Genomic DNA, 87,422 nt, shown 5'->3' on the forward strand with positions numbered 1-87,422 from the left:
GGGGTAAACCGGCTTCATGACAAAAAGCGGCGATAAGGCCAAGATGATCGAGACGTTTAATGGCAGGTATGGGTGTGGACATATTCGTTTTCCGGCAAATAAAAGTAATAGATCAAAATTGGCGATTACCGTCAACCCCACCGATGTCATCAATACAAAAAACCTGTGTAAGATCACATTATTTTTAAATCAGAAATACGGTGCGGAATGACGGCTTCAAGTGAACTCTTTTCGGAAAGAAAAATTTGAGGAGAGGATTCTTAACGTGGCGGCAAGTTCCATTTGGTGAATGGAATTCGATTAAAACAGAGCACCAAGTAAAAATTGGCACGTTATCAACAAGTTGAAATGCCCTCCAAAAAGGAGGGCATTTAATTAGCTAACGTGTTGTAAGAATTACTTCTTATCACCACCAAAACCGGCATTCAACAGTTCTGCCAAGTTCGCAGTAGCCTCATCAACACTCACTTGTGGTGCCTCAGCAGGCTCATTCAACTGGCGACGACGTATGCGCTCCTGATGGTAAGCATAACCCGTACCAGCAGGGATCAGACGACCGACGATGACGTTTTCTTTCAAGCCACGCAGCTCATCACGTTTACCCGCAACCGCAGCCTCAGTCAGCACGCGGGTCGTTTCCTGGAACGATGCCGCAGAGATGAAGGATTCAGTCGCCAGAGACGCTTTGGTGATACCCAACAGGTCACGGCCATAAGTTGCAGGCACTTTACCTTCTTGCTCCAGCTTACGGTTTGCTACTTTAACGCGGGCATATTCAACCTGTTCGCCTTCCAAGAACTCGGAACTACCTGTACTTTCAATGGTTGCTTTACGCAGCATCTGACGAACGATAACCTCAATGTGTTTATCGTTAATCTTAACCCCTTGCAGGCGGTAAACTTCCTGAACTTCGTTGGTGATGTAACGGGTAACCGCATGAACACCACGCAGGCGCAAGATGTCGTGTGGAGACTCTGGACCATCAGAGATCACGTCACCACGTTCAACCACTTCACCTTCGAACACGTTGAGCTGACGCCATTTAGGGATCATCTCTTCGTAAGCATCACCACCATCTAATGGGGAGATAACCAAACGGCGTTTGCCTTTAGTTTCTTTACCAAAGGAGACAATACCGCTGACTTCAGCCAGGATAGCTGGCTCTTTCGGACGACGTGCTTCGAACAAGTCAGCAACACGTGGCAGACCACCGGTAATATCTTTCGTACCGCCGGATTCCTGAGGAATACGCGCTAAGGTGTCACCCGCAGAGATGCTGATGCCATCGTCTAGCTGAACAATCGCTTTGCCCGGCAGGAAATATTGAGCAGGCATATCAGTACCTGGGATCAAGACATCGTCACCCTTGGCATCAACGATTTTCAGTGCCGGACGCAAGTCTTTACCACTACCGGTACGCTCTGCACTATCCAGAACAACCAGTGAAGACAGGCCCGTCAGCTCATCCGTCTGACGGGTAATGGTCTGGCCATCTACCATGTCAGCAAAACGGATGATACCTGATACTTCACTGACAACTGGCATGGTGTGTGGGTCCCAGTTAGCAACGGTTTCACCGCCATTAACTGTTTCGCCATCACCTTTACCCAGTACCGCACCGTAAGGCACTTTATAGCTTTCTTTAGTACGACCAAATTCGTCGATCAAACACAGTTCAGTGTTACGGGAAGTAATCACCAGTTTACCTGCGGAGTTGGTCACGGATTTAGCGTTAAACAGTTTCAGGCTACCTTTATTACGCACCTGAATGCTGGATTCCGCTGCCGCACGGGATGCCGCACCACCGATATGGAACGTACGCATCGTCAACTGTGTACCCGGCTCACCGATGGACTGAGCCGCAATAACACCAACCGCCTCACCTTTATTGATAATGTGTCCGCGAGCAAGGTCACGACCATAGCAGTTAGCACAAACACCGAAGTCAGTTTCACAACTTACAACAGAACGTACTTTAATGCTGTCAACAGAGCTCTCTTCTAACAGATCACACCATTTTTCATTCAACAGGGTGTTACGTGGAAGCAGAATGTCAGCAGTACCCGGTTTCAGAACATCTTCCGCCGTCACACGACCCAATACACGCTCGCGCAGCGGTTCTTTAACATCACCACCTTCAATAACCGGCGTCATCAGAATACCGTCGTGCGTACCACAGTCATCTTCTGTAACAACCAAGTCTTGCGCCACGTCAACCAGACGACGAGTCAGGTAACCAGAGTTCGCCGTTTTCAGTGCGGTATCCGCCAAACCTTTACGAGCACCATGGGTTGAAATGAAGTACTGGAGTACGTTCAAACCTTCACGGAAGTTCGCCGTAATTGGGGTTTCGATGATGGAACCGTCTGGCTTAGCCATCAAGCCACGCATACCCGCCAACTGACGGATCTGAGCGGCAGAACCACGCGCACCGGAGTCAGCCATCATAAAGATGCTGTTGAAGGAAACTTGTTGTTCTTCCTCACCATCACGGTTAATGACTGTTTCGGTAGACAGGTTTTCCATCATGGCCTTAGCAACACGCTCGTTTGCCGCAGCCCAGATATCGATAACTTTGTTATACCGTTCGCCAGCTGTTACCAGACCAGACTGGAACTGTTCCTGAATTTCAGCAACTTCCGCTTCTGCTTCCATAATGATCCCAGCTTTTTTCTCTGGGATAACCATGTCATCAATACCAACAGATGCACCTGAACGTGCAGCGTAGGCAAAACCGGTGTACATGATCTGGTCAGCGAAGATAACCGTTGGTTTCAGGCCCATCACACGGTAACAAGTGTTCAACATCCTAGAGATAGCTTTTTTACCCAATGGTTGGTTAACCAGAGAGTAAGGCAGACCTCTTGGTACAATCATCCACAGGATTGCACGACCAATGGTTGTATCAACCAGACCCGTGCTGGTTGTGACATTACCTTCACCATCTCTCACTTCTTCAGAGATACGGACTTTAACGCGGGCATGCAGAGAAGCCAGACCTGCACGATATACGCGTTCTGCTTCTTTAGGCCCGGTCAATACCATGCCTTCGCCTTTAGCGTTAACACAGTCACGGGTCATGTAGTATAGACCCAGAACAACGTCCTGAGATGGAACGATGATTGGCTCACCACTCGCTGGAGACAAGATGTTGTTAGTAGACATCATCAGCGCACGCGCTTCTAACTGGGCTTCCAGTGTCAGCGGTACGTGAACAGCCATCTGGTCACCGTCGAAGTCGGCGTTATATGCCGCACACACCAGTGGGTGCAACTGAATCGCTTTACCTTCGATCAGAACCGGTTCGAATGCCTGAATACCCAAACGGTGAAGTGTCGGTGCACGGTTCAGCAGAACCGGGTGTTCACGAATGACTTCATCCAAGATATCCCATACCACCGCCTCTTCACGCTCAACCATCTTTTTGGCTGCTTTAATCGTAGTCGCTAAACCACGCAGTTCCAGCTTGCCATAGATGAATGGCTTAAACAGCTCCAGTGCCATCTTCTTAGGCAGACCACACTGATGCAGACGCAGGTAAGGACCTACAGTAATTACGGAACGACCGGAATAGTCAACTCGTTTACCCAACAGGTTCTGACGGAAACGACCTTGTTTACCCTTGATCATATCAGCCAAGGATTTCAGCGGACGCTTGTTAGAACCAGTAATGGCACGACCACGACGACCGTTATCCAGCAAAGCATCGACCGCTTCCTGCAACATACGTTTTTCGTTGCGAACAATGATATCTGGCGCAGCCAGATCCAACAGGCGCTTCAAACGGTTGTTACGGTTAATAACACGACGATAGAGATCGTTCAGATCCGAAGTGGCAAAACGGCCGCCATCCAGTGGAACCAATGGACGTAAATCCGGTGGCAGAACTGGCAGAACCGTCAGAACCATCCATTCTGGTTTGTTGCCAGACTGAATAAAGGCTTCCAACAGTTTAATACGTTTGGTCAGCTTTTTACGTTTAGTTTCAGAGTTAGTTTCGTTTAACTCTTCACGCAACGTTTCACACTCATTTTCCAGATCGAGATTTTTCAGCAAAGACTGGATAGCTTCCGCTCCCATCTTCGCATCGAATTCATCACCAAACTCTTCCAGTGCATCCAAGTATTGCTCTTCTGTCAGGATCTGACTGCGTTCCAAGCTGGTCATCCCGCCTTCTACAACCACATAGGATTCGAAGTACAGTACACGCTCAATATCACGCAGTGGCATATCCAGCAACAAACCGATGCGAGATGGCAATGATTTCAAGAACCAAATGTGTGCCGTTGGAGAAGCCAGTTCAATGTGACCCATACGTTCACGACGAACTTTAGTTTGGGTAACTTCTACACCACACTTCTCACAAATTACGCCACGGTGTTTCAAGCGCTTATATTTACCACACAAGCACTCATAGTCCTTTACTGGTCCGAAAATACGGGCACAGAAAAGGCCGTCACGCTCAGGTTTGAACGTACGGTAGTTAATAGTTTCCGGCTTTTTCACTTCACCGAATGACCACGAACGGATCATATCTGGCGAGGCCAGAGCAATTTTGATCGCATCAAACTCTTCGGTCTTAGTTTGCGCTTTCAGAAACTTCAATAAGTCTTTCACGAAATGGCTCCTGTCGGAGTTAGACCTGTCAGGAGAGCAGCACATGCCGCTCTCCCCTATGACCAGTGCAACCACTGGCTGGTAAACTGCCCATCATATCCATTCAAGGCAGTACCAGCGGGAATACGATTTATTCGTCTTCCAGCTCGATGTTGATACCCAGAGAGCGGATCTCTTTTAACAATACGTTGAAGGATTCCGGCATACCTGGCTCCATCTGGTGGTTGCCATCCACGATGTTTTTATACATCTTGGTACGGCCGTTAACATCGTCGGACTTGACGGTGAGCATTTCCTGCAAGGTGTACGCGGCACCATATGCTTCCAATGCCCACACTTCCATCTCACCGAAACGTTGACCACCGAACTGTGCCTTACCACCCAGCGGTTGCTGAGTAACCAGGCTGTACGAACCGGTTGAACGGGCATGCATTTTGTCATCCACCAAGTGGTTCAGCTTCAGCATATACATGTAGCCAACAGTAACCTGACGCTCAAATTGCTCACCGGTACGGCCATCAAACAGGGTAATTTGACCAGAAGTTGGCAAGTCACCCAGTTTCAGCAGCTCTTTAATTTCTTTCTCTTTCGCACCATCAAACACAGGTGTCGCAATTGGCATACCTTTTTTCAGGTTTTCTGCCAAACGCATAACTTCTTCATCAGAGAAAGTGCTCAGATCAACTTTCTGACGGGTTTCATCACCCAGGTCATAAGCTTTCTGGATAAATTCACGCAGTTTGGCAACTTCCTGCTGCTGTTTCAGCATCGCATTGATCTTGTCGCCAATACCTTTCGCCGCCATACCCAGATGCGTTTCCAAGATCTGACCAATGTTCATACGTGATGGTACGCCCAATGGGTTCAGTACGATATCTACCGGAGTGCCGTTTTCATCGTAAGGCATATCTTCGATTGGGTTGATCTTGGAGATAACACCCTTGTTACCGTGGCGACCTGCCATCTTATCACCAGGCTGAATCTGACGTTTAACCGCCAGATAAACTTTGACGATTTTCAGCACACCCGGCGCCAAATCATCACCTTGAGTGATCTTACGGCGTTTAGCATCCAGTTTTTTCTCGAACTCAGTTTTGAGTTCGTCATACTGTTCAGCCAACTGCTCCAACTGATTCTGTTTCTCTTCATCAGCCAAGCCCAGCTCTAACCAACGCTCACGAGGCAGTTTATCCAGTTTCTCAGCTTCGATACCGCCAGAAATCAAAACAGAACGGATACGTGCAAACAGGCCAGCTTCAAAGATTTGCAACTCTTCTGTCAGGTCTTTCTTCGCCTGACGCAGTTGCATCTCTTCGATTTCCAAAGCACGCTTATCTTTTTCTACGCCATCACGGGTAAATACCTGTACGTCGATAACCGTACCGGATACGCCATTTGGTACGCGCAGAGAAGAGTCTTTAACATCAGACGCTTTCTCACCGAAAATAGCACGCAGCAATTTTTCTTCTGGCGTTAGCTGAGTTTCACCTTTAGGTGTCACTTTACCCACCAGAATGTCACCGCCGGTCACTTCTGCGCCAATATAAACAATACCGGACTCATCCAGTTTGGAGAGCGCAGCCTCACCCACGTTAGGGATGTCAGCCGTGATCTCTTCAGGCCCTAATTTGGTATCACGAGATACGCAAGCCAGTTCCTGGATATGAATGGTTGTAAAGCGATCTTCCTGGACGACACGCTCAGAAACTAAGATGGAGTCCTCGAAGTTATAACCATTCCACGGCATGAACGCTACGCGCATGTTCTGACCGAGCGCGAGTTCACCCAAGTCAGTAGATGGCCCATCAGCCAGTACATCGCCGCGTTCCACAGGTTCACCCAGAGAGACACATGGCATTTGGTTAATACAGGTGTTCTGGTTAGAACGGGTATATTTCGTCAGGTTATAAATATCAATACCTGCTTCACCCGGATACATTTCATCTTCGTTTACTTTGATAACGATACGAGATGCATCGACGTACTGAACTACACCACCGCGCTTAGCAACAGAAGTTACACCTGAGTCAACCGCTACTGCACGTTCCATACCTGTACCAACTAACGGCTTATCAGCACGCAGAGTAGGTACAGCCTGACGTTGCATGTTTGCACCCATCAATGCACGGTTTGCGTCATCGTGTTCCAAGAATGGGATCAAGGAAGCACCAACGGAAACCACCTGCTGAGTGGAAACGTCCATATATTCAACCTGCTCACGGTTAAATAAGCTGGATTCCCCATAACTACGACAAGTTATCAAATCTTCAACGAAGTGACCTTCATCATCTAATACGGTGTTCGCCTGTGCGATAACGAAGTTACCTTCTTCAATCGCAGACAGATAGTGAATTTCATCAGTAACAACACCATCACGAACCAGACGATACGGGGTTTCAAGGAAACCATACTCGTTAGTCTGCGCATAAACAGACAATGAGTTAATCAGACCGATGTTCGGACCTTCAGGGGTTTCGATTGGACATACACGGCCATAGTGAGTTGGGTGTACGTCACGCACTTCGAAGCCAGCACGCTCACGGGTTAAACCACCTGGACCCAATGCAGAGATACGGCGTTTGTGAGTGATTTCAGAAAGTGGGTTGTTTTGGTCCATAAACTGAGACAGTTGGCTGGAACCAAAGAATTCTTTCACCGCGGCTGAAATCGGCTTAGCGTTGATCATGTCTTGAGGCATCAGTGTATCCAGATCACCCAAGGACAGACGCTCTTTAACCGCACGCTCAACACGTACCAGACCAACACGGAACTGGTTTTCTGCCATCTCGCCAACAGAACGGATACGACGGTTACCTAAGTGGTCGATATCGTCGACTTCACCTTTACCATTGCGGATATCAATCAGTTTCTTCATGACATCGATGATGTCATCTTTACTCAGAATACCTGAGCCTTCAACTTCTTCCCGGCCCAATGAGCGGTTGAATTTCATACGACCAACCGCAGAAAGATCATAACGATCTTCTGAGAAGAACAGATTTTCAAACAGATTTTCTGCCGCTTCACGGGTTGGTGGTTCACCAGGACGCATCATGCGATAAATCTCAACCAAAGCACTCAAACGGTCATTGGTTGGATCAACACGAAGTGTCTCGGAAATATATGCACCGTGATCTAAATCGTTGGTGAACAATGTTTCGATAGATTTGTGACCAGACTGGCTCAAACGTGCCAACAGATCTAAAGAGAGCTCCATGTTAGCAGCACAGATAATTTCACCTGTATTGACATCAATGTAGTCTCTTGCAACAACTTTACCCGCAATATATTCAACAGGAACCTCAATACGGTTCACTTCGTCTTTTTCCAACTGACGGATATGACGTGCGGTAATACGACGGCCTTTTTCAACATAAACCTTGCCGTTTGCTTCAATATCAAAAGAAGCAGTTTCACCACGCAAACGTTCTGGTACCAGAGTCATTTGCAATCTGTTGTCACGAATTTCGAAAATCGTTTTACTGAAGAACAGGTTCAAGATCTCTTCAGTGCTGTAATTCATTGCACGCAGAATAATCGTTGCCGGCAATTTACGACGGCGGTCAATGCGCACAAACAGATTATCTTTTGGATCGAATTCGAAATCTAACCAAGAACCACGGTAAGGAATAATACGTGCGTTATACAGTACTTTACCGGATGAGTGAGTTTTACCCTTATCGCTGTCAAAGAATACACCAGGACTACGATGCAACTGGGAGACAATAACCCGCTCAGTACCATTGATAACAAAAGTACCGTTGTCAGTCATGAGCGGAATTTCACCCATGTAGACTTCTTGCTCTTTGATATCTTTGACCGTGCCTTCCGGTGCTTCACGTTCATAGATAACCAGACGCAGCTTAACGCGCAGAGGTGCAGAATAAGTTACACCTCGAATCTGGCACTCTTTAACATCAAACACTGGCTCACCAAGACGGTAGCTAACGTATTGCAGCTCCGAACTGCCGCTGTAGCTCTGAATTGGGAATACAGAACGGAATGCCGCTTCTAAACCATTCTGGCCTTCTGGATCTTGCTCGATAAACTTCTGGAACGAGTCAAGTTGGATAGAAAGGAGATAGGGTACATCCAACACTTGTGGACGCTTACCAAAATCCTTACGAATACGTTTTTTCTCGGTATAGGAGTAAACCATAGGGTTCCTCAGCTCGCTGATCAGTGACCCACTCTGCCCGCCCTAAAGGACAGCGCTTTACAACACTGTTTTTTCGAACAGAAAATTGAATTATTTTCCGTAATACCCATTACTATTACTCTTAAATCATTTCATTGCGTTGCGTTACATTACTACCGAGCTACCCGAGTGGATCGTAGCTGAAAACGCAGTATATTAAGTCGTCAATAGGAAAAAGTATTTGGGGGTTAATTAACAGCCAAACAGTGGAAATGCTGCTAATGCCCTACAGCGCAAAAAGGCTGGTGATTAAAAAATCACCAGCCATCAGCCTTTAAAGTCAGGCTGCTAACTTAAAACTGAACTTACTTAACCTCAACAGAAGCACCAGCTTCTTCCAGAGATTTTTTCAGTGCTTCAGCATCATCTTTGCTGATGGCTTCTTTCAGTACAGCTGGAGCGCTTTCAACCAGATCTTTAGCTTCTTTCAGACCCAGGCCAGTTGCGCCACGTACTGCTTTGATAACAGCAACTTTGTTACCGCCAATAGCAGACAGAACAACGTCAAACTCAGTTTGTTCTTCAACAGCTTCAGCAGCACCGCCAGCAGCAACAGCTACCGCCGCAGCAGCAGAAACGCCGAATTTGTCTTCCATTGCAGTGATCAGTTCAACAACATCCATAACGGACATGGCTGCAACTGCGTCCAGAATTTGTTCTTTATTGATAGACATAACAAGTGTTCCTAAAATTCAGAAATAATTTATACGTTAAAAAGCAACGAAGGAAATCGGCAATTAAGCTACTTCTTTCTGCTCGCGTGACTCGCGTAACGCAGCCAGAGTACGAACCAGTTTGCCTGCAACGGCTTCTTTCATGGTTGACATCAGGCGTGCGATTGCTTCTTCGTAAGTCGGGAGTGTTGCCAAACGGTCAATATTGGCCGCAGGAATAAACTCACCTTCAAAGGCTGCTGCTTTAATCTCGAATGCTGGATTCGCTTTCGCGAACTCTTTGAACAGACGAGCAGCTGCGCCCGGGTGTTCGTTAGAGAAAGCAATCAAGGTTGGACCAACAAACGCTTCTTTCAGGCACTCATAGGCAGTACCTTCAACAGCACGGCAGATCAACGTGTTACGAACAACACGAATGTAAACGCCAGCTTCGCGACCTGCTTTACGCAGTTCAGTCATTTTATCTACAGTAACGCCACGGGAATCCGCAACAACCGCAGACAGCGCGCCTTTGGCAACTTCGCTGACTTCAGCAACAATCGCTTGTTTGTCTTGAAGATTTAGTGCCATTAGCTTCTTGCTCCTGGATTAACCGGGAAGAACCCGGAACTCACATCGCTCATAACACCATAAAGGGGCCTGAGCTCTAAAACACGGTGAGCAGAATCCAGAAATAAATTTCATTTGGCTCTGTCACCGTCTACGCAGGAATATTAAGTAATTACTTACACCTGCGGTCTTGGACGGGGCTTGGATTAGGCCAAGCTCCAACCGAAAATTTTTTATTTAGCTAATAAAAAACTTACTAGCCAAACATAAGGCGCCAAATTTTAGACAAATCTGACGCCAAGGTAAAGCGATAATCACAATCACATTCAGCTAAAATTAAGCTGAAGCATTCAGACCAGACTGGTCAATCGCAACACCTGCGCCCATGGTAGTGGACAAGCTAACTTTCTTAATATAAATACCCTTAGCAGAAGATGGTTTGGCTTTTTTCAGCGCAACCAGCAGAGCTTCCAGGTTTTCTTTCAATTTGTCAGCGTCGAAGTTAACTTTACCAATGGTGGTGTGGATAATGCCGTTTTTATCGTTACGGTAACGAACCTGACCCGCTTTAGCATTCTGAACAGCTTCAGCAACGTTAGGCGTTACAGTACCCACTTTAGGGTTTGGCATCAAACCACGAGGACCCAGGATTTGACCTAATTGGCCAACAACACGCATTGCATCTGGAGAAGCGATAACAACGTCAAAGTTCATTTCGCCTTTTTTAACCAGTTCAGCCAGATCTTCCATACCTACCAATTCAGCGCCCGCTGCTTTAGCAGCTTCCGCATTTGCGCCTTGGGTAAATACAGCTACGCGAACGGAACGGCCAGTACCATGAGGCAGTACCGTTGCACCACGCACGTTCTGGTCAGATTTACGAGCGTCGATGCCGAGATTAACAGCAACATCAACGCTTTCTACGAATTTAGCGGTAGCCAGCTCTTTCAGCAGAACAACAGCTTCGTTAATGTCATACTGCTTAGTTGAATCCATTTTTTCACGGATTGTGCGCATGCGCTTGGTCAGTTTAGCCATCGATTAACCCTCCACTACCAGGCCCATGGAACGAGCAGTACCTTCAATTGAACGCATCATTGCGTCAACACTAGCACCGGTCATATCCGCAGCTTTAGTTTCAGCAATTTCACGAATCTGTGCGCTGGTCACTTTACCAACTTTATCTTTGTTCGGTTTGCCGGAACCCGATTTAATGCCCGCAGCTTTCTTCAGCAGAACAGCCGCTGGTGGGGTTTTAGTAACGAAAGTGAAGGAACGATCAGAATAAACAGTGATCACAACAGGAATTGGCAGACCTTTTTCAATGCTATCAGTTTTAGCATTGAACGCCTTACAGAATTCCATGATGTTAACACCCTGCTGACCCAGAGCAGGACCTACTGGAGGGCTTGGGTTAGCCATACCAGCTGCAACCTGCAACTTGACATAGGCCTGTACTTTCTTAGCCATTGATAATTTTCCTCTATGTGGGTGGTATCGCCTTTAATTTAAAAGGCTCCCCTGTCATTTCAGCCCCGCCTTATCCAGGCCAGACTACTAAAAAACAAAAGGCGCGGAATTGTATGTTAATTTCTCACCTATTGCAAGCCAGCAAAAGATACGCTCGAAAATTACGCCTTCTCTACCTGGCTGAAATCCAGCTCAACCGGTGTCGCACGACCAAAGATAGAAACTGAAACTTTCAGGCGGCTCTTCTCGTAATCGACTTCTTCCACAACACCATTGAAGTCTGCGAATGGACCATCGCTGACACGAACCATTTCGCCTGGTTCGAACAATGTTTTTGGCCGTGGTTTATCACCAACCTGCTGAAGGCGATTCATAATCGCATCAACTTCTTTATCACTGATTGGTGCCGGACGGTCAGATGTACCACCGATAAAACCCATGACGCGTGGTACGCTGCGAACGAGATGCCATGTTGCATCGTTCATGATCATTTGTACCAGCACATACCCAGGGAAGAATTTGCGTTCACTTTTGCGACGCTGACCGCTACGAATCTCAACAACTTCCTCTGTTGGCACCATCACTTCGCCAAAAGAATCTTCCATATCATGTAGTTTGATATGTTCACGTAAAGATTGTGCAACACGACCTTCAAACCCGGAAAATGCCTGTATAACATACCAACGTTTTTTTGGGGAATCTGACATCTTAGAACCTCAGGCCTGTAATAAGTGAAACTAAACGCACCAGGATACCGTCAAGACCCCAGAGGATCAAAGACATCAATGCAGTCACCGCCGCAACAATCAAAGTCGTGTGCAGCGCTTCCTGGCGAGTTGGCCAAATGACTTTGCGCATTTCAATGCGGGCTTCGCGAGCGAAAGCCAGTGTGGTTTTACCCTTTGCAGTCCAGAGCGCAGCCGCTCCCGCAAGAGCAACAATAACAACAACCGCCATCGCGCGTAGAGGAAGGCTATACTCCCGATAAAGGTAGTTTCCAACGATAGCAACCGTTAATAAGGCTGCCACTAATAGCCATTTCATTACTTCAAGACTACGCCTGCTTTCTTGAGCATCGCTATTCGTACTCATAAACCAACCTGTAACTATGATTTAAATAGATAGCCAGCTTGCCTCGCAAGAGCAAAACAAATCAGACCGAACCAAAAAATTTGAGTGATTGTATCTGACTTGGCGCCATAATTCAGTATGACATTGTATATCTGAGAGCGATATAGCCAATTCGTTGCATCAGAGCCTATCTCACCAATAATTAAAAACAACTATTGATGAGATAGGTTCTTATTAAGACAACGTACAAAAAGGGCATCGGTTGATGCCCTTTTTGTGTAATCACATCAAAAAATTAAGCGATAACTTTAGCAACAACACCAGCACCTACTGTACGGCCGCCTTCACGGATAGCAAAGCGCAGACCCTGGTCCATTGCGATTGGGGCAATCAGGGTAACTACCATCTGAATGTTATCACCTGGCATCACCATTTCCACGCCTTCTGGCAGCTCAATAGTTCCGGTCACGTCAGTTGTACGGAAGTAGAACTGTGGACGGTAGCCTTTGAAGAATGGCGTATGACGGCCACCTTCGTCTTTGCTCAGAATATAAACTTCTGATTCGAAAGTGGTGTGTGGCTTGATTGAACCTGGTTTTGCCAGTACCTGACCACGTTCGATTTCGTCACGTTTTGTACCACGCAGCAGAACACCGACGTTCTCACCCGCACGACCTTCGTCCAGCAGTTTGCGGAACATTTCTACACCAGTACAAGTGGTTTTAGTGGTATCTTTGATACCCACGATTTCAACTTCTTCGCCCACTTTAACGATACCGCGCTCTACACGACCGGTGACAACCGTACCACGGCCAGAGATAGAGAACACGTCTTCGATTGGCAGCAGGAATGGCTGGTCGATTGCACGCTCTGGTTCTGGGATGTAGCTGTCCAGGGCTTCTGCTAGTTCGATGATTTTTGCTTCCCACTCTGCATCACCTTCCAGTGCTTTCAGCGCGGAACCACGGATAACTGGCGTGTCATCACCAGGGAAATCATACTGAGACAGCAGCTCACGCACTTCCATCTCAACCAGTTCCAGCAGCTCTTCGTCGTCTACCATGTCACATTTGTTCAGGAACACGATGATGTAAGGAACGCCTACCTGACGGCCTAACAGAATGTGCTCACGCGTCTGTGGCATCGGACCGTCAGTCGCGGCAACTACCAAGATTGCGCCGTCCATCTGAGCCGCACCGGTGATCATGTTTTTCACATAGTCGGCGTGGCCTGGGCAGTCAACGTGCGCATAGTGGCGGCTTGGGGTATCGTATTCTACGTGAGAAGTAGAGATGGTGATACCACGCGCTTTTTCTTCTGGTGCATTATCAATTTGATCGAATGCACGAGCGTTACCACCGTAGGTTTTAGCCAATACAGTAGTGATAGCAGCAGTCAGGGTAGTTTTACCGTGGTCAACGTGACCGATAGTACCAACGTTAACGTGCGGTTTTGTACGTTCAAATTTTTCTTTAGACACGACTCTATTCCTTAATATCGCACCCTCATCATATTGGAGAGGGCGCTGAATCTAGATATTAAACCCGAAAAACTTATTTAGCTTTACGAGATTCGATAATAGCCTGAGCGACGTTGCTCGGCGCTTCATTGTACTTCAGGAACTCCATAGAGTAAGAAGCACGACCTTGGGTCTGAGAACGCAGGTCAGTAGCATAACCAAACATTTCAGATAATGGTACCTGAGCACGTACGATTTTACCGGTAGTCATATCTTCCATACCGTCAATCATACCACGGCGGCGGTTTAGGTCACCGATAACGTCACCCATGTAATCTTCTGGTGTTTCAACTTCAACTTTCATGATGGGTTCCAGCAGAGCTGGTTTCGCCTTCATAAAGCCTTCTTTGAAGCCCATAGAACCTGCGATTTTGAACGCCATTTCAGAAGAGTCCACTTCGTGGTAAGAGCCATCGAACAGTGCCACTTTAACGTCAACAATCGGGTAACCGGCCAGAACACCATTTTTCATTTGTTCCTGAATACCCTTATCTACTGCCGGGATATATTCTTTAGGAACAACACCACCAACGATTTCATTGGCGAATTCATAGCCTACGCCACCGGGTTCCATTGGTTCAATACGCAGCCATACGTGACCAAACTGACCACGACCACCAGACTGACGAACAAATTTACCTTCTTGCTCAACAGTAGAACGGATGGTTTCACGGTAAGCAACCTGAGGTTTACCGACGTTCGCTTCAACTTTGAACTCACGACGCATACGGTCAACCAGAACATCCAAGTGAAGCTCACCCATACCGGCGATAATAGTCTGACCAGATTCTTCATCGGTAGACACGCGGAATGATGGGTCTTCTTGAGCCAGACGACCTAAAGCGATACCCATTTTTTCCTGGTCAGCTTTAGTTTTTGGCTCAATAGCAACAGAAATGACTGGCTCTGGGAATTCCATACGCTCCAGGATAATTGGTGCGTTGATATCACACAGCGTATCACCGGTAGTCACATCTTTCAGGCCAATCGCAGCGGCGATGTCACCTGCACGAACTTCTTTAATTTCTTCACGTTTATTAGCATGCATCTGAACGATACGGCCAAAACGCTCTTTTCTGTCTTTCACTGGGTTAAGAACGGTATCACCGGAATTAACCACACCAGAGTAGACACGGAAGAAGGTCAAGTTACCAACGAACGGGTCAGTAGCGATTTTAAACGCCAGTGCCGAAAATGGTTCGTTGTCGTCAGAATGACGTTCTGCCGACGTATCTTTACCGTCTGGCAGAATACCTTTAATGGATTCAACATCCGTTGGTGCTGGTAGGTACTCAATAACTGCATCCAGCATTGCCTGAACACCTTTGTTCTTAAATGCAGAACCACAGGTAACCAGGATGATTTCGTTAGTCAGAACACGATGACGCAGACCAGCTTTGATCTCTTCTTCAGTCAGTTCTTCACCGCCAAGGTATTTTTCCATCAGCTCTTCTGATGCTTCCGCAGCGGCTTCAATCAAATTGCTACGCCATTCTTCCGCCAGATCCTGCATATCAGCTGGGATATCTTCGTAAGTGAAGGTGGTTCCCTGATCTTCATCGTTCCAGTTGATGGCTTTCATTTTCACCAAGTCAACAACACCGGTGAACGCATCTTCTGCACCAATGGCTAATTGCAGAGGTACTGGGTTTGCCGCCAAGCGAGTTTTGAGCTGCTCAACAACGCGTAAGAAATTCGCTCCCATACGGTCCATTTTGTTAACGAACGCAATACGTGGAACTCTATATTTATTTGCCTGACGCCATACGGTTTCGGACTGTGGCTGAACACCACCAACCGCACAATAAACCATTACGGCACCGTCAAGAACACGCATGGAACGTTCTACTTCGATGGTGAAGTCAACGTGCCCTGGAGTGTCAATGATGTTGATACGGTGCGCATCAAACTGCTTAGCCATACCTGACCAGAAAGCAGTTGTTGCTGCGGAGGTGATGGTAATACCACGCTCCTGCTCCTGTTCCATCCAGTCCATAGTAGCAGCGCCATCATGAACTTCACCGATCTTATGGTTTACACCAGTGTAGAACAGAATACGTTCGGTAGTGGTGGTCTTACCGGCGTCGATGTGTGCACTGATACCGATGTTACGGTAGCGTGCAATGGGTGTTGTACGAGCCATTTGATTCCTCTATTCCTAGGACGTTCAATGTAAATCTGGGTGGCAGAACAGCCACCCAGGGCATCATCACTACGATGAGATTACCAACGGTAGTGTGCGAACGCCTTGTTAGCTTCTGCCATACGGTGAACGTCTTCACGTTTCTTAACAGCAGTGCCTTTATTCTCGGCTGCATCAGATAATTCGTTCGCCAGGCGCAGGGCCATAGATTTATCACCGCGTTTACGAGCAGCTTCAACGATCCAACGCATTGCTAACGCATTGCGACGAACCGGACGAACTTCAACTGGAACCTGATAAGTAGAACCACCAACACGGCGGGACTTAACTTCCACGGTTGGACGCACATTATCCAATGCAAGTTCAAACGCTTCCAGGTGCTCTTTACCAGAGCGCTGAGCCAGGGTCTCAAGCGCACTATATACAATTGCTTCCGCAGTAGATTTTTTACCATCTACCATCAGGATATTGACGAATTTGGCCAGTAATTCAGATCCAAACTTTGGATCTGGCAGAATTTTACGCTGACCAATTACACGACGACGTGGCATGGAAATACTCCGTTTCGAATTCAGGGTTGTCCAAAACTCTATGAGTTTATTTTGACATTAAGGTAAATAATGTTTGGCCTTACTTAACGGAGTACCATTAAGCTTTTGGCTTCTTCACACCGTACTTAGAGCGACCTTGTTTACGGTCTTTAACACCGGAACAGTCCAGTGCACCGCGAACAGTATGGTAACGCACACCTGGCAAGTCTTTAACACGACCGCCACGGATCAGAATTACGGAGTGTTCCTGCAAGTTGTGGCCTTCACCACCGATGTAAGAAGAAACTTCGTAACCGTTAGTCAAACGCACACGACATACTTTACGCAGTGCAGAGTTTGGTTTTTTAGGGGTGGTGGTATATACGCGAGTACATACGCCGCGCTTCTGCGGGCAAGCTTCCAGAGCAGGAACGTTGCTTTTTGCAACCTTCATGCTACGGGGTTTGCGCACCAGCTGGTTAATAGTTGCCATTATTAAAAAAACTCCTGGTTTTTTTGCTTCGTAAACACGGATTAAATCTCTTGTCTGCCTAACGGCAAAACACGAGGACGCGGAATTTTATGGCTGACTCGCCAAGGTGTCAAGAAATATACAGCTTTTTCTCAACTACCAGGCGAATTGTTGATGGTGTTTTACCGTCAGGTTAACAAAGTCAGTATAGTCGATCACTTGCACTTTGTCTGAAACCTGATCGCCCAATCCCCGCGCCTCAATATCTTCTTTTAGCGCATACAATGTAGCACCACGACTAATCAACGCCGGCAGATAGCAATTACCCTCAATACCTGCCAGTACACCATCCTGAATAAATAAGATGTCATCACCACTGGCAAGCAGCTTGGATATCACATTAAAATCACATTGATATGGCGATCGGCCAACAGTATATAGCATCTCATTGTCCTTCCAATAGCTCAGAATGTCAGCACAACATCATAGTCAACCAGTTTCTCACGGATCGTTTCTGCGGGTATCAGTTTCGCATCCAGAACAAAATGATTGACTGAGCTTAATCCACGCATAACAAGGTCTTCCTGGCACAAATAACATTCCTCAATATCGTACAAAGGCAACACCTTAAAAGTAGCGATATAGTTTCTGGAGAGAATTCTGTCAGGCTGCTGACCTGGTAATAGTTGAAACACACCGTCAGAAATAAAAAATACACCTATCTTTTCTGTTAATGCCGAAGTTGCCAGTAATGCATCTAGACCTTCTCTACCCCCTGCATCACCATGAGGTGCTTTAGTGAAGACAAAAGCAATTTTTTTCATTTTTGCCTCTCAGAATTGCACCACACGGTCACAAGTTAACATAGCTTCAGCCAGTGTTCCCAATCCGCTTAATTCAAACCCTTCAGCCAAGTTTGCTACCGGTAAATTCAACTCACTTGCCTGCTGAACATCAAGAATACCACGGCGAAGGGCAGCGGCAATACAAATGTGCATGCTAAACCGGTGCTCCGTTGCCATCATCTGCCATGCGCTAACCAAGTTAAACTCATCACTGGCTGGTGCAGTCAACTGATTGCCGTTATAAACCCCTTCCCGATAAAAAAATACAGTATTAAGTTTATGCCCCATCAAAATCAAAGCTTGCGCGAATTGGTAAGCACTGCTGGCTTGTTGGGTGCCATATGCAGGCCCCGTAACCAGCAGACAATAAGACAGCGAAGACATTACCGCTCAGGCCCTAAACATTCACCATTTTTAAACTGACGAATATAGAGATAAACAGTATGCTTAGAAATATTTAAACGCTCAGCAACCTGATTGATTGCATCTTTAATATCAAAAATACCTTTCTCATAGAGATTCAGAACCACCTGTCTGTTCTTGGCATTATTGGATACACTGCGATCAATATTAACTTCTTCGATAGTATACTCCAGCGTTTGCGCAACCAAATCATCCACGGATGAGGCAAAATTTACATTTGGTGCGACATCATGTGTTTCCTCTGGAATAAATGTCTGAATAATTTCAGAGAAAGGGACATCAAGATTCATATTGATGCACAAGAGGCCGATCACTCGGCGATTCCGGTTGCGGATCGCAATCGTGACTGACTTCATCAATGAACCGCTTTTCGCTCGGGTAAAATAGGCTTTGGATGCACTACAGTCTTCGTCTGTAATGTCATGTAACATACGCAGCGCAAGATCAGTAATAGGTGAACCTATTTTACGACCGGTATGTTCTCCGTTGGCTATTCTGACAGCTGAACATTTCAGATCTTCCAATGAATGAAGGACAATCTCACAATGCCCACCAATTAGCATAGCCAAGCCATCAACTGCGGCTTCATAAGACTTTAAAATTTCGTGGTCCGTTTCAGTAAACGGTTGGTTTTCCAGTAAATCGACATCACTGATATCACCAGATAATAACGGGTTAGACATTAAATACACCATCCTTCAATCGCAGACAACGTCTTGCTAAAAACACAACGTGATAAACCTATAAAAATTTCTTGTGAAAACTCAATTATTGCAGCTTAACAGAGATCCTAATCAAAGATCTTTGCATTCACATGAAATATTGACGTTAAAACCACATGACATCATCGTCAAGCCATTGCTACTCAGACATTTGGTCTCTATCACAGCTTTCAGTAACAAAAAACCGTTGACAGAATCTCTACCAACGGTTTTATCCATATTCATCAAAGATATTTAGCGAATATACCCGTTATCTTTCAAGTTGCCTCTTTGTTGGCTGCACTCGCGATGCATCTTAAAATCCATGGGGTATAGCTTACTTAGCTTTGGTCTCCGCTTTAACATCCAGCAACTCAATATCAAATACTAGTGTCGAATTTGCAGGAATACCGGGCAGATCCGCTTTACCATAGGCCAGCTCTGGTGGAATAACCAATTTAATTTTTCCACCTTTTTTCACATTCTGTAAACCTTCTGTCCAACCTGGGATAACGCTATCCAGGCGAATAGAAAGGGGTTCATTACGTTTATAGGAACTATCGAACTCTTTACCGTCAATCAATGTCCCCCGATAGTTCACAACTACCGTGTCGCTTGCCACAGGCTTCTTACCGCTGCCTTCCTTCTCTATTTTATATAAAAGGCCGGTTTTACTCTTAATGACCCCCTTTTCCTTAGCAAATTCTTCACGATATTTAACGCCTTTAGCTTCATTCTCTCTGGCTTCTTTTTCCATCTTAGCTTCAGCGGCAGATTTCACTTTACCTTCAAATGCACGCAGCGTATTTTCAATTTCGCTGTCAGTCAGTTTGCTCTTGTTATTAAAAGCATCCTGCACACCCGATAACAATTGATCTTTATCCAATGGGATACCCAGAGATTTCTGTTCTTTCAGGGTGTTTTGCATATAACGCCCTAAAGATGCGCCCAGAGCATAAGCATTTTGCTGATCTTCTGTTTTAAATGCGCTGTTCAATTCTGTGCTACTCTGACTATCTGCTTTAGCCGCCAGCACCTGAGGGGCACTGAAAGCCATCGCTAATGTGGTAGCAAGCAGGGTAATTTTAAACAATGATTTCATCTGTTTCTCCAATAGCTTTGGGGGATTTTACCGTCAGCAAAAGTTATGCAACCAAGTCACTATAACCGTCTACAGGAGCACAATACAATATTTGCCATTTTTTAGTGCCCCCAAGCTTATTAGGACAACATGAATGACAAGAGGTTTCATAACAACCGCATTTCACAGAATATTCTGGGCATAGTAGGCTACTCTTAATTAATATGAGGCATCTAACACGGGTAATACAGGACCTGAAACGGGAGAAAATCATGGATCTGTCAGAATTTGAGCAACGGCTTGAACATTTGGAAAGCCGAGTTGCCTTTCAGGAAATCACTATCGAAGAGTTGAACGAGGTGGTTACTGAACAACAAATGGAGATAGCTAAATTAAGGGAGCATTTGCGGTTGATGACAGAACAATTGAAAGCCACTCAACCCTCAATGGTCGCTTCACAGTCTGAAGAAACACCACCACCTCATTACTGATTTTGACTAAGTAAAACTATACACAGGGCAAGTAAGAGAAACCAACTATCCCAAGCTTGCCCCACTTTTTTGAATATTAAAGCTTGACAACCTGCTTTAATTTATCAGTGGCAACTCCCGCCACCGCAGCACCCATTCCCTTCATTATGGTGATGATGACCGTCGTCATCACCGTGACCACCGCAGCACCCTTCACCATGTTCGTGACCATGAGCACCATGAACATGACCATGAGCCAGTTCTTCTTCAGTCGCTTCACGGATGGCAATAACTTCAACATTGAATTTTAGATTCTGACCAGCCAGCATATGGTTACCATCAACCACAACATGCTCATCTTCAACTGCTGTAATTTCTACGGGTACTGGCCCCATATCGGTATCAGCCAGGAAACGCATGCCAACTTCCAGTTCATCAACACCAACAAAGACATCTTTTGGCACACGCTGAACCAGATTGTCATCATACTGACCATAGGCATCATCAGCCTGTACGCTGACATCAAAACTCTCACCCGCCTCACGGCCTTCTAGCGCCTTTTCCAAACCGCTGATCAATGAACCACGGCCATGCAGATAGTCCAACGGCGCACTCGCCGGTGACTCATCAACTAAAACACCATCTTCTGTTCTTACTTGATAAGCCAAGCTAACTACCAAATCTTTTACTACTTTCATGACATCTCCTACCCGTGGGTCTAAAAATTTTACCGATTGTAGCGGAATTTTCAGTCTCTGTACTCACTCGCGCTAATATTCACATAATTATTGTGGGGTAAAAATACCAATAACCTGCTCTTGCTTTCTAACATGAGGGGTCACTTTCTCATCAGTCTGGCGTTGTTGGTGACCACAATGGACACATTCCACCACATCCACCTGATCTTCTTGCCACATTGCCAGCGTGTCCTGAGAGTGACATTCTGGGCAGACAGCACCGGCAATAAATCTCTTACGGCTTATTGACATGATTTGCTCCGCTATTATTCATGTATTCATGCTCATTCCAACCATCTGGTTGGCGACGTTCATTCAGCATTTCCCGTTCGAATAGCTCTTCCAGTTCCCGTCGCGCCTCTTTTATACGAGATATGTGAGCCACATCACCCTGTAGCTGCGGCATAAGTTCTCTTAGCATCCGCATATCTAACCGCTGGAAATGTTGTTTTGCTCGATTAGCTTTATGCGGATGCATTCCCAATTCGACTAAGGCTTTACGCCCCAGTTCCAGGGCACTGGAGAAAGTTTCACGGGTGAAATTTTCTATTCCATTTTGTAGCAGTTCATGCGCTTCCAGGCGTCCTCTGGCTCGCGCCATAATATGCAGATTAGGGAAATGTTTCTGGCATAAATGAACGATCATCATGGTATCTTCCGGCTCATTACAGGTGATGACTATCGCTTTGGCTTTCTCCGCGCCTGCCGAACGTAGCAGCTCCAATTCAGCCGCATCACCATAATAAACTTTATAGCCATAACGCCGCATAGTACTCACAGCACTGACATCGCGTTCTAACACCGTTATACGGATTTTATTCACCATTAGAAGACGACCGATTACCTGTCCGAACCGGCCAAAACCCACTAAAATCACCTGCGGATCATCATCTTCTACAAAGGGCTGTTCATCTGTCTCATCTTTGGCATTATAACGGCGTGCCAGAATAGCATCTATCAATTGCATGACCAGCGGCGTTGTCATCATCGATATCGTCACCACGACCAGCAACAAAGCCATCTGCCCACTATTGAGCACATTCTGGCTCAGTGCAGCAGAAAACAGAACAAAGGCGAATTCTCCCCCCTGGCTGAGTACACCGGAAAATTGCAAGCAGGATGCCCCCCGTAAGCCAGCACTCATTGCGATAAGATACAGAACAATGCCTTTCACCATCACCAAAGCCAGCACACCAAGTAGTACTTCGGACAGATGTATCAGTAATACCCCTAGATTCAGAGACATACCGACCGAAATAAAAAACAACCCCAACAGCAATCCTTTGAACGGTTCTATGGAGATTTCCAGTTCATGGCGGTATTCACTATCCGCCAGTAATACTCCGGCGATAAAGGTTCCGAGTGCCATAGAAAAACCGAGCGCTTCCATAAATAGCGCTGAGCTGAGTACCACCAGTAACGCCGCCGCAGTAAATAACTCACGTACTCCAGCTCTGACGACCAAACGGAACAGCGGACGTAACAGATAACGGCCACCGAGCAACATGCCAGCAAAAGCAGCAATTTTTAACGCTATTCGATACCAGTCACCGGAGGCTGTTCCACCTGCCAACAACGGAATCAATGCCAAAGCCGGGATCACCGCCATATCTTGAAATAGCAAAACCGAGAAACCAAGCTGCCCGCCTTCATTGCGGTTCATGCCCTTCTCTTTCATGAGTTGCAGGGCCATTGCCGTTGAGGACATCGCCATACCGATACCACCAATAACCGCCGCTTGCCATGAAAAATCGGTCAGATATAACAACACAGCCAGCACACTCGCCGTGAAAATAACCTGAGCTGCACCAACACCAAAAATAGATCGTCTGAGTTGCCAGAGTTTAGCGGGGTTAAGTTCAAGGCCGATGATGAACATCAGGAAAACAATCCCTAACTCCGAGAAATGAAGAATATCATCAACATCCCTGATAAAACTCAACCCCCACGGACCCAAGACAATCCCTGCCAACAAATAACCTAATACTGCCCCAATCTTGCATTTCTGTGCGATTGGCACTGCTACAACGGCAGCAAATAAAAACAATACACCGGCGCTCAATTGCGCTGAATGCTCCATAACTTATAGCCCTCCTAATGATAATGGCGATTTGAGCCACTCACGATAAGCATTAGCATGGATGGCAAGAAGTTCAGGTTTTCGACGGCGTGCCCAATAAATAATAATGGGTGATAACCAATGCATACGGCACATCGCCGCAGTGAGTTCAAAAGAACGAAGGATCTCTTCCATTGAATAGAGATTATACCCATCAGCCTGGAAAGTGCCTTCCGGCTCCCCAGTAGTAATCACTGAACGCCAATATTTTCCCTGTAATGCCAACCCGGTAATACCACTGGCAAACCCCCGAGTCAGCACACGATCCATCCACTCCTTTAATAAAGCTGGACAACTGTAGGTATACAGTGGGTGTTGAAAGACAATCACCTGATGCTCTCGAAGTAGCTGTTGCTCATGATGAACATCAATAAAAAAATCTGGATAGGCTCCATATAAGTCGTGAACCGTAACATGCTCTAAACCTTGCACAGGTTGTAACAAAACACGATTTGCTACTGAATCCTGTGGCTCAGGATGGGCATACAGCAGCAGGACTTTAGGCGGCTGTAACATCGTTCCCTCCTCAAGAACGTGTCAGGACACGTATTTTCCGTTACCATGCATACGAAAGTTATAAAATAAGACACTTACTATCTGTTATTACTAATTTAACATATTCTATACAAACGATACTTATGATTGTTTTCTCTTTATTACAAATTCGTCGCGGAACTCGTGTTCTGCTGGACAATGCCAGCGCCACTATCAATCCCGGGCAGAAAGTTGGTCTGGTAGGGAAAAATGGCTGTGGTAAATCTACCCTACTTGCACTATTAAAAAATGAGCTTCAGGCTGAAACAGGCACATTCACTTTTCCCAGTAACTGGGCACTTTCCTGGGTGAATCAAGAAACGCCGGCACTGGAAACACCCGCTCTGGAATATGTCATTGATGGTGATCGTGAATTCCGTCAACTGGAACAACAACTGCGGATAGCCAATGAAAAAAATGACGGTAATCTGATTGCTCATCTGCATGGTCAATTAGACACGATTCAAGCCTGGACGATCCGTTCAAGAGCATCAAGTCTACTGCACGGTTTAGGTTTCTCTCAAGAGCAACTTGATCAACCTGTACGTGCATTTTCCGGTGGATGGCGCATGCGCCTCAATCTGGCTCAGGCACTACTCTGCCGTTCTGATTTGCTGTTACTTGATGAACCCACTAACCATCTTGATCTGGATGCGGTTATCTGGTTGGAAAAATGGCTGAAAAGCTACCCCGGAACATTAATCCTTATCTCCCATGATCGGGATTTTCTCGACCCGATTGCCGATAAGATCCTCCATATAGAACAACAATCTCTGTTTGAGTACAGCGGCAACTACTCCTCTTTTGAGCGCCAGCGCGCTACCAAACTGGCGCAACAACAAGCCCTTTATAAAAGTCAGCAAGAGAAAGTTGCCCATCTGCAAAGTTATATTGACCGTTTCCGTGCCAAGGCCAGCAAAGCCAAACAAGCTCAGAGCCGTATCAAGATGTTAGAACGGATGGAATTAATCGCTCCTGCCCATGTTGATAACCCATTTCATTTCAGTTTCCGTAAACCAGAAAGTCTGCCAAACCCACTCCTGAAAATGGAAAAAGTCAGCGCAGGCTACGGCGAACGGACCGTTTTAAATTCCATCAAACTGAATCTGGTTCCCGGCTCCCGCATTGGCCTGCTTGGTCGTAATGGCGCGGGTAAATCCACGTTGATTAAACTATTAGCTGGCGAACTGCAATCTCAGAGTGGAACCGTAGAATTAGCTAAAGGGATCAAACTGGGGTATTTCGCCCAACATCAACTGGAATATTTACGTGCTGATGAATCACCATTACAGCATTTAGTCCGCATTGCGCCACAAGAAACAGAACAGCAACTTAGAGATTATCTGGGCGGCTTTGGTTTCAAAGGCGATCAAGTGACTGACCCAAGTGGGCGTTTTTCCGGGGGAGAAAAAGCACGTTTAGTTTTGGCATTGATGGTCTGGCAACGCCCTAACCTCCTGTTACTTGATGAACCAACGAACCACCTCGACCTGGATATGCGTCAGGCCCTGACAGAAGCTTTGATCGACTTTGACGGTGCATTAGTTGTGGTTTCTCACGACCGACATCTATTACGTTCAACAACAGATGAGTTGTATCTGGTTCATGATGGCCGGGTAGAATCATTCAACGGCGATTTGGAAGATTATCAACAATGGCTGATAGATCAACAACGTCAACAAAATCAGCAAATACGTGAAAACAACGATAAGGAAAAAGAGACATCCAGCCAAAGTGCTCAGGAAAGAAAAGATCAAAAACGGCGTCAAGCTGACTTCCGTAACCAAACGCAGCCATTGCGTAAACAGCTGACTCATCTTGAAAACCAGATGGAGAAACTGGGTGGCGAATTGGTTGTACTAGAAAATCAACTTTTAGACAGCGCTATCTATGATAGCAGCCGTAAAGTCGAATTAACTGAACATCTGCAAAAACAAAATCAGACCAAATCAAAACTGGAAGAAATTGAATTAGCATGGATGGAAATTCAGGAACAACTTGAAAAAATAACGCAAGAGTTTGAAGGATAAATGATTTTACAAATTATCATTCAATAAAAAAATAAAGCGGAAAAAAATAATCCGCTTTATTTTTCGATAACTAAATAAATTAAAAAGCAATTATAATAAATAAAAAAATCAGTATCCTATGATATTCATAATTATCATTGCCTAATGAAAAATCCTCATTAGCGCAACATTAATGAGGATTTCTTATCATTAGATGACATTTTTTTGTTGTAAAAGAAATAATTTCTCATATCACAACACATTTTATAGAAAGAAAGTACTAACTGAGTCCTTTTGAAGGAATTTCCCATATATTGAAGAACCGTTTTACATTGCTTGCTGTGTAAATAACAGTATGAGATATATTGCGGTGACCGAGATAATCCTGAATAAGGCGTGTATCTCTTCCCAAATCAGCAAGAGCATAGCCGCAGGCATGTCTTAACATATGTGGATGTGGTGAAATATCGACTAATGCTTGTCTGCCATAACGTTTTAACAAACTATAAACCTGATAGCGTGAAATCGCGCCTGATTTTTGTGATAAAAAAACCCACGATGTGTCTGATTCTCTCCAGCTCTTACGGATATTAATCCATTGATTTAACGCATTAAGTTCTTCAGGCACCAATGGATGTGTTGTTGATAGTCCCCCTTTTAATCGCCTTACGTGAATAATTCCCGAGCTAAGATCAAGATCGGATAGTGTCAGATGACATAGCTCACTGACTCTAAACCCATGAATAAAACACATGAGTAACATGCAATAATCCCGCTCAGCATGACGCCCCTGACGTGCTTTTTCTAAAATCGCATCAATTTCATATCTGGTTAAGAACTTACGCTTCTTCATGAAAATAGTTCCTGTGAGATTTGGGCATATAGTTACTGATAGAGAATATTAATCTAAAGAACTATATCAATTAATAGAGATTTTATGGAATTACTGATCTAAAATTTCATTTATTTATCATAAGAAAGAAATAAGTTTTTTGATATATAAATATAAAATCATATATATCATTTAACAGTGATTTTTTGACAGAAAATATCAGGATGTAGAATTTTTATTAAAAATTAAGAAACTATTTTACAACAAAAAACCAAACAGAATGCACCAAACTGTTAATAGTTTTACACAAAACTATCACCTAGGTCAACTTTTATGCTCCTCCAGACTAAAAACATATAACCATTTGTAATATATGATTTTTTTAATATCTTTTTATTACTTTTAATATTTTATCAATATTATTTTGTAAAAAATCAGTTGGTTTGTTTGAACTTAATCAGATATCAATCAATCAGAAAGTTTATAAGTTTAAATTAATGTCTTTTTTGGATATTAATTCCAAAATATTACCTATTTTAGTATTTATAACTAAACAAAACAGTTTGGTGCATTTTGTTTGGTTTTAAAAAATGTTGATATGAGATTTTAAGACCCTTTTTGCATTGGATATCTGGTGTAGGAGCTGAAGTTCCACACTGCTACTTTTGTATGGTTTTATCCTTAAGTTAAGGAATTAATTCACATGAAATTGAATACATTAGTTATGGCTCTCGGATTGGGTGTAACCCTAACAGCAGGTTCTGTCAATGCACAGACCAAGCCACCCGCCAGTACTAAAAATACTAACCAAGGCCAAGGAAAAGTGACTTTTGAAGGTTCTATTATTGATGCGCCTTGTTCTATCCACCCCGGTGATGACGATCAGACTGTGAAGCTTGGGCAGATTTCCAACAAAGCACTGGCAGGAGGTGGTAAGTCCACGCCGGTTCCTTTTAATATCCGTTTACTAGACTGTGATGCTAACGGCTTAGAAAAGAAGATTGTAACGGCGACTTTCTCTGGGACACCATCTTCTGTGAATAAGGACCTACTGGCAATTGTTGGTTCGGCCTCTGGTGCGGCTATTGGTATCACCAACGATAACGCCAAACTTATCAAACTGGGACAACAGAGTTCACCCACAATCATCACCGATGGTTCCGATTCGACCATGCACTTCGCTGCTTTCTTACAGGGTGACGGGGCTTCTGCGACTATCGTTCCTGGTGATTTCACCGCTGTGGCTAACTTCACTCTGGCTTACCAATAAAGGTGGTGAAAGAAGCCTTTCTGTGCGTTGGAAAGTCTATCTGTTTCTCTTTCCCGCTGTGGCCTAGCCTTCAGGCTGACAGGGGAAACAGCGGGAAAGAGGGGTCCCTACAAGATTAGGGAAATGAATTTGCCGGTAAACCGAATTTTGGGGAGCGAGATGACTCTTCTTAGCCATCCAACCTGTTCTAAGATGTTACCTTCCCTGCTGACGTTGTTAGTGCTAACCAGCCTGATATTGTCATTTATGGCAACGGCTATCAACCAAGAGCACGGCCGCGTCAACATGCAAGGCTCCATCATTGATACACCGTGTACAATTGCTTTGGGCAATCAAGATCAGACCATCGACATATCATCTATTTTGGTCGGACAAATTATCCGCAGTGGTCACGGGCCGGTACGGCTTTTAAGTATACAGTTGATTAATTGTCTGTTGACTCCCGTATTACTGAATCGCCTGAGTAGGTCACACTTTCGAGTGACTTTTGATGGCGCGGCTGCTCGTAACGACTTGTTTAGCATGAATGGTGAGGAGAGTGGTGTGGGATTACAGATATCGGACAGTACAGGAGCGGTAGTTGTGCCAGGCAAACCAATGCCTGTAGAGGATCTGCAAATAGGCTCAATGCGGCTGGATTATACTTTGCGTCTGATAACAGCTCACCAAGTGTTACGCGCCGAGGCCCTCCACACCATGATACGTTTCAAACTGGATTATTTCTGATGAAAGGACCCATGCCATCGCTACTTTGTGGAGCGAGGGATAGCTCGGTGGCACTGTGTATCTTGTTGGCTCTTTGTGGCATGCAGGTGGTCAAGGCTGCCGATAGGGTGGAATTCAACACGGATGTTCTTGATGTCAAGGATCGGGCGCGTATTGACTTAAGTCAGTTTTCCCAGGCTGGCTACATTATGCAAGGTAGCTACCAGATGGTATTACGCTTGAATAAAAACGAATTGCCCGAGCAGACAGTGCAGTTCATTGCTCCTGATCATGATCCGAAAGGCAGTGAAGCGTGCCTGACGCTGAAGATGGTTGATCAACTGGGACTTAAAGCGGATGCAATCCATCAGCTTACTTGGTGGCATAACAGCCAGTGCCTAGAAATAGCTTCTCTGAAAGGTATGGAAGTTCGAGGTGACTTGGGCGCTGGGGCACTATACATCAGCATGCCGCAGGCTTACTTAGAATATACCGTGGAAAACTGGGATCCGCCGTCACGTTGGGATAATGGGATCTCCGGTATGTTATTTGACTACAGCGTCAATGCACAAGTGACAAATCAGTCAGGTGCAGGCAACCAAGCGCAATCTTTGAGCGGTAACGGAACAGTTGGGGCCAATTTGGGAGCTTGGCGTCTGCGGGCCGATTGGCAGGTGCAGTACAGCCATACTACGGGGCAGGTGGGAAGCGCCCAGCAAAGCTGGGAGTGGAGCCGCTACTACGCCTACCGTGTAATAGCCGCTCTGCGTGCCAAGCTGACGTTGGCGGAAGACTACCTCAACTCTGGGATATTTGACAGTTTCCGTTACATCGGAGCCAGTCTGATATCGGACGACAACATGCTGCCACCGAACCTGCGTGGTTATGCGCCGGAAGTGACTGGGGTGGCGAAAACCAATGCCAAGGTGACCATCAGTCAGCAAGGGCGTGTGATTTATGAAACTCAGGTGGCAGCAGGTCCTTTCAGTATTCAGGATCTGAATACTGCGGTGAATGGCAAGCTGGATGTGAAGGTACAGGAGCAGGATGGCAGCGTACAGACCCTCCAAGTGAATACCGCTAATGTACCCTATCTGACACGTCCAGGTATGGTTCGTTACAAGATTGCCGCCGGTAAACCATCAGACATTAAGCATCGCAGTAAGGGGCCGGGCTTTGCAACTGGAGAATTCTCTTGGGGGGTGAACAACGGTTGGTCGCTGTACGGAGGAGCTTTGCTGGCCAAGGGCTATAACGCTCTGGCTATCGGTATCGGCCGTGACTTGCTCGCGTTTGGTGCATTGTCATTTGATGTGACGCAGTCGCGAGCTCAGTTTCTGCATGATGACACCAAACAAGGAGGCTCGTATCGGGTTAGCTATTCTAAACGCTTTGATGAATACGATAGCCAGATAACATTTGCAGGTTACCGTTTCTCAGAACGTAACTTCATGAGCATGTCGCAGTATTTAGAGGCGCGTTATTACGGTGTCAATAATGGAAGAGGTAAAGAGTTCTATACCATTACGTTTAACAAACAGTTTAAGGAAATGGGGCTTAGTGTTTATCTGAACTACGGCCATCAGACCTACTGGGACCGTCCGAACAACGATACTTATAACCTGTCACTATCGCGTTATTTCGACATCGGACGTTTTAAAAACATTAGCCTGAGCCTAACGGCATATCGGACTCAATACAACGACACTAATGATGACGGTTTGTATCTGAGTATGGCTGTACCGTGGGGTGAAAATAGCACAATAACCTATGACGGTCAGCTTAGCCGTAATAGCAGTAATACTGTGGGTTACTATGACCGTATCGATGACAACAATACATATCGGATTAATGTTGGTAACGGTCAAGGCGGACGTAGTATTGGTAGTGGTTATTTCACCCATGAGGGGGATATAGCTAAGTTGACAGCGAATGCCAATTTCCGTGGAAGTGAATATAGCGCTATGGGGCTGTCACTTCAGGGGGGAATAACGGCGACGGTAGATGGGGCAGCGCTACACCGTATCAACATGATAGGGGGAACACGCATGATGATCGATGCTGATGGGATTGGTGGTGTACCAATACGCGGTTATGGCAGTGTGACCCATACCAACGTTTTTGGTAAAGCGGTGGTGAGTGATATCAACAGTTACTACCGCAGCAGCGTTAATGTGGACGTGAACCAACTGGCGGATAACGTGGATGCCACTCGCTCGGTGGTACAAGGCACGCTAACGGAAGGCGCTATTGGTTATCGCAAGTTTGGGATGATCGCCGGCGAGAAAGCGATGGCTATTATTAAGTTGACAGACGGTACGGCCCCTCCATTCGGCGCTGTCGTGACGAACGAACGTGAAATGCAAACTGGCATCGTGAATGATGAAGGAAGTGTGTGGTTAACCGGCATTAATCCAGGCGAGAACATGAGTGTGCATTGGGATGGTCGCATACAGTGTCTCATCACGTTACCGCAATCGCTTCTCGCCAACTTGATGAATAATCTGTTGTTACCTTGTCAGCGTGTTAAAGGGATTGGTGGTTCTTTCCAGAAGATTAATAAAAGTGTGGGGTGAATCAGTGGAAATGTTGCCTAAAGATAAGTACAACCGCATGAGTATGACAATGAAAAAAAACATAGCAGCTTCCGCTGTCATGTTAGCAGGTATTCTGGCTGTTCAGCAGGCTAATGCAGCTATTGCCCTCGATCGCACCCGCGCGGTGTTCAATGGGGAAGATAGATCAATGAGCCTTAGTATCAGTAACCAGAATAAAGAGTTGCCCTATCTTGCACAGGCTTGGATTGAGGACGAACATGGCAACAAGATTAACAATCCACTGACTGCGCTACCGCCACTTCAGAGAGTAGAGCCAGGAGCCAAAAGCCAAGTGAAGTTGCAAGTCACTCAGGGCATCAACATGTTGTCTCAGGATAAAGAGACGCTGTTCTATTTCAACCTCCGGGAAATTCCGCCGAAGTCCAACAAACCCAACACATTGCAGATTGCACTGCAAACACGTATCAAACTGTTTTATCGGCCAAAGGCTATTACTGTTGGCCGAACAGACCACGAAAATCCTTATCAGGAGAAATTGACGATGACTCGACAAGGGGATCACTATGTGGTTAACAATCCGACGCCGTACTACGTGACTATTGCATCAGCGTCATCCAGCCTAAACGGGGCAGCGGTATCCGGTTTTAATCCGATGATGATCCCACCAAAAGGCAGTGCTGTGTTGGGTGGCAGTGCGTCAGCAATGGGTAACAGTCCTGTACTGATTTTCATCAATGATTTCGGTGGTCGGCCAAAATTAGTGTTTGGTTGTAGTGGTGGCACTTGTACCGTGAAAAGTAGTAAAGCCGGTTGAGATGTTTGCTGAAATTGGGATAACTCAGTAAAGGAGGCATGTATGAACACCATCCTAAAGCCAGATCGAGATGGACTGATACCGTCCTTGTGTCGGCGTAACCGATTACATGTCCTTAAAGCGTTGTTGCTCTTGCTTTCGATAAGCTCAGTGTGTAATGCGAAGGATAAATTTGAATCCATTGTTCGTATAAAAGTGAATGTACTTAGAGAAGCTTGTGATATCCAGCCTGGAGATGATGCAATTACCGTGGACTTCGATACAGTGTTCGGAAAACACCTTTATCAAAATGAACGTAGTCATAGTAAAGCGTTTTCAATTCACCTCATAAACTGTGATGTGACAAGAGCTCGGGAGGTGAATATAAAATTTCTAGGTAAGGAAAATAATGAGCTTCCTGGGCTTTTGGCTTTTCAGCCGGGAAGTCAAGCATCAGGGGCAGCGGTTGGAATAGAATCTCTAGCTGGAGAACCTATTTCGATAAACAAGACTGTTAAAAAATACAGTTTAAATAATGGCAATGCCACGCTGGACTTTAAAGCCTACGTGCAAGGGGAACCTTCTGCTATCAGAAATCACTCAATAGTATTTGGTAAGTTCTCGGCTATTTCGACGTTTATGTTGGACTATGAGTGAAATGGAGGGAATATGAGGGGCTTTTTCTATCTTGTTTTTTTCATGACATTGGCTTGTGTTCCATTTATAGAGGTAAATGCAGGAGCCTTCGTTACGCCTATTGATATGTACCAAAGCGGTTCAGACACTCGTGTGGTTCTACAAGTAGTTGACTGGACGGAAAATGATACCGACCTAAACCCATGTTACGAATCTGTGTTTTGTTATGTTGGTCCAGATGTGAAATATCGTGATAAACCTGTATACCCGGGGATGTATGGTAGCTGTGTACTGGATAATCATTGTCTTAGAATCTCTCAATTTAAGACTAGGAAGGAGGTAGCCAGGGAGTACAAAAAAGCATTTCCGTTGCCATATCGAGCAGAGTTCCTTTTGCGATCCCCTGAGGCAGATTGTATAGGATTGTTTTATATTCGACACCAACCTAATCCACATAGTTCAGATGCACAGCAGTGGCCTGGTAGTGTTTGTGGCAAGGTGCCATCAGTCAAGCAATCTTGCAGTCTTTATTTGCCATCTGTAATTGATCATGGCAATTTGGGGCAAGAAAATCTCAACGGGAATAAGAAAACAATAACAGGAAATGTGCAGTGCGCATTGCCAGCTAACCTGACTTTATATACAAAATCCTCAACGGGTGAAAAGTTTATTTATTTAAATCCTGAAAAAACACTTTACTCCGATGTGGACATCAATGGCTCAAATGCTTGGAATGGTGTTCCAATAACAGTAAGTGGAAATAATCTCTATTCATTTTCTTTTTCATCCAGACTTCAATCATTGGGTAAAGTTGGTGCAGGTGCCTATTCGGGAGATGTTATTGTGATTATGGCTTTTAATTAGTTTTGATGCTAATGATGCTGGGGAGTAATAAGGTGAATAACGTGTTTGTTCTTAAACGTATATGTGTGATGTTGCAGGTTCGGAAAATAACAAGGCACTATATTGTATCTTATGGTTGTTATTTCTACCTACTATTAGCAGCTGCATTTCTTTTAACAGGATGTGCTCAAGAGCTCACACCAAAGAGAGTTCCGACATCAAGTAAAATAAAAGTATCGTCAACCGCTAAGACATTGGTTCATTCTTCATTACCCCATGAATCTGGAAACGGTGATTGTCGTTTTGCCGGAACTATGCAGCCCTCTGCTGACAGCAATTCCGGTAAATTGGCACAATGTACTCGCGAGTTGGAGGCATTGAAGCAGTTCAGCGGCGCTAAATACACACGCTACAAAGCCGAGTTTGATCGCATTGCCCGTACGGGTAGTCAATATTTGGCGGTGGCTAACGGGATCAGTGAGGATATCAATGACTTGGTCCGTCCTAAGTATCAATATGCCCTTACCAGTTTATGTTATCGTATAAAGAACGACTTATCATTGGCACTAATTAATCAGGTAGATGCACAATGAATTGTATACGAATGCATCTTCGTCGCGGTGCTTGGTTATTAATTGGTTTTTTGGGAACGATTGATATTGTGAGTGCGACAGAAAGTGGAAACTATACACCTCCTGGCGGCACATTCTCGGTAGATAGCTTGATGGAAAGCGCCAGTAATCCTGATTATGGTCTGAGTACACTAATGGCGCAACAGTCCAAATCTGGTGAGACATCTTCAAACAGAAGTGCATCAAAACATACAGTTGGAACATCCATTCTTGTTGGTATAGGGGCCTCATCCGGTAGTAGCGAAACAGCAGCCCGTAAAGTATTGCGTGCAGAGAATCGTAAGCTTAAGAGACAACTTACCGATAGTATCGCAGAGTTGAAGTCTTCCCAGACTGAACTGGAAAAGAGCCGTAAGCAGCTATCTGATCACCAATCAGTCAGGGTAGAAGTGCAGAGACAGAAAGATAAGTTACAAAAACAGTTAAGTGACAATCAGACCTTGCTGACGGTTACGCAGCGTCAGTTCAAAGAAGCACAAACGCAGTTAGAGGCAGTGCGTAAACAGTTCAAAGAAACTGACACTGCTCGAATGCAGTTAGAGATGGCGTTGGTTTCTACTCGTGATCAACTAGTGCAAGCTAATGATCGAGCGGTAAAAGCCAATAAGTCCGTGAGTGTACCGCTCGATAACGATAACCGTAAGCGTGACTATGTAGTGGGCCAAGCGATGGCCTCGGGGCTAAAAGAGACACTGACCAGTTATGCAGAAAGTGGGTTGTCTCTGGATCCTGTTCGAGTGACTGCCGGATTAACTGATGGATTACGCAATCGCATGCAGCTTAAACGCAGTGATATGGATAAATATTACCTGACCTTTGCGGAGCAATTACAAAAACAGGTAAATGCCAAGGTTAAGATGGGAGAAGCTCTGATTGCGAAGAAAACTACCGGACGCAAGCCAGCGAAGAAAGTCAATGGCTTGGTGTACTTTGTGGTCAAGAAAGGTCACCCTATTAAGGATCAGGATGCACCGGTTTCGCTAGCTTTGTCTGAGCAGATTGTTGATGGTGCCACTTTAAGCACTATTCCGACACTGACACTTACCGCTGACGATGATATACCAGCCGTAGTGCGTGAGGCGCTTCCATTGTTGGGTGAAGAGGCAGAAGTTGATGCCTATGCTTTAGCTAAGGTCGTGTATGGCAACTTGCCGATGCCGAAAGGAGTAACCCCGTTTACGGTCTTGGTCTATCACCTCAAGGGGATTAAACCTCAGTAAAAATAAACCATTTTGACATCCTTATATCTTGGATTTACCCATGGCATCATCAATTTCATATTCACCTGATTTATCCCCGCATAATAATTTACGGCGGGGAGCAGTCACGAGATAATCCCTATTAATAACTGCTAATTCTTTCAAATCAATTATACCATTGGAGAATTGATCAAATATTATTGATTATAACCTATAAAATACTTACTATTAATAGTAATATTTAAATAACCAATATGATATCTGACTTATTCCTCCCGTCTATATAATAACATTAAATTAGCAATAGTTTATTTTACATTAAAAATACCAAACTATGATCCCTCATTCATACATTATCAATCAGAGAAGATAATAACTCCGTTTCATTTATCAATTCATAATCGATAACTGGACTCCATAAGATACCAAAATCAATCTCCATATCGGTTTTTAACACTTCTAATAAATCCAAATATTGTGATGGAATTGAGCGGATAACTTTTTCCGGCACTAAAGAAAAACCATTGCGTTTAATTATCAGCTCAATCATTACCATAATATCATTCGTTTTTAACATTAAATTCATACTATTATCATAAATAGAAAATGCGTTAATGCCATCAGTAAAATCAATTGGTATATCATTCTCATCCATGTCAATAAGCTGATACAACGATGCCATTTCAGCGCTTAATGCTGTAAAATGCCGTAACCAATCACTGCCTTTTTTAAAAAGGTAAACGAGTTTTTCAGTAAAAATCTTTCTAGGCATAAGTGATGAAGTTAATGGTAGAGGAACAATGGCGATATGTAATAAACCAGAGTTTAATAGATTCATTTGCTGCTCAAATGTCAAACCAGTAATTAGCACAAGCACGGCTTTTTCCTTCCTACCTAGAAAAATCCGCTCTTCCATTTTTCCAGAATCATAAATAGGAAAACAAGAGCTAACATAAAGGTAATGTGGCGCATCATCTTGCAAATCATGATTAACCTGAATCTGAAATTGCTCAAAATGACCCAGTAATTTCTGAGCATTTTCAAAGGTTTTTTGTCCAAAATCAGTCAACCGAGTACCACCTGGTCCTCTGGAAAACAAAAGAGCCCCAAATTCCGCTTCCAGTGCATTAACTTTCTTAGTCAGTGCAGGTTGAGAAATATGTAGTATTTGAGAAGCCTTATGATAATTAAGTGTTTCAGCTAACACGATAAAAGCTTTGAGATTACGTATATCCATATCTCCACCATTCAGGTTTATCTTTCATACTTTCTTACGTTATTATTTCAATAATGAACTAAATCATTTAGACTTAACTGAAATTAATTAAATAGAGATTAAACAACAATTATAAGATGATCAATTAATTTATTATAAAAATGTTGGCGATATAAATATAGATTGTATTTATACCATAATTCCTTCTTACTCTCTAAGATAAATGGATAAGTAATTCACTTAAATAAAATGCGTTAGAAGATAAGAAATTTTCCGATTTTTAGCTGTTTTCCCTATAGTAATTCCTATACACCTAATGACATGTATTTGCTACTATACAGGATAGCGAAATATAGCAGGTAAGCATCATTCTGAAAATATAATTATTAATCCTCATTTTCAAATCAACAATGAAGACAACTATAATATACCCTATGGATTTCAAGTTGCATCGCGACGGCAAGGGAACGAATCCCCGGGAGCATAGATAACTATGTGACCGGGGTGAGTGAGTGCAGCCAACAAAGAGGCAGCTTGAAAGATGACGGGTATAGATCCATTTTTCGCCCCCTCCCCCAATAAGACTAATATCAATCACATAGTTTAATATCTTTTACATAGGTATTCGGCGACATCCAAGAGATTCTTGGACATACTAAATAGCCATCACTCTTTAACTTATAATGCACATAGAAAGATATGGGGAAACTTAAAACAAGTGCAACAATAGCTATCATACCCAGATATTTAACATAAGCATCATGATACCTTGGGATACGTGTTGTTAAATTTAAATAAATAGAACAAATCAAGAAATAAAAAACCAATGGAAAGAAAAAAAACGCAATTATTATCCCATTGGAAAAAGAGATTACCTCAGCCATTGTAATCAATGAAAATAGACTATCAACAGAAGCAAACATACCCAAAGATACCAGAGACAATACAAAAACCGCCAAGATAATATGAATTATTTTTCTTTTACTATCCACAACCATATTACTCATATCAATCACACAGTTTAATATCTTTTACATAGGTATTAGGCGACATCCAAGATATTCTTGAACATACCAAATAGTTATCACTCTTTAATTTATAATTCACATACAAAGATGTAGGAAAACTTAAAAAAAGTGAAATAATGGCTATCGATCCAAAATATTTATTAAAACTATCATGATACTTAGGATAATGACCAGTTATACTAACAAAAATAATAAAGAATAAAGAATAAAAAATCAAAGGAGAAAAAAAGAATATAATAATAACACTACTTGAAAATGTTATTTTCTCATCCATTTTAACTAAAGAGATTAAATTTTCTCCTGTCAAAAAGAAACCAAATGACGTCAAAATAAAAATAGCAAGAGCACCAATAATATGTACAATCTTTTTTTTACTGTCCATAATTCCCCCAGTTCTCAAGGAATTGATTGAAGTCAAATACAACAATATCAATCACACAGTTTAATATCTTTCACATAAGTATTCGGCGACGTCCAAGATATCCTTGGACATACTAAATAGCCATCATTTTTTAACTTATAATTCACATACAAAGATGTAGGAAAACCTAAAAAAAATGAAATAATAGCTATCGTCCCAAAATATTTGTTAAAACTATCATGGTATTTAGGATAACGGCCAGTTATATTAACAAAAATAACAAAAATAACATAATAAAAAACCAAAGGAGAAGAAAAAAATATCATAAAAACACCACCTGAGAATATTATTTTTTCATCCATTTTAATTAAAGAATTTAAATTCCCCCCCGTCAAAAAGAAAGTGAATGACGTTAGAATGAAAATAAAAATAGCGCAGATGATATGTATAACCTTTCTTTTATTTCCCATAACTCCCCCAGTTATGAAGAAATTGGTTGAAATTAGCTTCTGGAGATCTTGGTTTCCTTTCCACTTCTTTTCTGATTAAATTAATTACATTCTCACTAATTTTAAATCTTTTATCTATAATATCAAGTGCATATGTCATTACAAAACCTACAATAAATACAACAAAAGCCACACCAACTACACTGGCACCAGCAATAGATGTAGCTATCATTACAGACCCAAAAGTCCAAGCAACACAGGCTGTTATTACTGCCTTAGCCAGATCCACAGCAATATTACCTAGAAAATCAGCCAGCGTGTATTCATCCTTAAATATAAGCTCAACCGTTCGATAAGCTGCAGAAAAGAATATGCTGAACTTCATTCCCTTAACTATGCCACTATTCAGTCCTTGCTGCCCAATCCCCATAGATATCACCTTCATGTTAGAAGCTTTATATCTTGAAGCAGTAATGATCTTTCTAACCCCCGCATAACCTGATATTTTAATATATCTGTTTCCATCTTTACCCATATATTCTGTCGCTTTAATTCCTAATTTTTTAAACTCTCCTATAACATTAAAAAGATCAAAAGAATCATGTATGTTACCTGCATAGGGTGATATGGGATCGGTAATCTCAAATATTTTCTTTATAAATGGACTTTTGGGTTTTGGCGAATCAATATCTTCCAGCACACCTTTCGCTTCATCTAACGATAGCAGCGCAATATAGGTTGTATTCTCTCTTAACTGCTTTTCGAGACCAATGGCATCAAAGAATTCATGCTGAGGTTTTAATTGGTTAGCCCCAACATGACCTCTCAGGAAATCTCCCATATAGCCCTCCAGCGAGGGGTTGTATTTTTTATATGTCATCGTGAAACCCTTTTCACATTTCTTAAAACCAAAAATTATCACATTAGTGTTTAACCGCTGGAGTTTCCAATTTGAGTGAAAGAACACGACCATCTGAAATCTTCATGTCGATCGCACAGGCTTGAGTTGACAACAATAGCTCAAAACACTGCATCATCATCATTGCCAATTTTTCTTCTGGAATTAACGGGCTATTCACTAATACGTCAGTGAGCTGTTGTAATAACTCTTGCCTATCTCTATCGTTCATATGGCTAACCCCATTAACAATTAAGAATTCGAAGATAGCACTATATTACATAAAAAATAGTCATGTCGACTACATAATAGCAAAATGTTAAACAAATGCAGAACGCCTATAGTTAAGTTACTGTATAATAATACAAAATAACGCCTGATGTTTAAGGTGAAAGTAATAAATACATTATTGAGCAAAGAATTTCAAACTCCATTTTCTATATTATTTATGTTTCTATCCTTCAAGAAAGAAATTCAATATTGAACTATTAATCTCTTTCTATTTTGGTGTTAAGGTCGTACTTTCATCGCCTAGACATACAGTCTTAGGTAATTCAATTAAAGAGTTTGTATGGTAATTACTTATGTCACATATAATTTATTTATCTTTAGATGGTAAGAAACAAGGTTTAATTTCTGCCGGTTGTTCAACGCTAGACTCCATAGGAAACCGATACCAACAGGGGCACGAAGATCAAATACAGGTATTGAATTTGAATCACACGATAACTCGCGAAAAAAATGTCGATCATCACCCTATACAATTTATCAAGCCAATAGATAAATCATCCCCGCTATTAGCAGCCGCTATATCTTCAAACGAACTACTGAATGCGATTTTCTTCTTTTACAGAACAAATATGGCTGGACAATTAGAGCTTTTCTATGAAGTCAAATTAACAGAAGCGAGTGTTGTTGACATTTCTTGCGTCTACCCGCATTCAATAAACGATCATGAAATGATGCCGTACGAAAAAGTCTTTCTCAAATATAGATCCATATCCTGGAATCACATAACTGCCGGTACATCTGCCTATAGCATATGGGATGATAGAATTTATTAAAAATAAGACGAGCTAAGCATATATACCCTATGGATTTCAAGTTGCATCGCGACGGCAAGGGAACGAATCCCCGGGAGCATAGATAACTATGTGACCGGGGTGAGCAAGTGCAGCCACCAAAGAGGCAGCTTGAAAGATGACGGGTATATACTTAGCTCTGCTTACTCATATACTAATAAGCCGACTTTAACTGATTGAATCACTATTATGAAGATAAAAGATTCCTAATCCTCAACACATTTTAAATAATTAACACCGTGATAGTAATCACATTTTAAGAATAAATGATTTTTTATCATCGATTCAAGAATATTCCATCAAAAAAACAATATGAAAATCAATCTCAACAATATAGTTACCGAAAGTCGCAATCCAGCCAGTGCCAACATTGATACTCTGCCAACCCTTGAAATGTTAAAACTAATTAATGACGAAGATAAAAAAGTCGCACTGGCTGTAGAGCAAACTTTGCCGAAAATCGCTGAAACGGTAGACAAAATTGTCGAAGCATTTCGTCAGGGAGGTCGTTTAATTTATATCGGTGCCGGTACATCGGGCCGATTAGGGATTTTGGATGCCAGTGAGTGTCCGCCCACTTATGGCACCAAACCGGAACAAGTGGTTGGATTAATCGCCGGTGGGCATCAAGCCATTCTACATGCGGTTGAGAATGCAGAAGATAACCAACAACTAGGCGCAAATGATCTTCAAGCGCTAAACTTTAATGCAAAAGATGTACTGGTTGGCATTGCCGCCAGTGGCCGCACACCTTATGTCTTGGGTGCAATGGCGTATGCGAAATCCGTTGGTGCCACCGTTGTCTGCATTAGTTGCAACCCGGAAAGCCCGATGACACAAGCAGCCGATATCGCCATTACACCGATAGTTGGGCCGGAAATTGTCACAGGTTCATCACGTATGAAAGCCGGTACAGCACAAAAGCTCATTCTGAATATGTTGACCACCGGCGCCATGATCCGTACAGGTAAAGTTTACGGCAACCTGATGGTGGACGTAGAAGCGACGAATGCCAAGCTGGTTGAAAGGCAGAAAAATATCGTTATCGCCGCCACCGAATGTAATCGTGAACAAGCTGAGCAGGCATTAACTGAATGTAATGGGCATTGTAAAACCGCCATTGTGATGATTCTGGCGGGCGTCAATGCTCAACAAGCAAAGGCTTTACTGGAAAAACATCACGGTTTTATTCGACCGACGATCTCAGCCGTTCAGTAACGACTTCCCCTGCTGAGAAGGAGTAAGAAGATGGCTAAAATTAACCACACAGTCATTGCCCAGATCCTTAAAGCCATCGGCAATGCAAATAATGTAGCGCAATGTGGCAACTGTATGACCCGTCTGCGACTAACACTACGCGATAATACGCAGGTGGATAAAGTGGCGTTAAAACAGCTCCCCAATGTGTTAGGTATTATTGAAAGCGACGATCAGTTTCAGATTGTGCTTGGGCCGGGAAAAGCCCAAGCAGCGGCTGAAATAATGAATGAATTGCTAAATTCTTCTACCCATACAGCACAATCGAAACCAAACGACACTAATTTAACCAATATTGCTTCTGCTAATAAAAAGCAACTTAAAGAGAAACAAGTCAGTGCGGTACACAAATTCCTGACCAAATTCGCTACCATTTTTACCCCATTGATCCCCGGTTTTATTGCCGTAGGTCTGCTTCTCGGCTTTGCTACTTTACTTGAACAGGTAGCCATTCAAGGCGTTGAACACCCTAATACCATTTTGGTTGAAATCATCGGCTATATGAAAGTTTTCAGTAAAGGCATGTTCAGCTTTCTGAGTATTCTGATCGGTTATAACGCACAAAAAGCATTTGGCGGCTCGGGAATAAACGGCGCCATTATCGCTTCACTGTTTGTACTCAGTTATAACCCGGATGCCACCAGCGGTTTTTATTCCGGTATTGCTACTTTCTTTGGTTATAGCATCGATCCGCGCGGCAATATTATCGGCGTTCTTATCGCCGCTATTTTGGGAGCATGGGTAGAACGGCAAGTTCGTAAGATTATCCCGGATAATCTCGATATGATCCTCACTTCGGCTATTACTCTGCTAATCATGGGAGCCATTGCTTTTATCTTTATCATGCCGCTGGGGAGTTATCTGTTTAGCGACATGTCATGGTTATTCCTTCACCTTAACGGCAATCCTTTTGGCACGGCGATATTGGCTGGGCTATTTTTACTCGCTGTTATGTTTGGTATTCACCAAGGGTTTGTTCCCGTCTATTTCGCACTCATGGAGGCACAAGGCTTTAATTCTCTGTTCCCAATTCTTGCAATGGCGGGCGGCGGACAGGTTGGTGCAGCGTTGGCACTGTATGTCAAAGCGAAAAAAGACTCTCTGCTGCGTACGCAAATAAAAGGCGCGATTATTCCAGGCTTGCTCGGCATCGGTGAACCTTTGATTTATGGGGTAACATTGCCGAGAATCAAGCCCTTTATTACCGCCTGTTTGGGCGGTGCCGCCGGCGGTTTCTTTATCGGTTTGGTCGCCTATTTGGGATTACCTGTTGGGTTGAATACGGTTTTTGGTCCATCTGGATTGGTAGCACTGCCACTGATGACCTCGAACAGCGGTATTTTTGTCGGAATGGCAGTATATGCTACCGGGCTGGTGGTGGCTTATATCAGTGGTTTTATGCTGACCCTGATCTTCGGGAGTAAAAAAATAGGGACGCTTAAAGCCGATGTCCAAAGCCAAAAAGAATGAATAAATATTCTTTATAACCAAAATGCAATTTATGGATGAATTACCCAAGCCAAATCAATGGCACGCAGGTTGCCGTCAATATACCCATCGTAATATTGAACAGAAACCAAGCATTGCGACTACGGAGTAACGTCCCAATCAATGAACCAAAGCCCGCCCACACCATGCCGCACAAGACATTAATAAACATCACCACGATACTGATCACGACGATGGAATAGAGGTAATGATCACCAGCAATACTGTAGCTGCCAACCGCACCCAACCCCATCAGCCAGGCTTTCGGATTCAAAAACTGCAATAACCAACCTTGATACCACCGCACTGGCTTAATAACAGCACTATCTTTGGTATCCAGACGTCGGTAACTGGCTGTTGCTGTTTTCCATGCCAACCACAGCAAATAGAGGCTACCTGCAATTTTCATAACCGTGTGAATAGCAGGATAGACCAACAGCAACGCCGCTATTCCGAAAGCAGACAGATATAAAATCGTCTGCATGCCCAGAACAACGCCAAAGAGCAATCCCAAAGAGCGGATAAAGCCGAAGTTAGCGCCTGATGACGTCAGCAACATGTTGTTTGGCCCCGGCGTAATGGAAGAAATCAGTAAAAAAGCGGTTAATGAAAAAATTAGGCTTGCTGTCATGAAGAGTTACCTTTCATCCTGAATAATGGCGTTTCCCTTCCATAGAAAATATCAGTATGTTATTCACCATACAAGATAACTAATCAATTTAACTCGAAACTATTATGACTGATATCTTTCGTCCTCTCACCGGAGCCAGTAATCCGCATGTGCAGACACTACTCCCGCGTCTGGTGCGGCGGTATCCTGAACTGCAACCCTATTGGCAACGACTTAGTTTACCGGATAACGATTTTGTTGATCTGGCGTGGAGTGAAGATCCCGCCATCGCAGCACACAAGCCACGCTTGATCCTATTTCATGGTCTGGAAGGCAGTTTCCACAGCCCTTATGCCCACGGTTTGCTTCATATCTGCCAGAAAAAAGGCTGGCTTGGTGTTGTCATGCATTTCCGCGGATGCAGCGGTGAACCAAACCGCCAAAAACGCCTCTATCATTCTGGCGAAACAAGCGATGCCCGTTATTTTCTAAGCTGGTTAAAACAGACCTACGGTGATGCACCCACATCAGCCGTAGGTTATTCAATCGGCGGTAATATGCTGGCCTGCTATCTGGCAGAAGAAAAAACAGATGCTCAGATCAATGCTGCCGTTATTGTTTCTGCTCCTCTGATGCTGGCAGCCTGCTCCCTGCGGATAGAAAAAGGATTTTCTCAGGTTTATGAACGCTATTTACTTAATAGCCTGAAACGTAATGCCACCCGTAAATTGTTACGCTACCCCGGTTCACTCCCCATTAATCTGTCTCAGGTAAAAAGATTGAAACATATTCGAGAATTTGATGAAATTGTAACCGCAAAAATCCACGGCTTTAAAAATGCAGCGGACTACTACCGCCAGTGCAGTGCTCTGCCGCGTCTGCCTGATATTACTGTGCCACTGCTGATTATTCATGCTAAAGACGATCCTTTTATGGCACCGGAAGTTATCCCTGATCTCAAAATGTTACCCAAAAATATTGAATATCAAATGACAGAATATGGTGGACATGTCGGCTTTGTCAGTGGTTCGTTGAAGAAACCACAAATGTGGCTGGAACAACGCATCCCAAATTGGCTGTCAACTTATCTGGAGCAACCACAATGATTATTCCGTGGCAACAACTGGAACCAGAAACTTTGCTAAATTTGATAGAGAGTTTTATCTTGCGGGAAGGCACTGATTATGGCGAAGATGAAAAATCGCTGGAGCAGAAGGTCTCTGACATTCGCCGTCAGTTGGAACGGGGAGATGTTATGCTGGTGTGGTCTGAACTGCATGAGAGCATCAATATTGTGCCAAAAGAAATGTTCCATTCTTAACGTTATGGAGTTTACTGAATGTCTGTCAAACATCCGATTATTGCAATTACCGGCTCCAGCGGTGCCGGAACAACAACCACCAGTTTAGCTTTCCGTAAGATTTTCCAGCAACTTAACATCAGTGCCGCCCAGATAGAAGGAGATAGTTTCCACCGTTACACCCGCCCTGAAATGGATGCCGCAATCCGTAAGGCCAAAGAGCAAGGCAGGCACATCAGTTATTTTGGGCCAGAAGCCAATGACTTTGGCATGCTGGAAAAAACCATGATCGATTATGGTGAAACCGGTGAAGGACGCCGTCGGAAATATCTTCATACCTATGACGATGCCGTCCCTTACAACCAGCTCCCCGGTACCTTTACGCCGTGGGAATCCTTACCTAAGCAGACTGATGTACTGTTTTATGAAGGTCTGCACGGTGGCGTTGTCACACCACAACATAATGTTGCCAGTCATGTTGATCTGCTCGTGGGCGTCGTGCCGATTGTCAACCTTGAATGGATACAGAAACTTGTCCGCGATACCGGAGAACGAGGACACTCGCAGGAAGCTGTGATGGATTCCGTCGTGCGTTCTATGGATGATTATATTAACTACATTACGCCACAATTCTCGCGAACACATATCAACTTCCAACGTGTCCCTACCGTTGATACATCCAATCCATTCTCAGCCAAAGCCATTCCATCACTGGATGAAAGTTTTATTGTCATCCGCTTCCGTGATCTGACTCAAATTGATTTCCCATACTTGTTAGCAATGTTACAAGGCTCATTCGTTTCAAGCATTAATACCATCGTGGTCCCCGGTGGAAAAATGGGATTAGCAATGGAATTAATTATGACGCCATTGGTACAGCGATTACTGGAAGGGGAAAAGATTTGTTAATCAGCGCCTGAGGTCAATTTAGCAAATCCGGCACTTAAAATTTGCATCTTATATTATTCAGTTAAAAAAACAGGTAACTGAGATAATTAGTTACCTGTTGTTATTTTTTAATCAAAAATAATTTCTCAATCTATCTCTTTAATTTCAAAACTGTGGGTAATTTCAACTGATTTCCCCAACATCAACGAAACAGAGCAATATTTTTCCGCGGAAAGCATGACTGCACGTTCAACCGCTTTATCTATTAAATCCTTACCCGTAACAATAAAATGCAGATTAATATGGGTGAACAAGCGTGGCGCTTCTTCACGACGGCGGGAAGTTAATTTTACTTCACAATCTCTGATGTCATATCTGCCTTTCTGCAAAATAGAAACGACATCAACCGTACTGCAACCACCGGCTGCTATTAATACCATTTCCATTGGACTCGGTGCCTTATCGCCGGCATTACCATCCATCATGATCTGATGACCGGAAGATGACTCCCCCAAAAGAGACAATCCTTCAACCCATTTTACCCGCGCTTGCATAAATACCTCTTAAGTCGTTCTTTGCATCCAAGCCTACTCTTTCAGTATTAAGCTAGCAATCTAATGAGCGGTTTATTATGCTGAAACAATACAAGACAAGACAGAAGCCTTTTCCTGTGTTAAAAACAGAAGTGCGCCAGGTATATATAGGTTAAGATCAATACCCTAGTGTTCAAATTTCAGATAACCTATATAAAACCCTTACCTGTCGGTTTTTCAACAAACTAATATGTTAAGCTAGTGTCTTTATAAGCCAGCCTGACGAGAAACTTTTAGATTCTCGTGTTATTTAGGCAGCGATAACAACAGAGGATGAAACGAATGGTTCTCGGCAAACCACAAACAGACCCCACTCTTGAATGGTTTTTGTCACACTGCCATATTCATAAATATCCATCTAAAAGTACGCTTATTCATCAAGGCGAAAAAGCAGAGACGCTTTACTACATCGTAAAAGGCTCTGTTGCGGTTTTGATTAAAGATGAAGAAGGCAAAGAGATGATCCTCTCCTATTTAAATCAGGGGGATTTCATTGGTGAACTTGGATTATTTGAAGAGGGGCAAGAGCGTACAGCCTGGGTACGGGCCAAAAGCGCCTGTGAAGTAGCTGAAATCTCCTATAAAAAATTCCGTCAACTGATTCAGGTAAACCCGGATATTTTGATGCGTTTATCTGCCCAAATGGCAAACCGTTTGCAAACAACTTCTGAGAAAGTCGGTAATCTGGCTTTCCTGGATGTTACCGGCCGGATTGCCCAAACTTTATTGAATCTGGCGAAACAACCAGATGCAATGACCCACCCGGATGGAATGCAAATCAAAATAACGCGTCAGGAAATTGGTCAGATTGTTGGCTGTTCCCGCGAAACGGTTGGTCGCATTCTGAAAATGCTAGAAGATCAAAACTTGATCTCTGCACACGGTAAAACTATTGTTGTTTACGGTACACGTTGATGCCTGATTAATCAGCGCATAATCCTGCGCTGATTTCTCTTGTATTTAATTACACCAACGGGTTAATTGCCTGCTCTAACCGCGCCATTCCTTGAGCAATCTCTTCCTCACTAATAATCAACGAAGGCGTGAAACGCAGTACATCACCCCCCGCACTCAACAACATTAAGCCATTTTCAGCCGCCAGTTGTAGAATATCTTTGGCTTTTCCCTGATACGGTGCTTTGAGTTCCGCACCAATCAGCAAACCCTTTCCTCGGATTTCACCAAATATCGCATGTTTCTGATTGATATCATTCAGAAAATTCACCATCAAATTATGGCGTTTTTCAACTCCTTCCAGAACTGTTGGTGTATTAATAATATCAAAAGCCGCATTTGCAACTGCACAAGCCAACGGATTACCGCCGTAAGTTGTACCGTGAGCTCCCGGCGTCATCGCTGAAGCAATATTCTCTGTCGTCAGCATAGCGCTAATAGGGAAGCCATTTCCCAATGCTTTTGCTGTGGTAATGATGTCCGGCGTAACATCATAATACATATAAGAAAATAGCTTACCGGTACGTCCCATCCCACTTTGCACTTCATCAAACACCAACAGCACCTGATGTTTATCGCAAAGCTCACGCAACCCACGAATAAATGCCGGTGCTGCCGGCGTGACTCCCCCTTCTCCCTGTACAGGCTCCAATACAACAGCACAAGTATGGTCATCTACGACGGCCTTCACTGCATCTAAATCATTAAAAGGCACATGAATAATATCCGCGGGTTTTGGCCCAAAACCATCAGCATATTTTGGCTGACCACCCACGGAAACAGTAAATAAGGTGCGACCATGAAAACCCTGATGAAATGCGATAATTTTGGTTTTATAGGGACTGTGACGCGTAATAGCATAGTGGCGAGCCAGTTTAAATGCCGCTTCATTCGCTTCTGCTCCTGAGTTGGCAAAAAATACCCGCTCAGCAAAAGTCGCATCAATTAGTTTCTGCGCCAGAATCAAAGCCGGTTCATTGGTAAAAATGTTACTGATATGCCAAAGTTTCTCCCCTTGCTGCTTCAAAACATCCACTAACGCAGGATGACAATGGCCCAAAGCCACAACAGCAATCCCTCCCGCAAAATCAATATACTCTTTCCCTTGCTGATCCCATACACGACTACCCTGCCCTCTCACCGGAATAAACTGCGCTGGTGAATAAATTGGCAACATAACTTGATCGTATGCGTTTCTATCTACTGCGGTATGCTCCTTCATTTTCCCACCCGTTTTCTATATACGCCATTCAAAAGTGAAATTATAATCACTAAATATGCATAAAAAATCAAAGATGGGCAAATGAAAAAGATGGATAAATGAAGAAATTATCGGTATCTGGTTAATATCTCAGAAAGTTGCTCAGCAACTGGTGACCTTGCTCACTGAGAATACTTTCAGGGTGGAACTGCACCCCTTCCAGCGGTAGAGTGCGATGACGAATGCCCATAATTTCATCGACATTGCCGTTATGCTGGCTCCATGCGGTGACTTCAAATGAGGCTGGTAATGTCTCTGCGGCAATGACCAATGAATGGTAACGAGTCGCGGTTAATGGCCGGTTAAGCCCTTTGAACACACCTTGCTGATTATGGTGAATAGCAGAAGTTTTCCCGTGCATCACTTCCCTGGCTTTTACCACGCTGGCACCAAACGCCTGCCCAATTGCCTGATGTCCAAGACAAACACCAAGAATCGGCAACTTATCCGAAAAATGAGAAATCGCAGCCAGAGAAATGCCAGCTTCATTTGGGGTACAAGGGCCTGGGGAAATCACCAGATGAGTGGGCATCAATCTCTCAATATCTTCAAGTTGCAGTTCATCATTACGCTTAACTAAAACATCCATACCCAATTCACAAAAATATTGATATAAGTTATATGTAAAAGAATCATAGTTATCTATTATTAGTAACATAGGAGTCTATCCTACTCATTTTTATCGCTGTATTTGTTGCCCTGCCACTCCTGCAATTTGTTTATCCTGCACAACTGGCTCCAGGTAAAACGGCCTCGCGACAACGGGGCGGCTATCATAGCACATCAATATTTGTAGCATAGTACAACAAAATCAATGGCTGTTTTTTCCTTAATCAACTTATCTCTCATACCCTACAAAACATATGCTCTATTTTGATATTCAATAAGTAAAGGTAATTGTTATGAAGACAAAACTGATTATAGCATCTCTTTTTTCACTGTCCTTCTCCACGCTGGCTGTTACTAAAACTGCTAACATTTTCTTCCCGGAAAAAGGGGTGGTTTGTGATAAAAAAGGAAAATATTGCGCTGATCAACAAGGGCTATCGCTAAAATTAACCGAAAGGTATTTAGGGAAAAGAGCCGCAGGACGCCTGAAAAAAGAGTTTGGTGATGGGCAATATATTGATTTTTCATCTTACACTTTAAGTAATGGGGTACACTGTGAGAGTAAAGAGAAAAAATGTTACAAAGACAGATATTATCCACGAACCGAAGTAAATAAAGAATTTACCCAAAAGATATATGAATAATGGCGAAACTGGCCTTCATTTAATGCAGGCCAGTTTGTTAATCTGATGAGAGTTAACCGGAAGACCAGAAACTGCCACAGCCAAAGTGAGAGGAAAAAATTAAGGAATAATCTCCGCCGACAGAATAACAACAGGTTTAACCGGTACATTCTGATATGGACCAACGTTTTCCGTTTTGACTTGAGAAATTTTATCCACAACATCCATGCCTTTTACAACCTTACCAAATACTGCATAACCAAAGTCACGCTGACCATGATCAAGGAAAGCATTATCCGCTACATTAATAAAAAATTGGCTGGTGGCGCTGTCTTTATCAGCGGTACGTGCCATAGAGATAGTTCCGCGTAAATTACGCAGTCCATTATCTGCCTCATTTTTAATAGCAGCTTTAGTCGCTTTTTGCTGCAAATCTTTGGTAAAACCACCACCTTGCACCATAAATCCAGGGATTACCCGATGGAAGATTGTATTGTTGTAATAACCCTCATTGACGTATTCAATAAAGTTTTTCGTTGTAATTGGAGCTTTCTGATTATTTAATTCCAGTTCAATATTACCCTCCGTTGTTGTCAGCTTCACGTGGATTTCTCCCACCGCCAAAGCCAGAGGCGCCATTGCGCTCAGAGAGCATGCAGTTACAAGTGCTACTAAAATACGTTTAAACATTCTGGGTTCCTATATTATTAAGGTCAACAACACAAACTGAATCAATTCTAATAATCTCTTCAACATCGTGCTTAATATTTACCTACATTTACGCTATCAATCGATAGGTACTTTGAAGAAAAATGTATCTTTTCAATAACAGGTTAGATTTTATTTCATAAACCGAGCGTCATCAGTAACAAAATAGCAAGCTTGGTTCAACCCATCAGAAATATGTCATTATTTTTAATCCTGTCAACCAACAGTGGCTATCGGTATAATCTTCTTTGCCATATATTCGGCGCATTTCTCAGGGAGATAATCATTTTGACCATCAAAAACCACAACTATCATATGACCCGTTTTATCACGAGCGCACCTGATATTCGCCATCTGCCTCAAGATATGGGCATTGAAGTCGCGTTTGCCGGTCGCTCAAATGCAGGTAAATCTAGCGCTCTGAATGCTCTGACGAAACAGAAAAGCCTCGCCCGTACCAGTAAAACGCCTGGCCGAACTCAACTCATCAATTTATTCGAAGTAGAAGAAGGTATTAGCCTGGTTGACTTACCGGGTTATGGCTATGCCGAAGTACCAGAAGAGATGAAACGCAAATGGCAAAAAGCATTGGGTGAATATCTGCAAAAACGTGAATGCCTGATCGGGCTGGTCGTACTGATGGATATCCGTCACCCATTGAAAGATCTTGATCAGCAGATGATCCAATGGGCAGTCGCAATGCAAGTACCGGTTATGGTGTTATTGACTAAAGCCGACAAACTGGCATCTGGCGCCCGTAAAAGTCAACTGAATAAGGTTCGTGACACCTTACTCGCGCTGAATGGGGATATTCAAGTGGAATATTTCTCAGCCCCGAAAAAAATCGGTATCGATAAACTACAACAGAAGCTGGATATATGGTTCAGCCAGAAAGCCGTTCAAGTTGAAAACCATAGTTAGTTGAAAACCATAGTTAATACAGTCTTTTTCATTCCCACCAATTAAATGCAGATGAAAAAAATGCCCCAGTCGAAATTGACTGGGGCAGCTAATATTCAGCTAAATCCGATTACGTGAAGTAAAAGGTCTGAAAGATAGAACATCTTACCTCTGTACCCTACGCCAATAACTCTACCCTATTTTATTTATTAGAAAAAGCCTTTTTGTAATTTATTTTCAGAAATTATCTCGATTCAGCCCAGAATTTTGCTCATTTTGACAACATTAAATGTAGTTTAATTACATATTTATGCGATCTGGATCTAAGATAGTGCTTCATCAGGTACAAATCACAATAATAACTCTCCATTAGAATGGGAAGAAAACGTCTATTTTTTCAGCCTTGCGAGCAAACGGCAAGAGAGTCGGCTGGGGAGGCGGAGATTTTGTAGCGCATGGTGAATATGACTAATGCATTATTGCACATGGCTTATAATCACTTAACATGTTAGATCGTCAAAGAGAGGAAAAACTTAACATACTGCGTTGGCATCAGGAAGAACCAATGTCCCAACGCAGTTGCTGATATTCTTAACTGTATTAGCTCAGCCTATCACTTATCAAACTGGCATATTAGTGCGCCTGATCCCAATTGTCACCGATACCTACATCTACTTTCAGTGGAACATCAAGCACCATACTCTTCTCCATCAATTCACGAATTTTCTGTTCTGCATATTCAAGTTGTGACTCATGGACTTCGAATACCAGCTCATCGTGAACCTGCATAATCATACGAACTTTCGGTTCTTCATTGATAATCCAGTCATCTACCGCAATCATCGCTTTTTTGATGATATCCGCCGCAGTTCCCTGCATTGGCGCATTAATAGCTTCACGCTCTGCTGCCTTACGGCGCATGGCATTGCGAGATTTGATATCTGACAGATAAAGACGACGGCCATCCAGCGTTTCAACGTAACCCTGCTCTTCCGCTTGTTTACGAGTACGCTCCATATACGCCAATACCCCCGGATAGCGCTCAAAATAGAGATCCATATAGCGTTGCGCTTCACCGCGAGGAATACCTAACTGACGGGAAAGACCAAATGCACTCATGCCATAGATCAAACCAAAGTTAATCGCCTTAGCACTACGGCGCTGCTCACTGGTTACCTGTTCCAGTGGCAAACCAAAGACTTCCGCCGCCGTTGCCCGGTGAATGTCTTGCCCCTCAGCAAAAGCTTTCAACAACCCTTGATCTTGAGATAAATGGGCCATTATCCGCAACTCAATCTGAGAATAGTCAGCGGCCATAATCCGGTAACTTTCAGGTGCCACAAATGCCTGACGAATGCGACGGCCCTCTTCATTACGGACAGGAATATTTTGCAAATTAGGATCACGTGAAGAAAGACGCCCAGTTGCCGTTACCGCTTGGTGGTAAGAAGTATGCACCCGTTTGGTCAGCGGATGGACCATCTGTGGTAATTTATCGGTGTAAGTAGATTTCAATTTTGCCAACCCACGATGCTCTAAGATCACTTTCGGCAATGCATGGGTATCTGCCAACTCTTCCAATACTTTTTCATTAGTGGATGGCGCACCATTTGGCGTTTTCTTTACCACCGGCAATTGCAATTTTTCAAACAATATCGTCTGTAACTGTTTTGGCGAAGCCAGATTGAAAACCTCACCTGCCAATTCATGTGCTTCTTTTTCCAACTCATCCAGACGGACGGTGATCTCTTTTGAATGCTCAGCCAAAATATTTGCATCAATTAGCACACCTGTACGTTCCATACGGGAAAGCACCATGACCAATGGCATTTCTGTATTCAGAAATACCTTTTCTAGCGTCGGCGCTTTCTCCAATTGCGGCCACATAACCTGATGCAGCAATAAAGTGACATCTGCATCTTCTGCGGCGTACATTGCGGCCTGCTCTACCGGGACCTGATTAAAAGTGAGCTGATTTTTACCTTTACCAGCAATCTCTTCAAAAGTCGTGGTCTTATGATTCAGATGACGTTCAGCCAAACTATCCATATCATGCCGACCCATACCTGCAACACTATTAAGTATGTAAGATTCCAGCATGGTATCGTAAGCAATGCCTTGCAGTTCAATGCCGTAACGCGCCAACACACCACGATCAAACTTAATATTCTGACCAATTTTCAGCAGGCTACTATCTTCAAGTAGCGGTTTTAATGCAGCCAACACAACTTCTCTGTCAAGTTGTTCAGGCGCCCCCAGATAGTCATGGCCTAGCGGTAGATAAGCCGCATCGCCGGCAGAAATTGCAAATGACACCCCCACCAGATTAGCAGTCAAAGTATCAAGGCTGTCAGTTTCAGTATCAAAAGCAAAAACAGGCGCTTTTTTCAACTTCTCAATCCACTCATCAAAGCGTTGCTGATCAAGAATAGTCTGATAATTATCAGAAGAGAGTGTGGCCGCAACAGATTTATCTTCCGTCGGAGATGATTCATCATTACCAGTGGATACCGGTTTTTTGCCTTTCTCTGCCAGCCAATCGCCGTTTGCCACATCACTTAACCAGCGTTTGAACTCATAACGAGAAAACAACTGATGCAGTTTCTCCGTATCAGGCTCTTTGACTGACAAAGCAACACAGGTTTTATCCAACTCAACATCTGTTTTGATAGTTGCCAGTTTATAGGAGAGATAAGCGACATCTTTATGCTGCACCATCTTATCCGCCAGCGTTTTCGCCCCACGGAAACTGAGCCCGGCAATTTTATCCAAATTGGCAAAGATATCATCCATGCCACCAATCCCTTGCAGTAATCCCAGTGCGGTTTTTTCTCCCACCCCAGGTACGCCAGGAATATTGTCAGAAGAGTCTCCCATCAATGCCAGAAAATCGATAATCAGATCTGGCGGCACACCATACTTTTCAACGACGTCTTCCGGCCCCAAAATGGTGTTATTCATGGTATTGATAAGCGTGATATTTGGAGTGACCAGTTGCGCCATATCTTTATCGCCAGTGCTGATAAGTACTGCACGCCCCTCTTTTTCTGCCTGTAACGCCAAAGTCCCGATAACATCATCAGCTTCTACTCCTGGCACCACCAGCAATGGTAATCCCATAGCTTCGACCATCTGATGTAGCGGTTCTATTTGAGTACGCAGATCATCCGGCATAGGAGGACGATGAGACTTATACTCAGCGAACAACTCATCACGAAAAGTTTTGCCTTTAGCATCAAATATCACCGCGACATGGCTTGGTTTGTACTGCATTATCAAGCTGCGTAGCATATTCAATACACCATACATTGCTCCGGTCGGCTCTCCTGCGCTATTTGTCAGCGGAGGGAAAGCATGATAAGCACGATAAAGGTATGAGGAGCCATCAACCAAAATCAGGGGATTGTCTGCTATCTGAGCCATAAATATTCTTTATTATCTGTATCTGTTACGGGTGTATAAGGAAATAGGATGCCACAGCAAGAAGTAGGAAACGAATTTTATGTGAATTTTCTTTACTGAAACCCGATTCAGATATTCACATCCTGCTATAAATTCTGTGGATAACTTTGTGCATAGATATTACAAGTTTTATTTAGGTATCGATAGTTGATAAAAAAAACTTATCAACCTCAGGTAAAAAATCAATGACTTATAATCTTAGTCATTAAACTGTCATATTTCCTTATAGATCACAGAGTTGTGGATATAACCCGAGTTTGTCTTACAAAAAAGTCTTTCTGACACGCATTGTGCCAAAGGTTCTCACTCCGGCACATGCTTATGTCATTCTATTTCAGTGTCATCTTTTCCTCCAAGAGAAGGGGTATTCCCGCCGATAGTTGTAATGTGTTTAGCAACAGTGATAAGCCCGCCAGAATGGCCAGTGTGCTTTCTCGTTTTCGTTTCTGCTGACGCCCGGAATGATCATTCCACTACAATCGGCCTGGTTTTGATAACTCAACCTGAGGTTGGAAAGACGGTATCTTATGATTTCAGTTTCTATGCTCATTTGTGTAATAGTTGGTGGGTAGGCCGTTTGTGATGTAACTTACTTTTGTCTTACCAGAAGTTATTCGATTTCAATGTCAATTCTTGCTTTTTTATGTCCTTTATATAAGCACATTAGTAGTGTTAAATATGAATGAAAACGAGATTTACAGACGCATAAAGCTTGCTTTTGACAAAGCGCCAAGAAACCAGTTTACGGTTGAGTTACATTTGCAAATGCTCAAGCATGCCGACGAATTAAAACACATTACAGCGAGGGAGCTTTGTGAAGGTGTAAGTCTTCACCCAAGCTTCGGCGCGGAGTTTAGTAAAATGCGTAATTTGACCCCTCATCTTAAAGCTGCTGGTCTTGACACGAATCTTCTTTAACAAAATATTTTTGGAAGGGGGTATTAATGGGTGACGATACTTTTGAATATGGCAGCCGGTGGCTCAAGACGGATTTTCACCTCCATACCTGTGCGGATAAAGAGTTCAAATACACGGGTGCAGATAACGACTACGTAAATCAATACGTACATTCGCTAAAAGATGCCGGTATTGGCCTTGGTGTGATTACCAACCATAACAAATTCGATATGCCTGAATTTAAGAGTCTGCGCAAAAAGGCCCAAAAATCCGGCATTGGTTTACTGCCCGGTATTGAACTCTCGGTAAAAGATGGGAAAGCGGGTGTACATACCCTAGTGGTGTTTTCCGATGAGTGGATAAGTAACAAGGAGCAAAAAAATTATATCCAGGACTTTCTCAATGTGACCTTTGCCAAGCAAGCTAATTTTAAGCAGGAAAATGAGTGTTCGAATCACGATATTCTCGAAACCATTAAAACTTTGGATGGTTATCACAAAGACTACTTTTTAGTTTTTGCTCATGTGGAAGCACCCAACGGTTTATGGGGTAGTTTAACGCCAGGCCGGATAAAAGAACTTTTCGACAATGCTTCTGTTCGATGCAGAGCTTTGGCATTCCAAAAGGTTCGCACCCGAGATGAGCGCTCTAAGATCCAGCAAGCACTGGGTGACTTATATCCTGCCGAAGTGGAAGGTTGCGACGCCAAGAACCTTGCCGATATGTCGGCCAGAAAGGAAAGCAGTTATCTCAAACTCGGCGCGTTCAGCTTTGAGGCTGTAAAATTTGCCTTGCGGGATAAGAGATCCCGTGTACAAGCTGAGCCACCTATCTATCGCCATTCGTTTATTCGTAAAATCAGTTTTGAAGGTGTGGGCACCTTGGGTGGCACTGAAATCTGTCTATCACCGGAACTGAATACTCTGATTGGTATTCGTGGCAGTGGCAAATCTTCCGTATTGGAAGGCATTCGCTATGCCCTGAATATCCCGTTTGGCGATAAGTCCTCTGATGTTGAATACAAAGAAGGTTTAGTAAAGCATCTGCTATGCAGTGGCGGAAAGATCACTATCGACGCGATTGACCGGCGAGGCCAGCTTTACCAAATACGTCGTATATTAGGTGAACGTCCTGATGTATATGTTAACGGGCAATTACAGCCGGGTGTGTCGATTCGAGAAACCGTCCTACATCAACCCATTTACTTTGGTCAAAAAGACCTGTCGAGCACTGGCGCTGGGTTTGAAAAAGACCTCATTGAAAAGCTGGTTGGGGAAGCTTTAATTCCTGTTCGCCAAAAGATAGAGCAAGGCCGTCAGCGCGTAGTGGATGCTATTGATCAAATTAAACGTTTAACCCGTGATGCCTTGCAGAAACAAGAGTGGCTGCAAAAAAAGCAGGATGTCGAATTTAAGTTAAGGTTTTACCAACAACACGGCGTAGAAGCCAAACTGCAAAAGCAGATTGATTTTGATCGGGATGAGCGCAAAGCGCAGCAGGTGATCCAAGGGGCACAGCATTATCTGACTGAGCTAAACAGCTTTATTGCCAGTTTTGAAGATGAACTGAAAAACCAAATTCTGTATAAGTCAGCACAGAATCAGCCTTTTTTTGATGACTTTTTTGCGGTCTATCAACAGTTGCTCACTGGCTTTGATGAAATTAAGCAAGTGGCTGGAAGTGACCAAGCGACAGTTCAGCAATTGCAGCAAAAGTTGGCGAGCTTTCAACAACAAAAACAAGCGCTGAAAGAAGAATTTGCAGAAATCGAGCGCAAGTTAGCCAGTAAATTTCAACAAGCGGGTGCACAAGCAATCAGTCCGCAAGAGTTTAAGCAGCTTAAAAGTCTGCTCGATCAGGCTGAGCAAATGCTGGCTGTATTGGCCAAGAGTGAGCAGCAATATGCGGAATTGAATCAAGGAGTTGAACGGGAATTGGTTCAACTGAATAGCCTTTGGTTTGAAGAATACTGCGCTATTGAGCAAGTGCTGAATAAAATCAATCGAGTGGATTCGCCGTTAAAAATTGTGCCGAAATTTAAAGATAACAAAGCGGCCATGCTCAAGCATATTCAAGATTTGTACCGCGGTAGCCGTATTCGAGAAGCTACATTGCAAACAGTGGTGGACGAGTTCAGCGATTTTGGTGCGGCATGGAGAGAAAAGGATAAGTTGAAATTGCTGGTTGGTGGTTCATTCGATACCTTCTGGCAGTATTTTGAAGATAATCTAGACGCTTTGCTGACTTGGCAGGTGCCAAATATTTTCACCATTGAATACCATGGTAAGGCTCTGGCTCATCATTCATTAGGGCAGCGCGCATCTGCATTAATACTGTTTGTTCTAAGCCAACAAGAAAATGATGTTGTGATCATCGATCAGCCAGAAGACGACTTGGATAACCAGACTATCTATGACGATGTTATCAAGCTCATTCGTGAGTTAAAGCCAAAAACGCAGTTCGTCTTTGCCACTCATAACGCCAACATTCCAGTGTTAGGCGATGCTGAGCAGGTCATCGCCTGTGAATATCAGGATGATCATATTGATATTGTCAGTGGCAGCATTGACTGCGCGGATGTTCAGCAGCGTATAGTCGGTATTATGGAAGGCGGTGCAGAAGCCTTCGAGAAACGTAAACAGGTATATGAAGCATGGAAACCCAAGAGCTCTTAGCAATAATTGCACGTGATGAAGATAGCCGTCATCATTAAAGCAGACGTCAACAATGCATCTTCGTTGGGTGCCGAAATGGTAGCGTTTTCCAATGGTACTGGAGGCTTAATTCTCATTGGTGTTAACAATGGCGATGGGTCTCGATCTGGATTGACGAGAGAAGATATCGGTCGAATTAATCAAGTCATAGCGAATGCTGCTACAAATAATGTTCGCCCCCCAATAAATCCTGTTACGGAAAACATTCAACTCCCCGATGGCTTGGTCATTGCAGTACATATAGAGCAAGGCATCAGTAAACCTTATATGGATACTCAGGGCTATGTTTGGGTGAAAAATGGTTCTGATAAGCGAAGGGTGACCGCTCGCGAAGAGTTGCAGCGAATGTTTCAGGAGGCGGCACTGATTCATGCAGATGAGACACCGGTAAGTGGTACGTCAGTAGCCGACATCGATCAAGAGTTCTTTGATTCTTTTTTTGAGGGGGAATACGGCGAGAGGGTTGAGGAACAAGGTGTATCTCGCTCTCAGCTTTTAGAGAATATGAATTTGGCTAAAAATGGTCAGTTGAATATTTGTGGTACTTTGTTGTTTGCATCGCGGCCTCAGATTCGCCTTCCTGTTTTTATCGTAAAGGCTGTTGCCTTCCCCGGCGTGGATATTGAAGATGAGCACTATATTGATAGTCAAGATATCAATGGCAAGCTGTCGGATGTGTTCCAAAAGGTGCTGGGGTTTGTATTGGCAAATATCCGACATATTCAAAATAAGCAAAGCTTTAACTCACTTGGCGAGCCTGAAATCCCGAGGATTGTTTTAGAAGAACTGATTTCCAATGCGCTTATTCATCGCGATTACTTTGTGTCAGCCCCCGTTAAAGTGCTGGTTTTTGCAGATCGAATTGAAATTATTAGCCCCGGCCATTTACCCAATAATTTAACCATTGAGAACATCAAGATGGGGAACTCAAATATTCGCAACCCAATCTTGGCTTCATTTGCTTCTAAGGTATTGCCATACAGAGGCTTGGGAAGTGGTATTAAACGTGCAATCAAAGCATACCCAGATATTGAATTGATTGATAATAGGGAGGGGAATACATTCAAGGCTATCATTAGCCGAATGTTACCCAATGAGTGACGCCAAATCACTCCACTGAATATTTTCCGCCTGTATTTTGTGACGAAAACTGGCAGTAGAAAAAGCAGAAATTCGGCACCTGAGCAATCAGACTGTTATCCACTAAGAGGAATCCCCCTCCTGAGTCACGGAGTGCGAAGGTGGGGGAGGATGTCGAAGTATTACTTCTGATTTAACAAGAAGTTAACAACGTCTGAATAGGATTTCGCATAGTTATCAGCAGAAGTGGCATCAATACCGTCATTTTTCACCATATACTTGCCATTAACAAACATTGCCGGTACACCTCGCAGTTGCAAATCTTGAGCGGCTTTTTGCTGCTTAACAACTAAGGATTTCACCACAAAACTACTCATGGCAGCATCATAATCCTCAGCCGTCACCCCGGCTTTGATAAAAGCATTGCGAATATCATTCGGAGTCTTAATAGCCAGTGTTTTCTGAATACCCTCAAACAGTACCGGGGTCACTTTGTCTTCAACACCCATTGCCATTGCCGCAGCCCAAGCAGTAGTCAATTCTTTACCCAGTGGCCCTAAAAAATCCACATGATAACGAACAAGTTTTGTCCCTTCCGGTAAATGCTGCTTCACCGTCTGAGGAACTTTAAAAATCTCTTCAAACTGATAACAATGGGGACAATAGAAAGAGAAGAATTCTAGCACCGGTGGTTGATCCGCCACCGGAGATTTCAATTCAACATACTGTTTTCCTTCGGTAAAATTGGCGGCAGATGCGCTAAATGCCATCACCATTCCGACTAAAGCTAACCACAACTTCTTCATAACTATCTCCATGATAAACATTAATACATCGGGTTAAGCTGCAAAGGTGATCCCTGTAGCAACTTAATCTGCTCAGAAAAAAGTGACGTCTGTTTTAACCAAAAATCGGTATCTGTCATCCAAGGAAATGCTTTGGGGAAAGCAGGATCCTGCCAACGTCGGGTAACCCATGCCAAATAATAGATCATCCGCATAGCACGCAATGGTTCTATCAATGGCAATTCCTTCGGATCAAAATCTGCAAATTCACTATAGGCTTCCAACAGTGTATCTAACTGCAATAGCTGTTCCTGACGAGAGCCATGAAGCAACATCCATAAATCCTGAATTGCTGGGCCGTTACGCGCATCATCAAGGTCAACAAACCAAGCTTCGTCACGCCACAAGATATTACCCGGATGGCAGTCACCATGAAGCCTCAATATTTGCCAATCATCGCGCCAATTTGATACTACGACATTTATCAAATCATCCAATACCGCCAAAAATTGCCTTCTCTGCCCCGCAGGAACCAATTCACATGCAGCCAAATCCTGTCGTGGTTGATGCAGATACTCATTTAACCCAATAGTTGGGCGAGAAGTGAATTTCTGCCGGCGGCCAATCTGATGAATTCTCCCTAGCAAACGCCCTACATCTTCTAATTGAAAGAGATTATCGGATTCATACTGACGCCCTCCAATGCTTGGAAAAACAGCAAAAAAGAAATCTTTAAAAGTCAGTAAAGTTTGCTTATTAAATACCAAAGGTGCCGCAACAGGTAAATCAGCTTGTTGTATCGCCAAAGCAAAATCATGCTCTTCCTGAATCTGCTGCTGATCCCAACGTAGTGGCCGGTAAAACTTCACAACATAACGTTTACGATCTTCATCTATAAACTGATAAACACGGTTCTCATAACTGTTTAACTCTGTCAGCCCGGAATCGACATACAGCCCGGTCTGCACCAATGCATCCATAATCAAATCCGGTGTTAATTCCCGGAAATTAAAAGCAGACTGGTTTGTTAGCACATTCTATTCTCTTGATTAATCTGTAATAACGGCTATACCCGTCATCTTTCAAGTTGCCTCTTTGTTGGCTGCACTCACTCACCCCGGTCACATAGTTACCTATGCTCCCGGGGATTCGCTCCTTTGCCGTCGCGATGCATCTTGAAATCCATAGGGTTATATACAAATTAACAGGGATGACCACATAGAAAAAGGATTGCTCTGTCAATAAGCGTAAAGATGACCCTTTTATCAGCACGTTATCTGGTGAGCTTATTTTAAAAATGCTCAGTTAAACCCAAATAATCAAGCTGAAAAGCAGTTATTATTAGTGGTAATAACTACCTCAGTTGATAACTTGAACATTATGCAACCAAAAATAAGCGGCGCAATCCTTGCTGGAGGTCGCGCCACCCGTATGGGCGGCAATGATAAAGGGTTAATTTTTTTAAATAAAAAACCACTGTACCAACATATTGCGGATAAGCTATTTCCACAAGTAGATGAATTAATTATCAACGCGAACCGCAATCTGGATATTTACCGACAAAGTGGTTATCAAATTGTTCCAGATTTAACACCAGACTTCTCTGGCCCCCTTTCAGGCATACTGACAGCCCTAAAATCAGCTAGTTACGATTGGGTTATATTTGTTCCTTGTGATGTACCAAATCTCCCTACTGATTTAGTCATTCGCTTATGGCAGGGAAAACAGCAAGCATTGGCAGCCTATGTAAATGATGGCAACCGGGCTCACCCTACCATCGCTTTACTACACCGCAGTCTGACTTCTCAATTAGAAAATTATTTGGCTAACGGTGATCGCAAATTAATACTGTTTATGCATAAGATCAGAGCGATCGCCGTTCAATTTGATGATAATCCCATCGTCTTTACTAATCTGAATACACCGGAAGATTGCCAACATTGGGAGCATATACAGGAGATCAAAAAATGAGTACCAAACCGCTTCCGCTACTAGGTATTACAGCCTATAGCGGAACAGGAAAAACCACACTTCTCAAACAAGTGATTCCACTATTACGTCAACGGCAAATCCGGGTTGGTCTGATAAAACACACTCATCACGATATGGATGTGGATAAACCGGGCAAAGACAGTTATGAACTGCGCAAAGCCGGTGCAGAACAAACTCTGGTTGCCAACCAACAACGCTGGGCGTTAATGACAGAAACGCCAGATTTGATGAAAGTAGATTTGAACTATCTTGCCAGCCGTTTTGATCTAAATTTACTGGATTTGATTCTAGTGGAAGGTTTTAAAGATGAGCCAATCAACAAGATCGTTCTATACCGCAACACTCTTAACCACCGATTAAGCGATCTTCTTGATCAACATGTGATTGCTGTTGCCAGTGATGAAAAATTGGAGACTATTTTGCCACAATTGAATATCAATCAACCTGAACAGGTAGCTGATTTTATTGTCGAATGGCTGAATATGGAACGTTAAGTCACTTCCGCCTGCGCCCAGTCATGTGAAAACTCCCGAAACACAGGCAGAAGACCAAAAACAACTATTGATAAGGGAATAATTAACCGATTGTACTTCTTTTGGATCAAGACCTGATTACAACACCAGCCACCAAACGCCCCTGATGGAACGTCGCCTGACGGGCAGGCAAACGTGCCACGGCCTCAGCAGAACAACTCGCTGCCACCAAGACAAATTCCGCCTTATCACCTACCCGCGGCCAAATACGCTGCCCCTGGTCATTAAGCGGTAACACACCGCCAGTAGCAATAGCCATAGCGCGGGAAAGATGAAATTCATCTGAGCCACGGTACAACTGCGCGTACAAATTCGCCTTTTCCAACATATCACCCGTGCCAAACGGCGACCAGTGATCAATCACACTATCAGTACCCGTCATAATAAATACCCCTTTAGCCATGAGTTGCGGCAACGGCATCATCAAGCTACCAATAGGCACTGTGGAAGCTATCGTGATTTGCTGCTCCGCCAAACGGGAAGCGGTTTCTGCTAGTTTCCCCTCATCCAATGCGGTCAGGGCGAAGGCGTGGCTGATAGTGACCTTACCACGCAAAGCGGATATCTTCTCCACCGTATCAATCATATAGTTGATAGCAACAACACCCGCTGGGCTTATCTCATGCAGATGAATATCCACACCAGCGTTATTATCGAGTGCAATCTGGAACATAGTATCCAGTGATTTTTCCATCGCAGCGTCCACGCTAGTAGGGTCCAACCCACCAACATACTGTACCCCCATTTGCATCGCCTCACGCATCAGTCCCTCCACTTTGGAGTGCAGCAAACCGTGCTGAGGAAAAGCAACAATTTCACAACTGAAATCATCACGGTGATTATCTAACGCATACTGCAAATGCTCCAGGCTCTTCAAACCACTAACCGGATCAATATTACAATGGCTACGGGCTACCGTACTGCCCTTGGATTGCAACAGAGCGATCAAACCCTCCGCTCGTTGCTGTGAAGTAGGCAGTAGTTTGGGGATCAGAGTTTGTTCCTGAGCGATCATATCCATAATGGTTTTACCCTGGCGGGGTAACGGTGCCTGCCACGGACCACCGTAGAAAGTCTTATCTAGATGGATGTGCATATCACGGAAAGTAGGCAACAACAGCTGTCCCTGCGCTTGATAGCATGGCAAATGCGTATTTAGTAGCACACTCGCAGCATGGATTGCAGCGATCCGACCATCTTTGATTTCCAATGTATATAATGCGGTACGTGTGCCAATCACAATATCGCCATTATATTCAAACCCATCCTCCAATAGCACATCTCTCAGATAGTAATGGCTATCAATAAGGGTAGTCTGCATCAATGATGTATTAGCGGCAGTGGTTGATGGTATAGCCTGCACTATCCCCCCGGTCAAGGAAATCGCCGCACAAGCGGTAGTGAATTTACCCGTTTGGCTGAGAAAAGCTCTTCGGCTTTGCTGCTGAGTTTTTTCCACATTTAAGTCCTTATTTGAATCCTCAAAAAAGCTCACTGAATGTGACTGATTCCCACCCTATCAAGGGGTTACGACAGTTTTTGCTAAAGAATTAGACATTGAATGACAAGATGATTGTAGCATTTAGCCAACCACGTCAATCATCCTGTAATGAACAGGTATAATGTTAAATCCACACAAACAATATACGCTTCCGTGTGTTTCATTCGTTTGTGCACAAATCCTTACACCTACCTCTGATAAGAGAGATTAATAAGAGAAAGGCCGAATGAAATCGGCCTTTAGAAAAATGTTATCGATAGGACTCAACAATATCACCGCATCGTTACAAACTCTTCCGCCGCAGTGGGATGGATTGCAACCGTGTTATCAAAGTCTTTCTTCGTTGCCCCCATCTTCAATGCAACAGCGAAACCTTGCAGCATTTCATCCATTCCGAAACCGATACCATGAATGCCAACAATCTTCTCTTCCGGCCCGACACATACCAATTTCATCCGGCACGGCTGGCGATGTTGCGTGACAGCGGTATACATTGCAGTAAAAGAAGATTGATAAGTTTTCACCTGCTCTTCACCAAATTGCGCTTTCGCCTGAGGTTCAGTCAGCCCCACAGTACCAATAGGCGGATGGCTGAATACGACAGTTGGAATATTGGTGTAATCCAGATGTTCTTCTGGTTTATTGTTAAACAAGCGCTCAGACAAACGACGACCTGCTGCAACCGCTACAGGGGTTAATTCCACAGCACCGGTGTTATCACCTACTGCATAAATACCTTTCACATTCGTGTTCTGGTATTCATCAACTTTGATGTAGCCTTTTTCATTCAACTCAACACCAGCTACAGACAAATTCAGATTATCCGTTGCGGGCTCACGGCCAATAGCCCAGATTAGGGTATCAACGGTTTGTTCTTTGCCATTTTGCAGTTGCAAGGTCAAGCTACCATCCGTATTTTTACTTACTGATTTTGGCACCGATTCTGTATGCAAAGTAGGTCCTTCGGTATTGATAACTTCCAAGAGTGTTTCAACAATCATCGGATCAAAAGAACGCAACGGTGCATGTTGACGCACAAATAGATGAGTTTCACTACCAAGAGCATGCAATACACCAGCAATTTCTACGGCGATATAGCCTGCGCCAACAACCGCAACCCGCTTTGGCATCTCTTCCAATGCAAAAAAACCATCAGAATCAATACCATATTCTGACCCTGGTATATCAGGCCGCACAGGGCGACCACCTGTCGCAATCAGAATATGATCTGCGGTGATTTTTTCACCATTCACTTCAACCGTATGTGCATCAACAAAATGGGCAAACCCTTGGATCACATCAACTTTATTGTTGCCCAAGCCACGTCCATAAGACTGGTGGATACGATCGATATAAGCAGTGCGACTGGCAATGAGTGTCTTCCAGTTAAAGCTGTTGATTGTCGTATCAAAGCCATAATCTGGCCCATATTGGTGGATAGATTCAGCAACTTGCGCTGCATGCCACATCACTTTCTTCGGAACACAGCCCACATTGACACACGTTCCACCCAATGCCTTAGCTTCAATTAGGGCACATTTCTGCCCGTACATAGCCGCACGGTTAATTGACGCTATGCCACCACTGCCACCACCAATCGCTATATAGTCGTAATGTTTGCTCATCCGGATTGTTTCCATCTAATCAATTCAAGGGAGTTAATACCCAAAGCCTATTATGGCAAAAAATATCAAGCAGTCGTGATGGTTTTAGCTCTCGCTGCCATTGTTAAAAGCTATTCTGGCACCACCCATTTAACCAAGGTGTGACCCATTCCTTCCGGCACCAGAACCTGATGTAACCACGGCAACACCGATTTCATCTGCTGTTCCAGTTTCCAAGGTGGGTTAATCACTATCATGCCAGAGGCGGTCATACCTCGCTGATCGCTATCAGGCCGGACAGCCAACTCAATTTGTAGAATACGGCGAATGCCAGTTGCTTCCAGCTCTTTAACCAGTCGTTTGATTTGCTGGCGTAACACCACTGGATACCACAATGCATAAACACCGGTTGCAAAACGTTTATAGCCTTCCTGAATAGCCTGTACGACCGCTTGGTAATCCGATTTCAGTTCATAAGGTGGATCAATAAGAATGAATCCGCGGCGACTCAGTGGTGGCAATTGTGATTTTAATTGCTGATAACCATCTTCACGCACAACCCTGGCGCGGTTATCACGGGAGAATTCATTACGTATTAGAGGAAAGTCACTCGGATGCAGTTCTGTCAGATTGAACTTATCATTCTGTCGTAACAAATGGCGGGCGATTAAAGGCGATCCTGGGTAGTAACGTAAGTTGCCACTCTGATTCAGTGCAGCTACTGCACTCATATAAGCGTTCAACTCCTGCGGTAAATCTTCACGCTGCCAGACGCGGGCAATCCCTTCCAGATATTCACTGGTACGTTCAGCATGTTCACTACTGAGTTGATAGCGGCCCGCACCGGCATGCGTATCCAGATAGAGAAAAGGTTTCTCTTTTTCTTTAAGAGATTCAATGATCAAGCTTTGTACAGTGTGTTTCAGTACATCAGCATGATTACCAGCATGAAAACTGTGACGATAACTTAGCATTAATTTCAGACCCCAGAGCAGAGAATAGGTTGATTGCCAGATAGAATACCTGACAACTAAAAACCCATCCCAGTAGATGGGACAGATGATAAGGCCCTATTATAGCCCTATTAGCGACAAAAATGTCAGACTCCTCACCTTTACTCCTATACCCGTTATCCTTCAAGTTGCCTCTTTGTTGGCTGCACTCGCTCACCCCGGTCACATAGTTACCTATGCTCCCGGGGATTCACTCCCTTGCCGTCGCGATGCACCTTGAAATCCATAGGGTATAGCGATCCCTTTAATCATATTAATTAAAATTTAGGATAAGTGAAAAATTCTGCCCGGACCTAATGTGATATTTAATGAGTAATGTTATCTGCATTTTCACTGAAAATCATAAGTAGTATTTACGTAATTACAAACAACAAGAATTGTGTAATTAAAAAAACAAGACATTAAACGAACAATTAAATATACAAGATCTTATGTTGATGTTCACGAAATCACCAATCAGGAACAGAGATTGAAAAATGTTAACACTCACTATATGGAAAAATAATCAAAAGAAAAGCCAGAAAAAATGACCAAATGTTATCGAGAGCATTAAGTAATATCGTTAAATAGTACGTGTAAAAAATGAAAGGGAGAGAAAGAAAAAAAATCAAAAAAGCTGAAAGAAGTTGAAGACAGTTATTAAAAATCTTCAACTTAAAATAAAGAAAAATTAAGCTTTTCAGCCAATGAAGAGATATTTCATTGGCTGAATGATTATATTACCTATCAGGCAACAATAGGTGCACGCCAATCATCTGCGCCGGAAGTACCTGCGGTTGTATGCTCCCAATTAATCTTACGATAAGACAGAGAAACACGAACCAGCTGAGTAAATTCAGATTTTGTTGGGTCCTGACAATGAGGCATTTGGCAATCAATGTCGATAATAGTGGCATCTTCCAACTGCGTCGTGAAGAAATGCTCTTGTTTCCCTTCAACAGAAGTGCGATACCATTTCAATACTACACTCGTCAGCATTTCACCCGAAGCCAACGCGTTATAAAGCAATGGAACAGATTTATTTAATGCAACTGTAAAACGGAATGGTTTATGAGCACGCTGACCTGAAGGCTGACCTGATTGAGGATCAGTGGGTACGGTGACGACATGATCAAATGCTTGAACCAGCATTTCATCTTCGTGGCCCTGAACGTAAATATTGCCTACTGATTCAGCAGTGAATGAACCCGCAGTAATATTGCCCTGTGTTTTTCCATTGATGGAAATATAACATGGAGTTGGCATAGAAATATCCTTTATAGAGATTGTGTCAACATTAAGGTAGCGATCATATTAATTTCAACAGTGATTATTTCATGTTGGGAAAAATCACTGGCGAATGTATTGAACGCTGTAACGGATAATAAATACCAACCCGCTCGTTTCAAAATAAAATATAAATTGCAAAATCATTGAACCATCACCAACAAATAAAAATATTATAATTAATGCCATTTTAAAGTAATGATTCTATTATTGTCTTTATTTTAAGTGTAATCAACTATAAATGCCAGTTTGATTGTTAGCTATAATTTCATATCTATATGAAATTAAAGTATTTTTATGATTTATGTCTAAATTATATTTTGTTCAATTAAAAATTGATAACTGGATCAAAAAATTAAACTTTTCCACTTGGTTAATAATGGGAATAATATTTCCATTATTAAATTAACTTACAAAATGTAAACAAAAATACACTTAGAAATACTTTGTTACATAATGAAACAAAAAATCACAAAATGTCATAAATATAAAAAACGCATGCTGTTCTATACCTATTATGGAGTACTTAAAACAAGGGCTTAGTTAAGAAAGAATCAGGATGTAACTTATTGCTAAATAAAATAAAATCATCAAAAGGCCAAATAGAGAGGTATATCTACATATATTTTAGCTTTACAATAAAAAAACAAAATGCGAAACTCTGCTTTGCAGAGCACATCTATATTGATGCTATTGCTCGATGAGTAAGAATATTCTGAATTCCGTATTTATCTATATGCTCATAAAAGTCAGCTTACTATCCAACTCAATGCAGTGAATCTCCCGTTTTTTAGTCAGGGGAAATTTTATGTTCTCCGTCACATATAGGTAGGTATCAAGGGCAATTCTCTCATCAATATTGTTATCAGATAATTCCTAATTGACTAATTGTATTACCCAAAGGATTTAAATATGAGTAAAAATAGTTCAGGTAGCGTAGCGCCGAAAGAAAGGATTAATATCAAATACGTTCCGAATACCGGTGATCAAGTCGCCGAAATTGAATTACCCCTTAACCTACTTATCGTTGGTGACCTCAAAGGAACAAAAGAAGATACGCCAATTGAAGAACGGCAAGCTGTTTCTGTGAACAAGAATAACTTTAATGCCGTGATGAATGAGGCCAACATCAATCTCACTTTTAGTGTCCCCAATCGTCTTAATGATAATAACGGAGATGACCTGCCAGTTAACCTGGAAATAAAATCACTCAATGATTTTTCACCCGATAACGTGGCGAAGAAAGTGCCTGAATTAAATAAACTTTTAGAACTGCGTGAGGCGCTCGTCGCACTAAAAGGGCCACTAGGAAATATTCCGGCATTTCGCACCCGCCTACAGGAATTATTGGGTGATGAAAAAGTCCGCGAACAACTTCTAAAAGAACTTGAAATCGTCAATCAAAAGTAATTGACTGAAAAGGAGTTTTTAACATGTCCTTGCATGAAGAGAGCAGTACAACATTAACCCCAGAGTCCACGACTTCTTTGCTTGACGAGATCATGTCTCAAGCAAGAATGACGCCGGAAAATGATGGCTACCATATCGCGAAACAGGGTGTTGCCGCTTTTATCAGCAGCATTTTGGATACCGGTGCTAACGAAGAACCTGTCAACAAACTTGTCGTTGATAGAATGATTGTTGAGCTTGATAAGACACTCAGCGCTCAAGTTGATGAAATTATGCATGCCAAAGAATTCCAAGAGCTGGAATCATCATGGCGTTCACTGAAATTGCTGGTTGATCGCACCGATTTCCGTGAAAACATCAAAATCAACATTATCCATGCGACCAAAGAAGAGTTACTGGAAGATTTCGAATTTTCACCAGAAATCATCCAATCAGGTTTATACAAACATGTTTACTCGACAGGTTATGGTCAGTTTGGTGGTGAACCGGTTGCGGCGGTCATCGGTAACTATGCGTTCAGCAATAGCTCACCCGATATCAAACTGATGCAATATGTCAGTGCGGTTGGCGCAATGGCTCACGCGCCATTCCTCTCTTCCGTTGCGCCTGATTTCTTTGGTATCAGTAGTTTTACCGAGTTGCCAGCGATTAAAGATCTGAAATCTGTCTTCGAAGGTCCTGCACACACCAAATGGCGTGCGCTGCGCGAATCGGAGGATTCACGTTATCTTGGTCTGACTACACCACGTTTCTTGTTGCGTTTACCTTATTCAACCGTCGAAAACCCAATTAAAAACTTTAACTATCAGGAAGATGTCAGCAAAGATCATGAGCATTTCCTGTGGGGTAATACCGCTTATCTTCTGGCAACCTGTTTGACTGACAGTTTCGCCAAATATCGCTGGTGCCCGAATATTATCGGCCCACAAAGCGGGGGTACTGTCAGCGATCTACCGGTTCACCTGTTCGAAGCAATGGGGCAGATTCAGGCCAAGATCCCGACAGAAGTTTTGGTTACTGATCGTCGTGAGTTTGAATTGGCGGAAGAGGGCTTTATCACCCTGACAATGCGTAAGGGTAGTGATAATGCGGCATTTTTCTCTGCCAACTCAGTCCAGAAGCCAAAAGTTTTCCCGAATACTCGCGAAGGGAAAATGGCTGAAACCAATTACAAACTGGGTACTCAACTGCCCTATATGTTCATCATCAACCGCCTTGCACACTACATCAAAGTGTTACAGCGCGAGCAGATTGGTTCCTGGAAAGAGCGTCAGGATTTGGAGCGTGAACTGAACACTTGGCTGAAACAGTACATTGCCGATCAGGAAAATCCACCAACGGATGTCCGTAGCCGTCGTCCTCTGCGTTCTGCCCAAATTCAGGTTTTGGATGTGGAAGGAGATCCAGGCTGGTATCAAGTGGCAATGCAGGTTCGCCCTCATTTTAAATATATGGGAGCCAGCTTTGAGTTGTCACTAGTAGGGCGTTTGGATAAGGAGTAATGAGTGATGGCCGCGCTGTACAGTTGGAATAGAGAAGGCTCTGCCAGCTTGTTCGAGCGTATTCAGGGGAAGAACTCCGGTTCTTCCCGCCAATCAAGAATGCGTGAACTGCTCAACTCTATAAAACGGCACCTGAATCATGTGCTCAATACCCATCCGGGTGCTTGTCAGAGTGCGACTGATCTTGGCGTCATTGATCTCAATGACGCCACAACCACGGCAACTGACTTTAAACAGAGTATTGAGCAGGCAATAGAGCACTGCATCAGAAATTATGAACCGAGAATATCGTCAGTCACTGTCAATGCAATCCACGATGATAGTGATCCGCTGTTGTTATGTTTTCACATCAGCGCCCAGGTATCCCTGGATGATATTCATGACGTTGTTGAATTTAACATTCAACTGGATAACAACCGGCGTTATTGCCTAGAGAGGACTCAATAAAATGTCACTTGAAAAATATTTTAGAGAGGAACTGGATTACCTCAGACAATTGGGGCGACAAGCTGCAATTGAACATCCTCACCTCGCCTCATTTTTGTCTGAACAAGGCTCTGACCCGGATGTTGAGCGTCTGCTAGAAGGATTTGCCTTTCTCGCGGGTAACTTACGGGCAAAAATTAATGATGAATTCCCTGAACTCACTCATGGATTGTTGCATATGCTATGGCCCAATTACCTGCGGCCAACGCCTAGCATGACCATTATCCAATATACACCTGATGATAATGCCATCAAACAAGCGACGCAGATCCCGCGTGGAACTCAAATCAAAAGCCGTCCGCTGGCGGATGATAGCGAAAATGATGAGGATGAAGATAATTACTTAAGCAATACCAAGACTCAAAAAACAGGCCAAGACAATCATCGCTGTACTTTCACTTTATGCCGTGATGTTTGGCTGCTTCCGATGTCTGTCCGGGGCATTTCAGTCAATAATAGTAATGAGCAGGGTGTCATCAGTCTAAATTTCACCTCAAAAACAGAGCTTACCTTACCAGAACTGCAACTTGATAAGCTGCGTTTTTATCTAAGCGGCGATGATTACAGCAGCACACAACTCTATTTCTGGCTCAGTTACTACCTTAAAGACGCAAAACTTGTCGTCGGCGATACCACCATTTCATTACCGAATTTCGACTTCGTTCCAGTGGGTTTTAATCGGGAAGACGCCCTATTGCCGTACCCGAAAAATGCTTACATGGGTTATCGCGTCTTACAAGAGTACTTCTGTTTTTCCGAAGGTTTTCTATTTTTCGATGTTACTGGCATCCCTAAATTACCGGCGGATCTTAAAGCCCAAGATTTCACGCTGGATCTCTATTTCTCAGAAGCACTGCCACCAGAAATCAAAATTCGCCAAGATACTTTTCGGTTGCATTGCGTTCCGGCAATCAATCTCTTTCCAATGGATAGTGAAGTTATTCAATTGGATGGTAGTCAGGACGAATATCCATTAAGAACCAGCTATAGCCATCCTAATCGCTATGATATTTTCTCCGTGGATAAAGTGGAAAGCTATCTGACCAATAATGACGGTACATTTGACCGCAGCCGAGGGGTGGAGCGGATCTATGTGCCATTTGAAAGCTTTCATCATCAGATCGAACATGAAAGCGAACTCAATACGCGCTATTTCCGTATTAAGGTTAAAGAATCGCCCTTTCGTAACGGGCTTGAACACTATATCTCTTTCGTACGTGGCGATGCGTCATTGCTGCTGGAATTGGAGCGTAGTGAAAGTATCTCTATCCGACTAACTTGTACTAACCGCGAATTACCCCTGCAACTCCGGGTAGGTGATATTAATTACACCTCAGCGGGAAGCCCTTCATTTGCGCCATTTCATAACATAACCCGCCCATCCGTTCCACTCTATCCACTGCTGAGCGGCAAGTATCACTGGGAGCTTATTTCCAATATGTCACTGAACTATATGACACTATTGAACAAAGATGCATTAAAGGAGGTACTGAGTACTTACGATCTCCCCAGCCGATATAACCGACAATCCTCACGATCATCACAAAAACGGCTAGATGCAATTGAACGGATCGAAACGAGGCAAATAGATCGACTATTTAAAGGTCTCCCGGTACGTGGTTCGGAATCAACATTGTATATCCGGCAACAGGCTTTCTGTTCTGAAGGAGAGCTCTATATGTTCGGCACCATACTGTCACGCTTCCTTGCGTTATATGCCAGCATTAACTCCTTCCACATGTTGAAGGTGATCAATCTAGATAATCAGGAATGCTATCAATGGCCGGTACAAATAGGTCAACATGCGTTGATGTAACAGATAACAACTCGTCAGCAAAACGCTCGTTGGATGTATCAAAATACGATTTTTATCAATTGGTCGAATTACTCAACCAATTGGCGGTAGCGTGGGAAAAAACTGGGCAAACTAATCGTCCTGACCGTGAAGCAATCTGTTTTACATCCAGTGCCAGCCTGGCTTTTCCAACTAGAGATATTGTTTCTGTAAAACGTACCAAACAAGGTCGTTTTCATGTAGAAGTCTCTTTCCTTGGGCTACATGGTAGCCAGTCTCCCATACCTGGTTACTACCTTGATTCGCTGGCATGGGAAGACGCCCAGGATGAAAACCGACTGACAGACTTTTTGAATGTTTTCAATCACCGTTCAATCGTTATGCTCCATCAGATCTGGCGGAAATATCGCTATTACATCTGTTTCGACAAGAATGGGCAGGATGATTTTTCTCAGCGTATGTTCTCTCTAGTAGGACTTGGCAGTCGTGTGAACCGTACTCATTTAAAAATCAACCATAGCAAAATGCTAGCCTATGCAGGTCTGTTAGCTAACCCGGGCCGATCACCAGAAGTGATATGCAGCCTGGTTTCACATTGCTTTGATTTGCCAGATGTTACTGTTCATGGCTGGCAATTACGGAAAGTCGCCATTCCCTCATCACAACAAAACCGTTTGGGTGAAACGCTGACAATAGATGGTGAGAAAAATACGGAAATGTCCGTATTAGGTGAAAACTTCACCATCGGATCATGGGTAAAAAACTACAATAGTAAGTTTATGTTATGCATCAACGATCTATCCCGTGAACATTTCCTGTCATTTCTTCCCGACGGCAAAAATTTCCTACCACTGGTGATGTTTATCTGTTTTGTCCTGCGTGATCAATTGGCTTGGGATCTGCGTCTTGGCTTGGCTGAAAACCAAGCAGGCGGCATGGTGCTTGGCACGAAATTAAACAATAACCTGGGGTGGACCAGCTTTCTCGGCGAGCCGGAAAAGAAACCTTTTATCACGATTTCAGTGAGTGGATAAAGACGATGGAAAAACAACAGCCAACCCTTTCATTACGAGTACTCAATAGTGATCAACTGGAAAGCGGTAAATCCGCCAGTTGCCTATTCTCCACTCAAGGTGGCACTGTCGGCAGCAGTAAGAGCCATCTTTGGTCCATTCAGGATCTGCAAGGCAATATCGATCCTTCACAATTTACTATTCAGTGGCGAGATGGCGCATTCTGTCTACAAATGATCGCTGGCCCTCTATCTGTGAATCAATCACCATTGACCTCTGGTGTTAGCGTCATCCGACTGCAACAAGCGGATGAAATTACCATTGGTAAACTGGTGATCAAAAGTTATATCAGTTTTTCCGACGCAGATCGCATTGATCCCATGACAGTATCACCGGAATCACTGGTCTCTAGCTATAGCAATCCACTGGACGCGATGATGGAAAAAAAACCTGTCCAGGATACCGCGTTCACCGATCATGATTCTTTGGCACCCACGATTAAGCACGATTTCAGTCACGATCCGCTTAAGGTTCTCGATAGTGAAAATCTAACCACACTGGACCAGACCTTAGAGAATGACGACATAACCCAAAGCCTACAACAGGGCCATTACCAAGCTCCATTATTCTTCTCTCCCCTCTCAGATAACAGAGGCAATGCTATGGATCGGGATTTTGTTGATTTACCGAATATCTCTTCACCTTTAAGTGAAGAGTACCAGGACATGGAACAGCAACATGTGGCTATCACCCCACTGATGCGAGGGTTGAACACACAATTGCCTTTGCATAACAGCCAACAGGCTAACGACTTTCTGGAAGAAATGGGTAAGACCATGAAAGCGGCAATTGAAGGTCTACTGGTACTGCAACGTACACAGCATGGGCTGCGCGATAAGCAATTGCGCCCTATCGAAGATAATCCGCTACGGCTGAACATGGACTACAACACCACTATGCAGGTGATGTTTGCGGATCAAAAAAGCCCAGTACATCTCTCTGCCCCTTCCGCTGTCGCTGAAAGCTTACATAACCTGCAATTGCACTATCAGGCTAACCGGATTGCGATCACTGCCGCCTTGAACACCATGCTAGATGCTTTCTCACCGGAACACCTACTGAGCCGTTTTGCCCAGTACCGCCGCAGCAATGAGATACAGGAAAAAAATGCAACCTGGGCATGGGAAATGTACACCAGCTACTACCGCGAACTGGCTTCCAGCCGCCAACAGGGATTCGAAAAACTGTTCGGTGAAGTCTATGAGCAAGCTTATGACCGTGCTCTGCGTCAAGGTTTAGAGGATAGCCAGTAATGAAGCGCTCCGGCGGTAATACCTCATGGTCCGGTAGCTATACCGTATGGTTTATATTGCTGGCAGCGCTGATATTAAGCGGCTGTAGCAGTGCATGGCAAGCAACGAAGAAAGTCGGACAGGTAGTCTGGGACCCATCAACTCCTGTCGGTCAACCTGCGAACTTACCTTCCACCGTCGCGATAACTTTGCTGGCAGAACCTGATATCAACCCCAATAAAAATGGAGAAGCCACTCCGGTTGAAATGCATCTGCTCTATCTCAGTGAAGATTCCCGTCTACTTGCCGCTGATTATGACCAACTGGCGAGTGACAAACTGGATAAAGCGCTGGGGAAAAATTACATCGACCATCAGGATTACACCTTATTGCCGGGGCAGTACAAACCACTGCCAGTCATCCCGCTGGAAAAAAATAGCCGTTACATCGGCGTTATCGTTCGCTATGCCGATATTAATCAATCCGAATGGAAAAAGGTCATCCGTGTGAAAGACACAGGACAGCAATACCACATTCTGGTGCATATCAGAGCGAACGAAGTTGAACTTAGAAAAGAGGAGCAATAATTATGTCAGGTAAAAATCGGGTGATTTGGCGCGAAGGATTATTCATCAAGCCACAACACTTTCAGCAACAACAAAAACATAATGACTATCTGGCTCATAGCCGCCTGACAACCTTTATCGAACACTATTACGGTTTCAGTTCCCTGACTATCGACAAAGATCTTCTTGCTCTTGGGCGTATCAGTATTACCGAAGCCAGCGGTATTATGCCGGATGGCACTATATTCTCGATTCCCCATCAGGATGCCACTCCCCAACCGCTTAATGTGATCGATATTAACGGGCCTGGCAGCAAAAATATCTACCTGGCACTCCCCATAACTAACGATACCTTTAATGAAATCTCCCATCCTGAATCCAGGCATGCTGGGGCTGTACGTTACCGTGCACATATAAATAATATCCGTGACTTGCATACGGATGATGGTGATGTCAGCCCCGTCACTCTGGCACAACTGACACCGATTTTGAAACAGGGATCAGAAGACCTCAGTGCTTTTTCCCTGCTGCCACTATGCCGGATAAAAGAGGGGGTTAAAGGTGCAGCCCTCGCTCTTGATGAGGATTTCATCCCAACTTGTACTGCTGTCAAAGTGTCCGAAAAACTGCAACGCTATATGGGTGAAATAGAAAATACACTAACGGAACGAGCTCAAACTCTTGCGAAGCAGATTGGTTCACCTGGTCAGCAAGGCGTTGCTGATGTGTCTGAATTTATGATGCTCCAGTTACTTAACCGAGTTCATCCCTGGTTTACCCATTATTCTAAGCAAGCTCTTCTTCACCCTCAGGACTTCTTCACCCAAGTTCTCCAAACTTGGGCTGAATTGAAAACATTTACGGATAAATCCCGTTTGGTCGGCAATGTACTAAATTATGATCATAGCAATCTGACTGACACATTCCTGAACCTCATGCGTCACATGCGCCGGGAAATGAATGTCGTTCTGATGCCACGAGCAATCGCCCTACCGCTACAGATTCAGGGGAATGGTTTCCGGGTAGCAACTATCCATGATCCCGATCTATTACACAAAGCAGCTCTCATCTTGGCCGTTCGCGCGCAGATTCCACAGGAGCAGTTACGCCGACAGTTCGTTCAGCAGATCAAAGTTGCATCGCAGGAAAAAATCCGCGAAATGGTCAGCGTCCAGTTACCCGGGGTCGCTATAGAGGCGCTTTCCGCCGCTCCACGTCAATTGCCTTATCACGTCGGCTACACCTATTTCTGTTTTGATCAACAAGGTCCGGCATGGCAAGAGATTTTGAAGGGCAACTCCATCGCTTTCCACGTTTCAGGAGAATTCCCTGGATTAGATATGCAACTCTGGGCAGTCAGTAACGGGATTGATTAATGAAAACTGAAACCATAAATGACAATCCTATTCCGACGCAGGAAGTCACTGATAATACTGTGCATCTTCAGTATCAGTTACCGCTACGCGGAGAAAGCCTAAACCCGATGATCGATGCCGCTACACCGCTGCTCGGCATGGTCATGCGTCTAAAAGACATGGGTGAGCAACCACTGCCGGACCAGCTTTATCAGCAGGTCGTTACTGATATTCAGGCAATTGAACAACTTCTACAAACCAAAGGTTATGAGCCGGGCGCCATTATCTCTTTTCGCTATACGCTCTGTACCTTCATTGATGAAACCGCATTGGGTCATGGTTGGAATAGCAAGAATGAGTGGTTACAACAATCACTACTGGTTCGATTCCACAACGAAACTTGGGGTGGTGAAAAAGTCTTTCAATTGTTAGATCGGTTGATGGGTGAACCGCAGCGCTATCAACATCTGCTGGAGTTTATCTATCTCTGTTTCTGCCTCGGTTACCGTGGTCGCTATAAAGTTGCTTCGCAGAAAAGTGATGACTTTGAACGTTTATTCCGTCGATTACACCAACAACTGCACGCGTTGCGGGGCGAAGCTCCTTCCATCATTCTCCACAGTAACGCCAATGAGCGTAATGATCGCTATCGCTTGGGTAAACGTCTGACTATTAAGCATCTGTTCTGGAGCGGTATTACGCTGCTCGCTATCGTTTATGGCTTCTATGCTATCCGTCTGCACAACCAAACCCAGAACATCTTACAACAGCTAAATAACTTACTGAGCTAGGAAAGAACCGATGATTCAGATTGATCTACCTACATTAGTTAATCGCTTAAATCCGATGACTCGGCACGCTCTGGAAGCGGCGGCGGCGCAGTGTGTCAGCCAACAGCAACCTGAGATCACGGTTTCTCAGCTACTACTGCAAATGATCAACACGCCCCTTAGTGATGTCAGAGCGATCTTCAATCAAGCCGAAGTAGACAGCGATTTGTTGAAAGAGCAACTTGATCAGATGATCCCTCACCATCAAGCAATGGTTCAGGCCTATCCTAGCTTTTCTCCAATGCTGGTGGAGTGGTTACAGGATAGCTGGCTGTTAGCATCAACTGAGATGCAGCATCAGGAATTGCGCAGTGGTGTCATGCTGATGACCTTGCTGTTCAGCCCGTTACGTTACCTGACACCACAATCCTCACGTCTTTTGTCGGGCATAAACCGCGAATTGTTACGCCAGAATTTTACCCAATGGACCGCCGGTTCTGCCGAACAACCGGTTGTGGAAAACGATAAAAACGGACAAGGCAAGGCCGCCGCCGGCAGTGATAGCTTGCTTGCCCGTTTCACTCAAAATATGACAGAACAAGCTCGTCAGGGAAAACTCGATCCTGTTCTATGCCGTGACAGAGAAATCGACCTAATGATCGATATTCTCTGCCGGCGCCGTAAAAACAACCCGATTGTGGTGGGTGAAGCAGGCGTCGGTAAAAGTGCGCTCATCGAAGGGTTGGCTTTGCGCATTATCGACAACCAAGTGCCGGAAAAACTGCGTAACAGTGAATTGATGACGCTGGATCTGGGAGCGCTACAAGCGGGTGCGGCGGTAAAAGGGGAATTTGAAAAACGTTTCAAAGGCATTATGAATGAAATAAATCAGTCATCCGTACCGATTATTCTGTTCATCGATGAAGCTCATACCCTGATTGGCGCCGGTAATCAGCAAGGCGGACTGGATATCTCCAACCTGCTAAAGCCCGCTCTGGCACGGGGCGAATTGAAAACAATTGCTGCGACCACGTGGGGCGAATACAAAAAATATTTCGAAAAGGATGCTGCCCTCTCCCGCCGTTTTCAACTCGTTAAAGTGGCCGAACCGACCGCGGAAGAAGCCATCATTATTATGCGTGGCCTGCGGGCAATCTATGAACAATCTCATGGCGTACTAATCGATGATGAAGCACTAAAAGCCTCTGCGGTATTAAGCGACCGTTACCTCTCTGGACGCCAGTTGCCAGACAAAGCCATTGATGTGCTGGATACCGCCTGCGCCCGCGTTGCCATCAACTTGACTTCACCGCCGCGCCAAATTTCTGCCCTGAAAAACCAACTGCATCAGCAACAAATGGAATCAGACGTGCTGGCAAGGGAACAGCGCATGGGACTCAACCAGCATACGGATAGACTGGATGAACTGCGGCAACAACAGCAGGAAGCCACGGAGAAATTGGCTGAATTGGAAGCCAGTTGGCAGCAACAACAGCTATTAGTTCAGCAAATTATTGAACTACGCCGTCAACTATTAACCGATAAGGCAGAAGAGAGCGAAGCCGCCGCCGAGGTAACAACTGACGAGTTGATTGCACAATTGGCTGAACGCAATGAACAGTTGGAACAATTACAGCAACAACAAACGCGCGTTTCGCCTCATGTGGATAAGAACCAGATTGCGGCGGTTATCGCTGAATGGACTGGCGTACCCCTTAATCGCCTGTCACAGAGTGAACTTTCCGTGGTGACTGAACTGCCAATGCATCTGGGACAAAGCATCAAAGGACAAGATCTCGCGATTAAATGCCTGCATCAACATTTGTTGACTGCCAGGGCGGACCTACGCCGTCCCGGTCGTCCATTGGGCGCCTTCTTGCTGGTAGGGCCCAGTGGCGTCGGTAAAACTGAAACCGTTTTACAGATTGCCGAATTGATGTTTGGCGGACGTCAATATCTGACCACTATCAATATGTCGGAGTTTCAGGAAAAACACACGGTTTCCCGCCTGATGGGTTCGCCTCCAGGCTATGTTGGCTATGGGGAAGGCGGCGTACTCACCGAAGCTATTCGCCAGAAACCTTATTCCGTCGTCCTGCTCGATGAAGTGGAAAAAGCGCATCCTGATGTATTGAACCTGTTCTATCAGGCATTCGATAAAGGTGAGTTAGCCGATGGGGAAGGCCGAGTGATTGACTGTAAAAATGTGGTCTTCTTTTTAACGTCCAACTTGGGCTATCAAACTATCGTCGACAATGCCGATAAACCGGCAGAGATGAATGACCGGCTTTATCCTGAACTGGCGGCTTTCTTCAAACCCGCCTTACTGGCACGAATGGAAGTGGTGCCTTATCTACCGTTAGGACACGACACCCTGAAAACCATTATTCAGGTCAAACTGGCGCGCCTCGATAACTTATTGCGTCAACGCTTCAATGCCGAAGTCACCCTGAGTGATGAGGTGGCTGAAGAGATACTGCAACGGGCAACCCGGGCTGAAAATGGCGCGCGCATGCTGGAATCGATCATTGATGGCGCTTTGCTGCCGCCATTATCTCTGCTGTTGTTGCAAAAAATGGCTGCCGGAAAGCAGATCAGCGCTATCCAGCTAACTGTTAACGACCATCAATTCAACGCGGTGGTTGAGGAGATACCATGAAACAACGGCTGAAAAGCGCATTAGCGTTATTGGAAAATGACTCTATCGAGCAACTGGTTCACCACTTTCTTCAAGTGAATCACCAACGCCAGCGTTTTGACGCCTTGCTGGTCTCTCTGCTTAACGTGAATGAAAACCGTCTGGAATGCTACCGGCTGCCGGCGCCAAACCAAATAAGCGCGCTACAACTGGATGTCAATATCGGTGATATTAACCATCCACTGATACAAATCCTGTACAAAGGTACCCCTACGACCTGGGAATCACTCAATCAGGGAGTACGAATAGACAATCGAAACTTTCGCATTTTCGTCGAAGAACTCCCTCATCGCTGCGGCCTACATGCTATCCCGTTGTTTAATTGCAACGGGCAAGCGTGTGGCGTGATTGCTGTTTTCGCCAAAGATGTTCGTCGTTTTGCTGACGATAGCAACATGTTTTACATCTACTGCCTCGTCATGCAACACCGATTGAAAAAATTACAGGAACTGGAACAACTGCGTGAACAATTACGCCAGATCCGCCAGGTTTTTCAGACACAACGCCAGAAAGAAAAACAGCTTGATGAATTGCTGGCTTCGTTAAGTACCACAGCAGAAAACAAAACATCAGCCAGCGTCTCCCACGATTACAGCAAAATCGACGACTTATCTCAGGCACTCGAAGAGTTCGAATGCGCAGTACTGATACAACGCCAACATATTTACGGCAATAACACCAAACAGATTGCCGAAAGCTTAGGTATCGCACCCCGTACACTGACTTACAAACTGGCGAAATACAGGTGTAAATTATGAGTTTTCTGTTACTGGTCAGTTCACTAATCGCCTCTCTGACAGGCAAACCCGATATTCAGCCAGATCAGGAAACCCCAACAGCGCCTTCACTACCCGCTTTACTGCAATGCCGGGCAGAACCGTCGCCGTTGGTTAGACTCGATTGCTACGACCGTCTATTGGATAAAGTCGATAATATTGCCGTTATCCCGTTAGAAAAAACTGGCCCTGTTTGGCGACAGGCAATGGAACAGGAGATGAAACGCACTGACCATTCAACCGGTTTTATCACCACCCAATCTGACAGTATACCGACTCGCGTCATACTGACTACACCCGCGATGGGTGCTCCACCCCCCCGGCCAGTACTGATGCTCAGTTGTATCGATAACATTACCCGAATACAAATTGCCCTGGCTAAACCACAAGATAGCGGCACTGTGATGATTTCGACGGAAATAGCCCAATTCAGTGCTGACTGGTTCTTACGCGAAAACGGCTACCTGCTGGAATCCAGCCGTGGACTCCCGGGCATTGAAGAACTCAAACGACTGATGACAGGAAAAACCCTGACCATCAAAACCGGCAACGGAAACCGAATGACATTTAACATTTCTCAACTGGAACAGGCGGTGAAACCTTTACGCTCCGCCTGTCGCTGGTGATCTCAATGGATATCAGGAAACAATTTGACTGGCAGGGCCTCCTGCTGACCCCCCTGCCGGATGAACTCATCAGCCGGGCGCTGGATGAAAACGAACCCGCCTGGGAATATATCGACGGGGAGATGGTTAAGCTGGGATCGCTAACCCATTCCAGCCTTAATATTGAAGAGATCCAGCGTCAGGCGCTGCAACTGTTCAGCGAAAAAAGCAAAGATTTCAGACTGATGGTTCATTTACTGCGGACACTGCAACACGGCAGTCACCCCGCTGAACTCATCCTGGCAATGGAGCTGTTGGCCGATTACATCCCGCATTACTGGCAGGCAGCCTGGCCACAAAAACCTCAGCTCAAGCGCCGCCTGGCCCAACAGGTGATTAAACGTTTTGACGCTGCGCAACCCGGCTTCTGCGAACAGGCGGATGAGACGCAGCGCGAAGAGGCACAGGGCGCACTGGCGCATCTGGCACAATGCTGGCATACCGACGAACCGGCACTGGCTAAAGAGATCGACCGGTTACGCCCCTGCTACGCCCGTAAACCTCAGCCCAAACCGGTCGCCGCGCCGGCTGAACCGGCAGAAACAACGGCACAATCGGCAAACACGTCAGCACGGACATCCCCCCCTATACCGGATGTCACTGTAGACAGTACCGGTGAAAAAGCCTGGAAACAGACGCTCCTGACCGTGGCCGACCTGCTATGCGAACGCCAGCCTGATGCCCCGGTGGGTTACCGGCTGCGTCGTTATGCGATCTGGCACACCCTGACCACGGCGCCGATGGCGAATGGCGCCGGCAAAACACCACTGGCGCCGACGTCGGCAGACCGTACCGCCGATTATCTGACGAAACTCCCGGCGGCGGATAACGCCCTGCTGCAACAGATAGAACAGAGCCTGACACTGGCCCCTTACTGGCTGGACGGGCACGCTCTCGCGGCGCAGGCCGCCGGAAAACTCGGTTACCACGCCGTGGCTGACGCTATTCGCGATGAACTCCGGGCCTTTCTTGACCGTCTGCCAGCCTTACAGCGCCTGTCTTTCTCCGACCGGAGCCCGTTTATCTCAGACGCCACCCTGAACTGGCTGCATCCCCCGGCGACCGCCACCGTCAACAACGCCGCCACGCCGGAACAGGACGCTGTCTGGCACTGTTTTCAGCAGCACGGTCTGGAAGCCGCCCTAAAAGCGGCGGAACAATATCAGCAACACCTGACCGAACCCCGGGATCAGTTCTACGGTCAGTTACTGACGGCACAGTTACTGGAGCAGGCGGGCATGAACGCGCTGGCACAACAACATTACCGCCAGCTGCGCCAGGCCGGACAGCACCTGTCACTCGCCGACTGGGAACCCGGCCTGCTGGCGGCGCTGGCCGAAAAAGCCCCGATGACCGCCCCCGCAAAGGCGACGACCGCAAACAGGAGCGTTAACTCATGAACTGGCTTTCTCTACTGCTCAACAATATCAAAAAACCGGCGATGCCGCGTCTGCCGCCCCTGAAAGCCACCGCCTCGCTGATACTGGCCCTCCTGCCCTGTCTGGCCCTCCTCTGGCTGTGGTGGTGGGGACCCGACTGGCAGTTTAAGCAGACTCATCCGCTGGAAACCCTGTCTGCCCGCTGGCTGGCGACGGTCGTCATCCTCCTGCTGGCCCTGAGCGTTGTCGGGATAAAAATCTGGCGCCGCCTGCGCCAGCTTGAAAAGCTTAAACTGGATGTGGAACTGAACACCGTCGATCCGGCGCGGGCCGACATCACCCGTCAGGACAGGTATCTCCAGCACTGGCAAGCCCGGCTGCAACGCCATCTGGGGACCCGGGATTATCTCTACCAGCGCCCCTGGTACCTGGTGATGGGCAACACCGGCAGCGGCAAAACCTCCCTGATTCAGGCCGGCTGCCGGCTGACTGACATTGCGGCCCCGGACACCCTGAGCGGGGAAGACGCGCTGCCGCTGCATCTGCGCTGCTGGCTGGGGGAGAAAGCCGTCCTCATTGACCCGGACGGCTTCCTTATCGACCAGCTATCGCCGCCGGACACCGGCCAACCCCAGCTGCCCGCCCGCCTGTGGCAGGCCCTGCTCGCCTGGCTCACCGAAAACCGTCAGCGCCAGCCCCTTAACGGCATTATTCTGACCGTGGATATTCACCGCTTACTGACCGCCAGCAAAGCACAGCGGGAACGGGAGATTGCCGCGCTGCACCTGCGCCTGCAAGATCTGCGGTTAACCCTGCATCATCATCTGCCCTGCTATCTGGTGCTGACCAAACTCGATCAGCTGCACGGTTTCAGTGCCGCCTTTCAGTCACTGGACAGGCCGCAGCGCGCCCAGATCCTGGGCGTCACCTTTAGCCTGAACGCGCAGGACGAGCAGCGCTGGCGCGCGGAGCTGGCACAGTTCTGGCACCAGTGGATGCAGCAGCTCAACGCGGCCATGCCGGACATGATGCTCAACAAAGTCGACAGCAGTCAGCGCAGCCCGCTGTTCAGCTTCACCCGCCAGATACAGGGGCTGCACAGCTATCTGGTGCCGCTGCTGGAGGGGCTCCTCGCCAACGGCGGCCCGGCACAGCCCGGCCTGCGGGGGGTTTACCTCACCTCGTCCCAACAAATCGGCCAGATGGATGACCTGTTTACCCAGTCTGCCGCGGCGCAGTATCACCTGGGGCCGCAGGCTTTTCCCACCTGGCCGGTGGCGGACACCGTGCCCTACTTCACCCACGCGCTGTTTGAAGAGGTCCTGCTGGCCGAACCGAATCTGGCGGCGGAAAACCGGCTGTGGCTAAGCCGCAACCGCCGTCAACTCCTGGCCTTCTCCGCCGTAGGCGCCGGGGTGGCGCTGGCCCTGTGGACCGGCTGGCACGCCGCCTATCAGCAGAACTACCGGGCCGGCGACGAGGTCCTGGCGCAGGCCAAAACCTTCCTGTCGGTGCCGCCCCCCAAAGGCGAAGACCGTCTCGGCAATTTACAGCTTCCCCTGCTCAATCCTATCCGTAAGGCCACGCTGGCCTACGGGGATTACCATCAGAAAGGGCTGCTGGCGGATATGGGGCTCTATCAGGGCGCGGCGGTCGGCCCGTATGTGGAAAACACCTACCTGCAACTGCTGTCTCAGCGCTTCCTGCCCGCCTTAATGAACGGCCTGCTGGATGACCTGAACCGGGCGCCGAAAGGCAGCGAAGAAAAACTGGCCGTCCTGCGTATCATGCGGATGCTGGAAGACGGCAGCGGCCGCCATAAATCGCTGGTCGAACATTATATGCAGGCGCGCTGGAGCCAGGCGTTTAACGGCCAGCGCCCGTTACAGCAACAGTTACTGACGCATCTGGACTATGCCCTGGATCACACCGACTGGCGGGCCGCGCGGGAGGCGGGCGATCAGGCCGCTATCAGCCGCTTTGCCCCTTACCAGCGGCCGATGATAAATGCCCAGAAAGAGCTGAGTCAGCTCTCTATTTATCAACGGGTCTACCAGAACCTGCGCATTAAAGCCCAGGATTCACTGCCGCCCCCCCTCAACCTGCGCGACCAGATTGGCCCGAGCTTTGACCGCCTCTTTATCGCCAATAATGACAAGCAACTGATTATCCCGCAGTTCCTGACGATAAACGGCCTGAACAACTACTTCGTCAAGCAGGACGACCAGTTGATCGACCTCACCGTTATGGACAGCTGGGTCCTGAACCTGTCGCATAACGTGCAATACAGCGACACGGACCGCAAAGCAATCCAGCGCCAAATCACCGAGCAGTACCTGGGGGACTACACCGCCACCTGGCGCGCGGCCATGAACAACCTGGATATTCGTGACTTTACCGATATCCCGCAGGCCATCAGCGCCCTTGAACAGGTCATCAGCGGCGAGCAGCCCATCAGCCGCGCCCTGCAAATCCTGAGTGACAACACCCGCCTGCCGGGGATTGACGAGACGCTGCCGGCCAAAGCCCGGCAGGCGTTACGCGATACCCCGGATTACCGCCTGCTGGCGCGTATTCACCGGGAATTCGCGCCGGAAACCGCGGTGCTGGTGGAGTCCGGGGATAAAAACAGCACCTTACAGGGGGTTTATCAGCAACTGGTGGCGCTGCACCGTTACCTGCTGGCGATTCAGAATGCCCCGGTCCCGGGTAAAGCCGCCCTGAGCGCCGTTCAGAAGCGGCTTGAACAGCATAACAGCGACCCGATTTTCGACGTGCAGCAGCGGGCGAAAACCCTGCCGGCGCCGCTCAACCGCTGGGTCGGCGAGCTGGCCGAACAGGCCTGGCGGGTAGTGATGAGAGAAGCCATCCGCTCGCTGGAAATCGAATGGCACGACACCGTCGTCAGACAGTACCAGACCTACCTGGCCGGACGCTATCCCTTCAACCCGGCAGCTGCTCAGGATGTGCCGCTCAGTGAGTTCGAGCGGTTCTTCCGGCCCGGCGGCACGCT

At 44.9% G+C, this 87,422-nt stretch carries 83 protein-coding genes; 38 read left to right on the top strand and 45 right to left on the bottom strand.

The window, feature by feature from the left end; genetic code table 11:
- The 18 genes from AAC155_RS14655 to fkpA form a co-directional block, all read right to left on the bottom strand.
- Positions 1-82, bottom strand: an 82-nt coding sequence (locus AAC155_RS14655; RefSeq protein WP_223121420.1) for a DUF4277 domain-containing protein, incomplete at its 3' end; no start/stop codon positions are given.
- A gap of 314 nt (positions 83-396) precedes the next feature.
- On the bottom strand, positions 397-4,617 hold the full coding sequence (gene rpoC / locus AAC155_RS14660) for a DNA-directed RNA polymerase subunit beta' (RefSeq protein WP_113043077.1): 4,221 nt from the start codon (positions 4,615-4,617) through the stop codon (positions 397-399).
- A 130-nt stretch (positions 4,618-4,747) separates the two neighbouring features.
- Positions 4,748-8,776 (bottom strand): DNA-directed RNA polymerase subunit beta, encoded by a 4,029-nt coding sequence (gene rpoB, locus AAC155_RS14665; RefSeq protein ID WP_113043079.1) that lies wholly within the window; start codon positions 8,774-8,776, stop codon positions 4,748-4,750.
- Between the two features lie 344 nt (positions 8,777-9,120).
- Positions 9,121-9,489 carry a 50S ribosomal protein L7/L12 gene (rplL, locus tag AAC155_RS14670; RefSeq protein WP_113043081.1) on the bottom strand — a complete coding sequence of 123 codons (369 nt, stop codon included), beginning with the start codon at positions 9,487-9,489 and terminating at the stop codon, positions 9,121-9,123.
- A gap of 63 nt (positions 9,490-9,552) precedes the next feature.
- On the bottom strand, positions 9,553-10,059 hold the full coding sequence (gene rplJ / locus AAC155_RS14675; RefSeq protein WP_112879332.1) for a 50S ribosomal protein L10: 507 nt from the start codon (positions 10,057-10,059) through the stop codon (positions 9,553-9,555).
- 315 nt (positions 10,060-10,374) lie between these two features.
- A complete protein-coding gene (gene rplA, locus AAC155_RS14680; protein ID WP_113043082.1) occupies positions 10,375-11,076 on the bottom strand; it encodes a 50S ribosomal protein L1 in 702 nt (233 codons plus the stop codon).
- Between the two features lie 3 nt (positions 11,077-11,079).
- Positions 11,080-11,508: a 50S ribosomal protein L11 gene (rplK, locus tag AAC155_RS14685; protein WP_011144821.1), complete on the bottom strand. Its 429-nt coding sequence runs from the start codon at positions 11,506-11,508 to the stop codon at positions 11,080-11,082.
- Between the two features lie 161 nt (positions 11,509-11,669).
- Positions 11,670-12,215, bottom strand: coding sequence for a transcription termination/antitermination protein NusG (gene nusG, locus AAC155_RS14690; RefSeq protein ID WP_011144820.1), 546 nt, complete (start codon positions 12,213-12,215; stop codon positions 11,670-11,672).
- Position 12,216: 1 nt separating this feature from the next.
- Positions 12,217-12,600, bottom strand: a complete 384-nt coding sequence (gene secE / locus AAC155_RS14695; protein WP_112879334.1) for a preprotein translocase subunit SecE — start codon at positions 12,598-12,600, stop codon at positions 12,217-12,219.
- A gap of 274 nt (positions 12,601-12,874) precedes the next feature.
- A complete protein-coding gene (gene tuf, locus AAC155_RS14700) occupies positions 12,875-14,059 on the bottom strand; it encodes an elongation factor Tu (RefSeq protein ID WP_113043084.1) in 1,185 nt (394 codons plus the stop codon).
- A gap of 73 nt (positions 14,060-14,132) precedes the next feature.
- Positions 14,133-16,241, bottom strand: coding sequence for an elongation factor G (gene fusA / locus AAC155_RS14705; protein ID WP_112895473.1), 2,109 nt, complete (start codon positions 16,239-16,241; stop codon positions 14,133-14,135).
- Positions 16,242-16,321: 80 nt separating this feature from the next.
- Complete coding sequence (gene rpsG / locus AAC155_RS14710) at positions 16,322-16,792, bottom strand: 30S ribosomal protein S7 (protein WP_011144816.1); 471 nt, start codon at positions 16,790-16,792, stop codon at positions 16,322-16,324.
- 97 nt (positions 16,793-16,889) lie between these two features.
- Positions 16,890-17,264, bottom strand: a complete 375-nt coding sequence (gene rpsL / locus AAC155_RS14715; protein ID WP_011144815.1) for a 30S ribosomal protein S12 — start codon at positions 17,262-17,264, stop codon at positions 16,890-16,892.
- Between the two features lie 135 nt (positions 17,265-17,399).
- Positions 17,400-17,687, bottom strand: a complete 288-nt coding sequence (tusB, locus tag AAC155_RS14720; protein ID WP_113043085.1) for a sulfurtransferase complex subunit TusB — start codon at positions 17,685-17,687, stop codon at positions 17,400-17,402.
- A gap of 20 nt (positions 17,688-17,707) precedes the next feature.
- A complete protein-coding gene (tusC, locus tag AAC155_RS14725; RefSeq protein WP_113043087.1) occupies positions 17,708-18,067 on the bottom strand; it encodes a sulfurtransferase complex subunit TusC in 360 nt (119 codons plus the stop codon).
- A 9-nt stretch (positions 18,068-18,076) separates the two neighbouring features.
- Complete coding sequence (gene tusD, locus AAC155_RS14730) at positions 18,077-18,472, bottom strand: sulfurtransferase complex subunit TusD (protein ID WP_113043088.1); 396 nt, start codon at positions 18,470-18,472, stop codon at positions 18,077-18,079.
- Positions 18,472-19,194 (bottom strand): helix-turn-helix transcriptional regulator, encoded by a 723-nt coding sequence (locus AAC155_RS14735; RefSeq protein ID WP_036779966.1) that lies wholly within the window; start codon positions 19,192-19,194, stop codon positions 18,472-18,474. The genes tusD and AAC155_RS14735 overlap by 1 nt, the downstream gene beginning before the upstream one ends.
- Before the next feature lie 355 nt (positions 19,195-19,549).
- On the bottom strand, positions 19,550-20,314 hold the full coding sequence (fkpA, locus tag AAC155_RS14740; protein ID WP_113043089.1) for an FKBP-type peptidyl-prolyl cis-trans isomerase: 765 nt from the start codon (positions 20,312-20,314) through the stop codon (positions 19,550-19,552).
- A 251-nt stretch (positions 20,315-20,565) separates the two neighbouring features.
- Here fkpA and AAC155_RS14745 point away from each other — a divergent pair, with 251 nt between their 5' ends.
- The gene (locus AAC155_RS14745) at positions 20,566-20,784 is read left to right on the top strand and encodes a protein SlyX (RefSeq protein WP_113043090.1); all 219 of its coding nucleotides are present in this window, start codon (positions 20,566-20,568) and stop codon (positions 20,782-20,784) included.
- A gap of 104 nt (positions 20,785-20,888) precedes the next feature.
- Here the strand turns inward: AAC155_RS14745 and slyD are convergent, their stop codons facing one another.
- The 4 genes from slyD to kefG form a co-directional block, all read right to left on the bottom strand.
- Positions 20,889-21,461, bottom strand: coding sequence for a peptidylprolyl isomerase (gene slyD, locus AAC155_RS14750; RefSeq protein ID WP_113043091.1), 573 nt, complete (start codon positions 21,459-21,461; stop codon positions 20,889-20,891).
- An 87-nt stretch (positions 21,462-21,548) separates the two neighbouring features.
- Entirely contained in the window at positions 21,549-21,752 is a 204-nt protein-coding gene (locus AAC155_RS14755; RefSeq protein WP_113043092.1) for a YheV family putative zinc ribbon protein, read from the bottom strand.
- Positions 21,736-23,580: a glutathione-regulated potassium-efflux system protein KefB gene (gene kefB / locus AAC155_RS14760; RefSeq protein WP_113043093.1), complete on the bottom strand. Its 1,845-nt coding sequence runs from the start codon at positions 23,578-23,580 to the stop codon at positions 21,736-21,738. The genes AAC155_RS14755 and kefB overlap by 17 nt, the downstream gene beginning before the upstream one ends.
- A gap of 3 nt (positions 23,581-23,583) precedes the next feature.
- Positions 23,584-24,135, bottom strand: a complete 552-nt coding sequence (gene kefG, locus AAC155_RS14765; protein WP_113043094.1) for a glutathione-regulated potassium-efflux system ancillary protein KefG — start codon at positions 24,133-24,135, stop codon at positions 23,584-23,586.
- A 122-nt stretch (positions 24,136-24,257) separates the two neighbouring features.
- Between kefG and AAC155_RS14770 the strand changes: the two genes are divergently transcribed.
- Positions 24,258-26,183: an ABC transporter ATP-binding protein gene (locus AAC155_RS14770; protein ID WP_113043095.1), complete on the top strand. Its 1,926-nt coding sequence runs from the start codon at positions 24,258-24,260 to the stop codon at positions 26,181-26,183.
- 259 nt (positions 26,184-26,442) lie between these two features.
- Here the strand turns inward: AAC155_RS14770 and AAC155_RS14775 are convergent, their stop codons facing one another.
- Positions 26,443-27,015, bottom strand: coding sequence for a tyrosine-type DNA invertase (locus AAC155_RS14775; RefSeq protein ID WP_113043096.1), 573 nt, complete (start codon positions 27,013-27,015; stop codon positions 26,443-26,445).
- Positions 27,016-27,697: 682 nt separating this feature from the next.
- Between AAC155_RS14775 and AAC155_RS14780 the strand changes: the two genes are divergently transcribed.
- From AAC155_RS14780 to AAC155_RS14815, 8 genes are all read left to right on the top strand, one after another.
- Positions 27,698-28,264 (top strand): fimbrial protein, encoded by a 567-nt coding sequence (locus tag AAC155_RS14780; protein WP_112879346.1) that lies wholly within the window; start codon positions 27,698-27,700, stop codon positions 28,262-28,264.
- A gap of 159 nt (positions 28,265-28,423) precedes the next feature.
- On the top strand, positions 28,424-28,990 hold the full coding sequence (locus AAC155_RS14785) for a fimbrial protein (RefSeq protein WP_113043097.1): 567 nt from the start codon (positions 28,424-28,426) through the stop codon (positions 28,988-28,990).
- On the top strand, positions 28,990-31,545 hold the full coding sequence (locus AAC155_RS14790; protein WP_229015608.1) for an outer membrane usher protein: 2,556 nt from the start codon (positions 28,990-28,992) through the stop codon (positions 31,543-31,545). Before AAC155_RS14785 ends, AAC155_RS14790 begins: the two co-directional genes overlap by 1 nt.
- A gap of 43 nt (positions 31,546-31,588) precedes the next feature.
- Entirely contained in the window at positions 31,589-32,341 is a 753-nt protein-coding gene (locus AAC155_RS14795) for a fimbria/pilus periplasmic chaperone (RefSeq protein WP_191214882.1), read from the top strand.
- A 42-nt stretch (positions 32,342-32,383) separates the two neighbouring features.
- Positions 32,384-32,977 carry a fimbrial protein gene (locus AAC155_RS14800; RefSeq protein WP_113043098.1) on the top strand — a complete coding sequence of 198 codons (594 nt, stop codon included), beginning with the start codon at positions 32,384-32,386 and terminating at the stop codon, positions 32,975-32,977.
- 12 nt (positions 32,978-32,989) lie between these two features.
- Complete coding sequence (locus AAC155_RS14805) at positions 32,990-33,820, top strand: MrpH family fimbial adhesin (protein WP_113043099.1); 831 nt, start codon at positions 32,990-32,992, stop codon at positions 33,818-33,820.
- 32 nt (positions 33,821-33,852) lie between these two features.
- Positions 33,853-34,392 (top strand): hypothetical protein, encoded by a 540-nt coding sequence (locus tag AAC155_RS14810; protein WP_146748104.1) that lies wholly within the window; start codon positions 33,853-33,855, stop codon positions 34,390-34,392.
- The gene (locus AAC155_RS14815) at positions 34,389-35,651 is read left to right on the top strand and encodes an FKBP-type peptidyl-prolyl cis-trans isomerase N-terminal domain-containing protein (protein ID WP_113043101.1); all 1,263 of its coding nucleotides are present in this window, start codon (positions 34,389-34,391) and stop codon (positions 35,649-35,651) included. Before AAC155_RS14810 ends, AAC155_RS14815 begins: the two co-directional genes overlap by 4 nt.
- A gap of 21 nt (positions 35,652-35,672) precedes the next feature.
- Here AAC155_RS14815 and AAC155_RS14820 read toward each other — a convergent pair whose 3' ends face one another.
- From AAC155_RS14820 to AAC155_RS14850, 7 genes are all read right to left on the bottom strand, one after another.
- The gene (locus AAC155_RS14820) at positions 35,673-35,795 is read right to left on the bottom strand and encodes a hypothetical protein (RefSeq protein WP_262405160.1); all 123 of its coding nucleotides are present in this window, start codon (positions 35,793-35,795) and stop codon (positions 35,673-35,675) included.
- 181 nt (positions 35,796-35,976) lie between these two features.
- The gene (locus AAC155_RS14825) at positions 35,977-36,867 is read right to left on the bottom strand and encodes a LysR family transcriptional regulator (protein WP_113043102.1); all 891 of its coding nucleotides are present in this window, start codon (positions 36,865-36,867) and stop codon (positions 35,977-35,979) included.
- Between the two features lie 569 nt (positions 36,868-37,436).
- A complete protein-coding gene (locus tag AAC155_RS14830) occupies positions 37,437-37,853 on the bottom strand; it encodes a DUF1240 domain-containing protein (protein ID WP_229015609.1) in 417 nt (138 codons plus the stop codon).
- Position 37,854: 1 nt separating this feature from the next.
- Positions 37,855-38,256 carry a DUF1240 domain-containing protein gene (locus AAC155_RS14835; RefSeq protein ID WP_113043103.1) on the bottom strand — a complete coding sequence of 134 codons (402 nt, stop codon included), beginning with the start codon at positions 38,254-38,256 and terminating at the stop codon, positions 37,855-37,857.
- A gap of 47 nt (positions 38,257-38,303) precedes the next feature.
- Positions 38,304-38,705, bottom strand: a complete 402-nt coding sequence (locus tag AAC155_RS14840) for a DUF1240 domain-containing protein (RefSeq protein WP_113043104.1) — start codon at positions 38,703-38,705, stop codon at positions 38,304-38,306.
- Positions 38,695-39,564, bottom strand: a complete 870-nt coding sequence (locus AAC155_RS14845) for a hypothetical protein (RefSeq protein ID WP_229015605.1) — start codon at positions 39,562-39,564, stop codon at positions 38,695-38,697. The genes AAC155_RS14840 and AAC155_RS14845 overlap by 11 nt, the downstream gene beginning before the upstream one ends.
- Before the next feature lie 43 nt (positions 39,565-39,607).
- Positions 39,608-39,814, bottom strand: a complete 207-nt coding sequence (locus tag AAC155_RS14850) for a hypothetical protein (protein ID WP_113043106.1) — start codon at positions 39,812-39,814, stop codon at positions 39,608-39,610.
- Positions 39,815-40,166: 352 nt separating this feature from the next.
- Between AAC155_RS14850 and AAC155_RS14855 the strand changes: the two genes are divergently transcribed.
- The 3 genes from AAC155_RS14855 (at position 40,167) to murP (ending at position 43,391) form a co-directional block, all read left to right on the top strand.
- Complete coding sequence (locus AAC155_RS14855) at positions 40,167-40,646, top strand: Hcp family type VI secretion system effector (protein WP_113043107.1); 480 nt, start codon at positions 40,167-40,169, stop codon at positions 40,644-40,646.
- Positions 40,647-40,976: 330 nt separating this feature from the next.
- On the top strand, positions 40,977-41,882 hold the full coding sequence (gene murQ, locus AAC155_RS14860; protein WP_113043108.1) for an N-acetylmuramic acid 6-phosphate etherase: 906 nt from the start codon (positions 40,977-40,979) through the stop codon (positions 41,880-41,882).
- A 30-nt stretch (positions 41,883-41,912) separates the two neighbouring features.
- The gene (murP, locus tag AAC155_RS14865; RefSeq protein ID WP_113043109.1) at positions 41,913-43,391 is read left to right on the top strand and encodes a PTS N-acetylmuramic acid transporter subunit IIBC; all 1,479 of its coding nucleotides are present in this window, start codon (positions 41,913-41,915) and stop codon (positions 43,389-43,391) included.
- A 40-nt stretch (positions 43,392-43,431) separates the two neighbouring features.
- Here the strand turns inward: murP and AAC155_RS14870 are convergent, their stop codons facing one another.
- Entirely contained in the window at positions 43,432-44,040 is a 609-nt protein-coding gene (locus AAC155_RS14870; RefSeq protein ID WP_113043110.1) for a LysE family translocator, read from the bottom strand.
- Positions 44,041-44,144: 104 nt separating this feature from the next.
- Between AAC155_RS14870 and AAC155_RS14875 the strand changes: the two genes are divergently transcribed.
- The 3 genes from AAC155_RS14875 to AAC155_RS14885 are packed head-to-tail and all read left to right on the top strand — an operon-like array spanning position 44,145 to position 46,228.
- Positions 44,145-45,125 carry a hydrolase gene (locus AAC155_RS14875; RefSeq protein ID WP_113043111.1) on the top strand — a complete coding sequence of 327 codons (981 nt, stop codon included), beginning with the start codon at positions 44,145-44,147 and terminating at the stop codon, positions 45,123-45,125.
- Positions 45,122-45,340: a YheU family protein gene (locus AAC155_RS14880; RefSeq protein ID WP_113043112.1), complete on the top strand. Its 219-nt coding sequence runs from the start codon at positions 45,122-45,124 to the stop codon at positions 45,338-45,340. The genes AAC155_RS14875 and AAC155_RS14880 overlap by 4 nt, the downstream gene beginning before the upstream one ends.
- An 18-nt stretch (positions 45,341-45,358) precedes the next feature.
- A complete protein-coding gene (locus AAC155_RS14885; RefSeq protein ID WP_058588694.1) occupies positions 45,359-46,228 on the top strand; it encodes a phosphoribulokinase in 870 nt (289 codons plus the stop codon).
- Between the two features lie 125 nt (positions 46,229-46,353).
- On the opposite strand, the gene AAC155_RS14890 is transcribed toward AAC155_RS14885, so the two are convergent.
- The gene (locus AAC155_RS14890) at positions 46,354-46,761 is read right to left on the bottom strand and encodes an OsmC family protein (RefSeq protein WP_113043113.1); all 408 of its coding nucleotides are present in this window, start codon (positions 46,759-46,761) and stop codon (positions 46,354-46,356) included.
- A 321-nt stretch (positions 46,762-47,082) separates the two neighbouring features.
- Between AAC155_RS14890 and crp the strand changes: the two genes are divergently transcribed.
- Entirely contained in the window at positions 47,083-47,715 is a 633-nt protein-coding gene (crp, locus tag AAC155_RS14895; protein ID WP_010848517.1) for a cAMP-activated global transcriptional regulator CRP, read from the top strand.
- A 49-nt stretch (positions 47,716-47,764) separates the two neighbouring features.
- On the opposite strand, the gene argD is transcribed toward crp, so the two are convergent.
- The gene (gene argD, locus AAC155_RS14900) at positions 47,765-48,976 is read right to left on the bottom strand and encodes a bifunctional acetylornithine/succinyldiaminopimelate transaminase (RefSeq protein ID WP_113043114.1); all 1,212 of its coding nucleotides are present in this window, start codon (positions 48,974-48,976) and stop codon (positions 47,765-47,767) included.
- Between the two features lie 121 nt (positions 48,977-49,097).
- Complete coding sequence (locus tag AAC155_RS14905; protein WP_113043115.1) at positions 49,098-49,673, bottom strand: aminodeoxychorismate synthase component II; 576 nt, start codon at positions 49,671-49,673, stop codon at positions 49,098-49,100.
- 244 nt (positions 49,674-49,917) lie between these two features.
- Between AAC155_RS14905 and AAC155_RS14910 the strand changes: the two genes are divergently transcribed.
- Positions 49,918-50,268, top strand: coding sequence for a YcgJ family protein (locus tag AAC155_RS14910; RefSeq protein ID WP_112895451.1), 351 nt, complete (start codon positions 49,918-49,920; stop codon positions 50,266-50,268).
- A gap of 99 nt (positions 50,269-50,367) precedes the next feature.
- Here the strand turns inward: AAC155_RS14910 and ppiA are convergent, their stop codons facing one another.
- On the bottom strand, positions 50,368-50,937 hold the full coding sequence (gene ppiA, locus AAC155_RS14915) for a peptidylprolyl isomerase A (RefSeq protein ID WP_112895450.1): 570 nt from the start codon (positions 50,935-50,937) through the stop codon (positions 50,368-50,370).
- A gap of 306 nt (positions 50,938-51,243) precedes the next feature.
- On the opposite strand from ppiA, the gene yihA reads away from it, so the two are divergent.
- Complete coding sequence (gene yihA / locus AAC155_RS14920; RefSeq protein ID WP_112878135.1) at positions 51,244-51,876, top strand: ribosome biogenesis GTP-binding protein YihA/YsxC; 633 nt, start codon at positions 51,244-51,246, stop codon at positions 51,874-51,876.
- Between the two features lie 95 nt (positions 51,877-51,971).
- Here the strand turns inward: yihA and AAC155_RS24530 are convergent, their stop codons facing one another.
- Both AAC155_RS24530 and polA read right to left on the bottom strand, forming a co-directional pair.
- Positions 51,972-52,019: a hypothetical protein gene (locus AAC155_RS24530; protein WP_438361642.1), complete on the bottom strand. Its 48-nt coding sequence runs from the start codon at positions 52,017-52,019 to the stop codon at positions 51,972-51,974.
- Positions 52,020-52,488: 469 nt separating this feature from the next.
- The gene (gene polA / locus AAC155_RS14925) at positions 52,489-55,278 is read right to left on the bottom strand and encodes a DNA polymerase I (RefSeq protein WP_113043116.1); all 2,790 of its coding nucleotides are present in this window, start codon (positions 55,276-55,278) and stop codon (positions 52,489-52,491) included.
- A 717-nt stretch (positions 55,279-55,995) separates the two neighbouring features.
- Between polA and AAC155_RS14930 the strand changes: the two genes are divergently transcribed.
- From AAC155_RS14930 to AAC155_RS14940, 3 genes are read left to right on the top strand one after another with little or no spacing between them, the layout of a single operon-like run.
- Entirely contained in the window at positions 55,996-56,235 is a 240-nt protein-coding gene (locus AAC155_RS14930) for an HTH-like domain-containing protein (protein ID WP_113043117.1), read from the top strand.
- 26 nt (positions 56,236-56,261) lie between these two features.
- Complete coding sequence (locus tag AAC155_RS14935; RefSeq protein WP_113043118.1) at positions 56,262-58,889, top strand: TrlF family AAA-like ATPase; 2,628 nt, start codon at positions 56,262-56,264, stop codon at positions 58,887-58,889.
- A 15-nt stretch (positions 58,890-58,904) separates the two neighbouring features.
- Complete coding sequence (locus AAC155_RS14940; RefSeq protein ID WP_113043119.1) at positions 58,905-60,029, top strand: RNA-binding domain-containing protein; 1,125 nt, start codon at positions 58,905-58,907, stop codon at positions 60,027-60,029.
- Positions 60,030-60,190: 161 nt separating this feature from the next.
- Here the strand turns inward: AAC155_RS14940 and dsbA are convergent, their stop codons facing one another.
- The 3 genes from dsbA to AAC155_RS14955 are packed head-to-tail and all read right to left on the bottom strand — an operon-like array spanning position 60,191 to position 62,035.
- Positions 60,191-60,814 carry a thiol:disulfide interchange protein DsbA gene (gene dsbA, locus AAC155_RS14945; protein WP_113043120.1) on the bottom strand — a complete coding sequence of 208 codons (624 nt, stop codon included), beginning with the start codon at positions 60,812-60,814 and terminating at the stop codon, positions 60,191-60,193.
- A 20-nt stretch (positions 60,815-60,834) separates the two neighbouring features.
- Positions 60,835-61,773, bottom strand: a complete 939-nt coding sequence (locus AAC155_RS14950) for a serine/threonine protein kinase (RefSeq protein WP_223121452.1) — start codon at positions 61,771-61,773, stop codon at positions 60,835-60,837.
- A gap of 28 nt (positions 61,774-61,801) precedes the next feature.
- A complete protein-coding gene (locus AAC155_RS14955; RefSeq protein WP_158536577.1) occupies positions 61,802-62,035 on the bottom strand; it encodes a hypothetical protein in 234 nt (77 codons plus the stop codon).
- A 138-nt stretch (positions 62,036-62,173) separates the two neighbouring features.
- Here AAC155_RS14955 and mobA point away from each other — a divergent pair, with 138 nt between their 5' ends.
- On the top strand, positions 62,174-62,764 hold the full coding sequence (mobA, locus tag AAC155_RS14960; RefSeq protein ID WP_191214884.1) for a molybdenum cofactor guanylyltransferase MobA: 591 nt from the start codon (positions 62,174-62,176) through the stop codon (positions 62,762-62,764).
- A complete protein-coding gene (gene mobB, locus AAC155_RS14965) occupies positions 62,761-63,279 on the top strand; it encodes a molybdopterin-guanine dinucleotide biosynthesis protein MobB (protein WP_113043122.1) in 519 nt (172 codons plus the stop codon). The genes mobA and mobB overlap by 4 nt, the downstream gene beginning before the upstream one ends.
- A gap of 106 nt (positions 63,280-63,385) precedes the next feature.
- On the opposite strand, the gene AAC155_RS14970 is transcribed toward mobB, so the two are convergent.
- From AAC155_RS14970 to AAC155_RS14990, 5 genes are all read right to left on the bottom strand, one after another.
- On the bottom strand, positions 63,386-64,777 hold the full coding sequence (locus tag AAC155_RS14970; RefSeq protein WP_113043123.1) for an amidohydrolase family protein: 1,392 nt from the start codon (positions 64,775-64,777) through the stop codon (positions 63,386-63,388).
- A gap of 314 nt (positions 64,778-65,091) precedes the next feature.
- Complete coding sequence (gene gorA, locus AAC155_RS14975; protein ID WP_113043124.1) at positions 65,092-66,444, bottom strand: glutathione-disulfide reductase; 1,353 nt, start codon at positions 66,442-66,444, stop codon at positions 65,092-65,094.
- 110 nt (positions 66,445-66,554) lie between these two features.
- Positions 66,555-67,397, bottom strand: coding sequence for a 23S rRNA (adenine(2030)-N(6))-methyltransferase RlmJ (locus AAC155_RS14980; protein ID WP_113043125.1), 843 nt, complete (start codon positions 67,395-67,397; stop codon positions 66,555-66,557).
- Positions 67,363-67,602 carry a hypothetical protein gene (locus AAC155_RS14985; protein WP_146748106.1) on the bottom strand — a complete coding sequence of 80 codons (240 nt, stop codon included), beginning with the start codon at positions 67,600-67,602 and terminating at the stop codon, positions 67,363-67,365. Before AAC155_RS14985 ends, AAC155_RS14980 begins: the two co-directional genes overlap by 35 nt.
- Before the next feature lie 560 nt (positions 67,603-68,162).
- Positions 68,163-68,681 carry an Hcp family type VI secretion system effector gene (locus AAC155_RS14990; protein WP_113043126.1) on the bottom strand — a complete coding sequence of 173 codons (519 nt, stop codon included), beginning with the start codon at positions 68,679-68,681 and terminating at the stop codon, positions 68,163-68,165.
- 933 nt (positions 68,682-69,614) lie between these two features.
- On the opposite strand from AAC155_RS14990, the gene tssB reads away from it, so the two are divergent.
- The 14 genes from tssB to tssM all read left to right on the top strand — a co-directional run.
- Positions 69,615-70,112 carry a type VI secretion system contractile sheath small subunit gene (gene tssB, locus AAC155_RS14995; protein WP_113043127.1) on the top strand — a complete coding sequence of 166 codons (498 nt, stop codon included), beginning with the start codon at positions 69,615-69,617 and terminating at the stop codon, positions 70,110-70,112.
- Positions 70,113-70,135: 23 nt separating this feature from the next.
- Positions 70,136-71,614 (top strand): type VI secretion system contractile sheath large subunit, encoded by a 1,479-nt coding sequence (gene tssC, locus AAC155_RS15000; RefSeq protein WP_113043128.1) that lies wholly within the window; start codon positions 70,136-70,138, stop codon positions 71,612-71,614.
- A gap of 6 nt (positions 71,615-71,620) precedes the next feature.
- Positions 71,621-72,061 (top strand): type VI secretion system baseplate subunit TssE, encoded by a 441-nt coding sequence (tssE, locus tag AAC155_RS15005; RefSeq protein WP_113043129.1) that lies wholly within the window; start codon positions 71,621-71,623, stop codon positions 72,059-72,061.
- 1 nt (position 72,062) lies between these two features.
- Positions 72,063-73,916: a type VI secretion system baseplate subunit TssF gene (gene tssF, locus AAC155_RS15010; protein WP_113043130.1), complete on the top strand. Its 1,854-nt coding sequence runs from the start codon at positions 72,063-72,065 to the stop codon at positions 73,914-73,916.
- On the top strand, positions 73,880-74,929 hold the full coding sequence (gene tssG, locus AAC155_RS15015; protein ID WP_113043131.1) for a type VI secretion system baseplate subunit TssG: 1,050 nt from the start codon (positions 73,880-73,882) through the stop codon (positions 74,927-74,929). Before tssF ends, tssG begins: the two co-directional genes overlap by 37 nt.
- A gap of 5 nt (positions 74,930-74,934) precedes the next feature.
- The gene (tagH, locus tag AAC155_RS15020; RefSeq protein WP_113043132.1) at positions 74,935-76,221 is read left to right on the top strand and encodes a type VI secretion system-associated FHA domain protein TagH; all 1,287 of its coding nucleotides are present in this window, start codon (positions 74,935-74,937) and stop codon (positions 76,219-76,221) included.
- Positions 76,221-76,787: a type VI secretion system lipoprotein TssJ gene (tssJ, locus tag AAC155_RS15025; RefSeq protein ID WP_113043133.1), complete on the top strand. Its 567-nt coding sequence runs from the start codon at positions 76,221-76,223 to the stop codon at positions 76,785-76,787. Before tagH ends, tssJ begins: the two co-directional genes overlap by 1 nt.
- Before the next feature lie 2 nt (positions 76,788-76,789).
- Positions 76,790-78,142 carry a type VI secretion system baseplate subunit TssK gene (gene tssK / locus AAC155_RS15030; protein ID WP_113043134.1) on the top strand — a complete coding sequence of 451 codons (1,353 nt, stop codon included), beginning with the start codon at positions 76,790-76,792 and terminating at the stop codon, positions 78,140-78,142.
- Positions 78,142-78,912 (top strand): type IVB secretion system protein IcmH/DotU, encoded by a 771-nt coding sequence (gene icmH / locus AAC155_RS15035; RefSeq protein ID WP_113043135.1) that lies wholly within the window; start codon positions 78,142-78,144, stop codon positions 78,910-78,912. Before tssK ends, icmH begins: the two co-directional genes overlap by 1 nt.
- A 10-nt stretch (positions 78,913-78,922) precedes the next feature.
- Entirely contained in the window at positions 78,923-81,550 is a 2,628-nt protein-coding gene (tssH, locus tag AAC155_RS15040) for a type VI secretion system ATPase TssH (protein WP_113043136.1), read from the top strand.
- Positions 81,547-82,347, top strand: coding sequence for a helix-turn-helix domain-containing protein (locus AAC155_RS15045; protein WP_113043137.1), 801 nt, complete (start codon positions 81,547-81,549; stop codon positions 82,345-82,347). The genes tssH and AAC155_RS15045 overlap by 4 nt, the downstream gene beginning before the upstream one ends.
- Entirely contained in the window at positions 82,344-82,991 is a 648-nt protein-coding gene (vasI, locus tag AAC155_RS15050) for a type VI secretion system-associated protein VasI (RefSeq protein ID WP_113043138.1), read from the top strand. Before AAC155_RS15045 ends, vasI begins: the two co-directional genes overlap by 4 nt.
- 5 nt (positions 82,992-82,996) lie before the next feature.
- Complete coding sequence (tssA, locus tag AAC155_RS15055; protein ID WP_113043139.1) at positions 82,997-84,430, top strand: type VI secretion system protein TssA; 1,434 nt, start codon at positions 82,997-82,999, stop codon at positions 84,428-84,430.
- Positions 84,427-87,422 (top strand): type VI secretion system membrane subunit TssM (gene tssM, locus AAC155_RS15060; protein WP_113043140.1); only part of this gene is annotated, 2,996 nt, incomplete at its 3' end. The genes tssA and tssM, both read left to right, overlap by 4 nt.

It is taken from the genome of Photorhabdus sp. HUG-39, assembly GCF_963878365.1.
Taxonomy (GTDB): Bacteria; Pseudomonadota; Gammaproteobacteria; order Enterobacterales; family Enterobacteriaceae; genus Photorhabdus; species Photorhabdus kayaii.

Coding starts and splice junctions, on each gene's coding strand:
- AAC155_RS14815 (WP_113043101.1), top strand. CDS start 34,389: ATGAATTGTATACGAATGCATCTTCGTCGCGGTGCTTGGTTATTAATT.
- rpsG (WP_011144816.1), bottom strand. CDS start 16,792: ATGCCACGTCGTCGTGTAATTGGTCAGCGTAAAATTCTGCCAGATCCA.
- AAC155_RS14910 (WP_112895451.1), top strand. CDS start 49,918: ATGAAGACAAAACTGATTATAGCATCTCTTTTTTCACTGTCCTTCTCC.
- AAC155_RS14980 (WP_113043125.1), bottom strand. CDS start 67,397: ATGCTAAGTTATCGTCACAGTTTTCATGCTGGTAATCATGCTGATGTA.
- vasI (WP_113043138.1), top strand. CDS start 82,344: ATGAGTTTTCTGTTACTGGTCAGTTCACTAATCGCCTCTCTGACAGGC.
- tssA (WP_113043139.1), top strand. CDS start 82,997: ATGGATATCAGGAAACAATTTGACTGGCAGGGCCTCCTGCTGACCCCC.
- argD (WP_113043114.1), bottom strand. CDS start 48,976: ATGAAGGAGCATACCGCAGTAGATAGAAACGCATACGATCAAGTTATG.
- slyD (WP_113043091.1), bottom strand. CDS start 21,461: ATGAAAGTAGTAAAAGATTTGGTAGTTAGCTTGGCTTATCAAGTAAGA.
- AAC155_RS14850 (WP_113043106.1), bottom strand. CDS start 39,814: ATGAACGATAGAGATAGGCAAGAGTTATTACAACAGCTCACTGACGTA.
- AAC155_RS14870 (WP_113043110.1), bottom strand. CDS start 44,040: ATGACAGCAAGCCTAATTTTTTCATTAACCGCTTTTTTACTGATTTCT.
- tssF (WP_113043130.1), top strand. CDS start 72,063: ATGTCACTTGAAAAATATTTTAGAGAGGAACTGGATTACCTCAGACAA.
- AAC155_RS14795 (WP_191214882.1), top strand. CDS start 31,589: ATGACAATGAAAAAAAACATAGCAGCTTCCGCTGTCATGTTAGCAGGT.
- AAC155_RS14785 (WP_113043097.1), top strand. CDS start 28,424: ATGACTCTTCTTAGCCATCCAACCTGTTCTAAGATGTTACCTTCCCTG.
- AAC155_RS14790 (WP_229015608.1), top strand. CDS start 28,990: ATGAAAGGACCCATGCCATCGCTACTTTGTGGAGCGAGGGATAGCTCG.
- polA (WP_113043116.1), bottom strand. CDS start 55,278: ATGGCTCAGATAGCAGACAATCCCCTGATTTTGGTTGATGGCTCCTCA.
- tusB (WP_113043085.1), bottom strand. CDS start 17,687: ATGCTATATACTGTTGGCCGATCGCCATATCAATGTGATTTTAATGTG.
- AAC155_RS14745 (WP_113043090.1), top strand. CDS start 20,566: ATGGATCTGTCAGAATTTGAGCAACGGCTTGAACATTTGGAAAGCCGA.
- fkpA (WP_113043089.1), bottom strand. CDS start 20,314: ATGAAATCATTGTTTAAAATTACCCTGCTTGCTACCACATTAGCGATG.
- nusG (WP_011144820.1), bottom strand. CDS start 12,215: ATGTCAGATTCCCCAAAAAAACGTTGGTATGTTATACAGGCATTTTCC.
- mobB (WP_113043122.1), top strand. CDS start 62,761: ATGAGTACCAAACCGCTTCCGCTACTAGGTATTACAGCCTATAGCGGA.
- AAC155_RS14880 (WP_113043112.1), top strand. CDS start 45,122: ATGATTATTCCGTGGCAACAACTGGAACCAGAAACTTTGCTAAATTTG.
- tusC (WP_113043087.1), bottom strand. CDS start 18,067: ATGAAAAAAATTGCTTTTGTCTTCACTAAAGCACCTCATGGTGATGCA.
- ppiA (WP_112895450.1), bottom strand. CDS start 50,937: ATGTTTAAACGTATTTTAGTAGCACTTGTAACTGCATGCTCTCTGAGC.
- AAC155_RS14770 (WP_113043095.1), top strand. CDS start 24,258: ATGATTGTTTTCTCTTTATTACAAATTCGTCGCGGAACTCGTGTTCTG.
- AAC155_RS14825 (WP_113043102.1), bottom strand. CDS start 36,867: ATGGATATACGTAATCTCAAAGCTTTTATCGTGTTAGCTGAAACACTT.
- AAC155_RS14935 (WP_113043118.1), top strand. CDS start 56,262: ATGGGTGACGATACTTTTGAATATGGCAGCCGGTGGCTCAAGACGGAT.
- tssC (WP_113043128.1), top strand. CDS start 70,136: ATGTCCTTGCATGAAGAGAGCAGTACAACATTAACCCCAGAGTCCACG.
- rplJ (WP_112879332.1), bottom strand. CDS start 10,059: ATGGCACTAAATCTTCAAGACAAACAAGCGATTGTTGCTGAAGTCAGC.
- secE (WP_112879334.1), bottom strand. CDS start 12,600: ATGAGTACGAATAGCGATGCTCAAGAAAGCAGGCGTAGTCTTGAAGTA.
- mobA (WP_191214884.1), top strand. CDS start 62,174: ATGCAACCAAAAATAAGCGGCGCAATCCTTGCTGGAGGTCGCGCCACC.
- AAC155_RS14950 (WP_223121452.1), bottom strand. CDS start 61,773: ATGGATGCATTGGTGCAGACCGGGCTGTATGTCGATTCCGGGCTGACA.
- AAC155_RS14940 (WP_113043119.1), top strand. CDS start 58,905: ATGAAGATAGCCGTCATCATTAAAGCAGACGTCAACAATGCATCTTCG.
- crp (WP_010848517.1), top strand. CDS start 47,083: ATGGTTCTCGGCAAACCACAAACAGACCCCACTCTTGAATGGTTTTTG.
- AAC155_RS14830 (WP_229015609.1), bottom strand. CDS start 37,853: ATGAGTAATATGGTTGTGGATAGTAAAAGAAAAATAATTCATATTATC.
- fusA (WP_112895473.1), bottom strand. CDS start 16,241: ATGGCTCGTACAACACCCATTGCACGCTACCGTAACATCGGTATCAGT.
- AAC155_RS15045 (WP_113043137.1), top strand. CDS start 81,547: ATGAAACAACGGCTGAAAAGCGCATTAGCGTTATTGGAAAATGACTCT.
- AAC155_RS14890 (WP_113043113.1), bottom strand. CDS start 46,761: ATGCAAGCGCGGGTAAAATGGGTTGAAGGATTGTCTCTTTTGGGGGAG.
- AAC155_RS14735 (WP_036779966.1), bottom strand. CDS start 19,194: ATGTCTAACCCGTTATTATCTGGTGATATCAGTGATGTCGATTTACTG.
- tssJ (WP_113043133.1), top strand. CDS start 76,221: ATGAAGCGCTCCGGCGGTAATACCTCATGGTCCGGTAGCTATACCGTA.
- rplK (WP_011144821.1), bottom strand. CDS start 11,508: ATGGCTAAGAAAGTACAGGCCTATGTCAAGTTGCAGGTTGCAGCTGGT.
- AAC155_RS14840 (WP_113043104.1), bottom strand. CDS start 38,705: ATGGGAAATAAAAGAAAGGTTATACATATCATCTGCGCTATTTTTATT.
- AAC155_RS14885 (WP_058588694.1), top strand. CDS start 45,359: ATGTCTGTCAAACATCCGATTATTGCAATTACCGGCTCCAGCGGTGCC.
- AAC155_RS14835 (WP_113043103.1), bottom strand. CDS start 38,256: ATGGACAGTAAAAAAAAGATTGTACATATTATTGGTGCTCTTGCTATT.
- tssB (WP_113043127.1), top strand. CDS start 69,615: ATGAGTAAAAATAGTTCAGGTAGCGTAGCGCCGAAAGAAAGGATTAAT.
- AAC155_RS14845 (WP_229015605.1), bottom strand. CDS start 39,564: ATGACATATAAAAAATACAACCCCTCGCTGGAGGGCTATATGGGAGAT.
- AAC155_RS14855 (WP_113043107.1), top strand. CDS start 40,167: ATGTCACATATAATTTATTTATCTTTAGATGGTAAGAAACAAGGTTTA.
- icmH (WP_113043135.1), top strand. CDS start 78,142: ATGAAAACTGAAACCATAAATGACAATCCTATTCCGACGCAGGAAGTC.
- murP (WP_113043109.1), top strand. CDS start 41,913: ATGGCTAAAATTAACCACACAGTCATTGCCCAGATCCTTAAAGCCATC.
- AAC155_RS14875 (WP_113043111.1), top strand. CDS start 44,145: ATGACTGATATCTTTCGTCCTCTCACCGGAGCCAGTAATCCGCATGTG.
- AAC155_RS14930 (WP_113043117.1), top strand. CDS start 55,996: ATGAATGAAAACGAGATTTACAGACGCATAAAGCTTGCTTTTGACAAA.
- AAC155_RS14755 (WP_113043092.1), bottom strand. CDS start 21,752: ATGTCAATAAGCCGTAAGAGATTTATTGCCGGTGCTGTCTGCCCAGAA.
- tagH (WP_113043132.1), top strand. CDS start 74,935: ATGGAAAAACAACAGCCAACCCTTTCATTACGAGTACTCAATAGTGAT.
- AAC155_RS14775 (WP_113043096.1), bottom strand. CDS start 27,015: ATGAAGAAGCGTAAGTTCTTAACCAGATATGAAATTGATGCGATTTTA.
- AAC155_RS14905 (WP_113043115.1), bottom strand. CDS start 49,673: ATGTTACTAATAATAGATAACTATGATTCTTTTACATATAACTTATAT.
- AAC155_RS14805 (WP_113043099.1), top strand. CDS start 32,990: ATGAGGGGCTTTTTCTATCTTGTTTTTTTCATGACATTGGCTTGTGTT.
- tssG (WP_113043131.1), top strand. CDS start 73,880: ATGGCCGGTACAAATAGGTCAACATGCGTTGATGTAACAGATAACAAC.
- AAC155_RS14780 (WP_112879346.1), top strand. CDS start 27,698: ATGAAATTGAATACATTAGTTATGGCTCTCGGATTGGGTGTAACCCTA.
- kefG (WP_113043094.1), bottom strand. CDS start 24,135: ATGTTACAGCCGCCTAAAGTCCTGCTGCTGTATGCCCATCCTGAGCCA.
- tssH (WP_113043136.1), top strand. CDS start 78,923: ATGATTCAGATTGATCTACCTACATTAGTTAATCGCTTAAATCCGATG.
- rpoB (WP_113043079.1), bottom strand. CDS start 8,776: ATGGTTTACTCCTATACCGAGAAAAAACGTATTCGTAAGGATTTTGGT.
- rplA (WP_113043082.1), bottom strand. CDS start 11,076: ATGGCTAAACTGACCAAGCGCATGCGCACAATCCGTGAAAAAATGGAT.
- dsbA (WP_113043120.1), bottom strand. CDS start 60,814: ATGAAGAAGTTGTGGTTAGCTTTAGTCGGAATGGTGATGGCATTTAGC.
- tssK (WP_113043134.1), top strand. CDS start 76,790: ATGTCAGGTAAAAATCGGGTGATTTGGCGCGAAGGATTATTCATCAAG.
- tssE (WP_113043129.1), top strand. CDS start 71,621: ATGGCCGCGCTGTACAGTTGGAATAGAGAAGGCTCTGCCAGCTTGTTC.
- kefB (WP_113043093.1), bottom strand. CDS start 23,580: ATGGAGCATTCAGCGCAATTGAGCGCCGGTGTATTGTTTTTATTTGCT.
- rpsL (WP_011144815.1), bottom strand. CDS start 17,264: ATGGCAACTATTAACCAGCTGGTGCGCAAACCCCGTAGCATGAAGGTT.
- tusD (WP_113043088.1), bottom strand. CDS start 18,472: ATGTCTTCGCTGTCTTATTGTCTGCTGGTTACGGGGCCTGCATATGGC.
- gorA (WP_113043124.1), bottom strand. CDS start 66,444: ATGAGCAAACATTACGACTATATAGCGATTGGTGGTGGCAGTGGTGGC.
- AAC155_RS14800 (WP_113043098.1), top strand. CDS start 32,384: ATGAACACCATCCTAAAGCCAGATCGAGATGGACTGATACCGTCCTTG.
- rplL (WP_113043081.1), bottom strand. CDS start 9,489: ATGTCTATCAATAAAGAACAAATTCTGGACGCAGTTGCAGCCATGTCC.
- AAC155_RS14990 (WP_113043126.1), bottom strand. CDS start 68,681: ATGCCAACTCCATGTTATATTTCCATCAATGGAAAAACACAGGGCAAT.
- murQ (WP_113043108.1), top strand. CDS start 40,977: ATGAAAATCAATCTCAACAATATAGTTACCGAAAGTCGCAATCCAGCC.